Source organism: Corallincola spongiicola (assembly GCF_004284785.1).
Lineage (GTDB): Bacteria > Pseudomonadota > Gammaproteobacteria > Enterobacterales > Neiellaceae > Corallincola > Corallincola holothuriorum.
In genome coordinates, this window is sequence record NZ_SHLY01000004.1 from 1 (window position 1) to 115,343 (window position 115,343).

The 115,343-nt window shown below is 50.2% G+C and carries 97 protein-coding genes and 4 tRNA genes (1 of these 101 running past the window's edge); 58 read left to right on the forward strand and 43 right to left on the reverse strand.

Annotated features, from left to right (window positions below):
- Positions 1-706 precede the first annotated feature (706 nt).
- Entirely contained in the window at positions 707-1,957 is a 1,251-nt protein-coding gene (locus tag EXY25_RS12170) for a hypothetical protein (RefSeq protein WP_130566987.1), read from the forward strand.
- A gap of 69 nt (positions 1,958-2,026) precedes the next feature.
- Here the strand turns inward: EXY25_RS12170 and EXY25_RS12175 are convergent, their stop codons facing one another.
- The 15 genes from EXY25_RS12175 to EXY25_RS12245 all read right to left on the reverse strand — a co-directional run bounded on the left by EXY25_RS12175 (position 2,027) and on the right by EXY25_RS12245 (position 17,484).
- Complete coding sequence (locus EXY25_RS12175; RefSeq protein WP_114338338.1) at positions 2,027-2,959, reverse strand: AgmX/PglI C-terminal domain-containing protein; 933 nt, start codon at positions 2,957-2,959, stop codon at positions 2,027-2,029.
- Positions 2,956-3,492: an ExbD/TolR family protein gene (locus EXY25_RS12180; RefSeq protein WP_199405216.1), complete on the reverse strand. Its 537-nt coding sequence runs from the start codon at positions 3,490-3,492 to the stop codon at positions 2,956-2,958. The genes EXY25_RS12175 and EXY25_RS12180 overlap by 4 nt, the downstream gene beginning before the upstream one ends.
- Positions 3,489-4,013: an ExbD/TolR family protein gene (locus EXY25_RS12185; RefSeq protein ID WP_114338337.1), complete on the reverse strand. Its 525-nt coding sequence runs from the start codon at positions 4,011-4,013 to the stop codon at positions 3,489-3,491. Before EXY25_RS12185 ends, EXY25_RS12180 begins: the two co-directional genes overlap by 4 nt.
- Before the next feature lie 3 nt (positions 4,014-4,016).
- On the reverse strand, positions 4,017-4,682 hold the full coding sequence (locus tag EXY25_RS12190) for a MotA/TolQ/ExbB proton channel family protein (RefSeq protein WP_114338336.1): 666 nt from the start codon (positions 4,680-4,682) through the stop codon (positions 4,017-4,019).
- 97 nt (positions 4,683-4,779) lie between these two features.
- The gene (locus EXY25_RS12195) at positions 4,780-5,085 is read right to left on the reverse strand and encodes a hypothetical protein (RefSeq protein WP_130566988.1); all 306 of its coding nucleotides are present in this window, start codon (positions 5,083-5,085) and stop codon (positions 4,780-4,782) included.
- Entirely contained in the window at positions 5,082-5,969 is an 888-nt protein-coding gene (locus tag EXY25_RS12200) for a tetratricopeptide repeat protein (RefSeq protein ID WP_165419348.1), read from the reverse strand. The genes EXY25_RS12195 and EXY25_RS12200 overlap by 4 nt, the downstream gene beginning before the upstream one ends.
- A 25-nt stretch (positions 5,970-5,994) precedes the next feature.
- Positions 5,995-8,937 carry a tetratricopeptide repeat protein gene (locus tag EXY25_RS12205; protein ID WP_130566990.1) on the reverse strand — a complete coding sequence of 981 codons (2,943 nt, stop codon included), beginning with the start codon at positions 8,935-8,937 and terminating at the stop codon, positions 5,995-5,997.
- Entirely contained in the window at positions 8,934-10,997 is a 2,064-nt protein-coding gene (locus tag EXY25_RS12210; RefSeq protein ID WP_130566991.1) for a hypothetical protein, read from the reverse strand. The genes EXY25_RS12205 and EXY25_RS12210 overlap by 4 nt, the downstream gene beginning before the upstream one ends.
- Positions 10,988-11,527, reverse strand: a complete 540-nt coding sequence (locus EXY25_RS12215) for an AraC family transcriptional regulator (RefSeq protein ID WP_207232167.1) — start codon at positions 11,525-11,527, stop codon at positions 10,988-10,990. The genes EXY25_RS12210 and EXY25_RS12215 overlap by 10 nt, the downstream gene beginning before the upstream one ends.
- 16 nt (positions 11,528-11,543) lie before the next feature.
- Positions 11,544-12,704 (reverse strand): DUF3570 domain-containing protein, encoded by a 1,161-nt coding sequence (locus EXY25_RS12220; RefSeq protein ID WP_130566992.1) that lies wholly within the window; start codon positions 12,702-12,704, stop codon positions 11,544-11,546.
- Positions 12,670-12,891: a DUF4266 domain-containing protein gene (locus EXY25_RS12225; RefSeq protein WP_114338330.1), complete on the reverse strand. Its 222-nt coding sequence runs from the start codon at positions 12,889-12,891 to the stop codon at positions 12,670-12,672. The genes EXY25_RS12220 and EXY25_RS12225 overlap by 35 nt, the downstream gene beginning before the upstream one ends.
- A 3-nt stretch (positions 12,892-12,894) precedes the next feature.
- The gene (locus EXY25_RS12230; protein ID WP_114338329.1) at positions 12,895-13,389 is read right to left on the reverse strand and encodes a TlpA family protein disulfide reductase; all 495 of its coding nucleotides are present in this window, start codon (positions 13,387-13,389) and stop codon (positions 12,895-12,897) included.
- 11 nt (positions 13,390-13,400) lie between these two features.
- A complete protein-coding gene (locus EXY25_RS12235; RefSeq protein ID WP_114338328.1) occupies positions 13,401-14,024 on the reverse strand; it encodes an outer membrane beta-barrel domain-containing protein in 624 nt (207 codons plus the stop codon).
- A complete protein-coding gene (locus EXY25_RS12240) occupies positions 13,994-14,803 on the reverse strand; it encodes an outer membrane beta-barrel protein (protein WP_130566993.1) in 810 nt (269 codons plus the stop codon). Before EXY25_RS12240 ends, EXY25_RS12235 begins: the two co-directional genes overlap by 31 nt.
- An 8-nt stretch (positions 14,804-14,811) precedes the next feature.
- The gene (locus EXY25_RS12245; protein ID WP_246019553.1) at positions 14,812-17,484 is read right to left on the reverse strand and encodes an HzsA-related protein; all 2,673 of its coding nucleotides are present in this window, start codon (positions 17,482-17,484) and stop codon (positions 14,812-14,814) included.
- Between the two features lie 263 nt (positions 17,485-17,747).
- Between EXY25_RS12245 and EXY25_RS12250 the strand changes: the two genes are divergently transcribed.
- From EXY25_RS12250 to EXY25_RS12265, 4 genes are all read left to right on the forward strand, one after another.
- Positions 17,748-18,950, forward strand: a complete 1,203-nt coding sequence (locus EXY25_RS12250; protein ID WP_114338326.1) for a hypothetical protein — start codon at positions 17,748-17,750, stop codon at positions 18,948-18,950.
- Positions 18,951-18,961: 11 nt separating this feature from the next.
- Entirely contained in the window at positions 18,962-21,430 is a 2,469-nt protein-coding gene (locus EXY25_RS12255; protein ID WP_130566994.1) for a LamG domain-containing protein, read from the forward strand.
- A gap of 15 nt (positions 21,431-21,445) precedes the next feature.
- Positions 21,446-23,044, forward strand: coding sequence for a general secretion pathway protein GspF (locus tag EXY25_RS12260; RefSeq protein WP_165419350.1), 1,599 nt, complete (start codon positions 21,446-21,448; stop codon positions 23,042-23,044).
- Between the two features lie 301 nt (positions 23,045-23,345).
- On the forward strand, positions 23,346-24,032 hold the full coding sequence (locus tag EXY25_RS12265) for a helix-turn-helix domain-containing protein (protein ID WP_130566995.1): 687 nt from the start codon (positions 23,346-23,348) through the stop codon (positions 24,030-24,032).
- A 70-nt stretch (positions 24,033-24,102) separates the two neighbouring features.
- On the opposite strand, the gene EXY25_RS12270 is transcribed toward EXY25_RS12265, so the two are convergent.
- Positions 24,103-25,068, reverse strand: a complete 966-nt coding sequence (locus EXY25_RS12270) for an FAD:protein FMN transferase (protein WP_130566996.1) — start codon at positions 25,066-25,068, stop codon at positions 24,103-24,105.
- A gap of 193 nt (positions 25,069-25,261) precedes the next feature.
- Here EXY25_RS12270 and EXY25_RS12275 point away from each other — a divergent pair, with 193 nt between their 5' ends.
- On the forward strand, positions 25,262-27,154 hold the full coding sequence (locus EXY25_RS12275; protein WP_130566997.1) for a GGDEF domain-containing protein: 1,893 nt from the start codon (positions 25,262-25,264) through the stop codon (positions 27,152-27,154).
- A gap of 4 nt (positions 27,155-27,158) precedes the next feature.
- Here EXY25_RS12275 and trmB read toward each other — a convergent pair whose 3' ends face one another.
- Positions 27,159-27,893, reverse strand: coding sequence for a tRNA (guanosine(46)-N7)-methyltransferase TrmB (gene trmB / locus EXY25_RS12280; protein ID WP_130566998.1), 735 nt, complete (start codon positions 27,891-27,893; stop codon positions 27,159-27,161).
- Positions 27,894-28,174: 281 nt separating this feature from the next.
- On the opposite strand from trmB, the gene mutY reads away from it, so the two are divergent.
- Together mutY and EXY25_RS12290 are read left to right on the forward strand one after the other, a co-directional pair.
- A complete protein-coding gene (gene mutY, locus EXY25_RS12285; RefSeq protein WP_130566999.1) occupies positions 28,175-29,254 on the forward strand; it encodes an A/G-specific adenine glycosylase in 1,080 nt (359 codons plus the stop codon).
- The gene (locus EXY25_RS12290) at positions 29,254-29,532 is read left to right on the forward strand and encodes an oxidative damage protection protein (RefSeq protein WP_114338319.1); all 279 of its coding nucleotides are present in this window, start codon (positions 29,254-29,256) and stop codon (positions 29,530-29,532) included. Before mutY ends, EXY25_RS12290 begins: the two co-directional genes overlap by 1 nt.
- A gap of 76 nt (positions 29,533-29,608) precedes the next feature.
- Here the strand turns inward: EXY25_RS12290 and EXY25_RS12295 are convergent, their stop codons facing one another.
- Positions 29,609-30,916 carry an HDOD domain-containing protein gene (locus tag EXY25_RS12295; protein WP_130567000.1) on the reverse strand — a complete coding sequence of 436 codons (1,308 nt, stop codon included), beginning with the start codon at positions 30,914-30,916 and terminating at the stop codon, positions 29,609-29,611.
- A complete protein-coding gene (locus tag EXY25_RS12300; RefSeq protein WP_130567001.1) occupies positions 30,909-33,902 on the reverse strand; it encodes a hybrid sensor histidine kinase/response regulator in 2,994 nt (997 codons plus the stop codon). Before EXY25_RS12300 ends, EXY25_RS12295 begins: the two co-directional genes overlap by 8 nt.
- Before the next feature lie 290 nt (positions 33,903-34,192).
- Here EXY25_RS12300 and EXY25_RS12305 point away from each other — a divergent pair, with 290 nt between their 5' ends.
- The gene (locus EXY25_RS12305) at positions 34,193-34,606 is read left to right on the forward strand and encodes a SpoIIAA family protein (RefSeq protein WP_130567002.1); all 414 of its coding nucleotides are present in this window, start codon (positions 34,193-34,195) and stop codon (positions 34,604-34,606) included.
- 229 nt (positions 34,607-34,835) lie between these two features.
- A tRNA-Phe gene (locus EXY25_RS12310) sits at positions 34,836-34,911 on the forward strand.
- Between the two features lie 213 nt (positions 34,912-35,124).
- On the opposite strand, the gene EXY25_RS12315 is transcribed toward EXY25_RS12310, so the two are convergent.
- A complete protein-coding gene (locus EXY25_RS12315; RefSeq protein WP_130567003.1) occupies positions 35,125-36,033 on the reverse strand; it encodes a LysR family transcriptional regulator in 909 nt (302 codons plus the stop codon).
- A gap of 232 nt (positions 36,034-36,265) precedes the next feature.
- On the opposite strand from EXY25_RS12315, the gene focA reads away from it, so the two are divergent.
- From focA to EXY25_RS12345, 6 genes are all read left to right on the forward strand, one after another.
- Positions 36,266-37,726 carry a formate transporter FocA gene (gene focA / locus EXY25_RS12320; RefSeq protein ID WP_130567004.1) on the forward strand — a complete coding sequence of 487 codons (1,461 nt, stop codon included), beginning with the start codon at positions 36,266-36,268 and terminating at the stop codon, positions 37,724-37,726.
- A gap of 216 nt (positions 37,727-37,942) precedes the next feature.
- Positions 37,943-39,070, forward strand: coding sequence for an FIST signal transduction protein (locus EXY25_RS12325; RefSeq protein WP_130567005.1), 1,128 nt, complete (start codon positions 37,943-37,945; stop codon positions 39,068-39,070).
- Between the two features lie 5 nt (positions 39,071-39,075).
- Positions 39,076-40,965 (forward strand): putative bifunctional diguanylate cyclase/phosphodiesterase, encoded by a 1,890-nt coding sequence (locus EXY25_RS12330; protein WP_130567006.1) that lies wholly within the window; start codon positions 39,076-39,078, stop codon positions 40,963-40,965.
- A 96-nt stretch (positions 40,966-41,061) separates the two neighbouring features.
- On the forward strand, positions 41,062-41,751 hold the full coding sequence (locus EXY25_RS12335) for a MaoC family dehydratase (RefSeq protein WP_130567007.1): 690 nt from the start codon (positions 41,062-41,064) through the stop codon (positions 41,749-41,751).
- 156 nt (positions 41,752-41,907) lie between these two features.
- Entirely contained in the window at positions 41,908-44,310 is a 2,403-nt protein-coding gene (locus EXY25_RS12340; protein ID WP_130567008.1) for a YgiQ family radical SAM protein, read from the forward strand.
- Positions 44,311-44,487: 177 nt separating this feature from the next.
- Entirely contained in the window at positions 44,488-44,910 is a 423-nt protein-coding gene (locus EXY25_RS12345) for a GFA family protein (protein ID WP_130567009.1), read from the forward strand.
- A gap of 147 nt (positions 44,911-45,057) precedes the next feature.
- Here EXY25_RS12345 and EXY25_RS12350 read toward each other — a convergent pair whose 3' ends face one another.
- Positions 45,058-45,807 carry an AsmA family protein gene (locus EXY25_RS12350; protein ID WP_130567010.1) on the reverse strand — a complete coding sequence of 250 codons (750 nt, stop codon included), beginning with the start codon at positions 45,805-45,807 and terminating at the stop codon, positions 45,058-45,060.
- Positions 45,808-46,010: 203 nt separating this feature from the next.
- Between EXY25_RS12350 and argA the strand changes: the two genes are divergently transcribed.
- Positions 46,011-47,330 carry an amino-acid N-acetyltransferase gene (gene argA / locus EXY25_RS12355; protein ID WP_165419367.1) on the forward strand — a complete coding sequence of 440 codons (1,320 nt, stop codon included), beginning with the start codon at positions 46,011-46,013 and terminating at the stop codon, positions 47,328-47,330.
- Positions 47,331-47,359: 29 nt separating this feature from the next.
- Here argA and EXY25_RS12360 read toward each other — a convergent pair whose 3' ends face one another.
- From EXY25_RS12360 to EXY25_RS12370, 3 genes are all read right to left on the reverse strand, one after another.
- Positions 47,360-48,478: a hypothetical protein gene (locus EXY25_RS12360; RefSeq protein WP_130567011.1), complete on the reverse strand. Its 1,119-nt coding sequence runs from the start codon at positions 48,476-48,478 to the stop codon at positions 47,360-47,362.
- Between the two features lie 137 nt (positions 48,479-48,615).
- Positions 48,616-49,386, reverse strand: a complete 771-nt coding sequence (locus EXY25_RS12365; RefSeq protein ID WP_165419351.1) for a hypothetical protein — start codon at positions 49,384-49,386, stop codon at positions 48,616-48,618.
- Between the two features lie 87 nt (positions 49,387-49,473).
- The gene (locus tag EXY25_RS12370; RefSeq protein ID WP_114338305.1) at positions 49,474-50,313 is read right to left on the reverse strand and encodes an ion transporter; all 840 of its coding nucleotides are present in this window, start codon (positions 50,311-50,313) and stop codon (positions 49,474-49,476) included.
- A gap of 145 nt (positions 50,314-50,458) precedes the next feature.
- On the opposite strand from EXY25_RS12370, the gene EXY25_RS12375 reads away from it, so the two are divergent.
- On the forward strand, positions 50,459-51,073 hold the full coding sequence (locus EXY25_RS12375) for a glutathione S-transferase family protein (RefSeq protein ID WP_130567013.1): 615 nt from the start codon (positions 50,459-50,461) through the stop codon (positions 51,071-51,073).
- Between the two features lie 88 nt (positions 51,074-51,161).
- Positions 51,162-51,929: a substrate-binding periplasmic protein gene (locus EXY25_RS12380; RefSeq protein WP_165419352.1), complete on the forward strand. Its 768-nt coding sequence runs from the start codon at positions 51,162-51,164 to the stop codon at positions 51,927-51,929.
- Between the two features lie 45 nt (positions 51,930-51,974).
- On the opposite strand, the gene EXY25_RS12385 is transcribed toward EXY25_RS12380, so the two are convergent.
- Both EXY25_RS12385 and EXY25_RS12390 read right to left on the reverse strand, forming a co-directional pair.
- Positions 51,975-52,541, reverse strand: a complete 567-nt coding sequence (locus tag EXY25_RS12385; RefSeq protein WP_130567015.1) for a DUF4136 domain-containing protein — start codon at positions 52,539-52,541, stop codon at positions 51,975-51,977.
- Between the two features lie 15 nt (positions 52,542-52,556).
- Positions 52,557-53,687, reverse strand: a complete 1,131-nt coding sequence (locus EXY25_RS12390; protein ID WP_114338301.1) for a M14 family metallopeptidase — start codon at positions 53,685-53,687, stop codon at positions 52,557-52,559.
- A gap of 222 nt (positions 53,688-53,909) precedes the next feature.
- Between EXY25_RS12390 and EXY25_RS12395 the strand changes: the two genes are divergently transcribed.
- The 4 genes from EXY25_RS12395 to EXY25_RS12410 all read left to right on the forward strand — a co-directional run bounded on the left by EXY25_RS12395 (position 53,910) and on the right by EXY25_RS12410 (position 57,903).
- A complete protein-coding gene (locus tag EXY25_RS12395; protein WP_130567016.1) occupies positions 53,910-55,031 on the forward strand; it encodes an S-(hydroxymethyl)glutathione dehydrogenase/class III alcohol dehydrogenase in 1,122 nt (373 codons plus the stop codon).
- Between the two features lie 210 nt (positions 55,032-55,241).
- Positions 55,242-56,600, forward strand: a complete 1,359-nt coding sequence (locus EXY25_RS12400) for a (Fe-S)-binding protein (protein ID WP_130567017.1) — start codon at positions 55,242-55,244, stop codon at positions 56,598-56,600.
- A 319-nt stretch (positions 56,601-56,919) separates the two neighbouring features.
- A tRNA-Thr gene (locus EXY25_RS12405) sits at positions 56,920-56,995 on the forward strand.
- Positions 56,996-57,258: 263 nt separating this feature from the next.
- The gene (locus tag EXY25_RS12410; RefSeq protein ID WP_130567018.1) at positions 57,259-57,903 is read left to right on the forward strand and encodes a protein-tyrosine phosphatase family protein; all 645 of its coding nucleotides are present in this window, start codon (positions 57,259-57,261) and stop codon (positions 57,901-57,903) included.
- Between the two features lie 93 nt (positions 57,904-57,996).
- On the opposite strand, the gene EXY25_RS12415 is transcribed toward EXY25_RS12410, so the two are convergent.
- Both EXY25_RS12415 and EXY25_RS12420 read right to left on the reverse strand, forming a co-directional pair.
- Positions 57,997-58,647: an SMI1/KNR4 family protein gene (locus EXY25_RS12415; RefSeq protein ID WP_130567019.1), complete on the reverse strand. Its 651-nt coding sequence runs from the start codon at positions 58,645-58,647 to the stop codon at positions 57,997-57,999.
- Between the two features lie 95 nt (positions 58,648-58,742).
- Positions 58,743-59,321 (reverse strand): hypothetical protein, encoded by a 579-nt coding sequence (locus EXY25_RS12420; RefSeq protein ID WP_130567020.1) that lies wholly within the window; start codon positions 59,319-59,321, stop codon positions 58,743-58,745.
- Between the two features lie 572 nt (positions 59,322-59,893).
- On the opposite strand from EXY25_RS12420, the gene EXY25_RS12425 reads away from it, so the two are divergent.
- From EXY25_RS12425 to EXY25_RS12435, 3 genes are all read left to right on the forward strand, one after another.
- Positions 59,894-59,969, forward strand: a tRNA-Phe gene (locus tag EXY25_RS12425).
- Between the two features lie 3 nt (positions 59,970-59,972).
- Positions 59,973-60,059, forward strand: a tRNA-Leu gene (locus tag EXY25_RS12430).
- 176 nt (positions 60,060-60,235) lie between these two features.
- Positions 60,236-61,249 carry a gluconeogenesis factor YvcK family protein gene (locus EXY25_RS12435; protein ID WP_130567021.1) on the forward strand — a complete coding sequence of 338 codons (1,014 nt, stop codon included), beginning with the start codon at positions 60,236-60,238 and terminating at the stop codon, positions 61,247-61,249.
- Between the two features lie 48 nt (positions 61,250-61,297).
- Here the strand turns inward: EXY25_RS12435 and EXY25_RS12440 are convergent, their stop codons facing one another.
- Positions 61,298-62,860, reverse strand: a complete 1,563-nt coding sequence (locus tag EXY25_RS12440; protein WP_165419353.1) for a phospholipase D family protein — start codon at positions 62,858-62,860, stop codon at positions 61,298-61,300.
- A gap of 116 nt (positions 62,861-62,976) precedes the next feature.
- Entirely contained in the window at positions 62,977-65,412 is a 2,436-nt protein-coding gene (locus tag EXY25_RS12445; RefSeq protein WP_130567023.1) for an EAL domain-containing protein, read from the reverse strand.
- Positions 65,413-65,795: 383 nt separating this feature from the next.
- On the opposite strand from EXY25_RS12445, the gene EXY25_RS12450 reads away from it, so the two are divergent.
- Both EXY25_RS12450 and pbpC read left to right on the forward strand, forming a co-directional pair.
- Positions 65,796-70,682: an alpha-2-macroglobulin family protein gene (locus tag EXY25_RS12450; protein WP_165419354.1), complete on the forward strand. Its 4,887-nt coding sequence runs from the start codon at positions 65,796-65,798 to the stop codon at positions 70,680-70,682.
- Complete coding sequence (gene pbpC / locus EXY25_RS12455; protein WP_207232168.1) at positions 70,679-72,961, forward strand: penicillin-binding protein 1C; 2,283 nt, start codon at positions 70,679-70,681, stop codon at positions 72,959-72,961. Before EXY25_RS12450 ends, pbpC begins: the two co-directional genes overlap by 4 nt.
- An 8-nt stretch (positions 72,962-72,969) precedes the next feature.
- On the opposite strand, the gene EXY25_RS12460 is transcribed toward pbpC, so the two are convergent.
- Genes EXY25_RS12460 through EXY25_RS12470 form a run of 3 tightly spaced genes read right to left on the reverse strand, consistent with a single transcriptional unit; the run spans position 72,970 to position 74,323 of the window.
- The gene (locus EXY25_RS12460) at positions 72,970-73,425 is read right to left on the reverse strand and encodes a hotdog fold thioesterase (protein ID WP_130567025.1); all 456 of its coding nucleotides are present in this window, start codon (positions 73,423-73,425) and stop codon (positions 72,970-72,972) included.
- Complete coding sequence (locus tag EXY25_RS12465) at positions 73,422-73,784, reverse strand: hypothetical protein (protein WP_114338289.1); 363 nt, start codon at positions 73,782-73,784, stop codon at positions 73,422-73,424. The genes EXY25_RS12460 and EXY25_RS12465 overlap by 4 nt, the downstream gene beginning before the upstream one ends.
- A gap of 23 nt (positions 73,785-73,807) precedes the next feature.
- Positions 73,808-74,323, reverse strand: coding sequence for an LEA/WHy family protein (locus EXY25_RS12470; protein WP_165419355.1), 516 nt, complete (start codon positions 74,321-74,323; stop codon positions 73,808-73,810).
- 251 nt (positions 74,324-74,574) lie between these two features.
- Between EXY25_RS12470 and EXY25_RS12475 the strand changes: the two genes are divergently transcribed.
- Both EXY25_RS12475 and EXY25_RS18775 read left to right on the forward strand, forming a co-directional pair.
- Positions 74,575-75,000 (forward strand): TonB family protein, encoded by a 426-nt coding sequence (locus tag EXY25_RS12475; RefSeq protein WP_246019558.1) that lies wholly within the window; start codon positions 74,575-74,577, stop codon positions 74,998-75,000.
- Positions 75,001-75,102: 102 nt separating this feature from the next.
- Positions 75,103-75,276 (forward strand): NF038104 family lipoprotein, encoded by a 174-nt coding sequence (locus EXY25_RS18775; RefSeq protein ID WP_165419356.1) that lies wholly within the window; start codon positions 75,103-75,105, stop codon positions 75,274-75,276.
- Positions 75,277-75,383: 107 nt separating this feature from the next.
- Here EXY25_RS18775 and EXY25_RS12480 read toward each other — a convergent pair whose 3' ends face one another.
- A complete protein-coding gene (locus tag EXY25_RS12480; RefSeq protein WP_130567028.1) occupies positions 75,384-77,024 on the reverse strand; it encodes a SulP family inorganic anion transporter in 1,641 nt (546 codons plus the stop codon).
- A gap of 499 nt (positions 77,025-77,523) precedes the next feature.
- Between EXY25_RS12480 and EXY25_RS12485 the strand changes: the two genes are divergently transcribed.
- Both EXY25_RS12485 and EXY25_RS12490 read left to right on the forward strand, forming a co-directional pair.
- On the forward strand, positions 77,524-79,596 hold the full coding sequence (locus EXY25_RS12485) for an Ig-like domain-containing protein (RefSeq protein WP_130567029.1): 2,073 nt from the start codon (positions 77,524-77,526) through the stop codon (positions 79,594-79,596).
- 219 nt (positions 79,597-79,815) lie between these two features.
- A complete protein-coding gene (locus EXY25_RS12490; protein WP_130567030.1) occupies positions 79,816-80,469 on the forward strand; it encodes a 7-cyano-7-deazaguanine/7-aminomethyl-7-deazaguanine transporter in 654 nt (217 codons plus the stop codon).
- Between the two features lie 434 nt (positions 80,470-80,903).
- On the opposite strand, the gene EXY25_RS12495 is transcribed toward EXY25_RS12490, so the two are convergent.
- Positions 80,904-81,854 (reverse strand): M14 family metallopeptidase, encoded by a 951-nt coding sequence (locus EXY25_RS12495; RefSeq protein ID WP_130567031.1) that lies wholly within the window; start codon positions 81,852-81,854, stop codon positions 80,904-80,906.
- Positions 81,855-82,023: 169 nt separating this feature from the next.
- Between EXY25_RS12495 and EXY25_RS12500 the strand changes: the two genes are divergently transcribed.
- The 8 genes from EXY25_RS12500 to EXY25_RS12530 all read left to right on the forward strand — a co-directional run bounded on the left by EXY25_RS12500 (position 82,024) and on the right by EXY25_RS12530 (position 86,806).
- Positions 82,024-83,235, forward strand: a complete 1,212-nt coding sequence (locus EXY25_RS12500; RefSeq protein WP_130567032.1) for a serine hydrolase domain-containing protein — start codon at positions 82,024-82,026, stop codon at positions 83,233-83,235.
- Between the two features lie 58 nt (positions 83,236-83,293).
- Complete coding sequence (locus EXY25_RS12505) at positions 83,294-84,310, forward strand: synaptic vesicle VAT-1 family membrane protein (RefSeq protein WP_130567033.1); 1,017 nt, start codon at positions 83,294-83,296, stop codon at positions 84,308-84,310.
- Positions 84,311-84,524: 214 nt separating this feature from the next.
- The gene (locus EXY25_RS12510) at positions 84,525-84,758 is read left to right on the forward strand and encodes a hypothetical protein (RefSeq protein WP_130567034.1); all 234 of its coding nucleotides are present in this window, start codon (positions 84,525-84,527) and stop codon (positions 84,756-84,758) included.
- Between the two features lie 381 nt (positions 84,759-85,139).
- The gene (locus EXY25_RS12515) at positions 85,140-85,475 is read left to right on the forward strand and encodes a hypothetical protein (RefSeq protein WP_130567035.1); all 336 of its coding nucleotides are present in this window, start codon (positions 85,140-85,142) and stop codon (positions 85,473-85,475) included.
- 48 nt (positions 85,476-85,523) lie between these two features.
- Positions 85,524-85,700, forward strand: coding sequence for a hypothetical protein (locus EXY25_RS18780; RefSeq protein WP_165419357.1), 177 nt, complete (start codon positions 85,524-85,526; stop codon positions 85,698-85,700).
- Between the two features lie 160 nt (positions 85,701-85,860).
- Complete coding sequence (locus tag EXY25_RS19010; RefSeq protein WP_130567036.1) at positions 85,861-86,007, forward strand: transposase; 147 nt, start codon at positions 85,861-85,863, stop codon at positions 86,005-86,007.
- Complete coding sequence (locus tag EXY25_RS12525) at positions 85,964-86,179, forward strand: hypothetical protein (RefSeq protein ID WP_130567037.1); 216 nt, start codon at positions 85,964-85,966, stop codon at positions 86,177-86,179. Before EXY25_RS19010 ends, EXY25_RS12525 begins: the two co-directional genes overlap by 44 nt.
- A gap of 417 nt (positions 86,180-86,596) precedes the next feature.
- Positions 86,597-86,806 (forward strand): hypothetical protein, encoded by a 210-nt coding sequence (locus EXY25_RS12530; protein WP_130567038.1) that lies wholly within the window; start codon positions 86,597-86,599, stop codon positions 86,804-86,806.
- A 146-nt stretch (positions 86,807-86,952) separates the two neighbouring features.
- Here the strand turns inward: EXY25_RS12530 and EXY25_RS12535 are convergent, their stop codons facing one another.
- The 3 genes from EXY25_RS12535 to EXY25_RS12545 all read right to left on the reverse strand — a co-directional run bounded on the left by EXY25_RS12535 (position 86,953) and on the right by EXY25_RS12545 (position 87,974).
- Positions 86,953-87,168: a hypothetical protein gene (locus tag EXY25_RS12535; protein ID WP_130567039.1), complete on the reverse strand. Its 216-nt coding sequence runs from the start codon at positions 87,166-87,168 to the stop codon at positions 86,953-86,955.
- A 44-nt stretch (positions 87,169-87,212) separates the two neighbouring features.
- Positions 87,213-87,536 (reverse strand): low molecular weight protein tyrosine phosphatase family protein, encoded by a 324-nt coding sequence (locus tag EXY25_RS12540; RefSeq protein ID WP_130567040.1) that lies wholly within the window; start codon positions 87,534-87,536, stop codon positions 87,213-87,215.
- Between the two features lie 138 nt (positions 87,537-87,674).
- Positions 87,675-87,974, reverse strand: coding sequence for a hypothetical protein (locus EXY25_RS12545; protein ID WP_130567041.1), 300 nt, complete (start codon positions 87,972-87,974; stop codon positions 87,675-87,677).
- Between the two features lie 108 nt (positions 87,975-88,082).
- Between EXY25_RS12545 and EXY25_RS12550 the strand changes: the two genes are divergently transcribed.
- Positions 88,083-88,352 carry a hypothetical protein gene (locus EXY25_RS12550; protein ID WP_130567042.1) on the forward strand — a complete coding sequence of 90 codons (270 nt, stop codon included), beginning with the start codon at positions 88,083-88,085 and terminating at the stop codon, positions 88,350-88,352.
- Positions 88,353-88,564: 212 nt separating this feature from the next.
- Here EXY25_RS12550 and EXY25_RS12555 read toward each other — a convergent pair whose 3' ends face one another.
- Together EXY25_RS12555 and EXY25_RS12560 are read right to left on the reverse strand one after the other, a co-directional pair.
- Positions 88,565-89,263: a TSCPD domain-containing protein gene (locus tag EXY25_RS12555; RefSeq protein WP_130567043.1), complete on the reverse strand. Its 699-nt coding sequence runs from the start codon at positions 89,261-89,263 to the stop codon at positions 88,565-88,567.
- 28 nt (positions 89,264-89,291) lie between these two features.
- The gene (locus EXY25_RS12560; protein ID WP_114338275.1) at positions 89,292-91,457 is read right to left on the reverse strand and encodes an adenosylcobalamin-dependent ribonucleoside-diphosphate reductase; all 2,166 of its coding nucleotides are present in this window, start codon (positions 91,455-91,457) and stop codon (positions 89,292-89,294) included.
- Between the two features lie 449 nt (positions 91,458-91,906).
- On the opposite strand from EXY25_RS12560, the gene EXY25_RS12565 reads away from it, so the two are divergent.
- From EXY25_RS12565 to bshA, 10 genes are all read left to right on the forward strand, one after another.
- On the forward strand, positions 91,907-93,235 hold the full coding sequence (locus tag EXY25_RS12565; protein WP_130567044.1) for an isochorismate synthase: 1,329 nt from the start codon (positions 91,907-91,909) through the stop codon (positions 93,233-93,235).
- Positions 93,232-95,037, forward strand: a complete 1,806-nt coding sequence (gene menD / locus EXY25_RS12570; RefSeq protein ID WP_130567045.1) for a 2-succinyl-5-enolpyruvyl-6-hydroxy-3-cyclohexene-1-carboxylic-acid synthase — start codon at positions 93,232-93,234, stop codon at positions 95,035-95,037. Before EXY25_RS12565 ends, menD begins: the two co-directional genes overlap by 4 nt.
- A complete protein-coding gene (gene menH, locus EXY25_RS12575) occupies positions 95,030-95,827 on the forward strand; it encodes a 2-succinyl-6-hydroxy-2,4-cyclohexadiene-1-carboxylate synthase (protein WP_130567046.1) in 798 nt (265 codons plus the stop codon). Before menD ends, menH begins: the two co-directional genes overlap by 8 nt.
- Positions 95,820-96,665 carry a 1,4-dihydroxy-2-naphthoyl-CoA synthase gene (gene menB / locus EXY25_RS12580; RefSeq protein WP_114338270.1) on the forward strand — a complete coding sequence of 282 codons (846 nt, stop codon included), beginning with the start codon at positions 95,820-95,822 and terminating at the stop codon, positions 96,663-96,665. The genes menH and menB overlap by 8 nt, the downstream gene beginning before the upstream one ends.
- 8 nt (positions 96,666-96,673) lie before the next feature.
- Positions 96,674-97,639 (forward strand): o-succinylbenzoate synthase, encoded by a 966-nt coding sequence (gene menC / locus EXY25_RS12585; protein WP_114338269.1) that lies wholly within the window; start codon positions 96,674-96,676, stop codon positions 97,637-97,639.
- Positions 97,639-99,111, forward strand: coding sequence for an o-succinylbenzoate--CoA ligase (gene menE / locus EXY25_RS12590; protein ID WP_130567047.1), 1,473 nt, complete (start codon positions 97,639-97,641; stop codon positions 99,109-99,111). The genes menC and menE overlap by 1 nt, the downstream gene beginning before the upstream one ends.
- A 125-nt stretch (positions 99,112-99,236) precedes the next feature.
- Positions 99,237-101,204, forward strand: coding sequence for a DUF4382 domain-containing protein (locus tag EXY25_RS12595; RefSeq protein WP_130567048.1), 1,968 nt, complete (start codon positions 99,237-99,239; stop codon positions 101,202-101,204).
- Positions 101,205-101,431: 227 nt separating this feature from the next.
- Positions 101,432-102,547, forward strand: coding sequence for a phosphoserine transaminase (locus tag EXY25_RS12600; RefSeq protein WP_130567049.1), 1,116 nt, complete (start codon positions 101,432-101,434; stop codon positions 102,545-102,547).
- A gap of 97 nt (positions 102,548-102,644) precedes the next feature.
- The gene (locus EXY25_RS12605) at positions 102,645-103,811 is read left to right on the forward strand and encodes a 3-phosphoglycerate dehydrogenase family protein (protein ID WP_130567050.1); all 1,167 of its coding nucleotides are present in this window, start codon (positions 102,645-102,647) and stop codon (positions 103,809-103,811) included.
- A 332-nt stretch (positions 103,812-104,143) separates the two neighbouring features.
- The gene (bshA, locus tag EXY25_RS12610) at positions 104,144-105,286 is read left to right on the forward strand and encodes an N-acetyl-alpha-D-glucosaminyl L-malate synthase BshA (RefSeq protein ID WP_114338264.1); all 1,143 of its coding nucleotides are present in this window, start codon (positions 104,144-104,146) and stop codon (positions 105,284-105,286) included.
- A gap of 4 nt (positions 105,287-105,290) precedes the next feature.
- Here bshA and EXY25_RS12615 read toward each other — a convergent pair whose 3' ends face one another.
- The gene (locus EXY25_RS12615; protein WP_130567051.1) at positions 105,291-106,934 is read right to left on the reverse strand and encodes an ATP-binding protein; all 1,644 of its coding nucleotides are present in this window, start codon (positions 106,932-106,934) and stop codon (positions 105,291-105,293) included.
- Entirely contained in the window at positions 106,921-107,511 is a 591-nt protein-coding gene (locus EXY25_RS12620) for a YfiR family protein (RefSeq protein WP_130567052.1), read from the reverse strand. The genes EXY25_RS12615 and EXY25_RS12620 overlap by 14 nt, the downstream gene beginning before the upstream one ends.
- 303 nt (positions 107,512-107,814) lie before the next feature.
- Here EXY25_RS12620 and EXY25_RS12625 point away from each other — a divergent pair, with 303 nt between their 5' ends.
- Both EXY25_RS12625 and EXY25_RS12630 read left to right on the forward strand, forming a co-directional pair.
- Positions 107,815-110,013 (forward strand): TonB-dependent receptor plug domain-containing protein, encoded by a 2,199-nt coding sequence (locus EXY25_RS12625; RefSeq protein WP_130567053.1) that lies wholly within the window; start codon positions 107,815-107,817, stop codon positions 110,011-110,013.
- Positions 110,014-110,030: 17 nt separating this feature from the next.
- On the forward strand, positions 110,031-110,837 hold the full coding sequence (locus EXY25_RS12630) for an SDR family oxidoreductase (protein ID WP_130567054.1): 807 nt from the start codon (positions 110,031-110,033) through the stop codon (positions 110,835-110,837).
- A 44-nt stretch (positions 110,838-110,881) separates the two neighbouring features.
- Here the strand turns inward: EXY25_RS12630 and EXY25_RS12635 are convergent, their stop codons facing one another.
- Positions 110,882-111,400, reverse strand: a complete 519-nt coding sequence (locus tag EXY25_RS12635) for a YbjN domain-containing protein (RefSeq protein WP_130567055.1) — start codon at positions 111,398-111,400, stop codon at positions 110,882-110,884.
- Positions 111,401-111,699: 299 nt separating this feature from the next.
- Here EXY25_RS12635 and EXY25_RS12640 point away from each other — a divergent pair, with 299 nt between their 5' ends.
- The 5 genes from EXY25_RS12640 to EXY25_RS12660 all read left to right on the forward strand — a co-directional run.
- Positions 111,700-111,906, forward strand: coding sequence for a hypothetical protein (locus EXY25_RS12640; protein ID WP_114338258.1), 207 nt, complete (start codon positions 111,700-111,702; stop codon positions 111,904-111,906).
- 15 nt (positions 111,907-111,921) lie between these two features.
- The gene (locus EXY25_RS12645) at positions 111,922-112,434 is read left to right on the forward strand and encodes a PDZ domain-containing protein (protein ID WP_165419358.1); all 513 of its coding nucleotides are present in this window, start codon (positions 111,922-111,924) and stop codon (positions 112,432-112,434) included.
- Between the two features lie 111 nt (positions 112,435-112,545).
- A complete protein-coding gene (locus EXY25_RS12650; RefSeq protein ID WP_130567057.1) occupies positions 112,546-112,872 on the forward strand; it encodes an antibiotic biosynthesis monooxygenase family protein in 327 nt (108 codons plus the stop codon).
- Between the two features lie 104 nt (positions 112,873-112,976).
- Positions 112,977-115,130: a cation:dicarboxylate symporter family transporter gene (locus tag EXY25_RS12655; protein WP_130567058.1), complete on the forward strand. Its 2,154-nt coding sequence runs from the start codon at positions 112,977-112,979 to the stop codon at positions 115,128-115,130.
- Positions 115,131-115,152: 22 nt separating this feature from the next.
- Positions 115,153-115,343: the 5' portion of a methylglyoxal synthase gene (locus EXY25_RS12660; protein ID WP_130567059.1), read on the forward strand. The gene runs 265 nt beyond the window's last position; 191 of the gene's 456 nt are visible here — the first part of the coding sequence; the start codon lies at positions 115,153-115,155; its stop codon lies off the right edge, out of view.

A 115,343-nucleotide genomic window follows, 5' to 3' on the forward strand; every position in this document is an offset into this window, starting at 1 on the left:
CTGATCCAGCAGCGTTTGCAGTGTCCTTTTCATGGACTAAGCTATAGCAAACCACTGTTTATTTATCCAGCAATCTAGCAAAAAAAGACTTCCCCGAGGCCTGCCTCGGCGAGTACAACGCTAGATAGGTATACACGGACCATCTATCAGGATAAGGGGTACATGTATACCTATCACCCCAAACCGGAAAGATCTCGCCTAACCTACTTCTACTAATTATTTTTTATATCATAACTCACTGATTAATCGATTTTTACTTTCTTCTTCACAAGTCCGCCGAAGTTAGCGACGGCTCGCGATTTGACAGACATCACATGATCCTTTTTTTTTAATACCCAACTCACCTATCTGTTTAATTTGGCAAGAACTCGAGCGCCCAATGGGTCTTGGTTTGCGCTACATCTTCTGCACCAAAGTTAAGTAACTTCAGGCGCTGCACCAGTTTGCCTTCCAGCGTGGGGGCAGTACGTAAGGCACTTTTTTAAGATGAAGCGGGTATATATGGACTTGATGCCTGCAGAGTCTGGAGAATTAGTTGCAATATCTATGATGATTTGGAGGCACGTCAATAGTCGATTTTACATACCTGTCGCCAAGCCCCAAATTAATCAGCATAATAATTGCCTATACTCGGCTGCCGATACATCAATCTTTCGGTATGGCAAGCTGAAGTAGTGTTTTATCAATATAATCAAGGAAGAAATTAATGAGACTGTTGTTGGTACCTTTACTTTTCGGGTTGATTTCTGCGGATGTTTTGGCAGATTGCGAACTGAAAGTGATTTTAGAAGATGTTCCCGAATGGGTTACAAGTCCAGATATGTTGGACGTTTCGGGTGAACACGTCAGCTTTCAATCCGAAGATGGTAGATACACGTATTGTTACGAGCGGTATCAGTTTGAAGACTTGGAAGCTCCTTTATTGTTTGAGGTACGAGCATTTGGTGAACAAAAGGCCTATTTTGCAACAGCAATGCTCTGGCCAGAAGACCTGAATAAAGGGCTAAGAGTAGCCAATATGAATGATTTCCTAGTCAAGATGGTCTCGGGCGAACCAGAAAACTATCAGGAATATCAGGACCTGTTCAGAAACCAAAAATTCCATGACCTAATACATGGCGAGCCCATCCCAGCCATCGACCTGTTGATGATGAACAGTAAAACGTTGGAGCGCATTGCAGAGGTTCAGAAACACCTCCATCAGTTGTTTCTCGATAACCGTCCTGTCGCTGACATGGACGACCCAAAGTCAGCAAAACTTTCAGCTAAAATCCTAGAGGTCAATGCTGACAACATTCCAAAGGATTACCTGGTTGGACTATGGTCCACAGAGTTGCCTTCTGTATTTGAGCGCTCCTGCGCTCTATTTGTATCGAAGACATTTGATTATACCGAATACTGTTTCTTTGAAGACGGCTCCCATTCCTGGACTGCAACAGGCAAACTTCGCTACAACGAGATGAGCTCCGATCAGGTATCATCTTCTCGGTCACCTGACAACGAAGTCCTAGTTGATGTCGAGCTAATAGATCACGCGGGTATGACCATGCCTAAAGAGCCCGATAGTGATGGCATTTATCGCACCCGTTTCAAAGTTCGTAATCAAGATTACATGACGTTTCCAACATATAACGCCTATCGTCGCACTCCATCAGAACCCTTATTCCATGGACGCTACCGGGGTGATAACAACTTCACTGGAAGCTTCAATCAAGATGGTTCCTTCGAAATGAATTGGGCGTACCCAGATGGCGCATTAGTAAAAACTAAAGGCTATTTCTATACGCTCGATGACCGCTTAGTTACCATTACAACAGTCGAATCTACGCCAGAAACTGATGGCCAATGGAAACCGCTCAAGTCGCCTCGGTTTGAATACTTGCCATTTGCCATTGTGGATAAGAGTAGCTTTGAGATTACATTTGGCGATGATACTCAAACTTTTCACAAACTTTAGTACCTAGATAGCACAAAGAAAAAGAGCGCCTTAAGGCGCTCTTTTTTATTACCGAATGCAACTGTTCGTTTAATTTGGCAAGAACTCAATCGACCAACGGGTCTTGGTTTGCGCTACATCTTCTGCACCAAAGTTAAGTAACTTCAGGCGCAGCACCAGTTTGCGTTCCAGCTTTTTGTTGTCGAGATCTGAGCTCACGACTTTACAAGCACTGACACTACCATCGGGCTCAACCACCAGCTCAAACACCACTTTACCTTCCAGCGTGGGGTCTTTGCGTAAGGCACTGTTATAAAGCGTGTAAAGACTGCCTTTGGCCTGTTCTAGCACCATGCGTAGCTGCTCTTCACTGCGGCCGGCTTTGCCATCTTTGCGTTTACGCTTTTTCTTCTGCTCGTCTTCCAGCTCCGGCGGCGCCTCCACTATCATGGTGTCGCGTCCAGCCAATGTACCGCCACCAGCATCGCTACTGAGGCCACTGGTACTGATACCACCACTGCCAGACTTGGCTTTACCCGCCAACAGTGAGCGCGAGGTTTTCGCTGCATCACCCGAGCCTTTGTTCAGCTTGTCTTTTTTCAGTGCGCCGACATCAAGGGATTCGCGCATGGCAGCCAAATCATCCTGCATCGCCAATAAGCCTGCTTTAGACGCTTTTTTACGCGCTTCTGCCGCAGTTTTCGGCTTGGGTTTTGGCTTAGGCTCAGGTTTCTTCTCTTCTGGCTTTTTCTCTTCCGGCTTTTTCTTCTCTTCCGGTTTTGGCTTTGGCGGTGGTGGAGGCGGTGTTTTCTTCTCCTCAATAATCACCTTGGCCAACTGCGGTGGTAGCGCCTCTTTCTTCTCGCGCTCAATTTCTGGCACGTTTACAAAGGGGATGGCAATACTGACGCACAGCAACAATGCCAGGCCAATCACCAACAGCCGTTTGAAGCGTTGGTCATCAACTTCACGACGTTGCCAACTAAGCTCGAAACTTGAGCGACTGACTAAAGGAATGCTCACTGCTGGCCCTCCTCGGCTGCCGCAGCGTCGTCAGAAACGAACTTACGGTTAACAGCCAACGAGATACTTCTGAAATCGGTGTCGGCACAGGTGGCCATCACTTTCTTCAGCAACTCGTAAGGGATAGAAGCATCACCCATAATGGTCACCGGACGCCCTAGCTTCTTTTCTTGCTCGCTGAGTTCCGGACGACGTTTCGCCTGATAATCCAATTCCGTTTGCAGCGCCGGGATCAGCGCTTGGTCGTCTGCCATCAATTCGCTGGTTTTAGCGATCGGTCGGCCTTGTACAACCAAGTTGTCACTGTTGACCATGATCACCAAGGTTTCCTCGGGGCGTTGTTCCGCCACAGAGTCAGGCAATTTAATGGTTTTATTCGATTGCAGCACCTGCACTTCAGAGGAGTTCACCATCAAGAAGAACACCAGAATGGTGAAGATATCCATCAGTGAGACCAGATTCAGCTTGGAGGCTGCACCAGACAATTTGCGATGGTGGCGAGCCATACGACGCGCACGCATTGATTGCTTCATCGTTTAGCCCCCTTCGCTTTAGCGGCTGCCGGGGCATCCCCTAATGAGATCTCGGGAAATAGCTCAGCATCTACATCACTGGCTACAACCACGGCACGAAATGAACGCACCGTATCCATGGCAGTAACAAGGGTCTGATAATCGATATCCGGCTCCATCAAAATAATGATGTCGCGCTTTTCTATCCCTTTTTGCTGGAACGCTCTTTTCAGGTCCTGAAGATAAAGCGACAAGCCATCAAAATCATAGCTTTGCTCTTTATTTGCCAGTCGCTTTAAGGGCACACCTGCGGGGTAGTTCAGCGCCATACCATCCTGACGGATAATCAGCTCCAACAGCTTGGGTGGATCTTTTTGATCGGGGTTGTCTGCGCCGCCTTCCGGTAGCTGGATATCCAGTACCGAAATGTGCGAGAACACCATGCCTAACAGCAGCACGGGAACCAACACGATCATCAGATTCATGAAGGAGGTGATATCGAGTTCAGCGTCCTTTTTCTGCGGACGTCTTAACCGCCTCATGAGTTAGCCCCTGCTGCCAGCTGCTTCCGGATCGGTCTTCGACTTATAAGAAAGCATGTTAAGCAACTTAATACCGGCCACTTCCAGGCTATCAACGATCTCACTGGTTTTGGTTTGCAACACGGCATGGAAAATAGAGAGTGGGATCGCAGTCATCAGACCGAAAGCGGTGGTGTTCATCGCCACCGAGATACTCTGTGATAGCAGGTTGGCCTTTTCAGCCGGATCCGCGTTAGCCACGGCGGTAAACGCTGCGATCAAACCGATAATGGTACCGAGTAGACCTAGTAGCGTAGCAATATTGGCCAAGGTGGCTAGATACTGTGTCCGCTTTTCGAGGCGCAACATCACTTCCATGATGCTCTCTTCCATCGCGTACTCTACATCTTCACGGCGATGCGCATCTTTCAAACGGCTCACGCCTGACGCTAACACGCGCAACAGCGGTGCCTTGGTTTTTTCTGCGCCTTTGATCAACACCTGATAGTCGCCAGTGGCTAAGCCAGCTTGCACTATTTTGGCGGCCTTGCGGTTAGCGCGGCCAGTTGAGCTTAAAAACAACCAACGCTCGAGGGCGATAACCAAACCAACCACCATCACTAACGCGATGGGGTACATGAATTGACCACCTTCCTGGAAGAAGCGGATCACTGTGTTGTATGCGTCCATAGTCTGTTAAACCTCAATAAATACACGTTCAGACGAATGCTTTTCGGCTAGCATACCCGTCGTTAACATTTTTTAAACATTTACCCGGTGCCACTCGCTATTTTTGCGGCGCGGGACTCACTTTCTGTTTTTGATCTCGCTCAAGTTGCTCAAATTGTTGCAACTGTCGCAGAAAAACGGGGCGCTCAAGTAAACTCAACGGCTTACGATCAAGATAACTATTGATCTGTTGTGCCATCTCTTTCGCGCCAGCAGGCTGTTGCCACGGCACGATATAAATCACTTTGGGCTGTTCTTGAGAGCCGGTAATGGTACTTTCCAGCTCCACGATTTCGGGTTCTGCGGCCATCGCAGCCATTGAAAATAATCCAGTAAAAGCAATGACTTTAGGCAGTGTCATCATGCTCCTTCTCCCGCTACTTCAGGCTCACTTGGCACCGCACTATCAACACCTTCGCCGGCGTCAATACGCCGTTGCAGTAACAAGATCCAGCCTTTGACACGTCGCTCGGGCTTCTCCTGCAGGGCTTGATACGCTTCATAATGTGTTAACGCATCGTTAAAACGCCCCATATACAACTCATACAAGATGCCAATATTACGGTGTGCTGGCGCGTAATCATTCCAACGCTGCAGCGCTTCCAAATAGCTTTGTTCTGCTGCCGTAAAATCGCCCTGTTCGCGTTGTAGTACGCCCAGTAAATTCCAGCCATCTAAATTATTCGGGTTGTCTTTAACCGCTTGCTTTAGCTGGGTCATTGCGGTGTCTGTTTGCCCCTGCATGCGATACAGCTGCGCTAAATTCACCCGCGCGCCTGAGAGATCCGCTTGCTCGGCCAACACCGCTTCAAACGCCTTAATGGCTGCGGCCACCTCGGCCTCAGATTGTGCTGCCTTGGCCTTGGCTAATGCAGCATCAAACTTGGCCTTGGCCATAGCTGATAGCACCGGCTCAGAAGCCAGATAAGGATTAATCGAAGGCGGGGTAACCTCTTCCGCGGGCTCAGTCGCAGCATCAGCTTGTGCATCACCATCGCTAGCGATAGCAGCATCTGCCGCGACATCATCAGCGGTAACTGGGGCTTCTGGGCTAGCAACCGCATCGGCACTGTCCGTGGTTGTATCGGTAGCCGCGCTGTCAGCGTCTGCTATTTCGCCCAACTGCGCACATCCTGACAAACCAATAACAAGGCTCAACAGCGCCGCCTGTAAACCGGCTTTGACTGTGCCCGCCTTCATCTGACAACGGTCATCAGTTCGACGTTGGATCAGCAAACGACTATTCATTGACCAAAACTCTGCGTGTCCGCTATTAATGCGCATAGTCACTGAAGCTGACCTCCTGTTCTGGCTTATCAAATTGCGCTGGCAGCAACTCAGCAAGCGCCTCGAAGCTACGTTTTACCCAGTCGTCATAGTTACCTTGCCAAGCGTTTTCAGTATTGGCCTGGTGGACTTCAATCGCTTGCTCTTCAAATGGATAGGCTTGCTCTTCCAACAGTAGCTCGTACTGTTCCAGCTCCATTTCATCTAAGCCGTTCGGGCGGTCAGAATCCATCAAGTCTCGGCTCAGCGCACCATAGATCTCAGCGATACGGTAAGTGGCTTCCGTGGTGAACTCTGCTTGTTGATAATTCGCAACCTGCTGCCAAGCTGCCAAGCTTTTATCGAGCGCCGCACGTTTCTTTTTCAAGCTCTTCCGCAGAGGCAGCTTCAAGCGAATGCTGTCAAAGGTACGCTGCTGTTGTACGGCCAGGTCTTGCGCAGCAAAGGCTGCCAGATAACGAGAACGGTCACTGCGCTCATCACCACCTTCTGCATCAAGCTTCACCAGTTTCTTCAGCCAGTAATTACGCTTTATCTCATCGCCTGTGCGTTGATAAAAACCAGCCATTTTCGCCCGGACTTCCATCGCCATAGCAAAAGGCTCGGGGTAAGCGTGCGCATAGCGACGGTAGCTGTTAATTGCACCATCGAGATCATCGGCTTTTTCATACATTTCAGCCGCCGCTAACAACGATTGACGGCTCGCTTCCTTGTCTGCAGCTGATTCACCGCCACGATCTGCCAAAACCAAATACTGCTTGGCAGCTTGTTGCCAATTGCCCGACTGTTCATAAGCGAACGCTAACTTGGCAGGAATGTCAGCTACCAGCGGCGACTTAGGATAGCGCTTAGCAAACTGATTTAAGATCGCTACCGCTTCTTCCCAACGTTCCAGCTCTAGCAGCAATGTTGCTGCATCATACTCGGCATTTTTGCGGAACCCTGATTCGGGTACTGTTTCACCCAACCGCAGGTAATGTTTCACCGCTAACGCTTTGTCGCCATCGGCAACCGCCTGCTCGCCCTGACGATAGATCGCAGCAGCCAATTTCTTGCGGGTGTCATCACGCTGTGGATCTGACTTTTTCATCAGCGCCAGACTCTGTTGATAAGCCTGCTCTGCTACCGCGAAGTTTTCATTGGCAAAGGCGCTATGGCCGATCACTAGATGGGCGATACGTTGCTGCGCGTTATCCGGCGTCGGCTGCCATGCCAACAGACGCATCGCGACCTCAGTCGCCTCGTCATATCGTTGCAGCTTGAGCAGAGATTGTGCCGCCAATGTTTGTGCCTGCTTAGCCCGTTTATCCTGAGAAAAACGGTCAGCAAAGCGCAGTTGCGAGCGAATACGTTTCAATTGCAGCGCTTGGTTGTCTGCCTTTGGTAACGCTTTCACCTCGGCTTGCTGCATCAGTTTTTGATACGCGACCAGCGCGGCATAACCCGCTTCTGCACGCATTGCCGGTGCTGCAACTGGCGCTTGAGCATCGTAACCGGTCAACTTGTAAGCTAATAACTCTTCGTAACTTGCTTCACTACGCTGGATATTAGACAACGGCTCAGCATCGGCTGCGTAAGCTACCAATTCATAAGCGGCAATCGCATCGCTGTAACTACCCGCTTCATACAAGGCTTCTGCCATCAAGAAGCGGATATCCGGTGTTTTCGGATCCAACGGAAAGGTATCTAAGAATTGTAAATGCCAATCAGCAGCAAGCTGATAACCTTGCGCAACCTGCTGTTTCACATCACTACCGGCACCCTTGCCCACCGCCTGTTTTTGATGTTGCACTGTGGCATGGTAATACTGCCCCAGCTCCAACAGAAAAGCGTGCAGGTGAGGCGCTAACTGATCCCTTACGGCCACCTCTGAGCGCTGCCAGAACCCACTACGCTGGCCCCAGAGTTTGACGAAACGTTCTTTCTCCGGCCGGATCAACGTGGTGAATCCCGCCTCTTTATAGATAGCCAATACCCGGATGTCGAACTGTGCCGCCCATAGGGTCTCGGTATTGTCCTTGATATAAGCAAGGTAGGTATCAGCGCTTTGTTGATACAACTCCTTGCCTAACTGATACTCCGCCAGATGCTGATAAAGCAGGTGATCCCAGGAGCGCTTACCTGTCGTCGCCAGCAGGGTACGCACACTTTCACCACCGGCTTGATAACTAAAGGTCAAACTCATCACCCTTAGCGTGTCATTTGCCAGGGTACGACGTGTTTTGGGTAATCCCTCTAACGTGGTGTGTTCTTCCAGCAGGTTATCCAGCACAAACAGGTAATCGCGCTGCGCAGCATCATAACGGGTTTGCTTAAATCGGCACCAACCACGCATATAATGGGCGTTCAGCAGGTAGGAGCTGGCCTCCGGCTGCTTAATCACAGCAGTGAATGCTTGATCCGCTTCGCGATATTTACGCTGACTGAACAGGATGTCACCACGGCGGAACTGCGCCTCGGCCACATGAGGCGAATCAGGATAACGATCTATCAGTGTGGTTAACGTGGCAAAAGCAGCAGGGAGATCGCCCTTAAGATCATAAGCTTTAGCTAACTGATACAACACCGCGTGGTTATCGGGCTGATCCGGATAGGTGGCTAACAACGCCTGATAATCTGCGATCAGGCCATCAAGGGAGTCGGTATTAAAGCTCGCGTCTTCCGCCAGCACCTCTTCTTGATGGAGCATGCCCAGATCAACCAAACGGTAGCGGGCATAGATACGCACATTAGGATCTTCGCTGACCTCTAATAGCGATTGGTATTGGTGGATCAGCCCCTGTGTCGACACATCCACCTGCGGGCGTTGAAACGGCTGGCGCTCAATTGGCTCCAGATCGGCAAGCGTTTTTACCACCTGCGGATCATTGCTGGAACAAGCCGCAAGCGTCAGCGGCATAAGCAGGGCAAGAAGCGACCTTTTCATCATACTCCCTCCCCTTGCTCAGCAGGCTGCTCAGCGCCAGATGCATTTGCCTCTGGTACCGAGGACTCGCGAGCTGGCTTGCCCATGATCGCATCCTGTTGCAACTTGAGGTAATGCTCATATAGTCGGGTGATCGCCAGTTGTGATTCTGCCAGATGATTTTTCACCAAGACCTGCTGACGTTGTAGCTCGCTTTCAACCAATCCGAAAACCTGTTGCCGCAGTTCGTCGTAAGTCGTGTTAACCGCCAATAGTTGCTGCGTGAGCCGAGCTTGAGCATCAACGACCCGCTGCTGCAGTGCGATCTGCTGGCTGGGCTCATCGACAATGCGCTGCAATCGCGCCAAGCGCTGCTCCGATTCTCGCAATAGATTATCCAATGCCTTTAATGACTTAGTTTGTTGCCACTGCCGAGCCACCAGATCATCACTGAGCTGCCAGTCCAGCGCACCGCGTACCCGGCGAACGCGTTCCGCGTAGGCGGCATACTTGGGATGTTGCTGTAATTTTTCCAGCGTTTGTTCAGCACGGGTCAGGCGCTTTAAAATCGCCAACTCTTCATCGTTCGCCAGTGCTTTTGGAGAATCCATCGACTGGTTCAATTGCGCAGCCAACGCATCACGTTCACCACGTAAACGCTCAAACTCGCTGTTGGGGGGGGCATCGGCCAAGGCTTGCAACTGCGCTTGGCGAGACAGCTCTCGCACCTCCAGCATGGCGTTGAACTGATCCATATCCGCCTGCCAGCGCAATAGATTGTTACGCAGTAAGCGCAGGTCCCGCGCATCGATCAGCATCGATTGCATCGACTGCGACACCATCAACTCATTCAAACGTGGTAATGAAGCGATACGAATAACATCCTGCTCACTTAGCCAACTGTCATCACTGTCTGGCAATAGCCGTTGCATCAGAGATTCAGGATCCAGTGACTGTAGCTGCTGCTCAAGATCGGCCAGTACCACACGATACGCTTGCGACGCCTGCTGATAATTTTGCAGTGCGTGACCCAGCATGCCCCACTGCTCATAACTCCAAGCAATAGCCAGATGCACCTGCAGCAACTCAGCACTCAGGTCGCCACGTTTAGCTAATGCGCTCCAGGCCGTAATAGATAAGGGTTGTTGTCCAGCATTAAACGCCGTCCAGCCATAACTGAACAGGGCTTCTGCAGCCGCCATGCCTTCGAGCGAGACTTGCTGATACGCATCCAGCGCGGCATCGTAATCTTCCTGCTGGCGATAGATCCTGGCACGCGTTAGCTGGATCTTATCCTGTAACGAGGTGATCTCGCCTTCTGCCAGCGGCAAGGGCGTTGGTGGGAACCAGGCACTCCACGCCAATAGATCTAACCAGCTGTCATCACTGACCGCGCGACCTTGGCTTAGTAGAATTAATGCTTGTTCCAGCGACGTTAGCGCTTGGTCGGCCTGCTTCGCCTGTGCATGGGCGATCCCTTGGTTATAAAGCAAGTAAGGCTGCCATGGGCCTGCGTCATAGCTGACCTCTGCGGTGGCGCTGGTACTGCCTGTCGTGGCCTGCAACAGTTGCTCCAGATAAGCGGCTTGTTGTGCCTGATCAGCGGGTAACTGACCGCGCACATCGGTCAACACCCTTAATGCAGCATCCGGTTGTTGGTGCAGATAGAGCCATTGAGCTAGATAGAGGCTGGCTTCCGCATATCCCTGCTCCGACAATGTCGGTGAGGCAACCAATTGACTAAGCAAGGCACGCGCACTGCGATGCAAGCCGTAACCCAAACGGATCCCCGCTTCTAACAATCGCGCATCGGCACGCGCAGCATTATCTTCGGCCAAGGCGTCAGCACTGCGACTGGCTAAGCGCTGTTCGGTCCGCACTTTATCCACTTCGAGAAATGTCAGAGCGGCCAAAGGATCGCCCTGATAGTACTCAAACAGACCCACCCGATAGCCTAACTCTGCTTGCAGATGCTCTTTTTCATCGTCATCAGCAACAGCGCTTAGGGATACGCTAAAGCATGCCATCGCCAGCGCGATACAACGCCAGCGCTGGCGCATAGCCAAGGTCACCTTTACTGCCATTCCACTACCTTGAAATCAGGCTGATAGGTATCAGTTTCATCGCGAACCTGTAGCTCCAACACTTTGGCGTCAGTTCCTTTGTCAAAAGCCAACGAGGCACCACGGCGATACTCGCGGCCATCGGGACCAAAGCCGGTAAAGAAAGCAGTCACTTCATGTTTGCCGGCTTTCAGGTTGCCGATGTAAAGCCTCTGGATCCCACCTCGATGAAGCGCATTAACCTGACGTTCGGTATAGAGGTAACCGGCCACGCGGTCATCGTCGATCTTCAGCTCAACAGAGTCTAATTTGAAGAATTTGCCAGTATCCACCGACAAATACACAGTGACCTGTGTGGTGGCAGGGAATAACAGGTCTTCTTCAAGAATAAACAGGTCACGGTTGAGTTTAACCACCTGCTCTTTGAGCGACTCAACCTTGTCGCCTAACGGCTGCTCTTCGGCCTGCAAAGTGCTAAAGAGACTAGCGGTGAACAATAAAATAGTGGCGACAACCGCCTGACCAATCCTTTTCATACTGATATTTTCCATTAGGCTCTCCGTTCCGCTAGTAATAAACACTGATAAACGCGCGTACGACATCAGCACCGAAAGAGTAAAGCCCCTCTTCTCCGGCACCGACTCCCGTTTCACGGGCATCGCGGAAATTGTTGTAATCAAACTCGATATGATCCCACTCCAACGTGGCAGAGCCGGTAAACGAATCGGTATAGCCAGACAGTGGCAAGCGGTAGGTCACCCCGGCACCGACGGTAATCGATGTGAAGTCACTAAGCTCTTTGTCTCGGGCCATATAATTCTGAGCATCTTTGTAGGGAAACAGATCAGAATAGAACTCAGCTTCGCTCTGACTGTAGTAACGCACTCGCGTCGTCACGACCCAGTCATCACCGATAGGGTGGGTATAGTCAGCTCCCACGTTGTAGGCCTGAATTTCCCAATCATCATCAAAATAACGCGCTTCGAAGCCTAAAGCCGCTCGGTATGGCAGGTAATACTTAGTAGAGATACCGGCGGCAACGCTGGTGCGGGTATGGGGGTAGACCTCTGCTTGGTAACTGTAGCCCTGTGCTACCGTCGGGTCGACATAACGCACCGAACGATAAGGGTTATTCAGGAACCCTTCATCGGTGATGGCCTGAAAATTAAAGGCCACAACCCAATCAGCCGTCAGTACTTGAGTCAATCCGAGACTATAACTGCGGCGGTCAATCTCTTCATCGAAATCCGCTTCACCATTCTTCCCCACATCATCCCAGCCATAGGCATATCCCAAAGATACCGTGGTGAGATCGCCAAACATATCCTGACTAATACCAAACGACAGGGTATTGGCTGTGTAGTCACTCTCGTCACTGTTGCTATAGGCTAGGCTCATGGTGGATTTACCATGCAGGTAGTCAACACCAAAACTATATTCGTCGCGATCTTCTGTATAGGGGCTAGCGGTGGTTACCACATCGATCGACGCAGCAGAAACAGCATCCGCGTAGTAATAACCTGACAGTGAGACCTTCTCGCTAACACTCTTGCGCACTAACACCGCTGGACCATCAATGGTCATACCGCCGCCTTCGTACCTGTGGTACAACACATCGGCACGATCTTCCGGCAGCACAGCAGCCTGTACAAATAAGGGCAACCACAGGCATAGCGCCAGCAGTGTACGAAGGTTAGTTACAACCACAACCACCTCCACCACTGCCATCGGCTCCACGAGCCGCTTCTCGGGATTCAAAAACGTGCGCATTATGTTTAGCGGCGATAGGATGCTTATCAAACTTCATGATCGGATCCGCCAGCTTTTGCCGCTCATAGGGTTTCACCCAGGGCTTGATGCTGGAGCAGCCCGATGCAGCAACGCAGACAAATAGAACCAGCAAAATCCGTTTCATCAATTACTCCCGGATCAAGCTTTTGATTTGCTGACGATAGGTGTCTTCATAACCAGGCTTATAACCACGGTGATGAAAACGGATCTGACCATCACGGTCAATCAGCACGGTGGTCGGCATGGAATCGACGTCATACAACTCGGTCACTTCATTAGTCTTATCAAACAGGATCGGGAAGCTCACCGTGATATCTTTCAGAAATGCCATCCCCTCTGACGGATCCTGCTCCACGTTAACACCCAACACTTTAACGCCCAGATCGGCAAAATCGGTGGCTAATGCTTCCAGCTCTGGCATCTCCTGGCGGCATGGACCACACCAAGACGCCCAAAAGTTCAGCAGCACGATCTCGCCGCGCAGTTCTGACAAACGAATGTTCTCACCGGTAGAGGATTTCAAGGTGAAGTCCGGCGCGGGTATTTTTAACTCAGCACTATAAGCAGCACCGCTAAAAACAAACGTTGCACTCAACAACAGACTGATAAAAAAGGCTCTCATCGTATTATCCTCTAGAAGAAAATCGACACACCGGCGGTAAAGGCCAGGTTGTGTGTGGTTTTGTCTTCGCCTGTCACATCCAGGTCGAAGATATAGTCATGACCGCTCAGATCAAAAGCCAACCAATCATTGATTAGCACTCGGTAACCGGCACCAAACCCCATGGTAAAATTGTCGTCACCGGCAAAATCGGTACTGCCCACCCCGGCCAACAGGTAGAGAGAGCTGTTAAAGCTGTAGGCATCCCAAACAAACGCTTCACCTGGCAAGATATTCCATCCCACTGACGCCATATAGAAGCTGTAGTCACGCTCACTATCAGTTAATAAAGGCGCCCCACCTGACAAACGCTCAAAGCTGGTTTCACCGGCCTCGGAGCTGCCGTAATTGGCTTCCAAGAAAAAATCTTCGGTGACGTGATAAGCGCCCTTAACTCCCCACAGGAACTCGGAACCAAAATCTTCAATACTGATAACGCCCGCATAGGCACCCAGCTGAAAATCTTCATCATCGATCAAGGCTTCGTCGATCTGACGGCGCTCAACCTTAGGTTCAAAAGTTTCGTCAGCGGCAACCCACCCTGACATCGGCAGCAAGGCTGCAATTAAAAGTAAACGCTTACACCCAATTTCCATGCTTCCAGCTCTTCATTGTCATCACGGTCCGTCAGCACCATGTATTGTCTGTATTCCGCTCGCAGCATAAATCGGCGAGCCAGGTAGATTCGTGCACCTGCGGTGGCATGCAGGGTTTCATCGTCGCGGTCTTCCGTTTCAACCAATGACGAATGTGGATCGGTACTGATTAAACCGGCACCGATACCAAAGAAAGGTGATATCCGCCAATCGGGAAAGGGCTGATGCACTAAACCGATATCCAGCAGTGTGGTATCGGAGACATCTCCCAGCGCCTTATTGCCGGTAACTTCAATCGCTAAATTCTCAGTAAACGCGTAACCGATATAGGCGCTCAATAAGTTGGCACCTTCCAGATCGCCTCCAGAAAAGCCCCCTTCCCAGCGCCGTTGTTGAAAGCTATCAAATGAACCACGGTTAAAACTCACCAACTCGCCATCAGCGAGGGTTTTTTCCATATCTTCTGCGCGCACCCAACCACTTTTATCTCGCGGGGTGCGTACCTTTACCCAATCCGTGCGGCGCTTTTCAATGACCACTTCGCCACCGCGCTCCACTACATGAAAGACCGGAAAACCACGGCCTGGACCGGTGCGCAGCTCGATATAAGGCTCCGCCACCTGCAGCGCCAGTGCTTGTTCTTCGGCACTGAACCAACCACCAAACCAGCTGGTCTCTTGCTCCGATTCTGGCAGGGGCTCCTGAGCAGCTTGTGCTGGACACACAGTGAGCAACATAAGCACAATCAAACACGCGGCCAATAAGGCTAACTTCTCCATCAACCGCCTCAGTTATCCGCGCCATAAAATGGCGTGTTGTAATATTGACCACCGATATCCAGCCACTCAGCGACTAACCGTAGCTCGGCATCGTTTAGCAGTCCGGCGTGGGTGCCGCCCGCACGAAACGGGGCAAAGAAGCGATTACTGGCAGCAGCCCCATTAACACTCATCGACGCTGCAACAGGCACCGTCTCAAGAATAGGAATAGGATTACCTTCACTGTCTAAGATCAACTCGCCATCCGCGTCGGTCTGGAATAGCGGGTTACCATCGCCATCGGTAGACTGCACCAGCACATCTCTTATGGCACCCTCTTCCACTTCTTGCTCATTGTCATTGAACATCAACTCACGGTAGCTCACTACGTGATCGGGCTCGTCAGCAGAAATATCGCCACGCAGATCCAGTTGTCCGGCGGGTACTTGCGTTTCACCGTCCGCATCGGCAATACCGTGGCAACTAATACAGGTATTGTCTTGCAGCAACTCTTCGGTGTCTGGGTCCAAAATCTGACGATCCCGGTCCCACAATGGCTGAAGGTGCACGGGATAGTTTATCTGCAGGCGGCAATAGGCGGTCCAGCGTTCAAAGCATTCAGCTCCTTCAGGCGCGATGGTGCCCATATCTGTATATGCCCATGCCTGTGGCGCATCCGGCGCACGCACCGCAGGATCGGTCCAGATATCTTCATAAACCAAATTAGCGTTAGGCGCTGCTAAACCATTAATCCGAGTGGCGACTTCGGCCATGGTTTCGCCAATATCAGCAAACAGTGCCGGATTGGTGTTAGGGAAAGGCTGACCGGTTTCCGGCGCTCCAGGGTTAGCACTGGGTGCCTGTGCATCCACACGTCCGTGGGGCAACGTACTTTGTGAAGTGTGGCAACCGCCGCACTCTAATGATTCACCTGGTTGCAGGGTGATCCAGTGCTGGTGGCGACCACCTACCCGCATAGTTTCACCATCAACAATGCTCAGTGCCAAAGGCACATTGGCTGGTACTTTTACTTTCACCGAGCCATCAGGCTCTATCGGTGCGTAGCCAATAATCTCCCGCATCAACTGTCCGGTGCTGCGGCCAAAGGCAGTATTAGGCAGATCCACGACGTCATCGTCGGGCATAGAGACACTCTTCACGATGCGCAGGAATCTGGCTGGACGATCATCCGCTGTGGTCTGCGCAGGGTCGCGCATAGTGGTGATCCCTACCGTATCTAAGCCATCAAAATCATAGACGCTGCGAATATGGATAACCCCAGCGATCTCTTCGACCAATGTTTCATCCTTTTCACCCTCACTAAAGCTAGGGCGCGGACGCTCCTGCAATACTACTGGATCGGTGAAAAACATCCCCTCAGTGACAGGAACGATAGGCTGCTGTGTCCCTTGGGTGATGTCATAAATCCATAAGCCATAAGCGGGAGCGGCTTCGGTCACCCCTTCCAAGGCTAAGTTATCTTCGGTGCAGGGTAACTTGGGTAAAGGCTCTGCGCCTTCAGCAGCATCGGGATCTTCCGCCTGCTCTAACAGGCACGGACTCCAGCTGATCAGCATACGTGCTGTACCATCCACCAGAGGAAAAGCACTCAGCATACGTCCACCCACAGAGATCTCTTCGTCGGTACGGATCAGGCCGTAAGTCGCTGAGACTTGTGCCTCGCCGGGCGGAGCATCCGCGATAGGCGTCTCAAGCTCTGTATAGTCATCGGTATTCAGATAAACCAATTCACCACCACTGAACTCATTTTCAGTGCGGCGCAGCATGAGCATCAACTGGCCATCATAGGTTTGTTGCGGCTCTGCGTAATCAACGCGATCACCATCGGTGCCCACATTGTGACTATGCCAGCCATAGAGAAATTCATTACCACTGCCATCCTGACGCATGCGATAAAGGTGGGTGGCACTGCGGGAGCCCATATTGTCCCAGCGGGTATAGATGATAGTGCCATCATCCAATACCACAGGATCCAGATCGTGACTCGGATTAAAGCTCAGCTGCTGGATGTCACTGCCATCATCATTCATCACGTGGAGTTGAAACGCAGACTCACGACGGTCTTCATCTAAGGCAGTAAACTGTGGCTTACCTTCATCCAGTAAAATAGCTCGAGCAGTTCGCTGACGGGTGGATGTGAAAACGATACGACCATCGGGTAAAAAACGGGGGGCGATATCATGACCAGCTTCAGCAGTCAGCGGATCGCTGATCACCGGACGTATCAGCTGTTCGACACGATCATAAATCCAGAGATTCCATTTAGGTTGGTCTTCGTCATCAGCATCTTCAATCTCTGGTGCTCGCATGGCAAACAGCAGTTGGTTGCCATCCACCGATACGGTGAGATCTTTGACATCATAAAGAGCGCCCTCTTCAAACACTCCCTCGGTGAGGACTGTTTCGGCAGCAGAAACCGATGCCCGGTCTTTGAGAACCAATTGCGCACCAGCGAAAAACTCTGCAGGGCGGCGGATACTGTTACTCTGCCGGTCACCATCTTCATCGACCGGTATCGACCGAGCGACATACGCCACCGGGTAGTCGACAACAACAGGATCAGAGGATTCAGAACGCACAGTGGTGTCTGAGCCACAACCAGCAACTGCCAGTAACGCGGCAGAGACAGCCACCGCGACTTTGGCCTGTGCCGACATCAGCTGTGAAACAAGATTCTTCATGTCGCCCACTTTATCTCATTAGAAATGAATGCATTACGTTCATTAGTGTCTACTAATTGCACAAATGTTAACGGTTCGTTGCAATTATTGAGCGGGCATTATGAACACGCCTATGGGCAAATTCCAGCATCCAAAGTCACGAAAAACTAAAAATAGTGACAATAAATACGTATTATTGTGACCGCTGCGGTGAAAAGATGTTCACATTTAGTTAACAATCCGCCGTGATATTTCGGGGAAGACTACGTTTGGGGAGACATGCCATGACCCGGTACATTACAACAGCCCTCTTATTGGGCGGTTTGACCTTGTCTGGTCAGCTACTGGCTGGCAGTCAGGAGCAGGCCAAACGTCTGCACGACAGACTCGCGGGCGTACCACCAACGCCAAGTACATTGGCGACGATGGCCACTGCAATCGACAGCGGTGACGCTATTGATGCCGCATATACAGCGATGGAGAGTGAACATTTTTACAATGTCACGCTGAAACTGTTTGCAGCGCCATGGACCAATCGCGACCAAAGCATCTTTGTACCTTTTAACGACTACATCGCTACAGTGATCGGTATGGTGCGCGATGACGTTGATTTTCGTCAGGTACTGCAGGGCGACATTCTTTATACCGGAGATGCGTCTCTGGGATTACCGGCTTACAACGCCAGTAACAATGCTCACTACGAAGCGATGGAAGCGCAGGACGTCAATCTGAAGACGGGGTTAGTACGAACAACGCAGTCATCACTCACTGGCGTACCAGCCAATGCCACTGCCGGGGTAATGACGACCCGTGCGGCGGCCAAATCTTTCTTTATCGCTGGCACTAACCGCGCCATGTTTCGCTTTACCTTGATGAATTTCATGTGCCGGGATCTTGAACAGGTACACGATACCTCACGCATTCCTGACCGCATTCGTCAGGATGTGACCCGCAGCCCAGGTGGTGACAGTCGTGTCTTTATGAATAACTGCATCGGCTGCCACAACGGTATGGATCCATTGGCACAAGCATTCGCCTACTACGACTTTGAGTATGATGCCGAGGGCGATCCAGAAGGAAACAACGGCCGCATCAGCTATAACGATGCTGGGCAGCTAGACCCAGCCACGGGTACCCGTGTCGAAGCCAAGTACCACTTCAATGCCAATAACTTTATTTATGGCTATGTGACCCCTGATGACGGATGGGACAACTATTGGCGCGACGGACCAAACTCGCTGTTAGGTTGGGACCCCAGCTTGTCAGGCAGCGGCAGCGGTGCCAAGACCATGGGTCAGGAGTTGGCTCATTCGGAAGCCTTTGCCCAATGCCAGGTAGAAAAAGTGTTCGCTAACGTTTGTTTACGACCTCCTGTTGATGGCGCCGATCGCGGCAAAGTCAGTGAAATTGTCGGCAGTTTTAAAGCCAGTGGCTATCAGCTAAAACAAGTTTTTGCTGAAACAGCCGTTTACTGCATGGGCGAATAGGAGAGATGCAAATGAAACAGCTATTAGTACTATTCGCTACGACGCTGCTGCTGACAGCCTGCGGCGGCGGTGGCGACACCGAAACCTTACCACCTAGTAATCAACAGCCAACCGACGGTAACTATTCTGGTCCTGCACCAGCGACCTCCGATGTGCAACAGTTTAAGATCAATTTGTGGGATAACCTTGAAGCGGATAACCGCTGTGGCGCCTGCCACACTAACGACCAATCACCACGGTTTGTGCGTGATGATGATGTTAACTTGGCATACACAGAGGCCAATACGGTCGTCGATCTAGATAGCCCGGCAGATTCTCGACTGGTCATTAAAGTCGGTCAAGGTCACAACTGCTGGTTAGACAGCGACACGGCCTGTGCCGCGACCATGACCCAGTGGATCAGCAACTGGGCAGGTGATTCAATTGGTGGTGGCGGCAACGAGATCGTCTTTACCGATCCCGTGATACGTGAACCCGGCAGCAGTAAGAGTTTCCCACTGGAAGCAGACAACTACGTCAACACCATCTATCCCATCGTGCGTGAGTATTGCGTGCAGTGTCATAGTGATGAGGCGGCAATCCCTCAATCTCCGTTCTTTGCCAGTGCCGACACCATGACCGCCTATGAAGCGGCCAAATCGAAAATAGATCTGGACAGTGCCGGACGCTCCCGTCTAGTCGTCCGCTTAAGTAGCGAATTCCACAACTGTTGGAGCAACTGCGCCAGCAATGCTGACGAAATGGAAGCAGCGATCCAGGCATTCAGTGATGCCATTGATATCACTGAAATCGATCCGGCTTTAGTACTATCAAAATCTCTACGCTTAACCGATGGCATTGTTGCCTCATCGGGTGGGCGCTTCGAAGACAATGTGATCGCCTTGTACCAATTTAAAACCGGTGAAGGCCGCACAGCCTACGATACCAGTGGTATCGAGCCAGCAGCCAACATGACCATCTCCGGCGATGTTGAATGGCTTGGAGGTTGGGGCTTGATGATCAATTCAGGTAAAGCTCAGGCCAGTACCGCTTCATCTAAGAAGCTTCATTCGTTAATCACTGCCACAGGTGAATACAGCATCGAGGGGTGGTTCGCGCCTGCGAACGTCACGCAAGAGGGACCAGCGCGTATCGTCAGCTATTCAGCAGGTACCACAGAGCGTAACTTTACTCTGGGTCAAACCCTGTATAACTATGACTTCTTAAACCGCAGTTCGACGACCGACAGTAACGGCGAGCCCGCACTGTCAACGCCAGACGCCGATGAGATCTTGCAAGCCACCCTGCAACATGTGGTAGTGACTTTTGATCCGGTGAATGGCCGCCAAATCTACGTTAACGGCGAACTTATCCCACTGACCGACAGTGAAGCGGGCAGTACCCTAGCAAGCTGGGATGACAGCTACGCGTTGGTGCTGGGTAATGAAGTCTCCGGCGACCGCCAGTGGGCAGGTAGCGTACGTATGTTGGCCATTTACAACCGGATACTGACCGCCGAACAGGTTGAACAGAATTTTGATGCCGGCGTAGGCGAGAAATTCTTCCTGCTGTTCTCTGTTGGTGAGCTGCTGGATCAACCTGAAGATAATGCCCTTGAAGACGGTACGCCAAGCACTTACGTGGTGTTTGAAGTCAGTCAGTTTGACAACTTCAGTTACCTGTTCAGTAGTCCGTTCATGATTGATCTTGATGGCAATGCGCTCACCGACAACCTACAGATCGAAGGCTTAAGGCTAGGGATCAATGGTAAGGAAGCAGCCGTTGGTCAAACGTATGGCAACATGCAATTGACTCTAAACGCGGGCACCTCACTGGCAGAAGCGCAGACCTTAAGCCCGCTAGGTGCTCTGGTCGGTCTCGAGAAGGGCCCTGAGAGTGATGAGTTTTTCCTCACCTTCGAGCGTTTTGGCAATCACGAAAACGTCTTCATCGAGCCGATTCCTAACGCGCCAAGTGCACCATCTGATCTACCTGAGCGCTCAGATATCGGCATGCGTAACTTTGCCGAAATCAACGCGAGTATGAGCGTCATGACTGGCGTAGCAACCACAGCTGGAAATATTCAAAACACCTATCTAACGGTACAGCAGCAATTACCTTCGGTGGTTGATATTGAGACCTTCCTGTCATCTCATCAGATGGCAGTGACCCAATTAGCGATCCAGTATTGTGACGTCTTGGTGGAAGACCCGACATTGAGTAGTAACTTCTTCCCTGGTTTTGACTTCAATACTAACGCCGCCACCGCATTTGATGCAGCGGGACGTAGCTTGGTCATCGACCCGCTACTCAGTAATATGCTGGGCAGTGGTATCACTACGCAACCCGACGCCGCAGATGTAGAAGCAGAGTTAAACAATCTGATAGACCGTTTGACGGTCTGTCAAAATGACAGCAGCTGCGATGCCAGCCGCACCCGTACCGTCGTCAAAGCCAGTTGTGCAGCCGTTTTAGGTAGCGCAGCGATGCTGTTGCAATAAGAGGAGGATGAGAAAATGGCTAAACGTAAGATGCCTTTACATCCCGATGCACCATTACTATTTGGTGACCATAGTCGCCCTGTGACTCGCCGTGACTTTATCTCTGCGGGCTTAATGAAAGGCGCAGGTGTCGTTGCTGGTGCTTCCGTATTCAGCTTGTTCAGTAACCCACAACAGGCGATGGCTGCGCTATCACCTGATTTGGCAACACTGCGGGAATCTTGTGGTATCGCAGTTCAGGGCGCAGGTAAAATTCCATTTATCTGTTTTGACCTGGCCGGTGGCGCCAACATCGCGGGCTCTAATGTACTGGTTGGTGGCCGTGGCGGACAAAATGACTTCCTCAGCTCTGCTGGTTACTCCAAGTTAGGCTTGCCTGGTGATATGACACCGGCAGTCACTAACCCCGATACAGGTACCAACGACTTCATTAATACCGAACTGGGGCTGGCCTTTCACAGCGACAGTCAGTTCCTTCGCGGCATTATGGAAAAAACCAGCGCGGGAACGCGCGAGGCGATCAATGGTGCGGTGATCCCTGCCCGTTCTGAAAATGACACTGGCAACAACCCACATAACCCGATGTACGGTATTGCCCAAGCCGGTGCCGACGGTTCACTCATGTCATTGATCGGTTCACGCAGCTCTGACTCCGGCGGTAATTCGATGGCTCCTGCTGCCATGATCGATTCCAGTAAACGTCCAACCAAAGTCGATCGCCCAAGCGATGTGACCGGTTTGGTTGATGTTGGCGATCTGGTTGGTCTGTTAGATCAGGCCGATGCAGTGGCGGTGATGGAATCGATCCAACGCATCAGTGATAAGAAGTTGGGGCAGATCAACACCCAAGTATCCACCGATGAAGTGATCAAAGATCTGGTCAACTGTGGCTATGTAAAAAGTGCCGATCTGGCGGATCGTTTTGGCGATCCATCCACTCTGGACCCCGCCCTTGATCCTGACATCGTCGGCCCAGGCGGTATCTTCACTATCGATGAGTTTGATAGTGAAGCAGAGTTCCGTAAAACCGCCTCAGTAATGAAGCTGGCAGTTAACGGTTTCTCTGGCGCAGGCACCATCACCATGGGTGGCTTCGACTACCATACCGGCGACCGTGCCACCGGCGAAATTCGCGACCTGCGTGCAGGACGCTGCATGGGTGCCTGCCTTGAATATGCTGCGCGCCGCGGCATGCCGCTGATGATGTATGTATTCAGCGATGGCTCTGTGGCCAGTAATGGCCGAGTCGATGACTCAGCAGAGGGACGAGGCAAAGGTGAGTGGACCGGTGATAACCAGTCAACCGCCTCCAGCTTCTTCCTGGTCTATAACCCCAATGGCCGCGCACTACTGATGGGCGGAAGCCCGGAAGTACAAGCAATGCATCAACAGCTCGGCTATATGCGTCCAGACGCGTCGGTAGAAACCTCAGGAACCCCTGCGGCTAACAACGTCAACCTGCTGGTAGAAACCGTCGTACTCAACTACATGGCGCTGCATGGCGAACAGGGATTATTCTCTAGTCGCTTCCCAGGTAACGGCTTAGGCAATGCCAGTTTGATGGATAGCCTGACCGCGTTCAATCCAATAGTGAATGGGACGATTGGTAGCTAGTAATCAGCATATTATCTGTATAAAAAACGACCTTCGGGTCGTTTTTTTATCTAAAGTCATTTTTATGTAACTTAACTGTTAAGGCAGCTATTTTTAAAGGGTATAATGCCGGCGAGCATGTATAGAATACTCGCGTAAAGAAAGGTTTACACATTTAACTCCGCGTAAAACAAGGATGTTCATATTAATGGCACACTAGCTGCTTATTTCCTATTGGTTTCTCAGGATTGTAACAATTCGTTGATAGTTTCACTGCCTAGCGCGGTTGAAGTTTACTCTCGCATTTATATCAGGTAGCCCTATGAATTATTGGAAAAACGACCCAAGCCTTTCTCTGCTGGCGCAACACGGACGCCCCATTGCTTATCGTCGTGGTCAGCTGCTTTACGATATTGACACTTTAGCAACGCATCTTTTTCTTATCACTGATGGTAGCTTTGAGATCTGTGTGCCCTATGAAGGCACACTCGGCACTATTTTGGACATGGCTGCACCAGGCACGCTTGCTGGTGAAACCGAATATCTGCTGCAGTCAACTAGCGGAGTTCGTCACTCCACCATCGCCCGTGCACGTGAACCATCTACCGCGATCGCTATTCCGTTTAGCGTGGTTGGAAAAATCGCAGCAAAAGAACCCAGCCTGTTAACCAAGATTGCTGCACAAAATGCTATCCGCCAGCAAACCTACATTAAGCAGGTTCAGGCAGCCTCAACCTTAGGCGTCAAGGCTCGGGTAGAAGAGAAGCTCAGATACTTAAGTACCCTTGAAAACGCCATGACCCATCCACAGGGAATTCAGGTTCGCTATACCCGCATGGACATCGCTCGCATGGTGGGCGCCAGTCGCGAGACAGTGGGACGTATCCTTAAAGAGCTGGTCGCCCAAGGTGAAATATACACTGACGGTAAAACACTGGTACTGTTTGAACATGGCTGCTGTTTACCTGTCGAAAACGTGATGGCTAACTCATTGGAAAGTGCCGCATAACCAAAGAAGCATGTAAATAACAACGGGCGCTAATTAGCGCCCGTTGTTATTTGCAACATCTGGCTCAGCGCTATTCCGGTGGTGCCAAATCTGAGGAGTAGTGCATCTTGCGTTGATTATCGATAATGATCGCTTCTACATTTGCCATAGACTCGACCAATGCCAACCCTCGTTCCACACCCAGCACGAACACCGTCGTCGACAAAGCATCCGCGGTGGTCGAATCGGGTGCCAAAACAGTTACGCTCTGCACCTCCCTGGCCGAATCCCCAGTCATCGGGTTAAGGATATGGTGATAACGTACGCCATCTTCCTCAAAATAGCGCTCATAATCGCCAGAAGTCGAAATAGCTTCGTTAACCAGAGGCAGTAATACCGCTTGCTTATCTTCAACCCGTGGATCCTTTACGCCAACAACCCATGGTCGCCCACGACGATCCCCTAATAAACGGGTATCACCACCGGCATTCACCAACCCATGTTTAACACCATGCTTTTGCAACACGGCAATGCCAAGATCAACCGCATGACCTTTAGCGATACCCCCCAAGTCGATGCGCATCCCTTGCCGACCAAACTTCACCGTCTGCAGCTCTGGGTCTAGTTGGACTTGACGATAATCGATACGATACGCCCCAGCGGCCAACGCATCTTTATCAGGGCGTTGCTGGGCACGATAATCATATTGATAACCGACCGAGGCAAAACTGATATCAAAAGCTCCCTCACTGAGTACGGAAAAACGTTGCGCTTTTGATAACAAAGCAAACAGTTCCAGTGACACCGTCACGGGGTTATCGGCAGCCTGACGATTTACCTCACTAAGCTCACTACTCTCAATATAGGGGCTCATGGTTTGATTAATCCGTGTCATCTCCTCCATCACTTCCGCCATGATCCGCTCTGCTTGTACCTCATCGTCGTGCCAAAGCTCAACGCCAACCCGCGTGCCCATGGTGGACTCATAACGGCTGTGCCAGGCAGCTTGCGCCGAGCAATGGACAAAGAATAAAAAACTAATCAGTAGATATTTCATGACAACAGGAGCGCCTCAAATGTCGATAGTGATAATTGTAACGTTGAAATAGGTCACGAGTACAAAGTTCTCCGCCATTGTTTAGTGTTAGCTGGATCACTCTCCCCGCATCTTCCAATACGTGACTAAGCTGCTGCACTACAATGAAATTATTCCATTCACACTAAACACAATAGCGCTTCAGGCGCACCCTATGAAATTAGTTATCTGCTGGTTTGTCGCTACCTTCTGCTGGCTCTTGCCCACTTATGGCATGGCGAGTGACATGACTGATGCTTTTAAACAAGTGCGTTTGCATATTGCTGAAGGTGAATTGGCCGACGCAGAGACTGAACTGGAAGAGCTGTACCAGCAACTAGACACCGATGAGGATCTCCAAGATGAGTGGCTTGGGCAATACTACCTCACCAAAGCCCACTTGATGTTTGCCAGAGCCCCCTCACTAGAGAAGCCTATCCGTGACGTATTGGGTTTAGCACAAAGCGAGTTAACCCAGAAACAAGCCACTTCAGAATACGCTGACGCCTGGCTACTGCAGTTGCGCCTTAATGCCAAGCATCGCGACTACGATTCCGTCATGGCACAGGTCAATGAAGTTATAAACCTCGCTATCGCCTATGAAGATAAGCCACTGGCTATTGATGCGCTTATTTTTGCTGCAGATTTCACCTCGGAATCGGGAAATCCACTCATCGCTGTAGAGTTCTTGCGTCGCGCCAAAGCCATTACCGAGCCGCTCAACAATCCAAGGCTGAACGCGAACCTGGATCTCTCCTATGCCCGCTTTTATACCGGCGTGGTAATGACAGAGCATGCGGTGCAATTGTTAACGCTGGCTCGATTTTTCTTTGAAGAAAAGGGCCCCCACAGCCAATATATCGAGACTCTGTTGGTATTGGCTCAAAACTATGTAACCGATTCACAACCACAAAAAGCGGAAAGCCTGTTTATTCTCGCCAACGATTTTGCCAGCAACGCCAAGCTACCGGCATTGAAATTGAAGGCAGCACTGGGACTAGCCAATCTATATATGGCCTCTGGGCAAACAGCAAAGGCGCAACCTTTTATTGCTATCGGTGATGCATTAAGTAGCTCAACAAGAGAAAAATATCTGTTCACTGGCCTCAAAGCCGAATTAGCGATCAGTAATAACCAACTGATTGATGCCGAAAAGATGATCGCACAGGCTACAGAATATCTTACGCAGTTACCTAGCACATCGAGAAACAGCTTTGAAGGCGCCAATATACTTAAGCTAAAGGCGCTATTAGCCACAGCGAGAGGAGATGCCAGCGCTAGTTTCGAGCAGATGGAACTATACAATTTAAGTATTCTAGTACGCATACGGGAAGTGCTCTCCGGCGGCATCGAAGCGCTGCTGGCGGAGATGGAATATGAGCGGGTCACCAGTAATAATGAGCTGCTTGCCAATCGCAATGCAGAGTTTCAAAGAAAACTTGATGCCGCAGAAGAGCGGCAAAGATTGCAGTGGACAGTGAATATATTAGGCATCGCGCTTGGGCTTATTCTACTGCTGTTCTTTAAGCGTATGGTCATCCAGCGGAAACGATTGAAGGAGCTGGCCGATACAGATGGTCTGACCGGATTACTTAACCGCCGCGCGGCCATCGCCCACACCGAATCCTGGCTCACGGATCTTCGCCTGCATGAAGTCGCCTTTGCTATTTTTGACATCGATTTCTTCAAAAAAATTAATGATGCCCATGGCCACCAAACCGGCGATCGTGTGCTCCAGCAATTTTCTGAAGTAGCACTGGCAAGCTGCAGGGAAAGCGACATGCTAGCGCGGATTGGGGGGGAGGAATTTTTACTGGTCTTGCCTGGCTGTAGTTTAAAGAAAGCAGAAGAACGGGCGGAAAAGATACGCCAAGCCTTTGCCACTCATACCTTTACCAAAAACCTTCGTGTCACCGCCAGCTTTGGTGTTGCTAGCGGCCACAATGTCAGCTTTGAGCAACTTTACGATGCCGCAGACAGAGCCCTGTATAAGGCCAAAGAATCCAGAAACTGCGTCGTTGTTGACCCCGATAGCCCGTACATAGAGCTTAAGGCTATCGAAGACTAAAGCGCTATTCGGCAGACTTCTCAAACATCAGATCCCACACCCCGTGACCAAGCCGATGACCACGCTGTTCAAACTTAGTTAATGGGCGATGCTCGGGTCTGGGCACAAAATCCCCAGCCTCCGACTGATTGATGAAACCTGGGGCTTCACTCATCTCCATCAGCATATGTTCAGCATAATTTTCCCAATCCGTGGCCATATGAAATACGCCACCGACCTTCAACTTCTGACGAATACTTTCGATGAACTCAGGCTTAACAATACGACGCTTATGATGCTTTTTCTTGTGCCAAGGATCTGGAAAGAACAGCTGTACCCGATCCAAACTACCGTCGGGAATACAATCAGCTAACACCTCTACGGCATCATATTCATACACTCTCAGATTGCTGATCGTTTCGTCGTTGGCATCGGCAATACAAGCTCCGACGCCGGGACGATGTACCTCAATACCGATATAGCCAGTATTAGGAGCATTCTTCGCCATCTCAACCAGGCTTTTTCCCATACCAAAACCAATTTCCAACACATAAGTATCTGCAGCAGGAAACAGCGCCTTGGGATCTTGCATGCCGGCGTTGTAATCAAGGCCATACTGTTGCCAAAGCAGCTCGAGAGCCTGGCTCTGACGCTTAGTCAGTCGCCCTTCCCGGCGCACAAAACTGCGGATCTTGCGAACATACTTACCCTCTTCGGTATATTCTGCCTGATTCACATCGCGCTTCGGCTCATCGCTCATCTTTTGTTCCTCAATACATGGTGTTAGTTAAGTTCTGGCGCTCTACGTTCACACTGAAAAACACAGGTTAAACAACCAAGCATGACATATAGCATTAGCCAAGGGGCGGGAATTATCCATAGCAAGGGAAAGCGGCGCAAGTTTGGATCTTTTACTCACCCTAAATAAAGCAAGCATAAGGCTTCATTCTTCTTGCTCTCAGTTTGTAGCGACCGCTTGCCCAGCAGAAGAATCTGGTTACACTGCTGCCAACCCACATTGAATAGATCAAAGCCCGATAGATGACTTTTTTCAATACCGATAGATGCCAGCAGTTTAATCAGCAAATTATTGAATGGTATCAGCAGCAGGGGCGTAAAGATCTGCCATGGCAGCAAGATAAAACAGCTTATCGAGTGTGGGTATCCGAGATCATGCTGCAGCAAACTCAAGTCAGCACCGTCATTGGCTACTATGAAAAATTTATGGCGCGCTTTCCAAGCGTCGAAGCACTCGCAGCAGGCGAACAAGATGAGGTGCTGCACCTGTGGACAGGGCTGGGTTACTACGCCCGCGCCAGAAACCTGCATAAGTCAGCACAGCTCATTGTAGAGCAGTATCAGGGGGTGTTCCCTACCGAGATAGAAGCCTTGATCGCGCTACCCGGTATTGGCCGCTCAACGGCTGGGGCAATCTTGTCATTAAGCGCCGGACAACGTCACCCGATCCTCGACGGTAATGTCAAACGCGTGTTAGCTCGCTTGCTCGCACTGCCAGAATGGCCAGGGAAAGCCGCCGTCGAAAAGCAGCTCTGGTTAATGGCTGACAAGCTCACTCCAACACAGGGTGTCGCACAATACAATCAGGCGATGATGGATATGGGCGCCACCTTATGCACCCGCAGTCGCCCCAACTGTGCAGAGTGTCCAGTCAAAGCACTTTGCGCCGCCGAGAAAACCGGTTCCCCTAGCGATTTTCCTGTATCCAAACCGAAAAAGACGATCCCCACCCGGCGAGTATTCCTATTGCTGCTGCGAAAAGGCAATGAGGTTTTTCTACAGCAACGTCCGCCCGTTGGACTCTGGGGCGGATTATGGGGTTTTCCTGAAGCCGCTGATCAACAGACATTAGAGGAGCAGTTAGCCATGTTTGGTATCTCAGCAGAGCAAAGACAAACCTTACCAGCGTTCCGCCACACCTTTAGCCACTTTCATTTAGAGATCACGCCGCTACTATTGTCGTTAACTGACACTCAGGGAATCACTCATTGCATGGAATCAACACCCACGCTCTGGTATAACTTGGCGCAACCCGCAACGGTGGGTCTTGCGGCCCCCACGCAAAAGCTACTTAAACAACTGGCTTCTCAGGAGACACTTTGATGGCTCGTACCGTATTTTGCACTCGTTTACAGAAAGAGGCTGATGGCCTTGATTTCCAACTCTACCCTGGCGAACTAGGGAAAAAGATCTTCGACAATATCTCCAAGGAAGCTTGGGGGCAGTGGCAAGCCAAACAGACCATGTTGATCAACGAGCACAAGCTCAACATGATGAATGTGGAGCACAGACAAATGCTTGAACAGAACATGGTGAAGTTTCTGTTTGAAGGCGAAGAGATTGATGTCGATGGCTACACTCCGCCGAGTAAAGCAGAATAGCCAGCAAAGAGTATTGCGCTGCTTAGCAAAACCCTAAGCAGCGCTAACAACTTCATTAGCTCTTGGATCTGCTCATTCAATCCTCACAATACACTCGCCGCAGTTCTGGCAATGATTCAACTAAGCTGCCCATTAGCTCGAACAGTACCTGCGCCGACAAACCGTGCTGTTGGCAAAAAGGCAGCTGCGACAAACTCTCTGCACCGCTTTCCATATCCCCTTGCCCGACGGCGATACAAAGCCGCTGTGCTACATGCAACAGGTGCAGCTCAGGGCTCGCCGCCAACCCTTTGTCGATATACTTGAGCCCCTGTTGCTGCTTCGCAAGCTGTTGATAGCCGATGGGAAACCCCCAACTTTTCAGAACACTGGCACCAAACAACCCCTGATAATCTTCAAAACTTTTTTCCAACTCCAGCAACTCACTCTCTGTGATCGGATTTTGTTGTCTAAGTTCGTCGAACAACCGCAGAATGAGCAACTTACCAGTGTTATGAACCAGGCCAATAGTGAACGGGTCCAGTGCGAATGGCATGGCACAGGCGCTTGCCACTTGCTCGCAACAATAAGCAGTACTGATCGATTGTTGCCAGCTCAATTTGGCACTTTGCTTCGCCTGCTCACAGGCCATATCAAAGCTAGGAGTCATACAGATAGCATTAACCTGCTGCTCAGTGACCTTGAGGCCCAAGCGATTAATTGCATCAGTCAATGATTTACATGGCCGTAAACCGCGGTAGTAGCTGCTATTGGCTAACTTAATAAGCTTTGCTGTCACCACAATATCAGTTTTCAGCAGTTCGGCGATCTGCGATATATCCGCCCCCTTTGCCATCAATGACTTCAACGCATTGTAGGTATCCGACTGTCGGGGCAGGTCCAGCTCACCTTTTTTCAGTCGCTCCATACTGATCTTTAACGCTTGCTGCGGCGTGATAACCGCTGCTGCCGCTTGCGCGGGATCAGCGTCAGCCATTGGCTCAACTAACAAACCAAATTGCGCTAGTTTTTCTTTGATCGCTGGCCCGGTGAATGGCTTCAACAGATAGTCATTACAACCGGATTTAATCGCCTTAATAACCTCGTTTCGGTCAGAATATGAGGTCACCATTACAATATGCGCTCGCGCTTTCTCTTCGATACCGTAACGCCGCTCTAATGCACGCAACTCACTCAAAACATCCAGGCCACGCATATCCGGCATATCGATATCCAGCGTGACAAAATCAAACGGCACATCAGCTTTTAACGCGGCAACAAAGCGACTGAGCGCAGAATTACCATTTTCAGCCTGTACTGCGGTGCCAAAGGTACCAAGAATGGCGGACATTTTGCTCCGGCAAACAAAATCGTCATCGACGACTAAACTCTTTAAATTAGACACCTGTCATTATCTCCTCGACATGGCGACAAAACCGTTTAATTTCGCCGGCTAAGTCAGCTAAAGCTGTACCTATTTGGTCACTGTTCCCTGCTAAAGCTCGTTGTTCCAATACTTTCGCTGCGCTTGCTAAGGCGGCAGCGGTTAAGTTGGCCGCACCGCCCTTAATCTTATGCGCTTCCGCACGCAGCTGCTCAAATTCACTATCTAATAGCGCTTGCTGCATCTCGGTTAACTGAGTTGGCAACAGTTCAACAAACTGTGCCAGTGTCGAAATGACAATCTCCCGTTCACCGAGAAACTCCTCCATCAACTGCGACATATCGATGATCACCGCGGGGGCGCTGATAGCACTATTCGACTCAGCCTCATCCGGCAGTGTATTAATCGAGGCGAATACCGTTTTTGTCGACGCTAACCAGCGTTGCACCGTCGATAACAACCCCTGTCGTCGAAACGGTTTACACAGAAAATCATCCATACCGATATCAAAGCAACGCTCTCGAACCCCTTCGAGAGAGTGTGCACTCAAGGCAATAATAGGGACAGGATGCTCAACATCATTGGCTTGCAGTTGGTCCCATGCGCGGATCTGCTCGGTAGCAGTAAAACCATCCATAATCGGCATCTGCAGATCCATCAATACCAGATCCGGACGCTGCCGCTTATAGGCTGCAACGGCTTTTTCACCATTACAGGCCAACACAACCTCCGCGCCGGCGGCCTGCAGATGTGCCGTCGCCACCTGTTGATTCGCAGGGTAGTCTTCAGCTAACAGGATCTGTACACCGCGCAAGGGTTGGCTCGGTTGCTGCTCGCTTACTTGCTCCGGCAACACCTGTCGGTCATTTTTTTCTAGCGCGGTCAGTACCTTCCGCAACTCTTGCCATCGTAAAGGCAACGACAACTGGCCCCGTAGCAAGGTTCGCCACCCCGCCGAACTCAACGATTTAGGTTGTTGACCAATGTCGCTCAGTATTACCAACGGACGAGCAGAGAACTCTGGCTCTGTGGTCGGTGGGATCTCACTGTCATTGACCAGCAGTACAGCAGTACTGGCGTCACGTTCAAATAGACAGCGATAGTTAGCCACCATCTGCGACCAATCCGCCGCCAACAAGGTTTGATAGCCCATACTTTGCAAATAGAGTCCGAGCGTCGAGCGCACTTGCTCATTTGGCTCAGCGACTAATATAGTCGGCAGCTCCAGGTTGTCCTGGGACTGGCCAACGAGCGCCCGGTTTTGCGCCCGTCCTAGGTGCAGGGTGAACCAAAAACAACTGCCCTGCCCCAATTCACTCTCAACCGCCAACTCGCCATCCATCATATCAATCAACTCAAGCGCGATGGAGGTGCCCAACCCCGTGCCACCGTACTCACGGGTAATAGACACATCTGCCTGACGGAATGGTTCAAAGATCCTCGCCTGTTGCTCAGCGGTCATACCAATGCCGGTATCACGCACCGAAATCTTCAGGTACCACTGCTCAGGCAACGATTCCAACACTTCGACTTCAAGACGGATATCACCAGTTTCGGTGAATTTCACCGCATTACCGACCAGATTCATTAAAACTTGTCGAAGTCGCATGGGATCACCGGTCGCCATTAGCGGGACATTCGGCGCGATCTGGCAATGGAATTGGATCGGTTTATTAGAGGCACGCAAAGTCACCGCGGAAAATAGCTCTTCGATACAGTTCACCAAGCCAAAGTCGACCTTAGCCAACTCCAAACAACCCGCTTCAAATTTACTCAGATCCAAGACGTTATTGATCAACATACGCAGGGCTTCCGCCTCTTTCATAATGGTGTCAACCACGCTGCGTTGATCCGCTGACAGGGGAAACTCAGCAGCAAGTTCCGCCATACCGATAATGCCATTAATTGGTGTTCGTACCTCGTGGCTCATATTGGCTAAAAATGCGCTTTTGGCCTCACTCGCTTTCTCCGCTTCCTGCAAGGCTCTTTCAGACTTGTCACGAGCCTCTTTCAGCTGCTCGGTTCGGCGGCTCACCACCGCCTTAATTCGTTGTTGAGAACGACGCAAAAAGACCACATAAAAACCAAGAATAGCGATAACGGCGATCACCAACAGGCAAGAAGCCAGCAATATCAGGCTCATCACCAATTTGGCTTCCTGTTCACCCCGTCGCATCAAATCACGATCAACAGCAACGCGCAGAATGAGTGGGGCAAAACCAGTATCACCAACTAACAACTGGTTGATCTCAATCTCATTTGCACTGTTCTCCCGCAGCAACTGACCGTGCTCTTGCAGTCGCGTGAGAGTGTTTGCAGCGACTTGCTGCGGACTGAGGAAGGTTACGGCGGACTCAGTACGGGTAATATTTGATAACTTCTTTGCGACCCGACTCTCCATCAGGGTGCCGACAACCAACATCCCAGGACCATCACTTTGGCTGCTTGATTCCACGGGGGCCATCGCCAACTGCATAGCGCCATGGTCTGTCATCACCGCACCACTAGTCACCTGTTTTCGCTCAACAGGGCGTGCAGCGAGGGGAAGTGTTTGCACTAATTGCAGCAGGTGCTCACTTCGCAGCGGTTGCTGTTTTGCCTGGTCAAAGGCATAGATAAACAAAGGTTGCCCTTTGGGATCCATGAGTAGGACAAAATCAACCTGTAGCAACACCGCCCACTGATTGAGGTTCGTCCGTAAGGTAGCATCTGTTCTACCATCACGATCTAGCTGCTCATAAACACCATTACGCAAATGTTCACCCGACACCAAGGCTAAACGTGCTAAATGCTGCCTAGACTCATCAAGCAAGGCGTCAAATACGGCAATACGCCCTCTGACTTCGGCTTCCTCAAGTTCAGCAAAACCTGGCAGTATGGTGTCTCGCTTAATCAACACACTAGCTGCACCGGCCAGTACCAACGCCAATAACGAAAATAGCAGGAACAGCTTGCCACGGGAGAAAAGCTTAACGAGTGATTGCAAAGAGGTGACAGGTTGGCTCATAAGCTATTCCATGCTGTTGGGGGAAAGCGGTATTCTCGTCCCTAAGAAACCAAGTGTATATTTTTCTGACAACAGTTCACAGGGTTTAGCTAATGCTAAAATTGATCCGTGCCATATAGTTGTAATTTGGTCGGTGCAATAGCTGAAACAATAACCAGTTTGGCGACGCAAAATGCAAGGAACCATATGAATTGCTTTATAGTGACGGCATTATCAAAGTACAGCGATAGCGAACTCAAGATAAGTAACCGAACGAGGCGATTAATGCATTACCAGTCTGGAACAGGGCAATGAATCAAGAATCACTTGCGGCACATGGACAATGGAAGTTTGCGGTCGAAAACAATTTAATGATGCTTACCATCAGCGGCAGCTTCAACGCCCAAGGTATTCAATTGATGCACAAGTCGATTGCCCTGCAGCTTGCCGACCAGCGATATATTCCTGATAAAGCTTATGTTGACGCCGGTCATTGGGCTTTGTCCACACCGGACAGCGAAGATGCTGTACGCCATCTCCACGCACGCATGAAACAGATCGGATTGCGGCGAGTCGCTTATGCTATTGCCAATGTTCACATCAGAAAAACGGTGCTCGAACAACTTTGGCAGGCGCATCCAGAAGTTAAACGAGGTTATTTCAGCACTCCTCAGGAAGCACTGAACTGGTTAAATAATGACAATCAATGCGACCTAACCGGATAAATAACCAGCAAACAGCGCAACATTTTCTTATCACTGTTGACTTGCTCGGCGTAAATCCGTTTAATAGCCCTCCTCACGAAATAGTGAGTTGCAAGACACGCCCAGATAGCTCAGTTGGGTGAGACAGACCAAAGCAACGCTTTGCAGCTGTCGAACGCGAGGCAGGACGCCGAGCCGGAAAGTACTCCATGGAGGGGTGAGATAAAATGAGCAAGATTTAGAAAACTACGCCCAGATAGCTCAGTCGGTAGAGCAGGGGATTGAAAATCCCCGTGTCCCTGGTTCGATTCCGGGTCTGGGCACCAAATTTTATAAAAAAGCCTTATCTTCGGATAAGGCTTTTTTATTGCCTGCAAGGCCACACCGGAATCGAACTGAAGTTCGCGTGCCGTCCGGCCGCGAAGCATCGCTTCACGGCGTTCCACTTCACCTGCTTGCGATGCAAGCAAAGCGGCTTGTGTCGTATGCCCGTTTAAATCAGAGCAATAAATAACCAACCTCGAAAGTATCAATTATATTTATGGCTTAGACACCAAACCGCGCTTCGCTAACCACTTAGCTTCCGACATGATGCAATCACGCAGGGAATTGTCGCCGCCATCTTTGCGCCAGATAAACGAAAGGGTGCGTGCCATATTCAGCTCAGGCACGTTAAGACAGGCAATCTCTTTCAATTCAATCGCTTTCGCCACATCCAGATAGGGCAAACAGCTGAGATAAGCGCCATTTTTCACCATACTTTTCAGGATCGGCACATGCTCATACTCACGCCACACATCAAGATTATCGATAAGACCGTGGATCGCAGAATCAAAAATACGCCGAGTACCGGCACCAGGCTCCCGTAAAACCCACTTGGCCTGCTCTAACTGGGCCAAACTGATCCGCTCATACTTGGCATAGGGGTGATTCAGGGCTGCGATAATCACCAGATGATCGTGACACCAGATCTCCTGATTGACCCGAGAGTCGTCACAACGCCCCTCTATCACGCCCAATTGATACTCATGATCCAGTACCCCTTGGATAATATGTTCGGTATTTTCAACATCGACCGATACTCTGAGCTCTGGGAAATCAGTATCAATTTTACTGATAAGAGAAGGCACTAAATGCTCTGCTGCGGTTTGGCTCGCACCAAGACACAATTCACCACTGATTAACTGCTGCCCAGTGAAGCCCAATTCAATCTGTTGCGCATCAAACAGCAACTTTTTTGCCCTTGGCCGAAGCCACTGGCCCCAAGGGGTCAGCGACATACGCTTTCCATTCCGTTCAAACAACGGCTGCCCTAACAGTTTTTCTAATTGTGACAACGCCATGCTGGTCGCAGATTGTGTCAGCGCCAATTTCTTGGCCGCCACACTAACACTTTCATAACTGGCAACCGCTTCAAAGACAGCTATCTGTTTCAGCGTATAACGCATCAAAAAACACCTAATTCATTGTTTAAAAAAGCTTTTGTTAATTGAATCACAAATCACTAAAGCAAGCTTTATCTGATATCAATTTAGCTTAACCACATTACATAAATTATCAATTTTTCTTTTGTTTGATTTCCGCCTAATTTGATTAGGCCGGTCACCACAGCACTGCGGTAACGGCACTTATCAAACCTTGGAGAAACAGTATGACTTTACAGGAGGCGACGAGCAGCAGATGAAACTTATCGAGAACAAATCTGAAACCGCTGGCTTAGAGCTGCCGGAGAGGATGACCCAAACAGCAGAGCAGTATGGATACAAAAAAGTGGTGAAAGCACCAGCCACTTCCATCGCCCTTGCCGTGACAGCGGGCATCTTCATTGGCCTAGCCTTTATCTTTTACATTACCGTGACCACAGGTAATCACGAAGCATCGTGGGGACTATCTAGATTGGTTGGCGGCTTTGCTTTCAGCATTGGCCTCGTACTGATCGTCATTTGTGGCGGCGAACTGTTCACCAGCACCGTGCTCACCTCTATTGCACGTGCCAGTAAACGCATCTCTCATCGTCAGCAATTGGCTTGTTGGGGGCGTGTCTATCTGGGCAATTTTGTCGGTGCTTTAGTACTGGTGGCTTTGGTCTATAGCGCCAAGCTCTACATGCTCGACAGTGGCCAGTGGGGGGTGAATGCCCTACAGATCGCTCAACACAAATTACATCATGGATTTGGTCAGGCCGTTGCCCTTGGGGTTCTTTGTAACATGCTGGTTTGTCTCGGTATCTGGATGACATTCAGCAGTGAAGATGTGCTCACTAAGGCGTTATTGGTTGTGCTTCCAGTGGCTCTATTTGTCAGCACAGGCTTCGAACACTGCGTTGCCAATATGTTCATGGTACCGCTGGCTATAGCGATTAAATCAGGCGCAGGCCCAGACTTTTGGGCTGCAACAGGCATGTCTGCACAAGCATTCAGTGACCTGACATTCAGCAACTTTATTTTCAACAACCTCATTCCGGTCACCCTAGGCAACATCATCGGCGGCGCCATGTTTGTCGGCCTGACCTACTGGGGAATTTACCGTCGTCCAACACTCAAATCTGAATCAAAAATAGTAAATCATTTAGACAAAATTAAAGGAACTACCATCATGAAAAACAGCAATGTCACTCTGCAAGTTAAAGAATTTATGCACGCTCCTACTGCCAGCCTGACTGAAAACACCAGCTTAATGGATGCACTGACAGCAATGCTCAGCCTCCACCAGACAGGTATGCCAGTGGTTAACAGCAATCATCAGCTGGTAGGCTTTATCTCTGAGCATGATCTACTGCGTGAACTCTGGTTAGCGGATTACGAACTCAGTGCAGAAAAAACAGTTGGCAGCATCATGCGTCGTGAAGTGGCAACCGTAGCGCCGGGCGACTGCCTGATTAAGCTGGCTGAGTTTATCTCGGTTGACCGCGAGAAGGTCTACCCGGTGACCGATAGCGGCTTCGTTTTAAGCTACAAGGCGCAATCACTAGAAGAGCGCTTAGCTGAAGCAGATGTGAGCCGCCCGAAGATATACCCAGTGGTTGAGAATGGGGTATTAGTTGGCACCATCAGCCGTACTGACATCATGTATGCCTTTTTCAAAGCCTGCGGCGGCAAGGATGATTCACTGCACAGTAAAGTGACCCATCAGGCAGCCTAACGCCAAAACGTAATAATAAACAATGGCTTCAATCTCTGGATTGAAGCCATTTCTTGTTTTAGCCGCTGAGTAGCCACAGCCAAGTTAAAGCGCCACTTCGCAACAAACAAAATAGTATTGGGCAGGATCATCAGAGTGATTGTTGTCTGCTGACATAACGATAATAAAATGAAAAAGCTACACTTCATAAACCATCCCGTTTTCGGTCATTTGTAGATGAAGCTTTTCCAAGCCAATTTTGTTAACGATAGCTGGTCAGCCCCAATCAATGAGAAATCATTACCGGATGCTGAATTGGTGTTGGTCTTTGGCACTCAACAAAGTTACCGGCAGCAGTATCCGATGCTGCATAAATGCTTTCCTGATGCCGAATTCGTCGGCTGTAGTACCGCTGGTGAAATCAGTGACATAAGTGTTGCAGATGACAGCCTGTCATTAACCGCGATACACCTACAGCACAGTTGCTGTAAGGTGGTGTCGGCACGGCATACCAGCGCCCTTGATAGTGAAACCATGGGCAAGCAACTGGCTAAGCAGCTTGATTTGACGGCGCTAAAACACACCTTAGTTTTCTCTGAGGGGATCAATATTAATGGCACCGCTCTAGCTCGCGGTTTAACCACAGTTTTAGCAAACAGATGTTTAGTCAGTGGTGGATTGGCTGGAGATGGCGACCGCTTTGCAGCCACCTATACCTGGCACAATGAACAGGTCCATCAGAACCAAGTCATCGCCGTCGGCTTATATGGTGATCGACTGGAAGTCGGCCATGGCTCATTAGGCGGCTGGGATCCCTTTGGCCCACCACGCAAGATCACTGCGGCGAAAGATAATGTATTGCTGCAACTTGATGGGCAATCGGCATTGACATTATATAAGAAATACCTTGGCGAGTATGCTGCTGACCTGCCCGCCTCTGGCTTGCTGTTTCCGCTCAGTGTAAAGGTCGATGAAGATCAACCAGCGGTGGTCCGCACCATTCTTGGCATCAATGAACAAGAACAAAGCATGACTTTTGCGGGTGATATGCCGCAAGGCTGTTATGCACAACTAATGAAAGCCAATTTCGATCGCCTGATCGATGGCGCGACCGGCGCCGCGCAAGCCACCTCAAAAATGCTAAAGCATTCGCCACAATTGACGATATTAGTCAGTTGCGTAGGCCGAAAAATGGTTTTGAAACAGCGTATTGAAGAAGAAGTGGAAGCCGTCAAAGAATTGCTTGGGGCAAATACTGTACAATGCGGCTTCTACTCTTATGGTGAGCTGTCTCCAGTAGTAGAAACCGGAGACTGCGCATTGCATAACCAAACCATGACAATCACAACGATAACTGAGCTGTAGCCAAGATGCATAGACTACTGGCACGCCAACTAAAGCGTGCCAATATTGATTTGACTGAGTTGCCCGAACAGATCCAGCAACTACTTGTCACTGTCGAACAAGCCTACGAACAGAATGATGAAGACCGAGCACTGGTTGAGCGCTCGCTCGAACTAATGTCTGCAGAGCTGGTCGAGCAGAACGCCCAACTTTCCAGTCGTGTTGCCACACTCAATATTACTCTGGATGCGATCCAGGATGCCGTTATCGTTGTCGATCGTCAGGGCAACTACTTGGCATACAACCAACCGGCGACACACCTGTTTGGCATCGTCGCGAAAGATCCCTCACAACAGAATGAAGTTGTGCTGCTGGATACGCTAGCCGCCCAGCTAGAGATACCAGGTGATCTGTATGCCATGTTGCATGCACTTGAAGATAATCCACTGGCTGAGTTAACCGGGGTGTTAAGCCTAAAAGATGCCCGTTATCTGGAGTACTGCTCGCGTCCAAAGATAATTGATAGCGTACTCTCAGGTCGGGTGTGGAGCTTTCGCGAAGTCACCGAGTTAAAGCGCAAAGAAGCGCAGATCCGCTTTCAAGCTTGCCACGACGCTTTGACCGGTCTGCCCAACAGGCAACTGTTTGTCGATCGCCTTGAGCAAGCATTACTGAAAAAGAAACGCTCACAAAGTTTCCTCGCGGTTTTGTTTTTGGATCTCGACCACTTTAAAGACGTCAACGACCTGCTCGGCCATGAATCTGGAGACAAGCTCCTATGCACTGTTTCAAAGCGCATTACAGAGTGCTTGCGGGAACAGGATACCCTGGCACGTTTCGGTGGCGATGAATTTGTACTTCTGCTCGACGGTATTAACGCTGAAAGCGAAGCCGATGCTATTGCCAAGCGAATTCTCAATGCCCTTGCCGCCCCATTTGAAGAGCTAAACGAACAGATTAAGATATCCACCAGCATCGGTATCGCCTTCTCGCCCCGCCACGCAACCACCGTCGATGACCTGATCCGTAAAGCCGATATGGCGATGTATCAAGCCAAAGCGGCAGGACGAAATACCGCGGCCAGCTTTCAACCGCAGATGGAAGCACAAGCGTTACACCGCTTGTCTTTGGAATCTCGCCTGCGCAACGCGGTCAGTGACAACAACTTAGAGCTCTACTTCCAACCCAAGATCCATACCAAAGGGATGCGCCTCATCGGCTTTGAAGCCTTAGTGCGCTGGCACTGTCCTGAGCATGGCATTATTTCTCCCGGTGAGTTTATTCCCCTGGCCGAAGAGAGTGATCTCATCTTAGAGATTGGTCAGTGGGTGCTGCGCCAGGCCTGCCAACAGTTAGCCCTTTGGCGTGAACTGGGGCATGCCACTATCGGTATGGCAGTTAACCTGTCTGTGAAGCAGCTTTATCAAGAAGACTTTTTGGCGCAAGTACAAGCACTACTTGATGAATTTCATATCACCCCTGGATTATTGGAGTTAGAGATCACCGAAAGCATGGTGATCGGAAATATCGACTCAACCATCTCTGTGTTGCAAGCGCTGCGCGCCATGGGGGTTAAAGTAGCGATTGATGACTTCGGTACTGGCTATTCCAGCCTGAATTACCTGCGCCAACTGCCAGCAGACACACTTAAAATCGATCAAAGCTTTGTCGCCGCGCTGCATGATTCGCCTTCAGATCTGGAGATTATTAAAACCATTATCTCCGTGGCACATACGCTCAACTTTATGGTAGTGGCGGAAGGGGTTGAAGACCTACATACGCTGTCGATCCTAGCAGACGCGAACTGTGACGAGGTGCAGGGCTATCTGCTCAGTCGCCCGATGCCTGCAGAACTGGTCGAGAACTTCCTGCAACCGGAACATATTAACCGCCTTTATGAAGCATTGAATTCATAACGAGACTGCACTGCTCAGACCACGGCTTCCCATCGGGGGGCTGTATCAGCTAAAATACGTCCCTGTGACACAGTTTTAAAAACAAGGTAAACGCGGATGAAAGTCGTCGACTTCATAAAAAAGAAAAGCGAGATCCTGGCGCAAGCACAGCACCAGTTTCAATTAAAGGAATGGATCTCGCCCACAATCCGTGACTATTGGACTGAGTTTTTAAATAAAGCGAACAATACCCAACTGGCCTCCTGGGTACGAGAACACCCACTCCGTCCACTCACTAACGACAACGCAGAAGCTCAGCCGAAAGCGATTGTTTTACACCCTGAAGCACAAACACTGTTAATCGAGTTATCCAACCATATTGGCCAGGAGATCCATGTGGGCGAGTGGCTGGAAATCGATCAACAACGGATCGATCAGTTCGCCGAAGTCACTATGGACTTTCAATGGATCCACACAGATCCTGAACGTGCTGCGGCAGAATCACCTTTTAAGACCACCATCGCCCATGGCTTTTTAACGCTTTCTTTATTGCCAGTATTAACAGAAAGCGTGAATCCGGATGAGCCAATGTACCCAACCGCTAAGATGGCGGTAAATTATGGCCTTAATCAGGTTCGCTATCCCTATCCGGTGAAGGTAGGCAACAAGCTGCGCGCACGTACCCGCTTAGCCAAAATCGAACCGATCAAGCGCGGACTAGAACTAACTAAAGAGATCACCATCGAGATCGAAGGCTGTCGCCGCCCTGCATGTGTGGCTGAATCTATCGTTCGACTCTATTTCTAATTTCAATCATATGTTGTGATAAGCGGAGGCTCTCGAGCCTCCGCTTTGTTGTTGTGTCGGCCAAACACCGAAACATAAGCTTTAGCTGAACATTTTTTCACCAGCTGATATAATTCGCGCCCCAAACGGCCCGGTGCCGGTTTTCGAGAGTATTAAATGCAGCACGCTGAACAACCACTTTTCTCCTATCCCAAGTACTGGGCCGAATGCTATGGCACGGCTCCGTTTCTTCCTATGTCCAAGAAAGAGATGGACGCCCTCGGTTGGGATAGCTGCGATATTATCATTGTCACTGGCGATGCTTATGTCGACCATCCTAGCTTCGGCATGGCAGTGATTGGCCGAATGCTGGAGTCTCAAGGCTTTCGAGTGGGGATTATCGCCCAGCCAGACTGGACCAGCAAAGACGCATTCCAGGCGCTGGGGAAACCGAATCTATTCTTCGGTGTCACCGCGGGCAACATGGACTCGATGATCAACCGCTATACCGCCGATCGTAAACTCCGCCATGACGACGCTTACACGCCCAATAACGAAGGCGGTAAACGTCCGGATCGTGCCGTCACGGTTTACACCCAACGCTGTAAAGAAGCTTATAAAGGCATACCGGTTGTCATCGGCGGCATTGAAGCCAGCCTGCGCCGCATCGCCCATTACGACTATTGGTCAGACAAAGTCCGCAAATCTGTACTGTTTGATTCCAAAGCAGACTTACTGGTATACGGCAATGCAGAACGCCCCCTGGCAGACATTGCACACCGCTTTGCCGAAGGGAAAAGCATCAGTGATATGCAGGACATTCGTGGCACCGCGGTGCTGCGTAATCAACCGCTCGAAGGCTGGTCAGGCTTAGACTCCACCCATCTCGATGGCCTGCGAAAAATAGATCCACTGCCGAATCCTTATCAGGTGGAGGATGTCAGCACCTGCAGCGAAAAGTCTGCTGCCGAAGAAGCGGCGGCACCGGAGACGGCACAGGCGATCACTGTGATGCCGTTTAATGCCAAAGCAGATAAACGTAAACCGTGGGAATACACCTATATCAAACTGCCTGCCTATGAGCGGGTGGCGGAAGATAAGTACCTTTATGCCCACGCCTCTCGGGTAATGCATCAGGAAACCAACCCCGGCTGTGCTCGCGCACTATTTCAACAAGCTGGCAATCGCTGGGTGTGGGTTAACCCACCAGCTTATCCGCTGTCCACCGACGAGATGGACCGGGTGTTTGGCATGGCTTATCAACGCATCCCCCACCCCAGTTATGGCAAAGCAAAGATCCCCGCTTACGACATGATTAAGACCTCAGTCAACATCATGCGCGGCTGTTTTGGTGGCTGTTCATTCTGCTCCATCACCGAGCATGAAGGGCGCATCATTCAAAGTCGTTCTGAAGATTCGATTGTTCAGGAGATCGAAGAGATCCGCGACAAAGTTCCCGGATTTACCGGCGTGATCTCCGATCTTGGTGGCCCTACCGCCAACATGTATCGGCTTAACTGTAAAAGCCCAAAAGCAGAACAGACCTGTCGCCGCTTCTCCTGTGTTTATCCGGATATCTGTCACCACATGGATACCGACCACACACCGACCATCAACTTGTATCGTCGTGCCCGCGATATCAAAGGGATCAAGAAGATCCTGATCGCTTCCGGTGTCCGCTATGATCTGGCTGTAGAAGATCCGCGCTATGTGAAAGAGTTAGCCAAGTATCATGTCGGTGGCTACCTGAAGATCGCCCCAGAACATACCGAGCAGGGCCCGCTGAAACAGATGATGAAGCCGGGCATGGACACCTACTACAAGTTTAAAGAGCTGTTCGACAAGTACTCGAAAGAAGCAGGCAAAGAGCAGTATCTGATCCCTTACTTTATCTCCGCGCATCCCGGCACCACCGACAAAGATATGGTGAACCTGGCGCTGTGGCTAAAACAGAACCGCTTTAAGCTGGATCAGGTGCAAAACTTCTATCCATCGCCTTTAGCCAATGCCACCACCATGTATCACACCGAAGTGGATCCGCTGCATAAAGTGAATCACAAGGTAGGCAAGATCCCCGTAGCCAAGAAAGGTAGACAGCGTAAGTTCCACCGTGCCCTGCTGCGTTATCATGCACCGGAAAACGCCGATCTGATCCGTGAAGGGTTGAAGAACATGGGATTAAGCCAGTTGATTGGTAACGGCCCCAACCACCTTGTCGCGCCCGCCACGCACACTAGCCGTGGTGGTAAAGCGTCCGTAGACGGCGGACAAAAAGCCCAAAGTGGCAGAAATCGCCCTGCACCATCACAACGCGGCTTAACCCGTTTTAGTAGCGACCAGCCACTAGGTGCACGCAGCCATGATGAACAGCCCAAACGCGGCACAGGCAAGAAAAAGGCATCTGGTAAGCAGGCACAAAAAGGTCGTCACAACGGCGGCAATGAAGCAAACCGCCCCGGTGGCAAAGGCGGCCAAGCTAAAGCTGGTCAAGCTAAAGCAGGTCAGAGCAAAAGCGGTGCGCGCCCTACCCCACGGAACAAAGCGGGCCAAAAAGGAAAGAGCGCCCCGCGTCCGCGCTAGAAGCGCCGTTGATCAGCCCTAGCACTAACAATATTAAGCCTCCGTTCGCGGGGGCTTTTTAGTCATTACCCATCTTACTGTTGCAATTTCACTCCGCTTTGTCGAAATTAACCTGATGATAAAGCGGCGCATCAACCACCGATAATTAGTAGCAGGACTATGGCGAGCAACGAGACAATGACAGATAAAACCCAACTCCGAGGCGGCTGCCTATGTGGCGCTATCCGTTATCAGACAAGCGCGATGCCATTCGCCGCAGATCACTGCCACTGCCGCCAATGCCAAAAACATACTGGTGCTGTAGTCGCCAGTTGGATGGACTTTAAGACCGAGCAAGTCAGCTGGACAAAGGGAACGGTCAACGAATACCCATCATCAGAATATGTTCGTCGTGGTTTTTGCCCTGACTGTGGGTCGACACTCACCTATCGCGACACCCGCCATCCCGATTACACCACCATGACCATCGCCACGTTAGATAAGCCCAGTCAGGTGCAACCCACCTACCATATTCACACGGATAGCCAGGTCTCCTGGTTAGTGATCGATGACGACTGCAAAAGATTTCCACAGGGCTGTACAGAAGAGAGCAACAGCTGAGGTATTCATTTAAACACAGTGCATTGCTCGTCGGTTATACCACCAAGGTTTGTCGCTCTCGTGATAACCGCTTAAAAAGATATCGCACTGTCTGGAACTGACATAGCAAGCTCAGACCCATATTGGATCTGAGCTCTAGATAGCAGATTAACCGCCAAGTTTATCGAGCAAACCGCCGCCTAACTTATCTTTGGCTTTCTCTTTCACTTTCTCTTCGGCCAATTTCTTCAGTTCCTCGGTTACGCGCTTTTCAACTTGCTTGGTAATCTGAGAAACAATCTCCGAAGTAAGTTGCTCCGGTGTCAACCCCTTGCTGGCACTGCCGAGATTGGTCAGGGCGATGGTTGGCATGGTGATCTTATGCTCACCAAACTGCTCGGTCATCAGGGTGACGGCATTATTCGACAAGGTAAACTTCTCCACCGCCAGTTTCACATCGGCACCAGCTTCAGCAGGTTGGCTCTCTTTTGGCTGTTGTTCCGCCGGTTTCTGCGCACCGGATTGCATTCCTTTCAGCAACGCTTGGAGGTTAGTGCTACCACCTTTCTGCTCGGCGATCAGCTTGGCACCATCCACCTTAATCTCATTGATGACATACACATCTTTGGTCAACGAAGCCGGGTCTATATCGAGCACAATGTCATTCAGGTCAAATAGATAATCAGAGCCGAAACCTGTCGGATTGCCCAATGTCAGCCCTTGCAATTCACCCCGTCCATCAGTCAATTTGATATTGACGCTATCAAGGGTCACTTCCACCTTGGTGACGTCACTGCCCACTTTTTCCACCAAGGTTTTTACGATACTGTCGAGATTGCTCAACACGCCGTATATCAAGACCCCTGCGACGATCACCACCACACCAACGATCCCTAATAACCACTTACCTACTTTCATTTGTTGTTACTCCCTAACATAAAGAAAAATATCGCTTTTAATCATAGAAGATCGTCAGCGATAAGTAGCCTTAAAACGCCAATTTTTGTACCCTGTCGCTTGTTAAATCGAGAGTTTTTGATTAAACCCCATTCAGGTCGATAGCTATCCCCCTGAAGTTCGATCTATCCTTAACGGCAAACTAGCAGCGGAATATGATAAACGTGCGTACAACTGATCTGGTCGATGGTTTTCGACACTCCTCTCCCTACGTTAACGCTCACCGCGGTAAGACGTTTGTCATTATGCTCGGCGGCGAAGCGATCAAGCACGAGAACTTCCGTAATATCATTAATGATATATCCCTGCTAAATACCTTGGGGATCCGCATTGTATTGGTCTACGGCGCTCGTCCACAGATAGATGAAGCGCTCACCAAAGCGAAAATTGCCTGCGAATACCACCAACATACCCGTATTACCGACGCCGATTCGTTGGATGTTATCTCCGGCGTGGCAGGCTCGCTGCAGCTGCAGATCATGGCGCGGTTATCGATGAGCTTGGCCAATACGCCGATGCAGGGCACACAGATAAACGTGGTCAGTGGCAACTTTGTGATAGCTCAACCCCTTGGTGTCATCGACGGCATCGATTTTTGTCACAGTGGCAAGGTACGACGGATTGATGTGGCTGGTATCAACCGTCAGCTCGATCAAAATTCCATTGTTATCCATGGTCCCGTCGCCGCATCGGTTACCGGCGAAAGCTTTAATCTGACCGCCGAAGAGGTGGCCACACAGATAGCCATCCGTATCAAAGCAGATAAAGTGATTGGCTTTTGCGCCGACCAAGGGTTACTAGATCCCGATGGTCAGGTGATCGCCGAGCTGATGCCATCAGAAGCCGAAGCACTGCTGCAAAGCTATGACGACGGTAAAGCCAACTGCTCAGCGGCCAAGCCTTTCCTGCTCGCAGCCATTAAGGCTTGCCGCAGCGGTGTGCCCCGCTGCCATCTAATTAGTGGTGAAGTGGATGGTGCGATCCTGCAGGAGTTATTCTCTCGCGAGGGTATCGGCACACAGGTAGTGACCGAGCCAGCAGAACAGGTACGTCAGGCACGGATTGATGATATTGGCGGTATTTTGAACCTGATCCGGCCGTTGGAAAAACAGGGGATTCTGGTGCGCCGTTCACGGGAACAGCTAGAGGTGGAGATTGACCGTTTCACCATCTCTGAACGAGATGGTTTAGTGGTGGCGTGTGCAGCCCTCTACCCGTTTGAAGACAGCCATGTCGGTGAACTGGCCTGCCTAGCCGTGGATCCCGAATACCGCTCTGCTGACCGCGGTACAGAACTGGTACGGATGATCCAACAAAAAGCCAAACGGATGGGTATCGAAACACTGTTTGCCTTAACCACGCACAGTATTCATTGGTTCTTAGAGCATGGCTTTGTCCCTGCCGATGTGTCCGACCTACCGCCGCAAAAACAGCAGATGTATAACCTGCAGCGCCGCTCTAAGATCCTGAAAATGGAGATCTAACTAAAACAGTTATGTTGAGGTCAGGTCGATCACACCACTAGATCGACCTGTTGCAAGGTACCGGCGGGCCCCTCATTACGCAGGAAAAATCCGGTCGACCTCACCGCGCCCTGTAAGCTCATGTCGCTATCCTTCAGCATGAACGGGGTGCTTTCACTACCCACATACAGCGCCATCACATCCACATCGGCCAAACTCAGCCATTGCTCTGTCTGTGGTTGCCACAGTCGTAGCTGATTAAACACGCTGTCGCCTTGATCAACAAAGCCGTTACCATCTTCATCAAATGCCGCCAGATCAGCAAAACCATTGCCGCTGAGCGCACCAAACAGTTCACGCCCATCATCAACCTCACCGTTACCGTTGCTATCCAACACCAGATAAAAACTCTGCTTCCCCAGCATGGCAACAGACTCGGTTTCGCCGTCTGCATCCAGATCTATTTCATGTTTCTGCTCACTGAGCGACACACCATTGCCCCCCAGGTTCAACACCAACGGGTCTTTCAACGCACCAGCAGTAGTCGCAGACAGATTCACTTGCTGCTGATCTCTGGCCATCATCAAGGATACGGAGAACACCTGGATGTCACCATTTGCCAACGTGACTTGACCACTGGCACTAAAACTCATCCGCTCTTGCTCCGACACCCGCTCAATCACCAACACCGGCGTGTCATCAACAGGGGCGGTCATCTCAACGGACAGCTGCGCCTGTGCCGAATAGGTGAAACCGGACGCCGCAGCGGATTGCTGCGGTAGGTGATCGAGGGCAAACAGCTCAAACTTACGTCCTGCCAGCGCTTCCATCATCTGCACCGCCACCCGCAGTTCCGGAGTCAGCGGCAACGCGTCTAGATCGGGCACAGCATCGCTGGCTTCGGGGCTACGTAGAGAAAAGTTGGCTAAAGAAGAAGCTGAGTTGAGATTGGCACTGGCAGCCAGTCGCTGGGCTTGTTGTTGTGCTAAATCGGCTTCAGCAGTCGCCAAACCAGCCTGCACAGCCGAGGGCTGTGCTGCAGTCTGTGGCGCGGTATTACGATTGCTCGCAGGCAGGCCCTCGCCACGGCGCACAATCTCCCGTGACTGCTCACGGGAGGCAAAATGGCTCGACTGTGTCTGCAAACGATCGAGAGTCAGGGCTGTCATAGGTATCAATTAACTTCATCAATAGAGATACCTAGGTTATCGGCAGGAGATGGATGAGCGAGAGCCCATCCATTAGACATTTTAGATATAAATAGAGGCTAGATATAACGCTTTGCTAATTCAGCCTCTAACAGTGGTTATTCAGCCTGCAACTGGCAACCATGTGCTGCCTCACAGGCTATTGCGCCGATCTTTTGGAAACCCTGATCTGGCGTGGCAGCATAGAGCGACACAGCCGTTTTACTCAGGTTTGCCGCGACAATCGCGCTTTCCGCGAACGGTTGTTGCTGCGCTGCACTGAGTGCCGATAGTGCCTTGCGGATAAAAGCTTGCCGGGTCTGGATCAGCTCGGTAAACCAAACCTGTTTATCCTCCAGTGTCGCTTTATCTTCCGCACGCCCAGCAGCACCGAGCAGTTCGACGGCAACCACCTTTCCGTGGCGGTCAATATATTCAGCAGACATGGTGTATACCCAACTGGCAAATGCCGGACTGTCAGCAAAACAGGCATACATGCTGTATCGCACCGGTAGCACCCCATGTTTTGCTTGGATATCCGCAACATTGCCGCATTGCGACAATGTCACTTTGCCATCACGATGGGCAGTGCCGCCCTTCAGGTAGTGCGCCAATATCTTCTGGTTAAATAGCGAAAAATTCTGATCCCGCAACTCGGCATCCTGCAGCGTGCCAAACTCTGCTGCTAAGTAACCGGAGAAACGCCGATTAGCCTCTGTCACGGCTAATGTTTGCTCACCATTCATACCAGACACCATGGCCCATTCGATCATCTGACTGGCCAGAGGATCCGTTGCCGTCACTGGCGTATAGATCGGTGCATCTGCGACGGGCTCACAGGCACTAAGCAGCAAGGCGGAAAACAAAAGGCCAGTCAACCTGGCTGTCATAGCAGGTCGGCAATACGAAGTAAGATTTAACGTCATTATCTATCCAATTAATGGTCAGCCAGCTTTACCAGTAAGGCAACACACTCGCTAGCTGTGGGGATTATCTTTTATCAGCGGCTCTGGCAGTTCACTGCCACAAAATTTACAAAACTCGGCGTCAGCCTCGTGCCCCCCCCGCTCACACTGAGTGCAACGCGTTAAGCTACGTTGGCGCAAGATCTCTGTCGATAACTCAGCGGTCACAATACCGGTCGGCACTGCAAGAATGGCATAGCCAGTGAGCATCACTAATGCGGCGACAGCCTGCCCTAACGGCGTTTGTGGTGAAATGTCGCCATAACCGACTGTGGTCAACGTCACCACCGCCCAGTAAATAGAGATCGGAATACTGGTAAAGCCATGCTCTGGCCCTTCAATAGCAAACATCAACGCGCCAAACAAAACGATCAACACACCGACAGACAAAAAGAACACCAGAATTTTACGTTTTGACTGCACCAGAGAGCGGATCAACACGTTGGCTTCACCCAGATAGCGCACCAGTTTCAGCACTCTGAAGATGCGCAACACACGCAACAAACGGATCAGTAGCAAGTACTGCGCGCCCGCCACCAACAGAGCCAAATAACTCGGCAATACGGCCAACAAATCGACCACGCCAAAGAAAGAGCGGGCATACGCCAAGGGTTTCGGCGATATCCACAACCGCAACAGGTACTCAGCGGTAAACAGCAGAGTAAAGCCCCACTCCAATGACCAGAGTACGGATTCAAACTCACTGTTGAATCCCTCAACAGAATCGATCACCACCACCACGACACTCAAAAGGATGGCAATGATTAAACTGATATCGTAATAGCGTCCAGCACGGGTTTGTGTGCCAAAAATAATCTCGAACAGCTGGGTTCTTGCAGATTGCAGATTCATTTGCAGTGTAGGCTTCAAGTCAGTTCAATTGAGTTTAATAAACAACGGAATAGGCGACTACTTTCGCCAACTCATTGCACAATTACAACCTGTGATGGTGGATAACTTGATATATGCTTAGCTATTGGCCAAAAGGAAGTTACCTATGATCACGCTTTATGGTTACCCACGTACCCGCTCACTCCGCGTCTCCTGGACGTTAGAAGAGCTCCAACTCCCCTACAGTTATCAGCTGATAGACCTGAAAAAAGCACAACACAAACAAGCTGAGTTTTTAGCGATTAACCCTTTCGGCAAAATTCCAGCCCTTGCTGATGGCGACTTGGTGCTCACAGAGTCTGCCGCTATTTGCCTCTATCTGGCTGAAAAAGCGGGCAAGTTGCTACCAGAAAAAGGCTCGCATGCATCCGGGCTACACCATCAATGGGTAAATTTTATCGGCAACGAACTAGAGCAACCGCTGTGGACAATGGCGAAACACAGATTTGCCCTGCCGGAACATCTGCGCCATGAAGCGGTGATAGAAACAGCCGTTTGGGAGTTTGAACAAGCCTTGGCAACGGCGGAAGCTTGGGTGCCAGAACAAGGCTACCTGCTTGGTGACGATTTCCATATCGCCGACATATTGCTCACCCACACACTGAACTGGGCAATGACATCGGAGCAGCGCTTGCCCAGCAAGCTAGCGGCCTACCGAAAGCGGGTAAAATCAAGGCCAACCATGGCTAAAGCGCTAGAAAAGGAGCTAAGTCACCTATAAGATTGAGTCTATTGCTGTTGCGATTGTTTTCCCATCTCCAACAACAATCGCAACAATCTCTTATAACTCCGGCAAAAAGGACACCACCGTGGTTGTAGTTCGACTGTTATCTAAATGCGTCTTAGCCTGTGGTTTATTGTCTCCTGCTTTAAGCGCCACGCCTAATAACCTCACTGTGGGTTATGGCTATCACAACGCGCCACCCTACGCGATCATTTCAACCGGTACCCTGCAAAGCGGCATCATCAAGGATATCGCTGACGCCCTGGCCGCAAAAGCCAATATCAAGGTCAGCTTCAAAGAGGTCAACCGGCTTGATTTAGATAACCAGCTGAACACAGGCGAACTGGATATGAACTGTATTGCCAATCCGGCATGGTTCAAGCAACCGGAGCGCTTTGTCTGGTCCGGCCCACTCTTCGTGGAACAGGATCGGCTATACGGACCACCAGATGACAAACGTAAAGTGGATGAAATTGGCGATCTATCGTTAACCCGCGTCGGCACCATACGGGGCTTTCACTACCCCACGCTGGAGTTACAGTTTGAACAACACAATATCCAACGTAGTGATGCATCCAAACATGCTGACAACTTTGCCGCCTTGCTCAACCAACAAGTTGACTATGTTATCGCCGACAATATAACCACCAATTATCTGGTACACAGCTCGGGGGAACAGAGGTTCACCCAACACCAATTGAAAATTTCCGAGCATCAGGTGCACTGTATGTTCTCAGCCAAATCTAAGTTTGATACCAAACAGCTCGCTAGCTTGTTAGACAAACTGGCTGAAAGTGGTGAGATAGACAGGATCATCAACCATTATGCAGGTGAAGTACCCGGCGGCCGCTAAGCCACCGGTTTTATCGGCTGGAGAAATGCGTCGTTAAACGACGATTTATAACGGTGGGAACGGTGCCAGAATATCAACCACACTCTGGCGGATAATCACATCACGCTCTTCTGGCGCCACGTTTTTCTTCACCCGACTGCTCATAGAACCACGCCAGATCACCTGCTTTTTTACCGGATCAATCATATCGATCAGCAAGGTGCCAACCTGGTACTCTCGAACACGGGTATTGGAAACGCCAAAACCACCAACACGATCGCGGTGATAGCTGCGATACCCCCAACGACTGTAATAATTATCCACGTTGTACTTGGTATCAATCACCAGGTGATACGCCAACAAGACATCGGCTTGCTCACTATCAACCAAGGTCATCCCTCGACGTGACAACTCGGCATCCACCGACTCCTGCACCCGCAACGCATGTAAACTGGTGGTTTGCGCATCTTCCGGCGGCTGAGCCAACCAAGCATAAGTTTTCATCTGCAGAAAATCATAGCTGGTGTCGTAATCCACATCGGTCCGCGGTTTGCTGGTGCAGGCAAACAGAGTCATCATTAACATCAGTCCGACTAACCACTTCAACGGGCTTAACAGCCGATTGTTCGCCATGGGAGCTCCTTTTTTCTACCTAACCAGTTCCGGCAGTACCTTGAGTATGGCACTAAGATTGGCTTCACCTAACCGGCGGCAACGGTCTGGCGACCACCCTTCATCATGATCAGGGGTATCGATGGTGTCTTTAAACGGCATCTCCAAGGTCATCGCCAGACAGTCAAACGTCTCGGCCATATAGTTGGTACAGATCCGCAGATCCGCAGTGCCGGGCGCATCAATCTCATAGCCATGCTCAGTTTGAAAATCTGGCGACGCTACCACTAACGCATCCATATAGGATTTCTGCAGCCCTGCCTGACGTGGCGTCCAGCTCGGATTCCCCTCAGCACCAGCAATAAAGTTGTAGGGCAACGCCTCGTCGCCATGTACGTCAAGACAGAAATCGACCCCCGTCTGCTGCATCTTTGCACGCACATAGTAGACTTCAGGGCTGCGCTCTAATGTCGGCGTCTGCCATTCACGATTAAGATTGGCACCACAAGCGTTCGTCCGCAGATGACCACGGCGACTGCCATCAGGATTCATATTCGGTACCACATAAAACACCGCTTTATCTAGCACCGTACGCGCCACTGGATCTGACTCATCCAATAAACGCTCAAGAAAACCTTCCATCCACCAAGAGGCCATAGTTTCACCAGGGTGTTGGCGACCAATGACCCAACAGGTCAACTTACCTTCACCTGGCTCACCAATGGTCAGCAGATCCATATCCTGACCATCCAAAGTCTGACCAAGCACCTCAGTACTCACTAACGGTGAATGCTGCAAACTGGCAATAAAGTCCGCACAACGCTCAGTAGAATAAGGCGCAAAATAGGCGTAATAGACGGAGTTTAACGACGGTGTATGTTTAATCGTCAACGTGTCACCATCAAATTCACTGTCGACTCGAAACCAGTATTCCCGATCGTAAGACGCCACCGCCTGATAACCTTGCCAACCTGGGGGGTAGGCTGACTTCGCCAGATCAGTTAACTTAATCTGGCAAGTCTGCTCAGCGGCACCGCTTAAGCGAAAATAAAACCACTGGTAAAAATCAGACTGATTGTCTTTTGGAATAGCTAACTGAATATCATCTGCGCGTTCGCAGGAAATGACCTCGATCTTACCACCGTCAAACTGGCTGGAAATCTTCATCGACTCTCTCTCTGGCTTGGGTTAGCAACCCTATTATTGTCTTTTTGTTAGTCAGTTAACTTCGGTGAGAAGTTCACCTCAGCACTGACAATAATCCAATATAACAAATCATACGTATCTCATTGTCTATACGAGTAATTAAACCTCTGACGTTTTTGTTAGCCAGCCGTGACAGTTATAGCTATGGTTAATGTCGAACAATCTAAGAATAAGGAACTCCCGATGATTAATGCACGTGCCGCCGTCGCCTGGAAAGCTGGCGCTCCGCTTACCATTGAAACCGTGCAAGTCGCGCCGCCAAAGGCGGGAGAAGTATTACTGCGCATGGTCGCCAGTGGCGTCTGCCACACCGATGCATTTACCCTTTCGGGCGATGATCCTGAAGGGTTATTCCCCGTTATTCTTGGTCATGAAGGTGGCGCCATTGTAGAAGAGATTGGCGCAGGCGTAACCAGTGTTAGCGTCGGTGATCATGTGATCCCGCTCTACACCCCTGAATGCGGCAAGTGCAAATTCTGCCTGTCAGGGAAAACCAACCTCTGCCAAGCAATACGTGTTACCCAAGGCCAAGGATTAATGCCAGACGGCACCAGCCGTTTCAGCCTCGATGGTCAACCCCTGCTCCACTATATGGGTACATCGACATTTAGTGAGTACACCGTCGTACCCGAAATCGCGGTTGCCAAGATTAATAAGTCAGCACCGCTAGACAAAGCCTGCCTACTCGGTTGCGGCGTCACCACCGGCATTGGTGCAGTGCTCAATACCGCCAAAGTGCAGCCCGGTGACACCGTTGCCGTCTTTGGCCTTGGCGGTATTGGCCTGTCCGTGATCTTAGGCGCACAGATCGCCGGCGCTGGACGCATCATTGCGGTGGATATCAACCCTGGCAAATTCGAATTGGCGAAGCAGTTGGGAGCCACAGATTGCGTCAACCCGAAGGATCATGGGGCAACGATACAGGAAGTGCTGGTCGAGATGACCGACGGTGGCGTTGACTTCTCGTTCGAGTGTATTGGTAACGTGGACCTGATGCGCTCCGCATTAGAGTGCTGCCACAAAGGGTGGGGCGAATCGGTGATCATCGGGGTGGCCGGTGCAGGTCAGGAGATATCCACCCGTCCGTTTCAACTGGTCACAGGCAGAGTATGGCGTGGCAGTGCCTTTGGCGGTGTCAAAGGGCGCAGCGAACTGCCCGACTATGTCGAACGCTACCTCAATGGCGAGTTCCCACTGGATGTGTTTGTTACCCACACCATGCCATTGGATGAGATTAACCACGCTTTCGATCTGATGCATGAGGGTAAGAGCATCCGCTCCGTGCTGCTGTTTGATAAGCCCTAATCTTACTCTCAACAAAAAGCCGCAACAGCGAGTCTTTATATCATCGGCAGGAATGTGGCACTTACGACGCTGCACCTGCCTTTGTCAGCTTTCTGCCAGCCGCTCCCCTATATTCAGCCTGCTAACCCCCTAGTTCAGTAGATCAGCCTCGGCACACTTCTTGATGTATTAACTCTTTTAGCTTGATAGCCAACACGTCGATAGGTATTTATGAAGAGTGAGCTGGATTGGTCTAACTATCATGACCAAGGCATGGGCGATGCCTACGCCGACATCCCCAAACAGGGGGGAGACTTCGCTAAAGCCATATCGGTATGCATTCGCAGCGGAGTTTGTGAACAGCAACAAACTGGCGTGATGTGCCCCAGCTTTCGCATCAGCAGTGATCCACACCTCTCCCCCGGCGGACGCGTCAAACTGCTAAAACAGATACTTAATCAGCCTGACATCGAATCACCAGTTAGCAGTAAAACGCTCGACGCCGCGATGGATCAATGTGTCGCTTGCAAGGGATGCCAACGGGAGTGTGAAAACAACCTCGATATGGCACTGATCAAGACGGAATACCTCGCACAAAAGCTAAAAAATCAGCGCCTGTCTCTACGCAACCGCCTCTTCGCCTATCACCCCTTCCTGTTGCACAAATATCCCTGGTTAAGTCACCTGATCCGTTGGCGGAACCGCAGCAGTCTACTGGCATATTTGGGTGACAAATGGCTAAAAATCGCCGCCTCCGTGCCGCTACCAGAGGTTGCCACTAGGCCGTTTATTGCAAACCGTACCGTATACGAGCCACTCGCCTTTCGGGCAGGATTCAGTCATTCGGTGGTGTTATGGCTAGACAGCTTTACCACGCTCTTCAATCCAGAACAGGGTGAAGCAGCGCTACAGTTGCTACGCAAAGCAGGCTATAAAGTGTGGCTGATCGATCCACACAGCTCTGCCAACGAAACGCCACTGGATAGTGGTCGAACTTTGCTATCTCAAGGGCTGGTCGCCGAAGCCCGCGAACAAGCTAAGTGCCTGCTACAAGCACTCAGCCCCCACATAGAGAAACAGCGCCCGATCATTGGCTTGGAGCCCTCCACCCTATTAATGCTGCGCGATGAATACCAAGCACTGGGACTCGGCGAGATAGCGGCTAAAGCAGCTAAGCTAGCGCAACTACTGGAGGAGTTTATTGCCCGAGAGAAGATCAACGGGCGTTTCAATCTCAGTTTTAATAGCGGCAAACAACATGCGCCCATACTGGTTCACGGTCACTGCCACCAAAAAGCGGTCGGCGCAATGAGGTCGATGCGTAAAGCGCTGCGCTTACTGCCCGACTTAGACGTCAGCTTTATTAAGTCGAGCTGCTGCGGCATGGGTGGCACCTTTGGCTTGGAAAGCGAACACATTGCGCAATCCCAGCAAATGGCCAACCTGTCTCTGGTACCAAAAATAGTTGCGGCCCCTGAAGCCGATCTAGTCTGTAACGGCTTTGGCTGCGGCCAGCAAATCTATGCCATGACTGGCCGCCGCCCCCGCCACCTGGCCAACGTACTCGCAGAGATGATAGAGGATGAATAGATGCTATTTGCGCAGCGCGCGAAACAAGAAACTCATCGCGCCATCGCCTGACGGACAAGCGAAAACCGTTATCTCAGGCTATTCGCCCGCTAGCGCGAAGGTGATAGCAAAATAGCCATTGCAAACCAGTGACTGCAAATTCGACTAGAAAACCAGCTAATAGCGACGATTACGAACAGATTTCAAACGATTCATAAATTAATGACCGATTTATGAAAAAAGTATCAAAACAAGCGTTGACACTCCACGGCCAGATAAGTAATATCTCGCGCCGTGGTGAGGGAGATGTCAACGGCAACGTTGATGCCCTATACACACCGCCGGCTTAGCTCAGTTGGTAGAGCAACTGACTTGTAATCAGTAGGTCGCCAGTTCGACTCCGGCAGCCGGCACCAAATTTAAGAGAAAGGCTTAACTCGAAAGGGTTAAGCCTTTTTTCTTTGTCTGATGAAAAATAGATGCAAAACAGAAATTCACGAAAACCGACCGCACAAAGATAAGCGGACGTGTCATCACAACTTCCTTAGCCATCAATCACTTAAAAGCACAGAAGCCAACTTAACGCTGGATGAGTGTTGCTGTTCTATATGTCGCGTGCGGTCTGTTGAATGAGCACGTAAGATGAATAGAACGCGACAACTAATCTCGAGACAGACCCGTGGCAATAGATGAACTGATTAGCAGGATTGAAGCACAACTGACTACTGGTCCATACGACCCTGCTGTGAATAAAGCATTAATTGCAGACGCAAAAGTGATGATGGCTGATGACCTCGCGGCAAAAAAGCGGCTTGGCCCACTGATTGGTCGCCTAAAAACCGCCCCCCCGCCAAGTAACGATGTGGATTTAAACTGGCTTGAGCTATCCCATGGTGGCATAGCCATTGGCCACCGACCCAAAATGAAATTGCTGAAAAATATGCAAGCATCTGGTGTCACCCACATTATGACCTTGCTGTCTGAAAAAGAGGGCGCTAAAGAGATTGGGCGGGCAGCAGAGCAGCAGGGGTTAACGTGGCTGTGGTTACCCTTGCCATCGGCTGAGCCTCCAGCACAAGATCGCGTCGAAGCGATCAATGAACTATTTAGCCACTGCGTAGATGCACTGCAAGCACAGGCCAAAATCTACATTCACTGTTCTGCGGGGATCCATCGTACCGGCATGATCGCTTATGCGCTCTTAAGGTACATGGGATTTAACTCTTCAAAGTCAGAATCCCTGTTAGCTGATTTACGAGGCGTAACCGCGAATGAAGTGGGTGATCATAGAAAGCGCTGGGGTGATCAATTTTCTGGTCAATAGCCTGATGCGAGTCCGAGAAAGCAATTAGGCTTAAAACACCTGCTGAGGTACTCAATCAACACTAATCGCTACTGTTGAACTTCAAATTTGATGCTAAGCCTTGATCCCAAGGACTTCTCTAAGCTTGATTGCATTAGCGCAACTTCCGTTTATATGCTTTTTCCCGTTTTCAATAAATGGCAGTTGTTGCCAATCTTCACCGCCAACGCACCCTATGAGGCTACTTTCAAAAACGAAATCTTTGAAGTTTTTTGCTAGCTCGACTCCGTGCCCATCACCATCATCATGGCTTAAATAAACAACAGGCTCCGCCTCAGCGGAAGACAGATCAATTGCCAAATAATCGCCGTTTCCTACCTCATGAAACGCAAGCTTGTTGTGCCAAACAACATCATATGGATCTTCTTTGTTTGGAAAACATTCTTCGACCCAACCATTCTTAGACTCATTGAAATCATAGAGCCAATCTAGTGACCAATGCCTGTCACACGAAAATATCTCCGACAATTCGCCTTCTAGTTCAAATTTATCAGGAAGAAACCAACGGTACTCAACTTTCCTTGAGAAATTAAGCAAAACCTCTTTCAGTGACTTAGGCAAAGGAAAACCTAGCTTTTCCTCTATACCAGAAATCTCTTCTTCAGTTGCTGGCTCCTCTATGGTGAAAGCTTGGACATCACCTCCGATAGCTTTTACAGCATTAGCGAAGGCCTTCCAGTTATCTATGATTTCGCTATATTCCATGATTCACTCTTGAGGCATAACGCTCAAAACAGGGGCGACAGGAGCTCGCGGAGGGAGTCCCAGCCGCGCTTTTTGCGGCGGTTTGGTTTTGCTTGTTATGTCTTCTGTACTTCATTACAAGCCAACGTATCTAGTACCGTAAGTATAAGAAGTATTTTGTTAATGTTAACAGTCGCTTGCTTGTGCTCGTAGATATAGCGCCAATCAACAAAAGCGTTGTTTATTGTTTTTAAATGATCTTTGAACAAACTGGCCTCAACTTGAAAAACAGCAGATTTGTCCTTTGTTATTTTGTTTATTTGGTCTTTGAGCTTATTCGGCAATAGCTTGAATAGCGATGAAAGAGTGTGCGTATTTTTGCTTTGGTCAGACAGCCTTAAAAGGGTTTTCAGGTACATCTCACTAGCAAACGCCGCGTTTACAACGAAAGGAGCACAAGCTTCAGGGTTATATGGAGGCACTAGCAATGACGCCTGATGAATATCCCTGGATATTTTGGAAAATGAACGCGCCTGTCTGAACATCAGTTTGCTCTGACTTTGCTCAGCGAACAGCCCCTCTCTTTTGAGGATCTCTATTGCCTTTTCTGCATTCCCTATAGGGCTTCCAGTGTCTGCTATTTCACCAACTTTTGTCCCTTTAGAGATTACACCAAGTGTTTTGTCCTTGGTCATTTAATCGTTTCCTCGAAGAAGACATAACAGCGTATTAGACAGAATTCTCACTAAGTCGCGCATCCGTCAATCAACTATCTCACCAATATACGTCCTTAACTTTCGCTCTATCAACTAGTTAACTCACAGTTGGGGGGTTACACCCGTACCTGTGGCGGTGAAAGCGGTGTTACTGGGTTCTTATCGGCACACAAGCAAAAACTAAATAATCAACAAAGTCAATTAACTAAACAGATCCGCCTGGTAGAATAGAAGAACTTGATTCTACATAAATACGCTGAAGCAATAAGGCTTGCCTGCTGACCCCCTGCACCACCACGATTCACCTCATCGGTGCCCGCTTATTTTCTGTCAGATTTTGCTGAAAGCAGCACTAGTGCACCCTATGCCCTTACTGGCGCTGAACCACGATGGCGCCAATTTTTACGCTGAGATCTGTAAATCGAACAAAGCTTGAACAAACAGCAAAAAGTTAGCCCCTGCAGGCTTGACAATTGCCGCGCAAATCTATTTAATGCGCCCCACTTACCGCGTAAGCGCTGCTTGCAGCCAGCCTTAAGTGATGTAGATATGCCCAGATAGCTCAGTCGGTAGAGCAGGGGATTGAAAATCCCCGTGTCCCTGGTTCGATTCCGGGTCTGGGCACCACTTGCAGATGTGGTGGAATTGGTAGACACGCTAGCTTCAGGTGCTAGTGCCTTCACGGGCGTGGGAGTTCAAGTCTCCCCATCTGCACCAAATTTATAAAAAAACCCGCTCACCGAGCGGGTTTTTTTATGCCTGATTTCACATATTTCTGTTCTGTTACCGAACATTAGTTGCCTGTATCACTGTTCGGTAGTCATCGCTTTACACATTAATGACACTGCACCATAGTTGTGCCAGCAAACGTCGGAAACCGTTGGAGCCTCTCCATGAGTCAGTTGGACAGCCAAGACAATCTGCAAAGTCCACAAGCCACACAAACCCGTATCGTCACGATCGGTGGCGGTAGTGGCCAGTATGCCCTGCTCTCCTCTTTACGTGATATGCCCAATGTGGCGATCACGGCGGTGGTCTCTATGACCGACAGTGGCGGCAGTACCGGAAAACTGCGCGATGAGTTAGGCATCTTACCGCCGGGTGATGTGTTGAAGTGCATTCTGGCGTTATCACCACAGCGAGAAGTGGCGCGAGAGCTGTTGCTAAAACGCTTCAGCAGCGGTGAACGACTGATGGGACACAATGCAGGCAATATGCTGCTCACCATGCTGGGCCAATATGCCGGTTCGTTTCAGGAGGGGATTAAAGCACTGGCTGAAATTCTCGATGTTAAAGGCGACATTTTACCTGTCACCACAGACAAGGCGACACTGGTCGCAGAGCTGACCAATGGTGATCGGGTCTTTGGTGAAAGTGCCATCGACCTGCCACGGGGAGATCAGCGAGAGAAGATCTCTTCCGTATTTCTGGTGCCGCACCATACCGATCAGGTATCCGTGAATCCTCCGGTATTACAACAGATCTTAGATGCCCATATGATCCTGATTGGGCCAGGGGATCTCTATACCAGTATCGTGCCTAACTTATTGGTACCGGGAGTAAAAGAGGCGCTGCAAAACAGTCGTGCTCGGATCTGTTATCTGACCAACATCATGACCAAATTTGGTGAAACCGACAGTTACCATGCAGAAGATTTCATTCGTGAGGTCGAAGCTTATGTTGGACGGCCACTGGATGAGATCATCTATAACGAAGGCCGCCCCCCGGAAAAAATCCTGAGCCGATATGCGGAACAGAAAAGCACCTTTGTTCGCTTTAAGGATATCGCCGAGTGCGCGCAGCGTTATCGTTTACACAACTATGATCTGGTAGATAGCCAAGCCGACATCGCCCGTCATGACAGCGGTAAGCTGGCCGCCGCGCTATCACGGTTGTTAGCTGCTTAATCGGCAGTTAACTCGCAAACCACACCTTAAAGCTGTCGCACAGGGCAACTAAAGAATTGGATCCAGGGGCAACAATTTAAAGCCCATGAGCTTGGCACGTTTGGCCAGCGACGCATGTTTATCTGGATTATCACCTTTGGTTACTCGCCAACTATTCACCGGCAGCATGTCGTTGAGAATGCTTTGCTCAAGACGGCTCGACAAGGTGGGCTCGTTAAATAGCGCCCCAACCTCGGTGTTCAAGTTAGCCGAACGCGGATCAAGATTAAACGTGCCAACGTACGCCAGCTGACCGTCCACCACGAAGCTTTTTGCGTGCAAAGCAAATATCGGCTCACGCCCCGCGCCCTGCACTTGCGGGTACCTTGCCATCAGGGTGCGCTGCGATAGTGGGTGCGGCCTAAACTCATAGAGCTCAACACCGATCGCCAGTAGATCTTCCCGTATTTTTGCGTAACCGCTAAAGGCTGGAAGGTTATCCGTTGACGCCAGAGAATTAGTGACAATTTTTACTTTCACCCCTTGGGCTATTTTGTCAGCAAAAAAATCCATCCCCCCTTCTGGCAGAATCAGATAGGGCGACTGAATAGTGATTGTACGTTTCGCACTGGCCAGCACTTGCACCAAGGAGTCCGTTGAACGACCACCGCCTTTCAGCCCCTCTTTACCGCTGTTTTTCCCCGGCATATCGTGAACAAATTTCACCTCTGTCCACACCAGCGCATCGACCAACTCGCTAAAGCGTCTGGGTAAGTCTGCCAGTGCTTGCCGCACCTCCGGCGCAAAGTTGGCTGGGTCCTGCGCATACAGGTGCAGTTGCTGCTGAAATTCATGCACTTGCTGCTGGGTTAGTTGTTGCTTGGAGTGTTGCAGAAGATCGCTGATCGGCTTAGACAGATCACTTTGCCAAAACTGCTCAAAGTTGCTTGTCATCTGCTTAACCGCCTGCCCCACTAACAGAATATCGCGATCACGAAAGTTATACTGCTGGTCGAAGTCGTAGTATTCGTCGGCCATATTGCGCCCGCCAGTGATGCCAACCACGCCATCAAACGTGGCTGTTTTATCATGCATCCGCTGGTTCACCTGCCTGAATCCCAAGGCGATATTCAAAAAACGTTTCACACCAGACACCCCAACTGAGTGCAGCGGGTTATATATCTTCACTTCAACATTTGGGTGCGCTTCCAATGACAACAGCGTGACATCGTCTGCATCAATCAACAGATCATCAACCAGCACCCTGACTTTAACACCGCGCTCTGCCGCACTGAGTAACGCTTCCGCCGCTAATGTTCCGATATTGTCACTGCTCCAGATAAAATACTGCACATCGATGCTGCGCTCGGCATGGGCAGTTAACCAGGCACGCCCCATTAAGGCTTCTTCGCCATACTCCAACAGATAAACACCGGTGGAGTTTTGCATCTGCGATTGCAGTGGCTGCAGGCGTTCAGTCAGGCCAATGACTGGTAGCTCGGCCTCGGCTTTGACCGGCACAACCAGCAGACAGAGTAAACCAGAGAGCAAGATAGAGGTGGGAGTAACTGCAGTGACAGGACGGCGCAGGAAAACAGCACAACAAGCGAACAGATGCAGGATCACAGCCATGGAGAAGCTCCGTGTAGAATCTATAAGGAAAAACAACAAACGCAGCATGGGGGCAGTAGATAAGTCACAGGCACCAAGCATAGAGTGCTATGCCAGATGCCTGCACCGCTTTCTGTTTAACTGGCTAATACTTGGAAAGTTCCAACCGTGCCATCGAGTAAACTAGAAACCTCTTCCGCTGGTTGCGGCTTAGCAAATGCGTACCCCTGCATCAAACGACAACCTTGTTTAAGCAGGAAGTCGCACTGTTCAGAGGTTTCCACCCCCTCAGCGATAACGTTCAAGCGCAGGTTCTTGCCCATGGCGACAATTGCCGAGGTGATCGCGGAATCATCACTGTCATCGGGCACCCCTTGCAAGAAACTACGATCGACCTTCAAGGTATCGATAGGGAACTTCTTCAGGTAGCTCAGCGATGAATAACCGGTACCAAAGTCGTCCACAGCAAACTTAATCCCCAGTTGACGGAGATCTTCGATCCGCTCCACAGTTTCTTCAGGGTTGCTCATCATCAAATCTTCGGTGATCTCCAGTGTCAGGTACTCTGCTGGGAACCCTGTTTTACTAAGGATCTCTTCAATTGATGCCACAATATCCGGCTCAATCAATTGCCGCGGCGACAAATTCACTGTCAGGGCAATATCGTAACCGGCTTGATGCCAAGCTTGCCCCTGCTGACAGGCCGTCTGCAAGACCCAATGGCCAATAGGCACAATAAGCCCGCTCTCTTCAGCAATCGGAATAAACTGCATTGGCCCCACTAAGCCCATATCGGGATGTTGCCAACGCAATAGAGCCTCAAGCGCGGTAATGCGGCCAACCTTTGCATCGACAATCGGCTGATAGTGCAGCAATAGCTCTTCACGCTCGATAGAGCTACGCAAACTCGACTCGAGTGCTAACTGCTGCAGGGAGTGAATATTCATCTGTTCAGAAAAGAACTGGTAAGTATTTTTCCCGGCATCTTTCGCTCGATACATGGCGATATCTGCATGCTTGAGCAGTGCCGATGCGTCTTTCGCATCTTTCGGGTAGGTAGCGATACCGATACTGGCAGTCACATGATATTCCTGGCCAGCCATAAAGAACGGCTGCTGTGCCGCACTGATCATTTTGGTGGCCACACCGGCGAGGAATTTGGGATCAACCAAGTCCTCAATCATCAATACAAACTCGTCTCCGCCAAGGCGAGCCAACATATCAACTTCCCGAATACACTCTCGGAATCGCTCAGAGACGGTTCTCAAGACTTGGTCACCATAGTCATGACCCAAGGTGTCATTGATCAGTTTGAAGCGATCCAAATCGATAAACAGCAAGGCCATTTTCCGATTAGACCGGCTCGCCTTAGCCACCGAGCGCTGTAACGAGCGGTTGAAGATAGAGCGATTGGGGAGCCCGGTCAGTTCATCAACGCCCGCCATGGCAATCATTTTATTCTCAACTTGCTGGCGCTCTTCGGTATCCCGGGAGATCTTTTCTTGTGCCGATACCAGCTCCGCTTTTTGTGCCAGCATTTTTTTCACCAGCTCGCCACGTTGGCGACGATAGATGGTCACAAACACTAGCAAGATGATAGTCAGCAGGATAACCGTGGTGTGACTGAGCCAATCAAACCAACGTTGCTTACTTTCTGCCGCTTGTAATGGCGCAGCGCGTTTGCTGATCTGAATTAACTTATTGAGCTCAGTCTGCAAAGCCGTCACACGTTCATTCAGTTCACGCTCGCGGGTCTGCGCTATCTCAAGTTCAGCAGCCAATTCACCACTTGTCTCGCCAACGCCTCCCTGACTTTCCGCCAAGGCTTTCTCAGCTTTTTTCCGCGCAGCACTTTCCGCAGCCAACTGTTTGCGTAACCGCTGCAAGCTGGCCTCTTTCTCGGCCACCCGCACTTCATTGTCTTTCCGCAAGGTTTCCAACAAAGAGAGTACTCGGCCTTCATCTACCGGCTGCTCAGCGATTCGATCCTTTTCTGCCTTTTCTGCTTTGAGCTTATCTGCTTTGGCCTTTTCTGCTTTGAGCTTATCTGCTTTAGCCTTATCTGCTTTGAGCTTATCTGCTTTGGCCTTATCTGCTTTGAGCTTATCTGCTTTGGCTTTTTCTGCTTTGAGCTTATCTGCTTTGGCCTTATCTGCTTTGGCCTTGGCCAACGCAATCAAAGGATCGCTGCTGTATAACCTTGGATCACCTTGAAGCTGCCATACCTCGAAGCCATCACGAGCAACATTAAGCACCATATCCTGCTTAACGTTTTTCTCTTTTCCACGGTGAATAATAAATCCAAAGCCCTTGGCTTTATCGATGACGGGGACATCGTAATAAACACCAAAGTCATCACGACCGCTGATCAACATAGGAAAACGCCAAGATACGACATGGGTTAACGCCAAATCGTCTCCCCAAAGGTGTAGTCCCCACCCCTCGTAGTCACCCGCATCCCTGTGATAGTGAATCCGCACCGTGTTAAGCGGCAATTCACTTGCAATTCCTTGATTGACCACAAGAAGCATGCAAGCGACTAAACCCAGAAAAAGTTTTTGCCAAAGCTTCATGTTTTTAATACCAAAATATTCCGTAGATTATTGGTGAGATGCACGCCAACCATCAGCATACATGCAATTCGTCCAGCGTTAGTTGTCCATTAACAAATTAGCTGACACTTTACCAAGGACTGCCGTGACAATGCCTCTCCATCTCACAAAAATGCGTTATTGACACACTTTCAAACAACCGAGAGATTACCAATTCGTGCGCCAAGTCTCACCTTGAAGTTAGTAACTCCTCACTTAAGCAATCCAGACTAACTTCATATACAATCCCCATAGTCCGTCGTTTTTCGTGCCGGATCTCAATCCTTTAACCTATCAAGCTGGTTCTCACTTGGCAGCTTAGTTATGCTGCGCCTCGAGACCAGAAGATGGAGAATTCAGCGGTCATGTTTAACTCTCGCAACCTTTTTGTATTATTTTTTGCTTGGCTGATTTTAACAGCCTGCGACTCCCCAAGTGAAACGAGTACAACAGCGGCACAGGGTGCCGCACTCACTCCTGCTGTCAACGCAATCGGCCCAGATGAAGATCTACTGGCGGAGCAGGAAAGCTTTTATCAAGGGAAAGCACTCACGCTGCTCCAGTCGGGTCAACGTAGTGTACTTGATGGCCCCGCTTTAGCACTCACTTTTTCTGTTCCCCTCACGCCACAGGATGATTGGAACAAATGGCTGAAAGCGTCGATAAAAGAAACGCTGGTCAACCAAAATTGGCTGCAATCCCAGGATGGTAAAACCCTGTATCTGCCATTTGTCGAGCCAGAAGTAGAGTACAAAGTACAACTGGCTGCGGGTCTGCTCGCCATTAACGGTGCCAGTTTACAGGAAGCCCAAACCTTAACCATCAAAACTCGTCCATTAGCTGCCGGGGCAGCTTTTAGCAGCAATGGCTCGGTATTGCCGTTAAATCAGTCGGCCAAACTGCCGGTAACCGCCATCAATGTCGACGAAGTGAATGTCGATTTTTTCCGTATTTCGCAAAGCTATCTGCCGCAGCTGTTAAGTTACTATTCACCAGCATCATCACTGGATAACTATGCACTGAATGAGTTGACGCAACAGGGAGAACGCGTCTATAGCGGACGTTTCAAACTGAACACTGAAGCCAATCGCAGACAAACAGTGTTGTTGCCGTTGTCCAGTGCAGAGCTGCAAAAAGCAGGCGTTTATTTTGCAGTGATGACCCCCTTGGGCGATTACAGTTGGGCCCATCAAACCACCTATTTCTCTGTCAGTGATCTCGGACTGCATGCCCGACGTTATCGCAGCAATATCACCTTGTTCACTCAATCTCTGAGTAACGGCAACGCCATTTCCCAGGCAAAAGTAGAACTGCTCAACCGCAAGGGAGAACTGATCTGGGACGGCGCGACAGATCTCGATGGTCGTGTCGATATTCCAGCCCATGACAAAGCGGCGCTGGTGCTTGTCACCAAAGATCAGCAGCTGGCCACATTGGAGGTCAGCCGTCAGGCGTTAGATCTTTCTGCCTTCAAACTTGGTGATACCACATACACGCCACAGCAATTCTATCTGTTTGCGCCACGGGATCTTTATCGTCCAGGCGAACAGATCAAGATGTTAGGGATGATGAGAGATGCCGACGGCAGAGTGCTTCCAGGCATGTCAGTGCAGCTCAAACTTACCCGTCCCGATGGCCAGGTAGCGTTCGAAAAAACGGCTCAACCCTCTGAATTTGGTGAATTTGATATTGAGTATCAGATACCTTCCGACGCCCTGCCCGGGCAATGGTTACTGCGACTAGAAAGCGCGGCAGGCAGCATTCGCCAACAGAGCATACTGATTGAAGAGTTCCTGCCGGAACGGATCAAAGTGGAGCTGGATGATACTTCGGAACAACAGATCGTCTCAGCAACCCAAGCCTACACCCTCAAAGTAGCCGCTGACTACCTATATGGTGCCCCCGCTGATGGCAATCTGGTCGAAGCCGAGCTGACCGTCAGTCTGGCGCGTCACCCCCATACACAGTGGGAGAAGTTTACCGTTGGTCTGGCAGACGATGAACAGCGAGAACGTTGGATCTACCTTAACGGCATCAACTTGAATGATGCCGGCACAGGCGAATTAAAGGTGACTCCGCAGCAAGCAACAGAGTGGCGTGAACTCAAAGGCCCACTGAGTTTTCAATACCTGGTCAGCGTCTATGAAGAGGGCGGCCGGGCAATCAACCGACGTCAGCAGAAAACCCTCTGGGAGAAAGAGGAGCAATGGCCAGGCATCGCGATGGAGTTTGATCCTGACAACCACGCCGACGGTAAACCAGCCGCTTTCTCTCTGCTAAATTTGGATTCTGCAGGCACCCCGATCAGCGGTGAAGTGCAGATCACCCTGACCAATGAAAATCGGGACTATTTCTGGCGCTATGATGAAGGCAGTGGTTGGTACTATGACAACACGGCTCGCCCCTACATCGAACTCGAAACACGGTTAAATCTCGACAGCGACAAGCCCACACGCTTTGCTCCCCCGCTCAGTGCGGGTGAGTATCTGCTTGAAGTCACCAACAGCCAGCAACACACCAGTAGTATTAAGTTCAGTATTGGTCATTGGGGCTACCAGCAGGTAGAAAATCTCAGACCTGATATGGTGAAATTGTCTCTGGACAAAGCCAGCTATCAAGCCGGTGACAGCGCCGAGCTTTCGATTGACGCACCCTATGACGGCTATGGCTTAGTGCTCATCGAAAATAGCGACCGCTTACTTTGGTGGCAAAGCCTGCCGCTGGATAGCGCTCAGCGCGAGGTCTCATTACCTATTGATCCCGCCTGGCAACGCCACGACTTACACATATCGGTGCTGATCGCACAACCAGAAGCCGAAGTCAGCGCCGATAAACCGATGCGTGCTCTTGGCATGATCCCATTGCCGCTATCTCGTGACGAGCGCCGTTTTGAGTTGGCACTGCAAGCACCAGAAAAAGCACTGCCACTCACCGAATTGCCAATCAAGCTGAGCTTGGGCAACGCGAAAGGCAGCAGCGCCTATGCAGTGATCGCCGCTGTCGACCAAGGTGCTCTCAATGTCAGTAACTACACACCAGAAGATCCCCTGGCCCGTTTGTTTGGCCAGAAGCGCTTTGAAATCGACCTGTTTGATAACTATGGCCGAGTGATCCATCGCTATACCGGACACGACGCCACGCTTCGATTTGGCGGTGACGCCGACGCAACGGAGCTCAAGCGTGGTGGCGAGCTGAATAACGACGTGCAGATCGTCTCGCTTTGGCAAGGGCCGGTGCGCTTTGATATCAACGGCGAAGCCGAGATCCCACTCGATCTGCCCGACTTCAACGGTGAGTTGCATCTGATGGCATTCGCGTTTAGTGATCGCCAGTTCGCTCTCAGTGAAAGTAGTTCGGTAATCGCCGCACCAATCGTCGCGCAACTCGGTGCTCCCCGCTTCTTGGCTGATGGCGATCAAAGCCAGCTAGCCTTAGATCTCCGCAATATGACGGAGACCGAGCAAACCCTTTCGATTAAAGTAGAAACCGATAAAAAACTGCTACTGCTGAAAGAGGCACTACCGGAGCAGATCACCCTGCAACCACAACAAAAGCAAACACTGATATTGCCGGTGATTGCTCAAGGACGCAGCGGCAGTAGCCACATCTCCATGGAGATTGGCAACGACGAGCTCAACATTGTTCGCCATTGGCAAGTGCCGATGCGTCCAGCCTATCCAGCGGAAACCAGAAATGAGCGCAAGCTTGTCGTGCGCCACCGTCCCTTTACCCTGAGCTCCAAATTTCAAAAAGGGCTAGATGCAGAGACCCTGCAAACCCAACTGGTGCTGGATGCCATGCCACCACTGTCTCTGGATCAACAGTTCAAACACCTGTTGCAATACCCTTATGGCTGTCTGGAACAAACCACCAGCCGCGGCTGGCCGCTATTGGCCACTAACAGTCACAGCCGCGCCAAACTTAACCTCACCCTGCCCGATGGTCTGGATCCGCAGCAAGCCATTGACGCAGCAATCACCCAGCTATTAGCGAAACAAAAAGGGAATGGCAGCTTTGCCCTGTGGGACAATCATGGCACAGAAGAGCCTTGGCTAACCGTCTACGCCACCGACTTCCTGTTAACCGCCAAAGATAACGGCTATCAGGTACCAAGCAAGGCACTAACTGCGGCGAAAGACAGGTTGCAGCACTACCTGCGCAGTGAGATGTTAAGCAGCCACTATTCCGAGGCCCCCAACCATACGCGACTGGCTTATCAGGCTTATGCCGCTTACCTGTTGGCGACCCAACAGCAAGCCTCTCTCGGCACCTTGAGAACTCTGTTTGACCGTTCGAAGAGCTTTGCCGAATCGCCGCTGCCATTGGTGCATTTAGGCATAGCGTTCAAGCTACTGGGCGACGAGCAACGTAGTACAGAGGCATTAGCACTGTCGCAGACTCTGCGCCGGGAAGAGAATAAATATCTGGCAGACTACGGCTCCCCCCTGCGCGACAATGCGATTGTGCTGGCGCTGTTAGCTGAACATGGGCTAGCCCCTGCACAACAGAATGACGGCTTGTTGGATCTGGCCGACCAACTTACCCGCCAACGCTGGCTAAGCACTCAAGACCGTGCCGCGCTATTACAATTGGCGCTGCAATTGGACGTAGAAAAAGATTGGCGCGCCACCATGAAGCTGGCAGGTCAGGCGCACCGCTTACAGCAAACCTCGCAATACACGCAACTTTGGCAGGGCAAAATGCCGAGTCTGAGTGTCACGACTCAAGGCGCAGACAGTGTTTACCTCGACCTGACCAGCGTTGGCTACCCGACCCGCAAACCGAAGCCGGTGAGCGATGGCATGGCAGTATCCAGACGCTATTATGATCGCGAAGGTAAGCCGCTGAACTTCGACAACATTAAAGTCGGTGATCTGGTTATTGTGCGCCTGACTCTGTCAGCATCACAACGGACACCGGATGCATTGGTGGTAGATGCGTTACCAGCAGGCTTTGAACTGGAAAACCCCAACCTGACTCACAGCATCCAGTTATCTGATCTGCAGATTGACAACCAACCTGCATGGCATGAGGGCTGGAGTGGTTATGTAAAACATCAAGAGTACCGTGATGATCGCTACGTCGGTGCCATTGATCTTTATGGTCGTGGCGAGCAGGTGCTGGTTTACCTGATGCGAGCTGTGACGCCGGGTACCTATCGTGTGCCACCTAGCTACCTCGAAGATATGTATCGGCCTAACTTGCGTGCCATCAGTGACACCCGTAATAAGCTGACCGTCTTGCCTCGGTGAAGAAACGGTTTGCCATTGCGCTGATTTGTACAGCGGTAAGTCTGTGGCTTTTAGACAGACTTTTTCCGCTGCCAGCGCCTTATCAGGAAAAACGCTTCTCTCAAGTCGTTGTGGCCGCCGATGGGCAGCCACTGCGTGCGTTTGCCGATAAACAAGGTATCTGGCGCCAGCCAACCACACCGGCACAGGTCAGCGCGAACTATCTAACGGCACTGCTGCACTACGAAGATAAGTTCTTCTACTGGCACCCTGGGGTTAACCCCTATGCATTGGTGCGTGCTAGCTGGCAGTGGCTACGTCATGGTCGCATCGTTTCTGGCGGCTCTACCCTGACCATGCAAGTGGCCCGCCTGTTGTCCCCCCACCGTCGAACACCGTTGGGAAAACTGCAACAAATAGCACGCAGCTTGCAGCTGGAATGGCACTACTCAAAACAGGAAATCCTGACGCTTTACCTCAATCTGGCACCGTTTGGCGGCCCCATTGAAGGGGTTGAAGCGGCGAGTCACGCCTATTTTGGCAAATCCGCTGCACAACTCAGTCAAGCTGAAGCAGCACTGCTGGCGATTATGCCGCAAGCGCCCAGTCGCTTTCGTCCTGACCGTTACCCACAAAGAGCACGACAAGCCCGCGACAAGTTGGTGAAGCGCTTAGTCGACGGTGGGATCTGGCCAACCACAGCGCTGACAGATGTTACCCTGGAGCCGGTGATCGCCCAACATCACTACCGCCCCATGTTAGCGCCGCTGTTAGCACGTCGGCTGGTGTCGCAATATCCCAATCAACCACTCCTGCAAAGCAGTCTGCAGAAACCACTGCAACAAGCACTGCAGCAACTGGCAACGGACTATTTAAGCCAATATCCGCTGCATACTGGCTTAGCCATCATGGTGTTAGACAACCAAAGCCAACGCCCCATTGGTTATCTAGGCAGCGGCGAATTTGGCTCGCGCCAACGTTTAGGCTATGTCGATATGGCGCAGGCGGTGCGCTCCCCCGGCTCAACGCTAAAACCGTTTATTTATGGCTTAGCCATCGATCAAGGACTGATCCACTCAGCATCACTGCTGGTCGATGCACCGCGCTTTTTCAGTGACTACCGGCCAGCGAATTTCAGTGGCAAGTTTCAAGGCCCCATCACCGCTGCAGATGCGTTAACCCGATCGCTCAACGTGCCCGCGGTAGAGCTGCTAGCTCACCTCGGGCCAAAACAGTTCTATACCCGGATGGTCAATGCCGGCGCAAAGTTCCGCCTCAGTGATACCCCCGGACTTCCAATAGCCCTAGGTGCGGCCAGTACCAATCTGGAACAGCTGGTGGCGCTGTATGCCAGCCTGATGAATGACGGCCAGCTAGCTCGCATCTCCTATCTCAAGGATGAAAAGATCACGACGCGGCCGCTGATGTCGCCGCAAGCCGCCTGGATGATTTACGAGATATTACGTAACCAACGTCGTACCGACCAACCGTTCGATGAGAATGTCACGGGGCGGCGTAACAACCTGGCCTGGAAGACCGGCACAAGTCATGGCCATAGAGATATGTGGGCGGTCGGCGTGTCGCCCAAATATACGATTGGTGTCTGGATCGGTCGTCCCGATGGCACCTCCATGCCGGGGCATTTCGGCGCACGCACAGCAACACCGCTACTCCTGATGTTAGCGAACCTATTGGCCGACAATACCCCTCCGCCGGCAGCACCGCCGAGGGTTATCGACACAACCATCTGCTGGCCTTTGGGTAAGCGCGCACTACAAACGCCCCCTGAACTGTGCCAAGAGCAACACCAGGCATGGTTACTGGGCGATCAAGAGCCCGCAACGTTACTGGCCGCGGAGGGTGAAAACGGCAGCTTGATGCAAAGCGTCTGGTTGACGGCAGAGGGCACGCCCACGCAGCAACGCTGTGATGATGCAGTACAACAGATCAAGATCGCACTATGGCCGCTGTTGGCAGAGCCTTGGGTCGCCAAGTCACAGCGTCGCCATCAACAACTGCCGATGCATGGTTGCGATAATCAGCCTGTGGCGCGACCACTGTTTGTCGTCACACCAAGACAAGGCTCGCGCTACTTACTGCCGCCAACACAAAGCAGCGTAGCAATCACTGCCAAAGTAATGGGCGGCGGCAACATCAAGTATTGGTATCTCGATGGCGAATTGCTCGGCCAAAGCAATAACCAACTCCAGCGCTTTTCTGTCAGCGCACCAGGCCGATATCAACTCTTGGTCAGTGATAATTTGGGGAACAGTGATTTAGTGGAGTTTGAGTTGAAATAAAGCGGAGTTCACTGGTTATTCGTGATCTCAGGAAGTACGGCTAAAGTCAGCCGACAACTGCAGCAAAGCTTGTCATTTTCATCAACAACATCGATCTGCCATACCTGACTACTGCGCCCTAGGTGTACCGCAGTAGCCTTCGCTGTGACCATTCCGGAGCGTGCCGGACGTAGATGATGTGCGTTTATCTGCTGCCCCACCACCAGCATCCCTTCAGGTGCAGCCAAATAACCTGCCATACTGCCCAAGCTTTCTGCTAACGCCGCCGATGCACCGCCATGCAGTAGCCCCATCGGCTGCATGGTACGCTGCTCAACGGGCATAGTCGCCAGCAGATGAGCTTGACCCAGTTCAGTGATCTTCATCCCCAGATGTTCACTTAAGGTATTGCGGTTCATTTGGTTAAGCGCGTCCAACGTCGCTGACTTATGCCAGATCGTCAGTGGCCTGTCGTCATTGGTCATTTATCTAACCACGCCAATGCTTCACGGCGGCTGGTAAACACCTCCGCATGCCAGGGATTTTCTCGTTGCTGCTGTTGCAGCACACGCATGGCGGCCATACTCGCCTTGCTGTAAACCAACACCGCCATCGCCTCAATCTGCGGCAGATCGGCTAAGCCTTGTTGTGCTTCGTAGGTATAGGTGTACTGATTAATCTTATTGATAAGTAGGCGAAATGGCGCACTGAAATTGGCCAATAGACAGTCGTGGTAGGCCTGCACATCCGACAGTGTCATCTCAACACCATCATCAACAATCACCTCGGCAATATCAGGCGCTAATTGATGAATAGTGACAACAGAAGTTCTAAATGTCGTCATAACGATACTCGTACAGATTCTGATTAATGACCCTTAGGCTTTATATCATCCAGCGTTAACACGCCGGTATTCTCAAACGGTATTTTTACCGAAAAACCCAAGCTGGTATGCAGATATCCGCTCACGTGGTAGTTAAGCGCATCGTCTTGAGCGCTGATAAATTTGAGCAATATCCCCGCGCCCTTGAACATATTCGTGGTGAGATAAAGGCTCACTTTCTCTTCACCAAACGGCTCAATGACTACTTCAGATGCGCCGACACCGGTAGCGACCTCTTTTCCTTCCACTTCCAGTGCAAGGTCCAGTCCCTCAATCGGCAGTGCTTGGTTGTTCGGGTTTTGCACATTGAGCACCACCAAGAAACGCTGCTCAAACAGATCACCACCTAAGCTCTTAATGCTGGACAAGCTGACATTTGGGCTTGCAAAATCCAAGCTGGCACAGCCTGCCATCAATAATAAAAATAAACTCGCTACCAGTTTCTGTTTCATTACCATCGATCCATCAGCCACATGCAGAGAAAAATCGGAATCCTTCATACTGCGCTTCCTACAACATCTGAGCATACTACCAGTGGTTATGAAAAGCTTTTATCAGGACAGAAAATGTCGATCTATGTTCGTCCTAAGTTCACAGTTAACTTCGCCCCTGGCTGGAAATATTAGCAATAACCTAATCAACAAATTGGCATAGCATAAGGGTTACGCTACTCTGAACAAAAGCCAACCAACGACATACCAGACGAATCAATTTTGTCTGTTTTCTACCGACCATAGAGTTAGTGCCATTGATGATTTTAAACACGGCCTCAGTGATTTCAGCTGCTTGTCTCACCCTGTTTTTAGTTTGTACCCCCGCCGTAGCGAAAACAGAACAACAGTCAAATGAGCGCTCACAGGAGAACTCAAAGCCACCACTTAAGGCTGAGCCCAGTAGCCCAATAGCCAATGCGCCAAGCCCTATCGTCAGAATTGAACCGAAGTATCCGATGCGGGCTGCCAGAGATGGGATTGAAGGAGAAGTCGTGGTCGAAGTCGTTATCGATGAAATAGGCGGTGCCGATCAGGTTAATGTTGTCACTGCAAAACCAACCGGCATCTTTGACAAAGCCGCAATAAAAGCGGTCAAACGCTGGAAGTGGCGACCAACAATCGGAGCCAACGGCCCCGAAAAAGTCACAGCAACCTATAAATTAAGATTTCAGTTGGCATCTTAGAACAACAAAAATCAGCCCCTGCCACGCAAATTCTGATCCACGACGGGACAACGAAAGCACAACTCGATATGCTGCTCTCGATTCGAGAATTGGAAAAATGAAATGCAGTACAAAGCCATAAAATTGTTATTAGCGAGCCTGATCATTGTTCATCTATCAGGCTGCGTTGCCGCGGCTGTCGTGGGCACCGCAGTAGGGGTAACAACGAGTGTTGTAGGTGGCGCCGTTGATGTGGCCGATGCCGTCACTCCCGACATTATCGATGATGACGATTAAGCGTTCGCCAAGCTGACATCGATCGATAGTGCTTTCAGGGAGCAAGGCATCACCCTGCTCCCTTAATCTTAAACCGCAGCACAACGATTTTCTTTCAGGCAAAACCGCTAAACGGTTTGCAATGCCAGCTCCAGCGCCGCAGTACGACTATCTAGCAAGTGCTCTTTGCCCAGCAGATCTATCAACCCCATTCTGGCCAATTTGTTTCTGGCTTCCTCGGTACGTACTACCAAATAAACATGCTTTTTCAGCTCAATCGCTTCAGTAATGGTGTTTTCCACCGCCAGAGAAATCGTGTCATCAATTAACGACACTTCACTCAGATCGATCACCACCGTTTGATGCTTCTCTATTTTTTGGTGTTGTCTGGACAGCGCTTTAGCCAAACCAAAAATTAACGGCCCGCTGAGATACACCAACAAGATCTTGCCTTTGGCTTGATTCAGGATCTCCTGTTCTCTCGGCTTCAATGGCACCTCATCATCGATGTCACTGATCGCCTTTATACTTTGCGCTTGTGAACGGCTTAACTTCTCAATGATGATGATGTTGGCAACAAACACCCCAACCCCAACGGCAACGATGAGATCAACAAACACAGTCAACAACATCACCGCGTACATGATCAGTGTCGAATACCAGGACACTCGGTGGGAACGTTTAATAAAGCTCCAGTCGAGAATGTTCAGGCCAACCATGGCAGCAATACCGGCCAGTACCGCCAAAGGGATCACTTCCAATAGGTCTGCGGCACCAAACACTGCAATCCCCAGTACCGCCACCCGCATTACGCCGGATAACGCAGTTCGTCCACCCGCTTGAATATTTACCACGGTGCCCATGGTTGCGCCGGCACCCGGCAAACCACCAAACAGGCCCGACACCAAGTTGCCGACGCCTTGACCGATAAGCTCTTTATCCGATTTATGCTCAGTACGCGTCAGGTTGTCAGCGATCACCGAAGTCAGCATCGAGTCGATACATCCCAACATGCCCAACACCATGCCATCGAGGATCATGGTAGTTATCTGATCGGCCGTAAATGTGGGGAATACCAGACCGGGTAATCCCACTTCAATCTCACCAATTCGGCGTACTTCCCCCAAATCGAACACCAGCACTGAGACCAGCGTGATACCCACCAAAGCGATGAGTTGCGGCGGCACCATCGCCTTGATTTTTTTCGGGGTAAAAACCAGCACAGCGAGGGTAGCGAAGGCTAAAAAGATCTCTATGGTGATCGCATTAGAAATCAGTTCCGGCAGGGCTTTGAGTGTCCCCAAGGCTCCGCCACTGGGCGCAGCTTGCCCAAGGAAGGGTGCCAACTGCATGATTAATAAGATGAAGCCAATACCGGACATAAACCCAGAGATCACGCTATAGGGCATCAAGGTGATGTATTTACCAAGCTTTAGTGCACCAAAGGCGATCTGAAACAGACCGGCGATCATCACCACAGTAAATGCCATGGCAATGCCGTTTTCTGGATCCGTAGCCAGCATATTGGTGATCACTGCCGCCATAATCACTGTCATCGGCCCAGTAGGCTCGGAGATCAGCGTGGGCGTACCACCAAACAACGCAGCGAATAATCCAATCAGCAACGCGCCATAAATGCCCGCCTCGGCACCTGCCCCAGAGGCAATACCAAAGGCCAGTGCCAGCGGCAGTGAAACGATGGCCGCGGTTAAACCACCAAACAGGTCACCGCGGATGTTTTGTAAGCTTATGGCATTAAACACGTTCAATCGTTACCACCCCAATCTAATGCGTAGTTATTCGTATTCTTATTTAGTTTCGAGGGCGAGAGTTTATCCCGTTCGAGGTAGTTTTTCCAAGCAGTGTTAACAAACGGCTAACACCTACTTGTCATATCAATCATCAGGCCACAATTGGCTCTATTCAAATAAGCGATATACGGCTAGTTATCTGGGTTCATTTGCCAATTCAAATTGGCGCTTTTATAAGCTCTGCAGGGCAAAAAAACAAAGCGCTCATCAGTCGTTTCGGGAGGACTCAACACTTAATTTAGGTTCAAATTAATTAGCTTTTTATTCATGAAATGTAAAGTTAAACGTACCACCTCAAATTATGACAATTTGAATAACAGGTTGATAAACAAGCAAACAAAAGAAAGAATGAAACGGTAAAATATATCCACACTATAGGTGTGGACACTGGTTATTGTAAGACAGTCAATCACTGAATTAAATTTACACTGAATAGATTCCAAAGGAGTGGAAACCGATGAAGCCATGGATATTACTTAGCAGTTGTTTAGTAGTGACAGCCTGCGGAGGCGGCGGGGGCTCAGGTGGTGGTACCACCTTACAAGCACTCAACGACAGCTACACAGTCCGTCGCGCCCAGACCATAGATTTAGATCTACTCGCCAACGACACATACAGTGATCGCGCCAACGTAACCATTAACCTACCGCCATCAAATGATTACACTCTGGTGGATGGCAAAATCCGTTTTACCGCCCCCGATGCCGACAGCTTCAATATTACCTTCACTTATTCGATTACCGAGGACGGACAAGAGTCAGAAAACGCAACCGTGACGATTGTCGCTGAAGCGGTGCCTCAGCCCGGTCTAATTGACGCAAATAGCGACACAGCAGTCACCACGATTAGCCAGCCGGTAGAGATCGACGTACTCGCCAATGACACCGTTCCCAATGGTGAACTCTCTCTCACTGAGATTTTTCGTGACGCGCGCAATGGCACGGCACAGATCATAGATGGCAAAGTTTTATACACACCAAATGCTGATTTCTATGGCACCGATTACTTCTCATATAGCGTCGAAGATAACACTGGCAACGGATATGGCGGTGTCAACGTATCGGTATTGGTGCAAGCACGTACCGAAGGCAGGTTTCACTCACTGAAAATCGGCGACGTTAAAGACTTCTCCCTTGAAGACACAGGCTTTACTATTTCCAGAGAAACCTCCGATGAAGGGTATGCAAATACCGCTGGCGTAGGCGATCTCAACGCAGATGGTTACCAAGACGCCATCATCTGTTACCCAGATGAATCCAGTGCCCCCGAACTTACCGAATTGGAAAAAGCAGGTGAGTGTGAGTTAAAGCTGGGTGCCGACCGCGATAGCAACTTGCTGCCATTGCACAAACTCTGGGGTACTCAAGAAGCGATGCAGCTGGGGATCAGTGCCAATGCCGCAGGTGACGTCAACAATGATGGCTATGATGACTTCCTCATACAGGCAGGCGAAGGCAACCAACAGCGCTGGTTCCTTATATTCGGCGCTGAAAATTTACCTACCAATCTACTTGTAGGTAGCGAAGCAAACGCTGTGACGCTTGAGCTATCAACATCACAACTGATCCTGGCACTGAGCGGCATTGGCGACGTCAATAACGACGGCTATGCAGATTTCTCGCTGGTAAAACGGGTCGACCTTGCGGATGACACTCAACAAACCCGCTTGCAGATCGTTTTCGGCTCTGAAGCAATACAGGCGAGCAACACACCGCTGGATCTGGACGCTTTCACTCGCCCAGAACAGAGTATTAGCTATGTTGAAGCTGAAACCTTGCCTACGGGGGATCACTTTCGATTCGGCAGCTTTCTTCATCCCATGGGAGACATTGACCAAGATGGTTACGATGATTTCTCTATCAATGCAGCACAAACAGCAGGCCCGAACAGTAATGAAGATGGCTTAATCATTTTGTTCGGTAAGCAGGACTACAGCGCGGAGCCTACCTCTATATCTACCTTAAATAGCGTGTATCTGACAGCAGGTACCGTGCCAGTAGAGCCTCGGCTTATTAGCGGTGGTGCAGGTGATTTTAATGGCGACGGGAAGAATGAGGTGCTGGTGCAAGATCAAGAGCAGGTCTACGCCATCGATCTTAGTTTGGATAAACAGGGACGCTTATCGATTTTGGACCCGAACCGACAGATCACCATTATTTCCAGCTTCTTTCGCTACGCTTATCCGAGAAACCTAGGTGATATTAATGGTGATGGTATCGATGATATCTCCATCAACAATGTAGCTAAAAGCCAAAAGCCTTTGCTTCTAATCTACGGGCGACCAGACCTGAGCCCAGAAATATCTGTAGACGATCTAGGAAACCCAGAGCTTACCGATGGCACGGTAGGTGCTGTCATCCATAACTACGCAACGTCCCCCAACCATGACTTCAACATATGGAGCTCGCCCGTCGGTGACATGGATGGCGATGGCTATGCCGATCTACTGATTGGTGGCTACGCGAACGGCGATTACGATACTGACGCTGAATACACCCTACTATTTGGCGCTCGTCACTGGGGGCGTTAATCTTTTCTCCGCTGTGAACGGTAAAAACCGAAGCCCAGTGCTTCGGTTTTTACTACGGCCACTGCCATGACCCGATAAAACCGTACCCCATCAGCACCCCCGTTATCACGATCATCAGCGGAAAAACGACCAATTGTTGACCTTATTAAGGTAGATGTGGAATACTCCGCCGCCCTTGGGTTCTCTCACCCCAATCAACAAAAAGACACAGGTCATTTTATGCAGTTTTTACAGCTCACCGAGGCGCAGCGCCGTGGTGTTTTTATTCTGGCAATGTTTCATATTGTCACCATCACCGCCAGTAACTATCTGGTGCAGCTCCCGTTTACCCTCTTTGGTTTTCATACCACTTGGGGAGCGTTTACCTTTCCCTTTATCTTTTTAGCCACCGATCTGACGGTCAGATTAGTCGGTGCAGCGCGAGCCAGACAGGTGGTGTTTCTCGCCATGGTACCCGCTCTGATCGCCAGTTATCTGATCTCTGTACTGTTTTTTGAAGGGCAGTTTCAAGGCGCATCAGGGCTATATGAATGGAATGGCTTTGTTGCCCGCATCGCTTTGGCCAGCTTCTTAGCCTTTGCCGTTGGCCAACTGCTGGATATCTTGGTATTCAACCGCCTGCGCCAGCTCAAAACCTGGTGGGTTGCCCCGGCAGGCTCCAGTATATTTGGTAACGGTGTCGATACCCTGCTGTTCTTCTCTGTCGCGTTCTATGCCAGCTCTGACCCGTTTATGGCGGAGCACTGGCTGGAGATCGCTTGGGTTGATTACGGCTTTAAGTTGATAGTCAATCTGGCACTGTTTGTACCGCTGTATGGCATGCTGCTTAACTATCTGCAGCGACGCTTTTTCGCTGTCCAGCCAGCTTACTAGACAAGCCTCCAAACAAGGAGGCGCGTGCTAATGGATAACTTGCTAAAGGACTGATGGAAAAATGATTAACATCAGCTCGAAATCAGCAAAAGTGAGCTTTAAATAGCATAATGAGTATTGATAAAGCAGCGTTAAGAACAGCCATATTTTACGGTTTTGGCATTTCGTTTGGGATATATTCCGGCACTTTGATTTGGCAGTGGTTTCGGGAGCGAAGCCATGAACATATGCTATCCGCAGAAGGGATTGGGTATCATTTATTCCTGCTAGTGATTTGCTCAATCATTTCCTATTACAAACTTATTTCAAAGCCTAAAAGCTAAACATCTGTTTGATTGGATGTCATGCTGTTAAAAAGCCGAAGCATAGGCTTCGGCTTTTTCTAAGCTCAATTGGATAAGTCACCGCGAACAGTTTATCCCCGTGCGTGTCTTTTACTGCGCAAGCAGATAATCCAGCCCGCCCGTCACCGCCGCGATCTGCGCCTGAATACAGTTTTCATCATCTACTTTCGGGCTGTCTGGGTAGACTTCTGTAGTGGTGACAAACGCCGCTTGTGAGAAGCCGCCACATAAAGCCAGTTTGGTTTTAGCGTAATTAATCACGCCTTTCTGCTCCAGCGGTGCACCGATAATCATGCCGTTTTCGTCGGGGGGCGCAATATGGGTGACTTTCTCCACCGCATCAATGACTGCCTTCTGAAATTCGGGCACAGGCTTTTCTGTATCACCCACCAGATAAAACCCATCAGGAATATTCCAATTATCCTGGGTAATACCATCCCTTGCCGCCCGGGCAGGTCGAAACTCAGCATTGTCACTGTCTGTGGTTTCATGCAGGTCGAAGTGGGCATAGATATTCACCGCCAGTGATTCTATGTAGGCCATTAGCTGCGCCGCTTCTGGTGAAGGCGAATCGGCGCAAAATGAACGGTTGGGATCAACCGCATCCGGGTTCCAGCGGTTGATGGTTTCGTATCCCCAAGGGCTGACACAGGGTGCCACCAATATATTGAAATCTTGCTGATACTTTTCCAACTGAGTTTGGGCAAAACGAAGCGCCCCTTGTACCCCACTGGTCTCATAACCATGCACACCGCCGGTGATCAATACCACTGGCTTATCTGCCTGCCACTGTCGGCTTTTCACAATAAATAATGGGTAGGCATCGGCATTCTGCTGCTCAGTAAGAGTCGGCTCAATTTTATAAGGTAAGGCGCCGTACTGAATAAGCTCGCCGTGTTCACTTAATTCGCTCAGCTTTTCCAGCACCTCTGCTTGATAGGAACGTTTAATACGTTGCGCTTGCAGCCATTGCTGTTTCTGTTCTTCGCCCCAGGCTTCGCCCGGCGTACCGATAGGATAATGTGATTGTTTTTCTGTCATAGGGCACCTCTGCTAAGGCGTCACAGAGTAGATAGGTCTGCCCTTTTGTGCAATGTGAGAATCTAACGCACTATGCCTGCAACATAAGCAGTACTTCTACTGCAAATGTGGCATGGACATTTAATTATCACGCCGTATTATTTCATTTTTTCAGCCTCGGCCTTCGCTAATGAGATTTTCTCTTTTCACGTTTTTCTCGCTGCTCTTAACGCATGTACCTGCAGTCGCCGCTTCAACAGCTGCACCCGCTGACCAGCAGGCGCAATTTCTGAAAAGCTTTAACCAGCATGTAAGCGCATTACTAGCGGATAAAAGCATTCCCGGTGGCGCCTATGCCATTATCAAGGATGACCAGGTAGTTGAAGTGAAGACCTTTGGTCATCTGGATATGCAATCGGAACAGCCTGTGACTCCAGATACCGTGTTCCGCTTGGCCTCGGTTTCCAAACCCTTTGCCGCCACCATCACCACCATGCTGGCCCATGAGAAACAGTTAGATCTGGATGCGCCCATCACCCAATATGTGCCGGAGTTTCACCTTGCAACGCCAGGCGCGGCGAAAAAAATCAAAGTAAAGCATGTGCTGAGCCACACCACGGGCTTGGTACCCAATGCTTATGACAACCTGCTGCATGAAAAATGGAGCATGGAGAAAGTGATCCGCCGATTTGAACGGGTAGTACCGGTATGCCAGCCTGCACAGTGTTATGGCTATCAAAACATCGCCTACGGCTTCTTAGAGCCAGCTATCGAGCAGAGCCAACAACAAAGCTACGAAGCCCTGCTTGAGCAACGCTTGTTTACGCCGCTAGGTATGGCTAACGCATCGCTAGGACTCGAAAAATTCAGACAAGCTAAAAATAGCGCTAAGCCCCACGTGCTCATTAACAAGGTCAACACTGGCAAAAAAGATAGAAATGGCAAAGCCATTAAGTCATACGTGTGGCGTACCGTGAAGGTCACCCCGGACTACTACAAAGTAGCCACAGCCGCAGGTATTAACGCCAGCATTACCGATTTGAGCAAGTGGCTGATCGCCAATTTAGGCCACGCACCAAAGGTACTGACACCGGCCTTGATCGCAGAGCTGACAGAGCCTCGCATCCGCACCCGCAAAGACTTAAAACGAAAGCATTGGCGGGATTATTTAGAAGACGCACACTACGGTTACGGCTGGCGCATCTATCAATTCAAAGACTACCCAATTATTTACCACTCTGGCTGGGTACAGGGCTTCCGCGCCGATATCGGCTATTCGCCTACCCTAGGCGTGGGGTTCGCCGTACTGATCAACGCCGAATCAAATAGCATCAGCGAGATCTCCACGGAGTTTTGGTCACAAGCGTATAAACTGACGGACGAAAAGCCGGCAAAAAGTTAATGGCTGAAAGTTAACGGATAAAAGTTACCAAAGCATCGATTGGGAGTACGGATATATCATGATTCGATTTTGGCAAACCCCAAAAGCTGGGGCCATTAGCGATTTAAGGCTGCAGCAAGCCTCACTGCCCGCACTCGCCGCAGAAAAGATCCGGATCGATGTGAAAGCTGTTGGACTTAACTTTGCCGATATCTTTGCTTTAACAGGCTTGTATAGCGCCACCCCTAAAGGCGCATTTACGCCCGGGCTGGAATTCTCTGGTGTGATCTCTGCGCTGGGCAAGGGTCACAACTCTCCTTTCAAATTAGGTGATCGCATCATGGGTGTCACCCGCTTTGGCGGCTATTGCGACACCATAGATATTGAACCAGATTATCTGGTGCCACTGGCTGACAATTGGAGTCATGAACAAGGTGCCGCCTATCTGGTGCAAACCCTGACCGCTTGGTATGGCTTAACCGAACTTGGCAACCTTAAACCTGACCAAACGATATTAATTCATAGCGCGGCAGGTGGCGTCGGCCTGCAAGCAATGAAACTGGTGAAAGCCTTAGGCGGCAACCCCGTAGGCACGGTGAGTTCGCCAGACAAACAAGCCTTTCTAAATTCACAGGGCTTTGATGACGTTATCGTTCGTCAGGGTTCGTTCAGCAAACAACTGAAACAAGTCGGTCGCCGATATGATCTTGTATTAGACGCCATCGGTGGTGAGGTGCAAACCGCCAGCTTCGACCATTTGTCGCCCATGGGTCGGCTGGTAGTGTTTGGCGCGGCTGAATTTACTCCGGGAAAAAATCGACCTAATTACCTCAAAGCCGCCTGGCGATATTTGAAACGCCCCAAATACGACATCATGCCGATGATCAGCGACAACAAATCCGTGATGGCGTTTAACCTGATTTGGCTTTGGGAGCAGACTGCATTGCTTAAAGAACAGCTCGCCGCCATGCAACAAGTCAACATTGCCCCGCCCCACGTCGGCCACACATTTGAGTTTGAAAACGCACTCGATGCAATTGAATATCTGCGTAGCGGCAGAAACTTGGGGAAAGTGGTATTAACCGTGAACAAGTAAATCAAATGCCCGTCGCTTACGACCAAACCATTTATTAGAACTTCGTATTACGCCCTGCATAAACCCGCTGTATCGCCGAAACCAAAAACAACATATGTTTACCATTGTTGACATTTGATTCTTTTGTTGTAGTTTAGCTACTAATTGATACGGAAATGCTAATTCAAAAGCCACGCGGTTTTTGACCAAGGTAAACGCCAAAAAGGAAGAGTGTATGAACGAAGTGAAGGAAACCACTTTCTGCAGCAAGTGCAGTAAAGAGACTCAACATATTCTCGTTTTAGTCAGAAAGCCTACGGGCTTTGAAAACAGCAAACGAAGAAAACTAAAGGAATTTGTTTCCGGGATGTTTGCAGGCTTGGCGTTTGGTCCCTTTTTGGCATCAATGGATTCGTTATCCAGGCACTTGATCTGCGAAACATGCGGAACGAAGCAGATCGGAGAGTAAACCGGATAAGTGACTAAAGGGACAGCCACCTCTCATCAACTCAACCGGCACACCTAAAATCCAGTAGCGCACTCTGCAAGTAGAAAATTAGCGTCATTTAGGCGTCGTGTCGGTTGGATGTCCTTCGCCGTTGCTTTTATCTTGATCAATTCTTGTCAACATATGCGGACAACGTGGCAATCCAACCTTAAAAATTGCGTGTCGGCATCACTCGCAAAAATAACCTAACTTCAATGATGCAATGTGTTGGTTTGAACTGTCTGGGTAAAAAACTGTGAGTTTTGTTTAGGGATTATGGCAAATGAGCGGTTGTGATGTTGATAAAGTGAGTTAGCATTGAAGGTGACGTAAGGAGTCATCTGATACTAAAGGGAATTTATTATGAAGTTTTATCCATACAATCATGTTTCTACCGATAACTTTAAGTGGTTACTCCTGTTTGCTCGCGTGATCTGCGTGTTGGGTGTCACAGGGGTTCTCATCCAACTCTTCTTCTCCACCCATACAGCATTTTTCGCGCCGACAGATTACCTGGTTACCGGTGATGCTAATAACCTGAACATGCAGCCCAGAGGCCATGGTCATGGCTTGAAAGCTTATCTTCAGAATCTGGGGTTTATATTCTCCTGTATCTCGTTGATCTTCATCAGTGGTGTTATTGCGACGCTTGTTTCAATTGAGAGCAAGGTCTCAGGTTTCTCGCAAAAAAACATCTAACTATCAGATACATGTAATTTATAGGTTGGGCTATTAGAGAGGGCCTCTATGAAGTCTAAAACTATTCTGTCGACATTCGTATTGGTGGTTTTCCTGTTTGGTCTGGCTGGCGGCTTTTATTCCGGGGTCGTTGGTGGAGCGGCTAGCACAAGTGGTCTGATCTGCTCCGGTAAAAGTGGACACGTCGCTAAGCAGCATTTTTCAGTTCATAGTTTTCCGGGCTGATATTGACTGAAGGGACAGCCACCTCTCATCAACTCAACCGACACACCTAAAATCCAGTAGCTCACGCTAAAAGCAGAAAATTGGCGTCATTTGGGCGTCGTTTCGTGTGGGTGTCCTTCGCAGGTGTTATCTCCGCCGTTTTGAGCGCCCACGCTCCTTAATGAATTTTGTCGAACTGACGCCCTCTGAGCACTCCAGTGGACAGCGGCAAAAACAGGGAGGGATCACTATGTGTGGTAACACCCACGCACGGCGAATATTGATTGAAGCGGTGGGCGTATCGTTTCAGTCCCAAAGTCTCCTCTGAGCTGTATAAAAGTCAACAAGACCACTCCTCCCAGCTGCAAGCACGCTCTTGGGAAGTACAAAAGCGCTTATGTGGCCGGTTCCGACAACTTCGCACCAGAGGAAAAGAGTACAACAAGGTGGTCACTGCGGTGGCCAGAGAGTTAATTGGTTATGCCTGGGATATCGCGTAGCGGTGAGAGCAACCCTCGAGGGCGTTACGCGATTTAAATTCGCGTTCCTAGACTGAGGAAAGGCTCCAATGGCGCAAACAAGTTATGCGGATAACCAAACCCGCGAATATCAGCAAGGTTAACCGCCGACACTTACTTGCCAACGGTGACTCATCTGGGCTCTTTATGCCGGCACGTTTCGGTAGGGATAACCACGTGCCTATTAACAGAGGGGGATCATATCAACCCCCCAAAAGGGGCTAAAGATTGTTTAGCTAAAATGTATAGTGAAGCGAAACCGAACAAACTGTTTTTAGTCCCGCTTAATTGGCTTGCCATGTAACATTCAATCACTTACTTTTATTAAGCTTATCATGTAGATATGGTATAATTAACGTAGAAATAACGCCATTAAATAACGTATCGGAAATATGGAACATGAAGAAAACAATTAATATAAACATCAAGAGTTTTTCTATCAAAGCCAAACTAAAGATTTCAACTAAGCGACTGAAAAATAAGGACAAAATAAACAAAGGAGTGATTAGAAGTGGTATCGTTAGAGCCGCTTTCAAACAGGTTTTACAAGCAACAAAAAACGCTCTAACGATACCACACCCTTCAATAAAATTCAATTATCCTATTTAAATACAATAACTTATTTGTTTATCCGATATAACAATTTTCACCTAGTCACCTAACGGCTCACAGCAGCCGCGCCGCAGTTTGGCGTCGAATGGCTGTGCTTGTCACGTGTAGATTCGATTGCATACATCTCAAATAAGGAGCCTAAGTTAAGGCTCTTTTTTACTTAAAGGGGTTGGAATATACAAATGATCGAACACGCCGGTTTTATCCAGACAAAACGTATTTTTTGTATTCGTAACCAATAGTTTTCGGTTACTCATAAGAAGATATTCTTTTTCAAGGACATATTCTCTAATGGGTAATTCGACAGGTGGATTGTAATCTATTGGACCAAAACAGTTTGCTTCAACTATTACCGCCATAACTCCTCCTTTTTACACATAACGCCCAATTATATGCCGAGCCACTAAAGTTGGACGTACTTGGGTACACGAGCTTTAAGCAGCTTTACTAACTCTGGCTGCATGCAGTCATAGATATCAGGGATATCTAAGCATACTAAGCGCTTATCCTTCAGCAGATCTTTGTACTTCTTTGATACTTTATTTTTGTGGGTTTTCTCCATCACCAGGATGACATCAGCCCACTCAACCAAGTCACCTGACAATGGTGTTTCAGCGTCTGAGTTGGTGCCACAACCAATAGCTTGAACGCCTTCATAAGCTGAAAACACTTCCTCACCGGTTGGGCTGCGCAACCTATTCTCACTGCAAACGAAAAGTAGATTCATAATTCCTTAGGTATACAACGCCTTTATAACCGGCAGGCAAAGTGATGAAGATTTTGTGCAACAATTTGCGGAGCAAATGCACAAAAGAAGCAGCGCTTTGACTGTCCAGCCACGTAGTGGCTATGGTTGATAAGCTTGTTATGCATTTTGCTCTAGTGTTTGGCCGCAAGCAGCACAATACTTGGCTTTAGGCGTGCGAAACAACTTATTGCACTGTTTACATTTTGGTCCATAGTCACTACGCCTAAGATAAAACAAAACGTCGTAGCCCAAACCTTTATAGCCAGTTAATTCTTCAAATTTGGCAACAGCCTCCGGACTGCAATTAGCCCGTGCCGTCGGAATATCGCAACCATGCTCTGCGCGGTAGGCCTTAATTTTTTTAATCGTATCAGTAAGCAGTGGACTCAATTCATCCCACTCAGCTTCATCTAGCATTGGTAGCTCTTTGTCTACTCTCCAACAATATTCGATATTCATAAATTAGGATGCATAACAGTGTATTAGTACGACCTTGCAAGGTTAGCCTACCCAACAAGGTAGGAGGTGCGTAGGTATCGTCGAACTAACAAACATCAGCAAAACATCGAACAATCATACAGCAAGCTAGCCAAACAAGAATCAGAACCAAATCAAGATTATGAGAAGCCTAAACAGCTACCCAAATTACGTCGAATTATAGAGATTACCGACTTTGATGCTGGTGAAGCTATTGTTCACAGAATTGAGCTGTTTAAGGCAGCCCGCATTGATTGCTATGACGTAGTCATTGATGGGAAGTTGTGGCAGAGGCGAATAACCGAAGTTGGCACCTAGCAGCCACACTCCTGCAATAAAAAACCGAAGCTCTAGGCTTCGGTTTTTAGAGTTCAGCTAATTAACCCATCCATGGGGCTAAATCCTGTCGGCATCCATGGTGACTACGGACTCCTGTCCTACGCCCTTCGGGCCAGCCTAAAGGCTGTTCTAGTTTTTTCCTGAAAAACTAGTCACTTCGCCGTGCTGCGAAGCTACGCTTCGGTCACGGCTCACCCACACTTTGAGTCACCGCAGTTCAAGCAGGTCATGCAGCCGTCCATTTTGATAACGGACTTCTGATGACACTTGCCGCATTGCACAGCTTCCGGTGGGAACGAGGTCGCACCTTCAGTTTCTGAGGCTTTGCCAGCGGTTTCATGGGCTTTGCGTTTCTCTTCAATCAACGCTTTTTGGCGGGCATCCATTTCGCCACCACCGATCAGGCCGATGCGCTTCATGTGGCGCTCCACCACCTGACCGATCTCAGCCACCATGGATGGCATATAAACACCGGTACCCGGCTGGAAGTAACCACCTTTCGGGTCAAATACCGCTTTAAGCTCTTCCACCAGGAAGGTCGCGTCGCCACCTTTACGGAATACGGCAGACATCACTCGTGTCAGTGCAACCACCCAAGAGTAATCTTCCATGTTCTTCGAGTTGATAAAGATCTCGAACGGACGCTGGTGCTCGTGATCCGTACCCTCGTTGAGCAGGATGTCATTGATAGTGATATAGAACGCGTGCTCAGATACTGGCGGCTTGATCTTATAAGTACTGCCGATCAGCATCTCTGGGCGATCAATCTTTTCGTGCAAAGTCACCACGTTATCCGCGATTTCCTGTTCGGCGGCAGCTTGCGCATCTAGCTTGTCTTGCTCGCTACACACCTTGTAACCAACGATTTTTTTGTCGATTTTAATAGTCATCTCTAATCTCCAGTGTAGTCGACGTCGCTTAGAACTTGCCGTAGTAGCCTTCTTTTAAGGCATCAAACAAGTTAGCTGCGGTGTGTACTTCACCGTCATATTCAATCTCTTCATTACCCTTGAGCTTAACGGTGGTGCCGTCATCAAGGGAGAACTCATATTCGGTATTTTCCAGATCTGACTCTTTCACCAATACGCCCTGGAACGCTTCCGGGTTAAAGCGGAAGGTGGTGCAACCTTTTAGACCTTTCTCGTGAGCATACAGATACAAGCCTTTGAAATCTTCATAAGCGATATCGGTAGGTACATTCACGGTCTTGGAGATTGAGCTGTCTACCCACTTCTGTGCCGCGGCTTGGATATCCACATGCTGTGATGGCGAGACATGATCCGTTGTCACAAAGTAATCCGGTAAAGAGCCGCCTTCTGGCTCAGCATCGGCATCGATCCACTCGCGGTAGGCCAACAGCTCGTAGCTATAAACCGCCACAGGCTCTTTGGTCTTCTTACCTTCACGGATCACGTTACGAATGTACTTGTGACTGAATGATGGCTCGATACCGTTCGAAACGTTATTGGCAATCGACAACGAGATAGTCCCGGTCGGTGCGATAGAACTATGGTGAGTAAAGCGTGCGCCCTTCTCAATCAACTGTTCGACGAGCTCAGGGTCAACTTCAGCGATCTGTTGCATGTAACGGCTATAGCGACCATGCAGTACCTTACCTGCCAGTTCGTCGCCTACTTTGATGCCGTCTTTGCGCATCTCAGGGCGATTCACCAACATATCTTCTGTCACAGTGAAGGTTTGCTCCATGATCGGTGCAGCACCTTTCTCTTCGGTCAAACGCAGTGCTTCACGCCAGCCTTCCACCGCCATTTCACGCGCCACTTCTTCGGTAAAATCAACCGACGCAGCATCACCATACTTCATGCCCAGCATGGTCAGGGTTGAGCCTAAACCAAGGAAGCCCATACCGTGACGACGCTTGTTCATGATCTCGTCACGCTGCTTGCCCAATGGCAGGCCGTTGATCTCAACCACGTTGTCTAACATGCGAGTGAAGATAGCCACGGTTTCGCGATACTTCTCGAAATCGAAAGAGGCTTGCTCAGTAAATGGATTAACCACAAATTTGGTCAGATTGATCGAGCCTAACAAGCACGCGCCATACGGAGGCAGCGGCTGTTCACCACACGGGTTAGTGGCACGAATAGTTTCACAGAACCAGTTGTTGTTCATCTCGTTAACTTTGTCAATCAGGATAAATCCTGGCTCGGCATAGTCATAAGTTGAACTCATGATCACGTCCCATAAACGCTGGGCACGCACAGTGTTAAACACACGGCAGCAGACATCACCGCGATCATTCAGCACGTACTCTTGCTCACGGGCATAGTTGATATCAAATGGGCATGGACGCCAAACCACCTGCTCTTTGTTGTTCACATCCAACGAATCGGTATCGATCTCGGATTGCGTCAACGGGAACGACAATGGCCAGTCGGCATCGGCTCTCACCGCTTCAATAAAGTCAGCGGTGATCAGCAAAGAGAGGTTGAACTGACGGAGGCGACCATCTTCACGCTTGGCACGCACAAAATCCATCACATCTGGATGAGATACGTCAAACGTACCCATCTGCGCACCACGACGGCCACCGGCTGAACTCACGGTGAAACACATCTTGTCGAAGATATCCATGAAGCTCAGAGGTCCTGACGTATAAGCACCTGCGCCAGAAACATACGCACCCTTCGGGCGCAAAGTAGAAAACTCATAACCGATACCGCAACCCGCTTTCAGGGTCAGGCCAGCTTCGTGCACCTTATTAAGGATGCCATCCATCGAATCTTTAACGATACCGGATACGGTACAGTTGATGGTAGAAGTGGCTGGCTTATAAGCCTCAGCACCGGCATTAGAGGTAATACGGCCAGCAGGGATAGCGCCGTTGCGCAATGCCCACAAAAACTTCTCATACCACTCGTTCTGCAACTCGGGCGTCAATTCAACCGATGAGGTGGCTTTCGCAACACGGCGAAAGGTGTCATCGAGATCTTTGTCCAGCGCAACACCCTGCTTATCTTTCAGGCGATATTTCTTATCCCAGATGTCGTAAGAAGCAGGTTGAAGTTCGAGTTGGACTTCCGCGTTTTCTTGTTGTTTTGCGGTAGCAGTGGCGCGGGCCATACCGGGGTCTCCCTATTCGGATTACTTATTCACAGGCTATACACATGATGTCCACTACAAACACAACATCTAGTGCCATCAACAATGGCGAAAGTATATATCTAGTGTTTATGAAATACATTATTGACAAGCGCGCCTTGTGGGCAATTTTAAGGGCGAAATCGAAGCAAGCCTTTTACGGCGCGGGGTTGGCGAAAAAATTAAATTTTAGGATTTGTGATATTAACCACGAAACCCACAATGATGTGAATAATCTTAGAAAAAACACTATATGTAGTAGGTGATAGCGTTACCAAGTACCAACAAGAAAGAAAACATTAATAAAATCAATATGCCAATTTTACCAGCATGATATTGCCATGAATCAACAGTTTTTCACGCTGGGCTTGCAGGCCTATGAATTTGCTTCAAAATGTTCTTCAGAGTAAAAACTATGGACTCCGCCAACCATGGCAGTGCGGCAACTTCCGATCCCAGCGAAATCTGATCCGTCGATACCTTTACTGACGCAGTTATCCAACTTGGGTCCGTTTCGTGGGCCGCTGCAACTGGTTCAGACACTAGACAGAGTCAGTGGTATTCCGTGGCTGCAAGCACAAAGCCAATATCCCAAAGCCTATTGGCAAAGCCGTGAGTCAGATAAAGAGCTAGCAGCCACCGGCTGTGTGCGTAAATTTGCCACGGCCAATGAGGCGAGTCACTGCTTAAGTGAATCAGCCGCTTTACCGCTAGTGATCATGGGCGCCCTGCCCTTTGATGACACCAACACTCCCGGCACCGAGCAGCCACTGTTTTTTCTGCCACGACTATTATGGCAACGGCAAGATGACAACATCACCCTGACCCTTAACTTATGGGTTGATGAAGCACACAGCTTCACAGACGAAATGGCTGCCGCCAAGGATGCACTGCACACACTTCGCCAACCGGCTCATACCCCATGTCCGCCGTTACCCGACGTATTGGCGGTGTGTAACTCACCGGAGCAGGCCAGTTGGGCGAAGCTGGTAAGTCAGGCATTAGCGGAACAGCCCATTCTATCGAAAGTGGTGTTAGCCCGGCGTCAGTTACTGACGACGGGACAACCCTGTGATCCCTGGTTGCTGCTACAACGTTGGCACCAAGCAAATCAGCACAGCACCCCTTTTGCCTTGCAACTTGATAACCAGAGCAGTTTTATCGGCTGCACTCCCGAGCGCCTGTTCAAGCGCGATGGTCGTCAACTATTGAGCGAAGCGGTCGCAGGAACCGATGTGCGACCGAAAGACCCGTTACATGCCCGTCTGATCGCGATGGCACTGCTCGGTGACGGCAAAAACCGGCGTGAGAATCGTATCGTGCTGGATGATATTTTATCGCGCCTCGGTCCGATCTGTGATGCCCTAAGCTACGATGATCGGGCGCAAGTACTTAAGTTGAACCGCTTGCAGCACCTCAAGCGCGCCATCCATGGCCGTTTACGCAAAGAGATCTGCGATGCCGATCTGCTGGCGCGACTGCATCCCACACCCGCCGTTGGTGGCACCCCCAGAGCCGATGCGCTGCGCTTTATTGCTGCCCATGAACCCTTCCAACGTGGCTGGTATGCTGGCGCGATTGGTTATCTAAGCCATGCTAACAGTGAGTTTAGTGTCGCCATCCGCAGTGCTCATATTGAAGGCTGCCAGTTGGCACTTTACTCTGGCGCAGGGATTGTTGATGGCTCCGATGCCCATAAAGAGTGGCAAGAGCTAGACAACAAAGTCGCCACGGTACGCAGCCTGATGGGACAAAAATGAGCCAACAAACGGCAAGCCAGACAACGGCCTGGCGCAACCAGCGCTGGAGTCTCTGGTTGGTTGAATCGCTGTACCAAGCGGGTGTCCAGCACGTTGTGATCGCACCGGGCTCTCGCTCAGCGCCTTTGGCCCTAGCCTTTGCGCAACACCCTGATATTCAGCGCCATACCCACTTTGATGAACGCGGCGCAGGCTTTTTGGCGTTGGGGTTGGCCAAAGCCAGCGGCCGCCCGGTGGCGATTGTTGTCACCTCAGGGTCTGCAGTTGCCAACCTACTACCCGCTGTCGTTGAAGCCTATCAAACGGGTATCCCGCTTTTGCTGCTCACCGCAGACCGACCAGCAGAGCTGATTGACTGCGGTGCCAACCAGGCGATCCAACAGCGCAATATCTTCGGTAGTTACGTGAGCGAAGCGATCCATCTACCACCGGCAGATGAGTTTGCCAGCTCAGCCGATAAGCTGGCTAGCTATGCCAGACAGCTGATACAGCGTATCCGTGATCATCAAGCCGCACCGATCCATATCAACTGTCCATTCCGCGAACCGCTCTACATAAGCCCTGAGCAACAAAATGAATATGCGGAAGCCGATAGCGAGGCGGCGACATTCTTTGCCGCAGGGCTCAGCAGCACTGCAACACCAGCGCCTGTTGCACTGCAACCTGACTGGCTGGCGCTAAGCCAACAAAGTGGGCTGATTATCGCGGGGGCTATGACTGCAGCGGAGGCCTGCGCGGTCAAGGCTCTGGCGAAGCAGTTGGGCTGGCCGCTATTGGCGGATCTGCAATCACAATCCCGTGATGACGCAGACAGCGCCTGCTACTTTGATCTCTGGCTCAGCAGCGCTGACGCGCAGCAGATAATGAGCCAGCCCGCCTTAATCTTGCAGTTTGGTGGCCGCTTAGTCTCGAAACGGTTAATGCAGGCATTGGCAACCACAGCGTTGCCAAACTATTGGTTGGTGTCGCCATCAACAACTTCATTAGATCCACTGAATAAAGCCAGTCGTCAGATCCGGTCGGCCATCGTGCCTTGGTGCCAAGCGCACTCAGCAGCGTTACCTGCGGCCTTAGTAAACGAAGCTTCGCATGCCATGGAACTCGTGCAGCAGATCAATCACAAAGAGCAACGAGCGCAACAGCAGATCCAACGGTTACTGGATGATAGTTGTCCGTCAGCCATCAGCCCGGTCACCGAGATCAGTGTGACCAAATGGCTTGCCGAGACAATGACCCAAGCCCATAGCCTGATGACAGGCAACAGCTTGCCCGTACGTTTGCTAGAGCTGTTTAGCGGCCACCTGCAAGCACCGCTCTACAGTAACCGAGGCGCCAGTGGCATCGACGGCTTGCTTGCCACCGCCGTCGGCATCGCCAAGGCCACACGCCACCGGCCACTCGCCTTGTTAATAGGCGATATGTCACTGCTCCATGATCTGAATTCATTAGCCTTGTTGAGCAAGCACCAGGGCCCACTGGCGGTGGTGGTACTGAACAATGATGGCGGCAATATATTCCAGATCCTGCCGGTGCCTGAGCATGCCATGAAGCCACTGTTTCAACAGCCCACCCAATGGCAACTGGCAGATGTGTGTAAGGGCTTTGCCCTCGACTATCAGCAGCCGAGCAACACACAAGCATTTAGCCAGCAGCTCACCCATGCCCTATCCACCGATCACCCTGTGGTCATCGAAGTGATGGTTGAACCCGGTCAAAGTGTGGCGCAACTAAAGCAGCTATTTGCAGCGTTTAACGATCACGACCTGCAGCAGGGTGCTCACCGAGAAACCAGCGATGACTGATCAGTCAGCAGCGCCAGCTTTAGTGTTCCTGCACGGCTTTCTTGGCTCAGGCAACGACTGGCAAACGGTGATCGCTCAGCTCGGCGCAGACGCGCAGGACACAGCAAACTGGCAAATTCATACGCCCGATCTGCCCGGCCACGGTTTACCCGCTGCTAATATGCCAGAACAGGTCGATTTTGACGCCATAGACCGATGGCTATGCCGCTATTTGGCGGAGCATCAGATCCAGCGCTATCTACTTGTTGGTTACTCTTTGGGTGGCCGTATCGCCATGTATCACGGGTCAAAACAGCCCACAGGTTTGCAAGGGCTCATCGTGGAGTCTTGTCATCCAGGGCTCGCGGAAGTACCCGCGCAACAGCAACGGATAGAGGCAGATCAACGCTGGAGTCAACGCTTTGCCAGACAACCTATCCATACGGTGTTGAAACAGTGGTATCAACAAAGCGTGTTCGCCGACCTCAGCCCAGAACAACGACAGCAGCTGGTAGCCCTGCGCAGTCATGCCTGGGGCAATAGCCTAGCCACCATGCTAAGTGGCCTTAGCTTGGGTAAACAACCCGATCTGCGTCCCTGGCTAAGCGACTCGGTACTGCCCATCTTTTATATTTATGGCCGTCAGGACAGGAAATTTGCTGATATCGGCAACCAGATCGCACAACTTAATGCGGCTATCAGGGTTCACCCTATCGATGACGTAGGCCACAATACCCATCACGCAGATCCACTACAATTTACTCAGATCCTTCAACAAGCAATTCAGGTAATCGGCAAACAACATGACTGAACAGGAACTTTACGCACCAATTCAATGGCAGGACGCTGGCCAAGCATTTGAAGATATCCGTTATCACAAGGCCGAAGGGATCGCTAAGATCACCATCAACCGGCCTGAAGTCAGAAATGCTTTTCGTCCGCAAACAGTGATGGAGATGATCAAGGCATTGGATGATGCCCGTTTCGACTCGCAGATCGGTAGCATTATTTTAACGGGTGAAGGGGATCTCGCCTTTTGCTCTGGCGGCGACCAGCGGGTACGCGGCGACTATGGTGGCTATAAAGATGATAAGGGTGTCCATCATCTTAATGTGCTGGATTTTCAACGCCAGATCCGCACCTGCCCGAAGCCCATTGTGGCGATGGTGGCAGGCTATGCCATCGGTGGCGGTCATGTCTTGCACCTGATGTGTGATCTGACGATTGCCGCAGACAATGCTCGCTTCGGACAAACAGGTCCTAAAGTGGGCTCCTTCGATGGCGGTTTTGGTGCCAGCTACATGGCACGTATTGTCGGCCAGAAGAAGGCTCGTGAAATCTGGTTCCTGTGCCGTCAATATGATGCCAAGCAGGCATTGGATATGGGGCTGGTTAACACCGTGGTACCTTTGGCTGAGCTAGAGCAAGAAACGGTACGCTGGTGCCGCGAGATGCTGCAGAACTCGCCGATGGCCCTACGCTGCCTGAAAGCCGCTTTGAACGCCGACTGCGATGGTCAATCCGGCCTGCAGGAGCTGGCGGGTAACGCCACCATGTTGTTCTATATGACCGAAGAGGGGCAGGAAGGGCGTAACGCCTTTAACGAAAAGCGTGCTCCGGACTTCGATAAGTTCACCCGCAACCCCTGAGGCTGTTTATGAACAGGATCGCCGCTGCCAACCTTTATCGTTACGACTTGCCTCTGACCGAGCCACTCTCTTGGGCTGAGCAAAGGCAGCAACGCAGCGGCGCCATCGTTGAACTCACCTTCGCTGATGGCCAGCGTGGCTGGGGTGAAATCGCCCCGCTACCAGGCTTTAGCCAGGAGTCATTAGCGCAAGCAATCGACAGTGCACGTTATCACCTACGCCGCCTTATCGAGGGAGAGTCGTTGATCGCCCCTGAGCCCTCTGTGGCTTTTGCCATCGATTGCGCTCAACAGCAGATCAACTTCGCCACCGCCCCCACGCAAAGAGCCATGCTGCTGCAAGGCCAGCCAGCAGATATATTGGAACAGGTCGAAGGCTTCCCGAACCTGCCCCGTTGCGTCAAACTCAAAGTCGCACGGGCACCACTGCAACAAGAACAGAAACTGATGCAAGCACTGCTCGACCAGATGCCGGTGACCGAGTTCCGCTTGGATGCCAATCGCCAATGGTCATTTGAACAAGCACTCAGCTTCTGCCGCGCAGTGGATATGTCACAAGTCAGTTTCATCGAAGAGCCTTGTGACACCCTTGCTGCCAGTGTTTGCCTGGGTGCCAGCGGTTATCCCATAGCGCTGGATGAGCACCTGCAAGACCCTCTGTTTATGCCTACTGCATTTGAAGGCTTAAGCGCGCTGGTAATTAAGCCCTCTCTCGTCGGGGGGCTCGCCCGTTGTCAGGAGCTGGTGAACTGGGCCAAACAAAACAAGATCAAGGTGATTGTCAGCGCCAGTTACGAAAGCTCTCTGGGCACCAGTCAGCTAGCAACACTGGCCGAGCAATGGAGTCCTCAGCAGCTCCCCGGTTTAGACACCCTGCACTATCTGCAACCCCATACCTTGCCGTCCATACCGTCAGCAGACACTGACGCCGCAGCAATATCGCCAGCGCACTGGCACCTTATCTGGCAAAGTTGATGTCCCAGCTAACCTGCCCGCTGCGCAATATTGCAATACAAGATCCAAAAGCGATCGCTTGCCTATCGGACGTTCATGGCGAGATCAGTTATCTCCAGCTGGATCAGGCTGTCGCAGATTACGCCAACGAACTGCAGCAATATGGTTTCAACCGCGGCCAACGCTTGGCTTGGCAAGGGCAAAACTCACTGGCGTTGATCATCGCTATTTTGGCTTGTTTACGGCAGGGGCTAATCATCGCCCCGCTCAATCACCGTTTACCCCTATCCCGGCAACAGCACCTGCTCCGCAGTATTGCGGCCAACGGCATCATTTGTGCCAATGGTGCCGATGATGCCGCTGGTACAAATAGTACAGATGATTCTGCGCCACACGCGCAACCCGATAGCATCGCGATCATTCCGCCGCCGAAGCTGGCAAACAACATCAGCGACACCACGCCTGCTCAACCGCAACGCGAGCTTGAATTAGCAGCAGATGCGCCGATGGATCTGATATTCACTTCAGGTAGCAGCGGTACACCCAAAGCGGTAGCGCACAGCTTGGCAAATCATTTAGCCAGTGCAGCCGCAAGCCAGCAGTTAATCCCCCTCAAAAGATCGGATCGCTGGCTGCTCTCGCTGCCGTTAGCCCATATTGGCGGCATGGCGATCCTGTTTCGCTGCTTACATGCTGGAGCGACGATGGTGCTTGCCGAACAGAGCGACATACTAGACGCGATCAGCCGGCAACAGGTGACTCATCTGTCGCTGGTTAGCACCCAACTTTATCGGCTATTAGAACAAGCAGATAGCGATTCACTTACCCATTTGAAATATCTGCTGTTAGGCGGCAGCGCCATCGACCAGTCACTGCTGGATCGCGCTAAGCAACATCGACTCAACTGCTTCACCAGCTACGGCATGACGGAAATGAGTTCACAGATCTGCACCGGCCCCGCCGTGGGTGACAATATTGTCGGACAACCGCTCCCTGAGACTCAACTGCGACTCTCAGATAGCGGTGAGGTGGAAGTAAAAGGCAGCACCTTGGCGCTAGGTTATTGGCGCGCAGGAAAACTCTTCCCTCTGGGAAATGCCCAAGGCTGGTTTGCCACCGGCGATATCGCCAAACAAACAGCGCAAGGCATACGACTGATTGGCCGCAAAGATAACCGCTTCGTTTGTGGCGGAGAAAACATTGTGCCGGAACAGATCGAACAGCTATTACTGCAACACTCGGAAATCGAACAGGCGGTTATTGTCGCTGTGGCAGACGAAGAGTGGGGTCACTGCCCTATCGCCTATACCAATCCGCTGTCACCGCAACAGCAACAAGCGCTGACCAAGGAAATACGTCACAAGTTAGGTTCACTATGGTGCCCCCATGGCTGGCTGCCCCTGCCAGCGCAACCCATAGATACAAAACCTGATCGCCAATCGTTAAAACAGCAAGCGGCCACAATTTGCCTCAAGCGTTGTTCATCAAGATAGGATTTTGAACCACCGCGTTATCAGCAAAACAGCCACTTCGGCACAAGTAAATTTTTGAACTATTATGTTTATCTAAACCCACTCTCCACTCTCCACTCTCCACTGATAACAACAGGAAGAACGGTATGATGAGATTTAATCACACAAAATGGCCTTGGATAGCAGCGCTGGTTATCAGCACCTCTCTGCTCGGAGCCTGTAGCGACGACGATGATGATGAAGATGACGATACCGGTGAAATAGCCGCATTTACGCTGGGCGTATCTGATGCACCTGTCGATGACGCTAACAAAGTGGTCATCACCATTGACACTGTCACATTACGACGTGAAGGGGCTGATGATCTGGTTTTTGAAACCTTCAACAACAGCGATGAAGGGATCACTGATGCTGAAACCATCCAGATTGACCTATTAGAGTTTCAGGGCGGCAGTCAGTTTATCATTATCGAAGGAGAGGACGTGCCGGAAGGCAGCTACTCCGATATGCTGCTGGAGATCCTGGATGAAGATGTTGCTCTCTCCTATGTCGAAGAAACTGATGGTGCCATTAAGTCGATAAAAGTGCCCAGCGACGAACTGAAATTGGGTGGTTTTGAAGTGTCCGCAGATGCGCCACAAAACTTCACCATTGAATTTAACCTCAGAAAGTCTATGACCTATAAGCCGGGTCCCGATGAATACAACCTGAAGCCTCGCGGTGTCTCCCTAGCCAATAACGCAGATACTGGCACGCTGATGGGTACAATCGACCTGGATACCCTGCTGGCTGATCCCATGTGTGCCGACAGCGGCCATATTGTTTACCTCTATGCTGGCTCTGGACTGGATGCATCCTTGTTAAGCGATGAATTTGACCCAGACGTTGCAAATAACGGGGCGCCAGAAGGTGCAATAGCGCCCTTTGCCAGCACGGGCATCATGATGGATGAAGATTCAGGCAACTACGTTTATGAACTTGGCTTTGTACCCGCAGGCACCCACACGCTGGCATACGCCTGTGACGCGGGCGAAGCAGGTGATGACCCCGAGCTTTACGATGGCATAACCGTTCCTATGCCAGCCAACAATGTCACAGAGGTCACGGTGACGGCTGGAGCAGATACCGTACAGGACTTCCCACTCGCCATGGACACTCTGACGCTGGGGATCTCTGATGCTCCAGTGGATGACGTTGATGAAGTGGTTATCACCATTGACGTAATCACCTTAAAACAGGAAGGGAATGACGATCAGGTATTCGACTGTTTTACGGTTGATGCTGAAGAGGGTGATACCGATGACGAAAGCTGTGATGCCTCAACAGAAGAGGGCAAGGTCGCCAAAGACACTATCACACTGAACCTGCTCGACTACACCGGCGGTGAGCAATTTATTCTGCTAGAAGATGAAGAGGTTGCGCCAGGTGACTATAACGATGTCTGGTTAGACGTTATCGACGAAGATACGGACTTCTCATACGTCAATGAACAGCTGCCTGAAGGCGATGATCCACAAGACGACTCTTTCATCAAAGAATTGAAGCTTCCATCCGGTACGCTAAAGCTTGGTGGTTTCAGCTTGGGTGACACTGGCTCCAACCTCACCATCGACTTTAATCTGCGTAAGTCTATGACGTACAACCCTGGCCCTGATCGCTACATCCTCAAACCTCGCGGAGTGAGCCTAGTGGATAATGCAGGCACAGGAACGATCTCAGGTATGGTTGGCGATACCTTGATGACCTCTGCAGAATGTGCAGCTGATGGCGCTATCAGTGTGGCTTATCTCTATGCCGGAAGCCCTGAGGGCACCTTGGGTGATGAATACGATCCTGAGATGAATCCGGATGTGACAGCTGTCGAGCCGTTCGCCAGTGTTGCAACAGATGAGACAGGCGCGTTTAATTTCGGGTTTGTTCCCGTAGGCACCCATACGTTGACACTGCATTGCGGTACAACAGAGGATGATCCTGACAGCTTCGAAGGGCTTGCGATACCCACACCGACGGATGCCACGGTTGCTGTCACTGTGGCTGAGGACACAGAAACCAGCTGCGACCTATCCGTAGACGACGCTTGTGCTCCTGTGGGTGCTGCTACATCAATAGAGTAGCCAACAGAGCATAACGGTTTCATCACTAAGCCAATCATTCGCATTGGCGAGTCCCCCCCGGTAATCAAGCGTTGCCGGGGGTACTTTTATTATCTAGAATCAACAAATTATTAGCTTTATTTTAAATCTGGGTTTGACGCGCAAGACAAATTTAAAAAGGTGCGGTAGAGTGCGGGAAGTTTGCACAATTAATCAACTATTTTGAATTGTTATGCAGGTAACCCAAAATGACACTCACTGTTAAACCCGCTAATCCTAATTTCTCATCAGGCCCTTGCTCTAAGCGCCCTGGCTATGATCTTAGCCAACTAGATACGACGATTCTAGGCCGCTCACACCGCTCGAAGCCGGGCAAAGCGATGCTTAAAAAGGCTATCGAAGATACCCACGAAATTCTCGGCCTACCGGAAGGCTATCTGGTCGGCATCGTCCCCGGCTCAGACACCGGTGCGATGGAGATGGCGATGTGGTCACTACTGGGCTCTCGTCCGGTTGATGTGTTTCACTGGGAATCGTTTGGCAGCGGCTGGTTAACCGACATCCTCAAGCAGCTTAAGCTGGACAATGTAAACAACTACCTGGCTGATTATGGTCAGCTGCCAGACCTGTCACAGGCCAATCCGGCCAATGATGTTGTCTTTACCTGGAACGGCACCACCTCAGGCGTCAAAGTGCCTAATGGCGACTGGATCGCTGATGATCGTGAAGGCTTAACTTTATGTGATGCTACCAGCGCGGTGTTTGCTATGGATATGCCATGGGAAAAGATCGACGTTGCCACCTTTAGCTGGCAGAAAGTGCTCGGCGGTGAAGGAGCTCACGGTGTTCTAGTACTTAGCCCGCGCGCTGTTGCTCGCCTGGAAAGCTACACCCCACCATGGCCACTGCCGAAAATCTTCCGCCTGACCAAGGGCGGCAAATTGATTGAGGGCATTTTCCAAGGGGCGACTATCAATACTCCATCCATGCTTTGTGTCGCAGATTATCTGGATGCCCTGAACTGGGTAAAAGATATCGGTGGACTGGCAGGGGCTGTTAGCAAGAGCGAAAACAACTTAGCCGTTGTTGAGCAATTTGTTGCTGCCAATGACTGGATCGACTTCCTTGCTGACAGTAAAGAGATCCGCTCTAACACCTCCGTTTGCTTAACCCTGAAAGCGAGCCCTGAGCAGGTTAAGGCGATCATCCAACGTCTGGACCAGGAAGCGATCGCCTATGATATTGGCGCCTATCGTGATGCCCCTGCAGGCTTACGGATTTGGTGTGGTGCCACAGTCGAAGCCAGTGATCTGCAAGCGATGCTGCCTTGGCTCAAGCACGCCTATGAAACCGTGACTGCTTAATCAGCGCACGCAGATCCCAATAAGAAAACACAAAGGCTAAGGGGAGGGGCAACTGCGCCTCCCTACTTAACAACAATAAAAACGTTGGACGGATTCAATGAGAAAGATACGTACCTACAATCAAATCGCCAGCCGTGGTTTAGACAGATTCAGCCGCGACAGTTATGAGGTTGGCTCCGAGATCGCTCAACCGGAAGCGATCTTGCTACGCAGTCATAAGCTCACCGTTGACCAGATCCCAGATTCAGTCAATGCCATCGCCCGTGCAGGTGCTGGCGTCAACAATATCCCCATCGACGAATGCACCCACAACGGTGTGGTGGTATTTAACACCCCTGGCGCAAACGCCAATGCGGTAAAAGAGTTGGTATTAGCGGGCTTGCTGCTAAGCAGTCGCGGTATCTGTGAAGGGATGCAGTATGTGCAAGCACTCACAGAAACCGACCCGGCGATCCTAAATAAAGAGGTCGAAAAGGGTAAGAAAGCCTATGCCGGTGTTGAGCTAACAGGCAAAACCCTGGGCGTTGTCGGTCTTGGTGCCATTGGTGCCAATGTCGCCAATATGGCGCTGGAACTAGGCATGGAAGTGATCGGCTATGATCCGGCGATCAGTGTTGAAGCCGCATGGCGCTTATCCAGCGATGTGCAGCGAGCGGAAAACCTCGGCGCCCTGTTAGCCAAATGTGATTATGTCACTCTGCATGTGCCAGCGATTGAAGCCACTAAAGGGATGATCAATAGCGAAGCGCTCTCCTCAGCAAAACAGGGGCTGAAGTTGTTGAACTTTGCTCGCGGTGAGATCGTCGATAATGATGCCATGCTCGCAGCGCTGGAAGTGGGTAAGGTTGCCCGCTATATCAGCGATTTTCCAAGCCAGGAACTGCTTGGCAATGACAAGGTTTCACTGTTACCGCATTTAGGTGCCAGTACCGTAGAAGCGGAAGAAAACTGCGCCATCATGGGCGCTAACCAGTTGGTCGACTTCCTTGAGAACGGCAACATCAAAAACTCGGTAAACTTCCCTCAGATCCGCATGGAACGTACCCATGGCTATCGACTGACTTTTGCCAACGACAACGTGCCTAAGGTACTAAGTCAGGTACTTGCGCTGTTAGCCGACATGAACATTAACGTGATCGATCTGCTAAACAAGAGCCGTAACGATATCGCCTACACCATATTGGATATCGAACAGCAACCGGATGCGCAGTTACTGGCGGCAGTCGCCGGCGTGGAACACGTATTCCATGTTCGTGCAGTGTAGCGGTTAGCTAGCCAAGCAACTCTGCCGTTTGCAAATACATTGACGGTTTTTGAATAAGCCAGCGCCCTCTAAGCGCTGGCTTTTTTTATGTCTAGGTATCACGCTCACTCATCACGGCACAGGAATGATGCTGCTCAGTATCGGCAGCGATGGAACTTCTCCCCAGATACAGCGTCAATACAGGAAAGCTATTTTTTAATCATTGAGTTAGCCGTTTATTAAGTGACCACAATCTCACTCTAAATAACTCGCTAACCGAATTCATAGCAGTGTCACTCTTCACTGCTATTCTCAAGTCACTGAACAAGGATCTGATCCGTAGGGAGTCTAGAGTGGCAGAAAAACCAAGTCTGAAAATTGCGATTATTTGTCGAGCAGGTATGGGTGGTTCCAGCATCATGGCCACCACACTGGCGCTGAGACTCGCTGAACGTGGTCACCAAATCTACCTATTCGCAACAGACCGCCCTTTCAACCTCAAAAACGCACCTGACAACCTACGCTTTGTGTCCGTCAATCTGCCGAAAACAGAGCTATTATCCGGCCCTCCTGAAACACTGGCCACCAGCGGCACAATTGAACGCTACGCGAGAAAGATCAAGTTCGACATCATCCATAGTCATTATGCCGTACCCTATGCCTTAAGCGCTGAAATGGCTCGCCAAGTCGGCGGACTGGAAAGCAAATTAGTGATCACCCTACACGGTACCGACGTCTCTCAATTAGGTAACACACCGAGTATGCGGCCGCCTATTAAGTGGGCATTGCAGAAAGCCGATGCCATCACTGCGGTGTCAAAAAACCTGCAGCAACTGGCATTAAAAACCTACGGTAGCGATCTCAACATTGACACCATTTACAACTTCTTGGTTGAAAAGCTGCCCTTGCTCACAGCTGCAGAGCGCAAGGCAATGCGCGCCAAATTTGATATCGATGAAGATGAAAATGTCTTAGTGCACGCTTCTAACTTCCGTACGGTCAAACGCACCGATGACATCATTGATGCATTTTATCGTGTCTGTCGTACTCATCATGCCAAATTAGTCCTTTTTGGCGACGGCCCACAACGACCTCATTGTGAACATCTGGCTCACTATTTAGGCATAGCCGATAAAGTCATCTTCGCTGGTAAAGTGAAAGAGTGCGGCCGCTGGTTAGGGATTGGCGATATCAATTTACTGCTCAGTGCCGAAGAGAGCTTCGGTTTGGTCTTGCTAGAAGGGTTCTCTCAACATGTCCCCGCGGTAGCCACCAATGTTGGCGGAATACCCGAAGTGCTGATCGATGGCGAAAATGGTTTTCTGTGCGAAGCCACCAACCCTATTGATGCCGGTAGAAAAATACGCGTGCTACTCAATGACCGAGAGCTACTGCAAACCATGGCAGAGAAAGCGCCCGACATACTCGAGGATTTCTCCGAGGAGGCAATACTCAATCAATATGAAGCGCTCTATATGCGTTTGCTAGAACAATAACACCCTAATGACGCGTCTGATCAGCAAACGGCTTTGCTTCCTGCAATGGAAATTCGATTTCGTAACTTAAGCCGTTCAGCTTGCCATTGGATGCGCTAATAGTACCTTTGAGGCCATGGGTGACCAAATTAAAGATAATATGAGTCCCCAAACCACTGCCACCGGAGTGACGCTTGGTCGTAAAGAAAGGGTCAAATAGACGAGCCATCACCGTGTCGTCCACCCCTTTACCACTGTCGGAGAAGCAAATTTTAGCCCAATGCACCGTGCTGTTTTCGTCATTCACATCTGGCCGGTCGGGCAAACGCTGCAACGCGATCTCTATCCGACCCTCGGTCTGCGCTTCAAATCCATGCAATAAAGAGTTCATGATCAAGTTAGTTAAAAGCTGAGCGAACATGCCGGGTTGACCATAAAACTCTATATCACTATCCCCCTCTAGCACGATCTTATGCTGAGTATTTTTCAGCCGCGGACGCAATGACGCGATCACCTCTTCCATGTAGGCCAGCAAATTAAAGCGCCGACTCTCTTCAGAGCTTTGATCAACAGCGACGAGTTTGAAGCTATGCACCAGCTCAGCGGCGCGCTCTAGGTTTCTTAAAGCGATTTCACCACTTTCATAAACCAGATCCATGTAGTCAGAAAACTGCGTGCGGGTCAGCGTATTTTCAGCAAACATTTTACGTAGCTGACGTGTGTTATCCATCACGTGGGAGGTCGCTGTAATGCTGATCCCCACTGGGGTATTAATTTCATGAGCCACGCCAGCGACGAGCTCACCCAATCCAGCCATTTTTTCTCGCTGTACAAGCTGTTGCTGTGAGCGCTCCAGCGCTTGCAGGGTTCCTTCCAGTTCTGCGTTTTTTTGCTCCAACGCCAAGGTGCGCTGCACCACTTTTTCTTCCAATGTTCGATTCAGATTATCAAGCTCACGCTGACGCTGTTTTCGGTCAACAACCTCCTGCTCAATACTATCCAACACTCGATTAAAAGAGTGCCCCAATTGTTGTAGTTCCAGGTACTCCGTTTCCGGTGCCCGCAGTGACCAATGCTTGTTGTTAACAATTTTGTCAGCGACACGCACCAGTTCGGTAATAGGTGATGCCAAGCCTTTGGATAAAAAGGTGGTCAGCGCCGCTGCAACCATCGTACAAATCAACACCACAATAGCGGCCAGTTTTAAGGTATCAAAGATAATATCTGACAACTGGGGGACCCGGGCTTCCACATACAGATAACCTAAGCGTTCTCCCTCAGAGACAATCGGCGTCAGGCTGAACACCAATCCTCGGGCAACCTGATACCGGTTGTCACCCAGATGAGGGCGCAACAAACGTACACCAGTTTCCGCAAACGGCTGATCCACGGGCAGTTCCAAGGTGCCATCAAGGTACAGGCCGGTACCTAATATATTCTCTTGGATCTGTAGTCCGGCCAAAATCGCCAATGATTCATCACTATCACTGAAATAGAGCGCTGGTACCAAATTGTAGGCCACGACATTGAGTTGTGATTGCAATGCTGACAGCGCATTCTCACGGCTTCTTTCTGTGGCAAAATAGGCATGAAGCACACTACTGAGCACCAGCGCCAGAGTCACAATGATCGCGACCGTCCACTGCAGCTGACGCTTAAACGTCGTCATCAGCTGCTCCCTTCCACACCTTGGCCAGACGCAAAAAACGGGCCTGCACTTTCAACTGACTACGATCAAGCATATTTTGGTTAACCAAGATGGAGATCTTATTGCTGGCTATAGGTAGGGCAAACATCGCCCCGGCTTTCAGTGCCACCACATCGTTGCCGACGAACAGGGTTTGACTCTCAGAAAGCTGTTGCGCAAGTTTAAATCCCTTGCCCTGTTCGAAACTAAACACCAGATGACAAAATTGCGTACTTTGATACTGATGTAACCCCTGCCACTTTTGAAAATAGAGGGTTTGCAACGCTCGCCCCTGGGACTCTTTACCTTCTGTTGCCCGGCGAAATAGCGCTGCCAGATCTTCCACTTGTTGACCAACGAAACAAGCGTTCAACGCCTGTTGCTCAGAAAGTACTGAATCTGGCCAACTAACAAACTTAGTTATTTGATAAAGAAATGCCGCGCGCAATTTAGTGGCATCTAACTCTACTGCGCTGAGCAGGTTGGGCAGCCAAAGTAGTAGCAAGAATAACGACGAGCGAAAGCCCACACTGATATTCCAGTGTGTTGCGCCAAACATCTTCAACTTTGCCTTAACTTGATCCCTCACAGATCCTGCACCTACTTGCAGTCATGGCTAATGGTGGCCATTACGACACTCTTGGCCTGCCCCAGACACTAGCCATAAATATTCTCACCCAGAGTAACAAACAGCTATCGCGCCCACTGTTACACAGGTTTCACAACTTCTAAATATTAAGCGCTAAATATGCGAATTAGCTCTGACATTTCAACATGGTGACTGGTGGATATAGGAATTTGGTCGAATACTGGATTGTTAACAGGTCGTAATTTTTTTTCTGGGCGACTCTTTGAGGTATCTATGCCGAATCGTTCGACGCTTTCTCTAATTTGTGCAGCAATTCTTTTAGGGCAGCCAACCGCCTATGCCGAAGAAGATCCTCTTGATCTTGAAACGCTGTTTGAACTGGATGTATCGCAACTGATGCAGATCGGTGTTTCCGGCACCGCTTCAGCCACCCCAACCATTGAGCGGCTGGATCCGGCATCAGTCACCACCATCACCCAGCAAATGATCAATGATTCAGAAACACGCAGTCTGTTCGACCTACTGGAAGTGTACGTACCCAACTTTCACTATCTGCCCCATCACTGGGAAGCTAAGCATATGGGAATGCGGGGGATAATGGGCGACAGAGATGACAAATATCTATTACTGGTGAATGGTCGGATCATGAACGAGCGCACCCACTTCGGTGCACTGTCAGAGCGTGACCTTCCCATGATGGGAGATATTCACCGTATCGATGTCATTCGCGGTCCGGGCTCTGTGGTGTACGGCCCAGGGGCGGTTTCTATGGTGATCAATATCCGCACCGAAAACTTCAACAACTATTCCGGCGATCAGGTTATCGCCAAAGTTGGCGCGGTAGAGGAGTTTCAATCTGTCGAAATTAAGAAAGGGATCCGCTTAGATGAAACCAGTGGTATCTACCTCTACGGCGGCATTAGTAATTACAAAGGCGCGGATCAAAGTGATTCACCTGTGGTATATGGCCTCAGTGACACAACGCCTTGGGGGGATGAATTGGTCGCCGGTGCCGACAGCAACCTGAATCACCCGAGAAACAACGCCCAACATCGCGATCTGCCAAAATTAAAGCTTCACCTCAACTACCAGAAAGAAAACTTTGATGCCTGGCTCCGCTACACCCGGGGTGGCGAGGAGATGCCCTGGAGTCATAAGGTGGTGCTGGAGTCACCTAACGGTTTTGCCCCTGCAGATCTGCAGCAGGAAGATCTCACCACCCAGAGTGTTGGTTATCAGCAGCTCACACTGACAATGGACTATAAAGACAAAATTGATGACACCTTGTGGGTAGACTACCGATTCAGCGCCGATAGCTTTGATTACGAACGCAAGTTATTTAATACCGATTTGCCAGACAATCCCCCAGAGAATCACCGCGAAGATGAATTTTTAGCATCTGTGATCGCCAGTTGGCTGCCCCTTCCCGATCACGCGCTCGCCATTGGCGGCACTGCGTCTTATGAGCGCTGGGGTAGAGAGAGTCCGGGTTATCCCGATGCCGATCCAGTTTCGTTTGTACTCGGGGAGATGCCTGAATGGGAAACCTACTCCTACGGCCTGATGATCGAACATCAGTGGACCATCAATGATCAGTTCACTAGCTTCCTGGGTTTACGGGGAGATGAAGATCAGTACACCGACAGTATGTGGTCTCCACGCGCCGCGCTAATCTACACCCCAACCGACATCGATACCGTCAAGCTGATCGCGAGTCGTTCAGTAAGAAAAAATAACGCCGAAGAGTTGCGCCTGCAGCATCAAGGTGGCGAGAACTCTGATCCAGAAGAGCTCAAAAGCATCGAGTTAGTTTATCAACGCCAGGCAAGTGGAGCACTCCTCTACAGTGCCAGTGCTTTTTTCAATGACATTGAAGTGATCGGTATCGATACCAATACCCTTCGCTCAGACAAAGTCGCAGAGTATCGCGTCGGTGGCTTAGAGCTAGAGCTGAGCTACCACACCGAAACCTGGGATATTCGCGCTTCCCACAGTTATACCAAGCTGTCCAGCTTTGACGCCGAAGAGGGAAAATCACAAAAGATCTCCGCCGAACCGTTTGGCTATGGTGATGATCTGAGCCAATGGAGCAACCACATTTCCAAACTCGCCGCGAGTTGGCAATTTGATACGGCACTGAAGTTTAATGGCGCCTTACGGGTGTTTTGGGATTATCAAGGCTCCCAAGACTACATCGACTATACCGTGGATCAGCGGGCGGCCAGCGAAGATGGCAACAGCTCTTCAACAGCATTAACCGATCCGGGCTATACCGACAGCACAGATTGGGCTGTGTTTCTGGATCTCGGCGCTCACTATCAACTCGCCCCACAGCATTCAGTGTCACTGCAGGGATACAACTTAATGGGCCTGTTTGATGACGACTTCAATAAACGGCTCTATGTCATTAACGTCGGTAACTATCGCGCCGATGCAGCCTCATTTGCCTTGAACTATCGTTATGATTTTTAGCCATAGGAACATCCGCGATGCAGACAGCGCTCAATTTTACTAACAAGCATGTGGTTGTTATCGGCGGCACCAGCGGTATCAACCGCGGTATAGCGGAATGCTTCGCCCGGCTTCATGCCAACATCACGGTCGCCAGCCGGCAGCAACAAAAAGTCGATGATACGCAGTCAGCACTGCAAGCGCTCGGTGCCAAAACCTATGGGTTTTGTGCCGATGTCAGAGATATTGAGGCAATCGCCCAAGGCCTGCGCACCGCCCATGACCGCTTTGGTAGCATCGATGTTTTAGTTTCAGGCGCGGCGGGTAACTTTCCCGCTTTAGCGGAAAATATGTCAGCCAATGGCTTTAAGTCGGTAGTCGATATCGACCTTTTAGGTACCTTTCATGTGATGAAAGCCAGCTTTGAGCTGCTCACCAAGCCAGGTGCCAGTATCATCAACATTAGCGCGCCACAAGCTTACCTTCCCATGCCAGCACAACTGCATGTTTGTGCAGCCAAAGCCGGGGTCGATATGATCACTCGCACGCTGGCACTAGAGTGGGGAGAGTATGGCGTTCGTATTAACTCGATTGTTCCTGGCCCCATAGACGGTACAGAGGGGATGGAACGACTCGCCCCAACAGCAGCGATAAAGCAAAAAACCTGCGATGACGTGCCGCTAAAACGTCTAGGCACAGTGGAAGATATTGGCCATGCCTGCTGTTTTCTTGCTTCGCCCATGGCGAGCTATATCACGGGGGCAGTTATCCCAGTAGATGGCGGATGGTCACAAAAAGGGTGTGGCAGTATGGGAGATGCGCTATCGCAACTGAGTCGGCGATAACGCATTTACGCTCTCAATACGGAAGGCATTAAGAAACTGGAGTGCTAAACACCATTTTCACGCAGAAAGTTCTCAAATGCTGGGGCTGATGTATTAACAAACACCTTAATAAACTCAGAGACAATCTCTTCGTTGATACCACCATTAGCCATCAGGTCTGCTTCTAGGCCTGGATCATCATCACTATCCAAATAAGCACGAGACAAACGCTTTGTGCGATTCCATTCGTTCATCGCTGATGCGGTCAAGCGGATACCTGAGACACCAAAGTAGAGCTGAAGATCACCATCATCATAAAGCTGCAATACATAATTAGTACCATCATGGTTAAACACGATGCTGCCACTTTCACGGACTTTAACCTCCTTGTAGCCATGCTGTTTTAACAGCTGCTCAAGCTCGGCCAAAGAGAATCGAGACACCAATGTTGGTCCCATTGATTTCACCGCTTCTTGCAACACTTCTAGCGCAGCATTAACCTGGGTTTTACTTGGCGCAGCGCTTACTTGCGACATAGGTACCAGCAAAAACGCCAGCACCAAAAACAACCTTTTGCACATCATTGATACCACTCCCTCGATGCAATAAAAAAACAACTCATGCTCCGTAGCGCATGGTTGCTAGAAAACCGTTAAACGAAGATAAAGCATGATCGAGTCAAAACGAAACGCCCTATCTGCAATATATTCTGACATAAATTAGTAATTTATCCGCTACGATTGCGGATTTTCGCCGCGGCCTGTGTGAGAGATCTCTGAAACTCTAATGATCTACCGTTATTTTCTAGCTATATTCGACATGAAAAGCTATAAATAAAGAGCACGGATAGCGGTAACACTCATAACACAAGGAGTTAGTTATTATGAGTCTTTATTTAGTTGACGAGACCATCTCTCTGCTGAGAGAAACCTTTTCTAAAGTGAGTCCATCTGACCCATGGCCTTTACGTAATACCATGAGTCCCGACGATGTTCGCAATGTCATTCAAGAGTGCAACTCCCTCTACCATGCCGAGGGTTGCCAAGAGGTCACGCTGAGTGATATCACCAACGGCTATATGTCCCGCTAAGCGCTGAGGCCTAACGTGCTTAACAGATCCAAAATTATTGCAATTAGCCTTGCTGTGCTCGGTCTGCTTGCCCATGCCTCGTCATCAGCAGATAGCGAAGTCAGAAAACAAGAGGCTGCGCCTTACGCCTTTTGGGGCGTCATTCTGCAGGGGCACTACACGGAAAAATTCAGGCAAAAGTACGACTTCAGTTTTCAGGGGGTGTTGGTCAACGGGGTGTCACACAATAGCCCTGCAGAACTCTCTCGTATTCATCCATGTGATGAGATCACTCATATCAATGAGCAACCTTTTCAAGATACCGATGCACTGATCCAATTTGTGCACAGTTTACCCGAAGATGAATATTTTCGTGTCAGGTTACTCCGCGCCGGACGGCAACTCACCGTTGATAGTTTTATTCGCTATTTTGATCCTGCCAAAGGGGATGCCAGACGCTTGGAAGATAACTTTAGAAACAGCTTCGGTCAGGATCGTTGCGATCTCTCTCAACACCGTCGCTTACCAATAGAGTTCACAGCTCCCTAGCCTTCGCTCTCTCCCTGACGCTCAAATAGCTTTGTAATGCGTTGATCACATGACGAATTCGCTGAAAATGCTATGGTTAACTAGTCACCAGCCATTGAGAAGGAAGAACCCATGTTTATTGTCATTAATCGCTGGCAGTTAAAAGAAGGCAAAGAACAGCAGTTTGAGCAAGGGTGGGGCGAAATCATCCAACGTAATATGCTGCATTATGGTGCGCAAGGTTCCAGGCTTCATCGTGCCAACGACGGCAGTTGGATCTCCTATTCCGTCTGGCCGAGTGAAGATCATTGGCAAGCAGCCCATAGTATTGATGACAGCGACCAAGAAGCACGGCTAAAAATGGTTGATGCCATTATCCGTGTTTACCCACCACAAACCATGGTACCTATGCTCGATATGCTGCATGAAACGCAGCCAGAAATGGATTCGTTGGTCTAAGTTATACCCTAGGCAAAGCCATTATTTCGGCATCAACACAGGCAACTAACCACCATCAGCTTTGGCCAATACAGAGCAAGTAATTTTATGTCAAAGGAGAGGCAATGAAGTTCAAACTATCCCTATCCAGCCTTATTTTACTGGCGATGTTTGCGGGTATTGGCGTGGGCCTATTCTTTGGCGAAATGGTTGGCTGGATGGAGTGGGTAGGAACGGGTGTGATCCTACTGATGCAGATGACCATCCTGCCCTATGTCACCGTTTCTTTGATCAGTGGCATTGGCAGGCTGGAAGGCAAAGCCGCCAAACTACTCTTTTCCCAAGCTGGGATCGTGATGCTGATTATCTGGGGTATGGCTTTGGTTGGCATCCTCGTATTACCGCTGGCGTTTCCAGAGGTCACCACCGCATCATTTTTTAGCACCTCAGTGATCACCTCGCCACCACCGGTGAATTACTACGATCTATATATTCCTGCCAACCCGTTTAAATCGCTAGCGATTGGCGCTATTCCTGCGGTGGTCATCTTCTCCATTGCCCTGGGTATCTCTTTTATCAACATGGAGGGGCGAGAGCCCGTCATCGCCTTTATGGATGTGGTGGGCAAAGGCCTTTCTCGTGTCACCAATTTCATGGTGAAAACACTGCCTGTCGGCGTATTTGCTTCGGCAGCGGGAGCGGCAGGCACACTGACCGTCGATGAATTTGCCTCCCTTCAAGTGTTTCTCGTTGCCTACGCCCTGCTTTGCTTGGCGCTGAGTTTGTGGCTCTTTCCCGCCATGGTGGCGGCCATTACACCTTTTAGTTATCGCGAAGTCATGTCGTTATCGCGGGATTCATTAATCACGGCCTTTGCCACCGGCAACATTTTCATCGTATTGCCGGTACTTATCGAAGGTTCAAAAAAACTGTTTGCGGAAAAAAATCTAACTCGTGCCGATACCGATGGGAACCTCGATGTACTGCTTCCCATCGCATTCACCTTCCCTAACGCAGGCAAACTAACCGTTATCTTTTTCGTACTATTTTGCGGTTGGTTTACCGGTAAAGATGTCTCCATCACCGCTTATCCTATGTTAGCGATGAGTGGCTTATTAAGCCTGTTTGGCTCTGTTCATGCAGCCATCCCATTTATGCTTAACAGCCTGCAACTGCCCTCCGATCTTTATCAGCTGTTTTTGGTCTCCTCCTTTATTACCGGCAAATTTAACTCTTTAGTGGCGGTGATGCATTTGCTGATCTTTGGCCTACTGACCACGGCATTAATCCAAAAACAGTGGCTGGTTACCACAAGAGATCTACTCAAAGCGGGCGGCATGGTGCTCGCAGGCTTGGTGCTAATGATTGTCAGCGCCAGGATCATCTCAAGCGTTATTATCTCCGAGTCAGGCAACACCGCTGAGCTATTGGGAAATATGCGAGTGGTCAATGAAGTTTCGACAGAAATTCAAGATCAGTACCCTGATCTGTCCACGGCATCCGCGCCAGCGGCTAATCTGCAAAGCATCATCCAACGTGGTGTCCTCCGTGTGGGTTACCTGCCCAACAACGCGCCATTTACTTACTTCAATCAGCAAAATAAATTGGTCGGGTTGGACATTTCACTGATCAATACCTTTGCGCAAGAATTAGGCGTAGAGATTGAGCTGATCCCTTACGATCCAAAGCGCCTAGATATCACCCTAAACCAAGGGCATATCGATATTGCGATATCCGGTATCGCCATGGATGCCACCTTAATGGGCAAGATGAACTTCACCGACCCCATACTGCAGCTGCATTTAGCTTTAGTCGCGAAAGACTATCGCTTGAAAGATTTTTCTACCGTACAGAAGCTCCGAGAGGCAGGAGAACTGAAAGTAGCCATTGTTGGTCAAGAGAAACTGGCCGAGCGGATCCAAGCGGCGCGCCCAGATATAACCCTGTTCCAACTAACTAATTACCAAGCCTATTTTGAACAACCGAAAGAGATATACGATGCCTTATTGATATCGGCGGAAGCAGGTTATGCCTGGAGCATGCTCTACCCTGACTATGGCGTTATCTTGCCTGAAGGCACGGATTACGAATTCCCTATGGCATTCGCGACCGCCAGAGGCAATTACAGTATGCTGGTCTATCTCAATAGCTGGATAACCTTGAAAAAAACCGAAGGACTAATCGATAAAGAGTACGAATTCTGGATTTTAGGCAAAGGTGCCAAGGAAGATAGGCCTAGATGGTCAGTCATCCGCGACTATCTGGGTTGGGTTAACTAGCAAACATTGCTTACGGAGCACTATGCAAACCACGCAACGTACATTACCGGCGAAAAAACGCTTAGCACTTGTTGCTCATGATCATATGAAGCAGCAGTTAATTGCTTGGTCTGAAGCTCGACGTGAGCAACTCAGTCAACATCGTTTGTTCGCTACAGGTACCACAGGCGCAATGCTCGCGCAGCAACTAGACCTCCCCATCCAATGCCTGCT

Coding starts and splice junctions, on each gene's coding strand:
- EXY25_RS12170 (WP_130566987.1), top strand. CDS start 707: ATGAGACTGTTGTTGGTACCTTTACTTTTCGGGTTGATTTCTGCGGAT.
- EXY25_RS12180 (WP_199405216.1), bottom strand. CDS start 3,492: ATGAAGCAATCAATGCGTGCGCGTCGTATGGCTCGCCACCATCGCAAA.
- EXY25_RS12185 (WP_114338337.1), bottom strand. CDS start 4,013: ATGAGGCGGTTAAGACGTCCGCAGAAAAAGGACGCTGAACTCGATATC.
- EXY25_RS12190 (WP_114338336.1), bottom strand. CDS start 4,682: ATGGACGCATACAACACAGTGATCCGCTTCTTCCAGGAAGGTGGTCAA.
- EXY25_RS12195 (WP_130566988.1), bottom strand. CDS start 5,085: ATGATGACACTGCCTAAAGTCATTGCTTTTACTGGATTATTTTCAATG.
- EXY25_RS12200 (WP_165419348.1), bottom strand. CDS start 5,969: ATGAATAGTCGTTTGCTGATCCAACGTCGAACTGATGACCGTTGTCAG.
- EXY25_RS12205 (WP_130566990.1), bottom strand. CDS start 8,937: ATGATGAAAAGGTCGCTTCTTGCCCTGCTTATGCCGCTGACGCTTGCG.
- EXY25_RS12210 (WP_130566991.1), bottom strand. CDS start 10,997: ATGGCAGTAAAGGTGACCTTGGCTATGCGCCAGCGCTGGCGTTGTATC.
- EXY25_RS12215 (WP_207232167.1), bottom strand. CDS start 11,527: ATGGAAAATATCAGTATGAAAAGGATTGGTCAGGCGGTTGTCGCCACT.
- EXY25_RS12220 (WP_130566992.1), bottom strand. CDS start 12,704: ATGGCAGTGGTGGAGGTGGTTGTGGTTGTAACTAACCTTCGTACACTG.
- EXY25_RS12225 (WP_114338330.1), bottom strand. CDS start 12,891: ATGAAACGGATTTTGCTGGTTCTATTTGTCTGCGTTGCTGCATCGGGC.
- EXY25_RS12230 (WP_114338329.1), bottom strand. CDS start 13,389: ATGAGAGCCTTTTTTATCAGTCTGTTGTTGAGTGCAACGTTTGTTTTT.
- EXY25_RS12235 (WP_114338328.1), bottom strand. CDS start 14,024: ATGGAAATTGGGTGTAAGCGTTTACTTTTAATTGCAGCCTTGCTGCCG.
- EXY25_RS12240 (WP_130566993.1), bottom strand. CDS start 14,803: ATGGAGAAGTTAGCCTTATTGGCCGCGTGTTTGATTGTGCTTATGTTG.
- EXY25_RS12245 (WP_246019553.1), bottom strand. CDS start 17,484: ATGAAGAATCTTGTTTCACAGCTGATGTCGGCACAGGCCAAAGTCGCG.
- EXY25_RS12250 (WP_114338326.1), top strand. CDS start 17,748: ATGACCCGGTACATTACAACAGCCCTCTTATTGGGCGGTTTGACCTTG.
- EXY25_RS12255 (WP_130566994.1), top strand. CDS start 18,962: ATGAAACAGCTATTAGTACTATTCGCTACGACGCTGCTGCTGACAGCC.
- EXY25_RS12260 (WP_165419350.1), top strand. CDS start 21,446: ATGGCTAAACGTAAGATGCCTTTACATCCCGATGCACCATTACTATTT.
- EXY25_RS12265 (WP_130566995.1), top strand. CDS start 23,346: ATGAATTATTGGAAAAACGACCCAAGCCTTTCTCTGCTGGCGCAACAC.
- EXY25_RS12270 (WP_130566996.1), bottom strand. CDS start 25,068: ATGAAATATCTACTGATTAGTTTTTTATTCTTTGTCCATTGCTCGGCG.
- EXY25_RS12275 (WP_130566997.1), top strand. CDS start 25,262: ATGAAATTAGTTATCTGCTGGTTTGTCGCTACCTTCTGCTGGCTCTTG.
- trmB (WP_130566998.1), bottom strand. CDS start 27,893: ATGAGCGATGAGCCGAAGCGCGATGTGAATCAGGCAGAATATACCGAA.
- mutY (WP_130566999.1), top strand. CDS start 28,175: ATGACTTTTTTCAATACCGATAGATGCCAGCAGTTTAATCAGCAAATT.
- EXY25_RS12290 (WP_114338319.1), top strand. CDS start 29,254: ATGGCTCGTACCGTATTTTGCACTCGTTTACAGAAAGAGGCTGATGGC.
- EXY25_RS12300 (WP_130567001.1), bottom strand. CDS start 33,902: ATGAGCCAACCTGTCACCTCTTTGCAATCACTCGTTAAGCTTTTCTCC.
- EXY25_RS12305 (WP_130567002.1), top strand. CDS start 34,193: ATGAATCAAGAATCACTTGCGGCACATGGACAATGGAAGTTTGCGGTC.
- EXY25_RS12315 (WP_130567003.1), bottom strand. CDS start 36,033: ATGCGTTATACGCTGAAACAGATAGCTGTCTTTGAAGCGGTTGCCAGT.
- focA (WP_130567004.1), top strand. CDS start 36,266: ATGAAACTTATCGAGAACAAATCTGAAACCGCTGGCTTAGAGCTGCCG.
- EXY25_RS12325 (WP_130567005.1), top strand. CDS start 37,943: ATGAAGCTTTTCCAAGCCAATTTTGTTAACGATAGCTGGTCAGCCCCA.
- EXY25_RS12330 (WP_130567006.1), top strand. CDS start 39,076: ATGCATAGACTACTGGCACGCCAACTAAAGCGTGCCAATATTGATTTG.
- EXY25_RS12335 (WP_130567007.1), top strand. CDS start 41,062: ATGAAAGTCGTCGACTTCATAAAAAAGAAAAGCGAGATCCTGGCGCAA.
- EXY25_RS12340 (WP_130567008.1), top strand. CDS start 41,908: ATGCAGCACGCTGAACAACCACTTTTCTCCTATCCCAAGTACTGGGCC.
- EXY25_RS12345 (WP_130567009.1), top strand. CDS start 44,488: ATGACAGATAAAACCCAACTCCGAGGCGGCTGCCTATGTGGCGCTATC.
- EXY25_RS12350 (WP_130567010.1), bottom strand. CDS start 45,807: ATGAAAGTAGGTAAGTGGTTATTAGGGATCGTTGGTGTGGTGGTGATC.
- EXY25_RS12360 (WP_130567011.1), bottom strand. CDS start 48,478: ATGACAGCCCTGACTCTCGATCGTTTGCAGACACAGTCGAGCCATTTT.
- EXY25_RS12365 (WP_165419351.1), bottom strand. CDS start 49,386: ATGACAGCCAGGTTGACTGGCCTTTTGTTTTCCGCCTTGCTGCTTAGT.
- EXY25_RS12370 (WP_114338305.1), bottom strand. CDS start 50,313: ATGAATCTGCAATCTGCAAGAACCCAGCTGTTCGAGATTATTTTTGGC.
- EXY25_RS12375 (WP_130567013.1), top strand. CDS start 50,459: ATGATCACGCTTTATGGTTACCCACGTACCCGCTCACTCCGCGTCTCC.
- EXY25_RS12385 (WP_130567015.1), bottom strand. CDS start 52,541: ATGGCGAACAATCGGCTGTTAAGCCCGTTGAAGTGGTTAGTCGGACTG.
- EXY25_RS12390 (WP_114338301.1), bottom strand. CDS start 53,687: ATGAAGATTTCCAGCCAGTTTGACGGTGGTAAGATCGAGGTCATTTCC.
- EXY25_RS12395 (WP_130567016.1), top strand. CDS start 53,910: ATGATTAATGCACGTGCCGCCGTCGCCTGGAAAGCTGGCGCTCCGCTT.
- EXY25_RS12400 (WP_130567017.1), top strand. CDS start 55,242: ATGAAGAGTGAGCTGGATTGGTCTAACTATCATGACCAAGGCATGGGC.
- EXY25_RS12415 (WP_130567019.1), bottom strand. CDS start 58,647: ATGGAATATAGCGAAATCATAGATAACTGGAAGGCCTTCGCTAATGCT.
- EXY25_RS12420 (WP_130567020.1), bottom strand. CDS start 59,321: ATGACCAAGGACAAAACACTTGGTGTAATCTCTAAAGGGACAAAAGTT.
- EXY25_RS12435 (WP_130567021.1), top strand. CDS start 60,236: ATGAGTCAGTTGGACAGCCAAGACAATCTGCAAAGTCCACAAGCCACA.
- EXY25_RS12440 (WP_165419353.1), bottom strand. CDS start 62,860: ATGGCTGTGATCCTGCATCTGTTCGCTTGTTGTGCTGTTTTCCTGCGC.
- EXY25_RS12445 (WP_130567023.1), bottom strand. CDS start 65,412: ATGAAGCTTTGGCAAAAACTTTTTCTGGGTTTAGTCGCTTGCATGCTT.
- EXY25_RS12450 (WP_165419354.1), top strand. CDS start 65,796: ATGTTTAACTCTCGCAACCTTTTTGTATTATTTTTTGCTTGGCTGATT.
- EXY25_RS12460 (WP_130567025.1), bottom strand. CDS start 73,425: ATGACCAATGACGACAGGCCACTGACGATCTGGCATAAGTCAGCGACG.
- EXY25_RS12465 (WP_114338289.1), bottom strand. CDS start 73,784: ATGACGACATTTAGAACTTCTGTTGTCACTATTCATCAATTAGCGCCT.
- EXY25_RS12470 (WP_165419355.1), bottom strand. CDS start 74,323: ATGAAGGATTCCGATTTTTCTCTGCATGTGGCTGATGGATCGATGGTA.
- EXY25_RS12475 (WP_246019558.1), top strand. CDS start 74,575: ATGATTTTAAACACGGCCTCAGTGATTTCAGCTGCTTGTCTCACCCTG.
- EXY25_RS18775 (WP_165419356.1), top strand. CDS start 75,103: ATGCAGTACAAAGCCATAAAATTGTTATTAGCGAGCCTGATCATTGTT.
- EXY25_RS12485 (WP_130567029.1), top strand. CDS start 77,524: ATGAAGCCATGGATATTACTTAGCAGTTGTTTAGTAGTGACAGCCTGC.
- EXY25_RS12490 (WP_130567030.1), top strand. CDS start 79,816: ATGCAGTTTTTACAGCTCACCGAGGCGCAGCGCCGTGGTGTTTTTATT.
- EXY25_RS12495 (WP_130567031.1), bottom strand. CDS start 81,854: ATGACAGAAAAACAATCACATTATCCTATCGGTACGCCGGGCGAAGCC.
- EXY25_RS12500 (WP_130567032.1), top strand. CDS start 82,024: ATGAGATTTTCTCTTTTCACGTTTTTCTCGCTGCTCTTAACGCATGTA.
- EXY25_RS12505 (WP_130567033.1), top strand. CDS start 83,294: ATGATTCGATTTTGGCAAACCCCAAAAGCTGGGGCCATTAGCGATTTA.
- EXY25_RS12510 (WP_130567034.1), top strand. CDS start 84,525: ATGAACGAAGTGAAGGAAACCACTTTCTGCAGCAAGTGCAGTAAAGAG.
- EXY25_RS12515 (WP_130567035.1), top strand. CDS start 85,140: ATGAAGTTTTATCCATACAATCATGTTTCTACCGATAACTTTAAGTGG.
- EXY25_RS18780 (WP_165419357.1), top strand. CDS start 85,524: ATGAAGTCTAAAACTATTCTGTCGACATTCGTATTGGTGGTTTTCCTG.
- EXY25_RS19010 (WP_130567036.1), top strand. CDS start 85,861: ATGAATTTTGTCGAACTGACGCCCTCTGAGCACTCCAGTGGACAGCGG.
- EXY25_RS12530 (WP_130567038.1), top strand. CDS start 86,597: ATGAAGAAAACAATTAATATAAACATCAAGAGTTTTTCTATCAAAGCC.
- EXY25_RS12535 (WP_130567039.1), bottom strand. CDS start 87,168: ATGGCGGTAATAGTTGAAGCAAACTGTTTTGGTCCAATAGATTACAAT.
- EXY25_RS12540 (WP_130567040.1), bottom strand. CDS start 87,536: ATGAATCTACTTTTCGTTTGCAGTGAGAATAGGTTGCGCAGCCCAACC.
- EXY25_RS12545 (WP_130567041.1), bottom strand. CDS start 87,974: ATGCTAGATGAAGCTGAGTGGGATGAATTGAGTCCACTGCTTACTGAT.
- EXY25_RS12555 (WP_130567043.1), bottom strand. CDS start 89,263: ATGACTATTAAAATCGACAAAAAAATCGTTGGTTACAAGGTGTGTAGC.
- EXY25_RS12560 (WP_114338275.1), bottom strand. CDS start 91,457: ATGGCCCGCGCCACTGCTACCGCAAAACAACAAGAAAACGCGGAAGTC.
- EXY25_RS12565 (WP_130567044.1), top strand. CDS start 91,907: ATGGCAGTGCGGCAACTTCCGATCCCAGCGAAATCTGATCCGTCGATA.
- menD (WP_130567045.1), top strand. CDS start 93,232: ATGAGCCAACAAACGGCAAGCCAGACAACGGCCTGGCGCAACCAGCGC.
- menH (WP_130567046.1), top strand. CDS start 95,030: ATGACTGATCAGTCAGCAGCGCCAGCTTTAGTGTTCCTGCACGGCTTT.
- menB (WP_114338270.1), top strand. CDS start 95,820: ATGACTGAACAGGAACTTTACGCACCAATTCAATGGCAGGACGCTGGC.
- menC (WP_114338269.1), top strand. CDS start 96,674: ATGAACAGGATCGCCGCTGCCAACCTTTATCGTTACGACTTGCCTCTG.
- menE (WP_130567047.1), top strand. CDS start 97,639: ATGTCCCAGCTAACCTGCCCGCTGCGCAATATTGCAATACAAGATCCA.
- EXY25_RS12595 (WP_130567048.1), top strand. CDS start 99,237: ATGATGAGATTTAATCACACAAAATGGCCTTGGATAGCAGCGCTGGTT.
- EXY25_RS12600 (WP_130567049.1), top strand. CDS start 101,432: ATGACACTCACTGTTAAACCCGCTAATCCTAATTTCTCATCAGGCCCT.
- EXY25_RS12605 (WP_130567050.1), top strand. CDS start 102,645: ATGAGAAAGATACGTACCTACAATCAAATCGCCAGCCGTGGTTTAGAC.
- EXY25_RS12615 (WP_130567051.1), bottom strand. CDS start 106,934: ATGACGACGTTTAAGCGTCAGCTGCAGTGGACGGTCGCGATCATTGTG.
- EXY25_RS12620 (WP_130567052.1), bottom strand. CDS start 107,511: ATGTTTGGCGCAACACACTGGAATATCAGTGTGGGCTTTCGCTCGTCG.
- EXY25_RS12625 (WP_130567053.1), top strand. CDS start 107,815: ATGCCGAATCGTTCGACGCTTTCTCTAATTTGTGCAGCAATTCTTTTA.
- EXY25_RS12630 (WP_130567054.1), top strand. CDS start 110,031: ATGCAGACAGCGCTCAATTTTACTAACAAGCATGTGGTTGTTATCGGC.
- EXY25_RS12635 (WP_130567055.1), bottom strand. CDS start 111,400: ATGATGTGCAAAAGGTTGTTTTTGGTGCTGGCGTTTTTGCTGGTACCT.
- EXY25_RS12640 (WP_114338258.1), top strand. CDS start 111,700: ATGAGTCTTTATTTAGTTGACGAGACCATCTCTCTGCTGAGAGAAACC.
- EXY25_RS12650 (WP_130567057.1), top strand. CDS start 112,546: ATGTTTATTGTCATTAATCGCTGGCAGTTAAAAGAAGGCAAAGAACAG.
- EXY25_RS12655 (WP_130567058.1), top strand. CDS start 112,977: ATGAAGTTCAAACTATCCCTATCCAGCCTTATTTTACTGGCGATGTTT.